We start from the raw sequence: 115,343 nt of genomic DNA on the forward strand, positions 1-115,343 counted from the left end.
CTTCATTTTTCGGATAATTTTCGACTTCGCTAATTGGAATAAGTAAGTCTTTAGGAATATCGAAATATCCCATTTTGCGTGCGATATTAAATGAACTTTCTAATGAACGACCTAAAAATGAGACTTTTCGATTCAATTGGCTAGCAATATTTAACACTTGTTGAATTCTTATAAAATTCGATGCATAACATGATACAATCAAACGACCTTTAACTTTTGCAAATGCATCATACATATGATGTTCGATGACATTTTCAGGTGTATTGTACCCCGGCTTTTCTGCTTCTGTAGAATCACTAATTAATGCAAATACGCCTTCTTCACCAATTTCCGCCATACGTTTGAAATCTGGAGAATATTGCCCTCTTAAACTTTGGTCAAATTTAAATTCACCAGTATAAACGATTGATCCATATGAAGTATGAATACAAATACCTAAACTATCAGGGATACTGTGTGTAGTATTAAAGAAACTAATATTCACATTTTTAAAACGCATCACAGATTCATGATTGACTGAATAGTAACGTACTTTTTTATTAATATTTCGAGACTTCATATTCTCTTTAACAAGTGCAATTGTTAATTTTGAACCATACACAGGTGCATCAACTTGTTCTAAAATATAACTTACAGCACCCATTGCATGCTCGTGACCATGTGTAAGGAATATCCCTTTTAACTTTTCTTTATTTTCAATGACATATTGAATGTCTGGTATTACTATATCTACACCTAACATTTCATCTTCTGGAAACATTAAGCCTGCATCTAGCATAAACATTTCATCGTCTACTTCAACGATATACATATTTTTCGCAATTTCTCCAACACCACCAAGTGGTATGATGCGAATGTCTTTGTTTTTTTTCTTTATTAAACTCAAAATGTTACCTCCTATAATTAATCCCCGTCCATATATAAACTCACCATTTATTATAAGTTAAAATTTGCTTGATGTACACTATTAATGCACGTCATGACTCTATATTATAATAGGATATTTGAATTCTTTGTATGAACTAAAAAAGATTGGAAACCTTTATTGGGTTTCCAATCTTGTAAGATATCATTATTTTTCATTAATTGCTTTGTGAGATGCATTAACGCGGCCTTGTTTATCAATTTCAGTTACTTTAACTTCGATTGAATCACCTAATTTTAATACATCTTCAACTTTATTAATACGCTCAGTTGAAATTTGTGAGATGTGTAATAATGCATCTTTTCCAGGGAACAATTCTACGAAGGCACCATATTTTTCAATGCGTTTAACTTTAGCATTATATACTTGACCAACTTCTGCTTCACGTGTGATTTCTTCAATAATTTCACGTGCGCGATCAATCATTTCTTGATCCACAGCACCGATGAATATTTGACCATCTTGTTCGATATCTAATTTAACACCTGTTTCATCAATAATTTCATTGATTTTTTTACCACCAGGTCCGATTACGTCTCTAATTTTTTCAGGTTTAATATTCATAGTAACCACTTTAGGTGCATATGCACTTAATTCGTTTCTTGGTTGATCAATTGTTTGTAACATATGATCCATTATCGCTAAACGACCTTGACGCGCTTGTTCTAAAGCTTCTTCAATTACTTCACGTGTTAAACCATCAATTTTAATATCCATTTGGATTGCAGTAATACCATCTTTAGTACCTGCTACTTTAAAGTCCATATCACCTAGCGCATCTTCCATACCTTGAATATCAGTTAAAATAGTATAACTATCTTCACGTGTAACTAATCCCATTGCAATTCCGGCAACTGGTGCTTTGATTGGTACACCGGCATCCATTAGCGCTAATGTTGAACCACAAATTGAAGCTTGTGATGATGAACCATTAGATTCTAATACTTCACTTACAATTCGCACTGTATAAGGGAAGTCCGATGTATCTGGAATAATATATTTAAGTGCTCTTTCACCAAGGGCACCGTGACCAATTTCACGACGTCCTGGTGCTCTTACAGGCCCAGTTTCACCTACAGAGAAGTTAGGGAAATTATAGTGATGCATGAAGCGCTTTTCTTCTTCAGGTCCTAGACCATCAATTAATTGATAATCTCCTAGAGCACCTAGTGTTAAAACAGACAATGCTTGTGTTTGACCACGAGTGAATAAGCCTGAGCCGTGCGCTCTTGGTAGAAGTCCTATTTCCGATTCTAACGGACGGATTTCATCAGGTTTACGACCATCTGGACGTATTTTTTCGTCTGCAATCAAACGTCTAACTTCTTCTTTAACTAAATCATTTAAAATAGCATATACTTCTTTAATTAACGCTTCATTATCAGGATCTTCTTCATCAATAAATTCAGCAACGATATCTTCTTTCAAAGCGTCTAAATTAATGTCACGTTGTTGTTTATCAAAAGTTAATACTGTATCTTTTAATCCTTTAGCTTCAGTTAATGATTTAACTTTTTCAACAAGTTCTTCATCTCTTTCAACTGGAATAAACTCTTGCTTTTCCGGTTGAATATAATCAATGATTTCTTGTTGGAAAGCGACTAATCGTTTAATTTCATCATGACCAAAGAAGATTGCCTCAAGCATTTCACTTTCTGTGATTTCACTCGCACCAGCTTCAACCATATTAACTGCATCTTTATGGCCTGCTACTTCTAAATCTAAACGCGATACTTCTTTTTCAGCAACAGTTGGATTAATCACATACTTGCCATCTACATATCCTACATTCACACCTGCAATAGGCCCCAAGAATGGAATATCAGACACACTTAAAGCCATTGAAGAACCAATCATAGCGGCCATTTCAGGTGAACAATCAGGGTCAGCACTAAGCACAATATTCATAATTTGAACATCATGCTTATATCCTTTAGGGAACAATGGTCGTATTGGTCTATCTATTAAACGTGCAGTTAATGTTGCGTCATCTCCTGGACGTCCTTCTCTTTTTTTAAATCCTCCAGGAATCTTACCTGCAGCGTACATTTTTTCTTCATAATTAACTGTTAATGGGAAAAAGTCACCATCACGTGGTTCCTTAGAAGCTGTAGCAGTTGATAAGACAACTGTATCACCATAACGTACTAAAACAGCACCGTTAGCTTGTTTGGCTAATTGTCCTGTCTCAATTGTTAATGATCTGCCAGCCCACTCAGTTTTAAAAACTTTCTTCTCTTGAGACATTATGAATCTCCTCTCTAAATTCTATTATCTATATCATATCATTTATTACATTTAATTTATATTAGTTCTTATTTGTTAGACAATAAAAAAAGGAAAGTACCAATCGAATGGTGCTTTCCTAATTTATTATTAAGATTAACGACGGATACCTAAAGATTTGATTAATTCACGGTAACGTTGAATATCTTTACCACGTAAGTAGTTTAATAAATGTCTACGACGACCAACCATTTTTAATAATCCACGACGTGAATGGTGATCTTTTTTGTGCTCACGTAAATGTTCGTTTAATGCAGAGATTTCTGCAGTTAAAACAGCGATTTGTACTTCTGGAGAACCAGTATCTGTTTCGTGAGTACGGTATTCTTTAATTAATTCATTTTTACGTTCTTGTGAAATTGCCATTGTCAATTTCCTCCTTTAATTTGTATACTCCTTTATCCGAGTTAGGCGTCGGAGTCTCGACCTACTAAGAAAAAGGTTGTCTCTTAGACAAGTCTGTCTTGTTTTAATCAACTTTATATATTATATGATACATCGTCTCCAAAATCAACAGATAATAAATATTTAGCACGAGCTTTGTCATCATTCATCTGCTCTACTAATGGATCGATACCATCAAATTTTATTTCAGGGCGTAAGAAATGATGCCAGTATACCACTACTCGTTCTCCATAAATATTTTCATCGAAATCAAAAATATTAACTTCTATGACAACTTCTGCTTTTGCTGGATCATGGAAAGTGGGTTTAACACCAACGTTTGCAACGCCTCGATATAATTTTTGTTCGGTGCCAATTTCCATACTTACTGCATAAACGCCTTTTTTGGGTAACAAATAATCATCACTAGGATGAACATTAGCAGTTGGGAATCCAATTGTTCGTCCACGTTTTTCACCTTGAACAACAGTACCTTTTATTTTATATAAGTAACCTAATTCCTCATTCGCTTTTTGCAATTCACCGCTTTGTAATGCATCTCTAATCGCTGTAGTAGAAATTTTTTCATCGTCTAATTCTTGTTTGCCCACTATTGTCGTATTAAATGAATCAACCTCATTTAACACCGTCATATTACCTTTACCAAATTTACCAAACGTAAAGTCAAATCCAGCAATAACTTCTTTGACATTATTTTTAATAATATATTCTTCAATAAATTCTTCAGATGTTACATTTGCAAACCTAGATGAGAAATTAATAACGATACAGTAGTCCACATCATGTGAAGCTATCATATCAATTTTGTCTGAAAGTGGTGTTAAGTAAGTCGTTCTTTTGCGTTCAGGATTTAACACAACAGATGGATGTGGATCAAACGTCATAACAGCCTTCTTCAGTCCACGAGATTGTGCCTGTTGATCTAATGTTTGAAAAACTTTATCATGCCCTTTATGCATACCATCAAAGAAACCAAACGCCATCGCAACGTTTTCATTTATTCGTTGGTCATCTTGAATTGGATGGGTAATTTCTATCACTTTCATAATAAATCTCCTTTAATTAAATACTTTTTTAGGTTTTAATTCATCTGGTTTATCTGGATGTACAATGTATATTGCCATTGCTTTTTGAGTAGAATCATCAACAAATACAAATTGGTCATTCGTTATATTTTGAAATTGTTTTTTATAAAACTTTTGACCATTCAAAATGCGTTGTTTGATTTGTTCATTATCTATATTGATTTGCGGTAAACCTTTCAAACCATATTCTATAGGAAACAATTTATCTTGTAATGCATCATGCTCATGTAATGAACGTATATCTTCAAGAGTCAGACTTTGTTCGAGGTCAAATCCCCCTGATTGGACACGTGTTAACAACGACATATGTGCTGGCAAACCTAATTTTGAACCTATATCCGTCGCTAATGTTCTAATATATGTTCCCTTACCACAATTTACTGAAATATCAAAATGACATTCGCCGTCTTTGAATCGTAAAGGGGATGTACGTGCAATATGTTTAATCGTTACATTTCTCACTGGTCGTTCCACAGTTTCATTATTGCGTGCATACTCATATAACCTTTTCCCTTTAACTTTAACCGAAGAGTACATTGGTGGAATTTGTTCTATCGTACCTTCAAACTGTCTGATAATATCGTCAACTTGAATGTCAGTTAGTTCATTTTCTTCTATTTTTTGATATTCAACTGTTTCGCCTGTCTGATCTTCTGTAGTTGTACTTCTACCAATTGTTACAGTTGCTTCATAGGATTTACCCATTTCCATAACATAATCGCTCACACGTGTTGCTGAGCCAATACATATAGGTAAGACGCCTGATACTTCAGGATCCAACGTACCCGTATGACCAACTTTTTTAGTTTTAAGTATCTTTCTTAGTTTAAAGACCACATCATGACTGGTTAATCCTCGGTCTTTATATACTGGTAATATACCGTTATACATGGTTTCACACCTTTTATTTTTCAAAATTGATATACTTATTTATTATAACATTTAACTATGAAATGGATGATATTGTTCATACTTTAATATTAAATGATTTTGATATGTATATAGCCTGAGAAACATTTTCCCAGGCTAAAATAAAATGATTATTATTTATCTTGTTTGTGTAAATCTTGGATCATACGTTCGATTTTATTACCATATTCTATTGATTCATCATATTCGAATGATAATTCTGGAATAATACGTAATCTCATACGTGAGCCAAGTTCAGATTTTATAAATCCTTTAGCTTTTTCCAATGCTTTAAAAGTATTATCTACTTCTTTTTGATTGCCTAGAACTGTTAAATAAACTTTACCTTGAGATAAGTCATTTGTTAATTCAACATCTGTAATTGTAATAAAACCAACTCTAGGATCTTTCACTTTATTATTAACGATATCCATGATTTCTTTTTTCATTTGTTCGCCAACACGTTCTGCTCTCATATTACTCATTTATTGTCACCTCTCTTATTCTTTAATTTTCAGTTTAAATAAGAGGTGAGACAAAAGACAATTATTTATTAGAACATTGTTTACCGCTCTAATATATATCGCCTGTCTCAACCTCCAAACTTCATCATAATATTAACGATTATCTTTTGATTTCAACCATTTCGAATGCTTCAATAATGTCGCCTTCTTTTAGGTCATTATATTTTTCAATCGTAATACCACATTCATAACCTTGTGCTACTTCTTTAGCATCGTCTTTGAAACGTTTTAAGGTATCTAATTCACCTTCAAATTGAACGATGCCATCACGAATGACACGTACGCCTGCATTACGAGTAATTTTACCTTCTGTAACATAACTACCTGCAATTGTACCAACTTTAGATACTTTGAATGTTTGACGTACTTCTGCTTGACCAATGACTTGTTCTTCATATTCAGGGTCAAGTAGACCTTTCATAGCTGATTCAATCTCTTCAATAACGTTATAAATAACACGGTGTAAACGCATATCTACGTTTTCTGCTTCAGCTGCACGCTTAGCACCTGCATCCGGACGTACATTAAATCCGATGATAATACCGTTTGATGCGTTGGCTAAAGTAACATCAGATTCGTTAATTGCACCTACTGCAGTGTGAATAATACGTACATTTACACCTTCAACATCTATTTTCATCAATGATGCTGCTAAAGCTTCTACAGAACCTTGAACGTCACCTTTAATAATAACGTTTAAGTCTTTCATTTCACCTTGTTTCATTTGTTCAAACAAGTTATCTAATGTAACGTTTTTACTTTCTTGACGTTGTTGAATGACACTTTCTTCATGACGTGCTTCACCTATACGACGTGCTTGTTTTTCATCTTTAAATACTACAAAGCGATCGCCTGCTTGTGGTACATCATTAATACCTGTAATTTCAACTGGTGTTGATGGACCAGCAGTTTTGATACGTTGTCCTAAGTCATTAACCATGGCACGAATACGACCATACGTATTACCTACAACAATTGAATCTCCTTGATGTAATGTACCATTTTGTACTAGTAATGATGCTGCAGGGCCTCTTGATTTATCTAATTCAGCTTCAATCACAGTACCTACTGCTTGTTTTTCAGGATTTGCTTTTAATTCTTGAACTTCTGCAACTAATCCAATCATTTCTAGTAAACTATCGATACCTTCACCACTTAATGCTGATAGTGGTACGAAAATCGTATCGCCACCCCAGTCTTCTGGGATTAAACCGTACTCTGTTAATTCTTGCATTACACGGTCAGGGTTTGCTGTTGGCTTATCTATTTTATTAACTGCAACAATTGTAGGAACATTCGCTTCTTTAGCGTGATTGATTGCTTCAATTGTTTGAGGCATAACACCATCGTCGGCAGCTACTACAAGAATTGTTATATCTGTAACTTGAGCACCACGTGCACGCATTGTAGTGAATGCTGCGTGTCCAGGTGTATCAAGGAAAGTAATTTTTTTACCTTCATTTTCGATTTGGTAAGCACCAATATGTTGTGTGATACCGCCCGCTTCGCCTGCAGTAACTTTTGTATGACGAATTGAATCTAATAACGTTGTTTTACCATGGTCAACATGTCCCATAATAGTAACAACTGCAGGACGTTCGATAGCATCTGGATCTTCAGTTTCATCGTCGAAGTAAATAGATAAATCTTCTTCTTCGATAATGACTTCTTCTTCAATTTCAACACCGTAATCATCTGCAATTAACTCAAGCGTCTCTTGGTCTAATGATTGGTTAATATTTGCAACAATACCTAATAAGAATAATTTCTTAACTATACCTGAAGATTCAACATTCAATTTATCTGCTAATTCTCCTACTGTGATGCCTTCTTGATAAGTAATTTTAGATGGCATTTCTTTAGGTTCTGCTTGTTGTGGAGAACTTTGCTTTTGATTATTCTTTTTATTATTTTTGTTGTTTTTGTTATTTTTATTATTCTTCTTATTGTTGTTGTTATTTTGATTATTTTGTTGTTTACCTTTGTTGTTATTATTCTGCTTGTTTTGATTATTTGATTTATTATTATTTTGTTTTTGGTTATTTTGTTGCTTATTTTCAGATTTATTGTGATTATTTTGAGTATTCTTTTGTGTTTCGTTACTTTGTCCTGGTTTGAACTTTTTGTCTAAAGCTTTAATTTGGTCATCTTCTAAAGCTTGCATATGGTTCGACACTTCAACGTTCATACTCTTTAATTCATCTATAATCTCTTTACTCTTTAGATTTAATTCTTTCGCATATTCGTAAATTCTTTGTTTACTCATATAATCACTCCTCACGATATTCATCTATCATAGACAGCAACTTTTTGGCAAAACCTTGATCTGTAATGCCAACGTTGACTCTCTCGCCTTTACCAAGTGCTATCCCTAATTCTTCTCTTGTTCCAAATACCCTTAAAGGCACTTTATAACTCGAAGTTTTATTCTTAATTAATTTCGTAGTGTTTGGAGAAGCATCATTAGCTAATATAACTAATTTAATATTGCCCTTTTGCATATCACTGACAATAACTGATTCACCCGTTTTCACTTTACCTGCTCTCATCGCAAGACCTAAAAAATTAAATATCTTCTCATTAATCATTTTGTTGGAATCTCTTCTCTATAAATTAAACGAATAACCTCTTTATATACAGGCTCTAATTGCTCTTTTGAAGCTTTAAAATATTTTTCTAAAACCTCTTTTTGTTGTGCTTTTTCTACTAATTGAACATCTTTTGAAACATAGGCACCATGGCCTTGTTTTTTACCAGTAGCATCAGCAAATATTTCGCCTTCTTTATTAATCACAACTCTAATCATATCTTTCTTAGGATGCATTTCATTAGATATGATACATTTACGCATTGGAATTTTTTTCTTTTTCATGTTCAATCATCACTCCAAACTATTTTTCTGTATCTTTATCTTCAGTAGTTACTTCATCCGTTTCTTCTAACGATTCATCAGTTTCTGCTGCTAATTCTGCAGTAGTTAAATTTGATTCCTCTAAATTCACATCATCAAATTCAATATCCTCATCACCTGAATTTACAACTTCATCAGCGATTTCTTCTGATTCAATAACAGGATAAACGCCTGCATCACGTGCATCACTTTCAGATTTTATATCAATTTTCCAACCAGTTAATTTAGCTGCTAAACGTGCGTTTTGACCACGTTTACCAATTGCTAAAGATAATTGATAATCTGGAACGACCACTACTGTTGATTGATTTTCTTCATCTACGATAACCTCTAACACTTGTGATGGACTTAAAGCATTTCTTACAAACACTTTAGGATCTTCGTTCCATTGAACAATATCAATCTTTTCACCACCAAGTTCTTCAACTACAGCTTCAACTCGAGCACCTTTTGAACCCACACATGCACCTACTGCATCGATTTCAGGGTTTTCAGAGTAAACACTGATTTTAGAACGATCGCCTGCTTCACGTGCAACTGATTTAACGATAACGGTACCATCAAAGATTTCAGGTACTTCTTGTTCAAATAATCGTTTTAAAAGGCCTGGATGACTTCTTGACACGTAAATTTGAGGTCCTTTAGTTGTTTGTTCAACCTTATTAACGAAGACTTTAATTCTTTCGTTAGGAATATAGCTTTCATTAGGACTTCTCTCTGCTTCAGATAATACTGCTTCAATACGACCTAAATTAACATAAACATATCTATGGTCTACACGGTCAATCACACCAGTTAAAATATCTTCTTCTTTATCGATAAATTCATCATAAAGAATTTCTCTTTCAGCATCTCTTAAACGTTGCATGACTGCTTGTTTAGCTGCTTGAGCACCAACACGTCCGAAATCTTGTGGTGTCACATCTTCTTCATATATGTCACCAATTTCATATGCTGGATTTTTAACTAGTGCAGTACTAATATCAACTTCTTCTCTATCATCGAATACTTCTTCGACAACTTCTTTTCTCGCAATTACTTTGAAAGTACCTTCATCCATATTAAGTTCTACCCTTACATTTCTGGCACTATCATAATTTTTCTTGTAAGCAGTAATTAAAGCTGCTTCAATGGCATCAATTAATACTTCTCTCGGAATTTTCTTTTCCTTTTCTAAATATTCAGTTGCTAATAATAATTCATTACTTGACACGGCTCTTCCTCCTCACCACGTTATAGCATTACTGCATGACGTGCTTTTGCAATTTTATTGCGTGGTATCTCTATCGTTTTTGTTTTAGATTTCTCTTTTACTTCTATTAATATAATATCCTCTTTGACTTCTTTTAAAATACCTAACCATTCTTTTTCATTTTCGATTGGTACATAAAGTGAAATAAAAATGGGATGTGATACTGCATTTTTAAGCGCTTTCTCATTCTTGATAGGTCTTTCTGCGCCTGGTGATGCTACATCTAAGTAATACATTTCAGGTATTGGATCATTTGCATCCATAGCTTCGCTTATTTTTTCTGAGGCTAACGTACAATCATTAAGATCAACGCCACCTTCTTTGTCTATTGAAATTCTTAAAAAATGATCTTTACCTTCTTTAACGTATTCAATTTCAACTAGTTCAAAGCTAAGCTCATCTAATACGGGTTGAATAATAGGTTCAACTTGTTCAGCTATTTTACTCATACAGGCCTCCCTTTTAGGCAAATAGAAAAGAGCGGGTATATGCCCACTCTTTTGCCTGAGTTACTAATTTTTTAAGCAAGTTAAGTATACCATAAGTTATGCAAGTAAACAAATCACACCCTAACAAATGGGATCTTAACTATATTTACATAAAAAATTAATTCACTTATTTGTTTTTTACATTACATATCAAAAATAGATAATTGTGCTTTATCAGGTAATCCTGGTAATGAACCTAAATCATCTAAGTATTCAATAACTTTTTGTGATAAACCTGCTTTTTTGTTTAAATCTTCTTTAGATAAAAACGGCCCTTCTTCTCTTGCTTCAACAATTCTTTTGGCAACATTTTCACCAAGACCTGGTACTGCTATAAATGGTGGAATCAATGAATCATCTTCTATAATGAAATCAAACGCTTGGCTTTTTTCTAAACTAATCGGTTGCATACGGTAACCTCGATGAGCCATTTCATTCATTATTTCTAATACTGTTAATACATCTTTTTCTTTTTTACCTAAATCCATATAGCGAGAGTACATATCTTTTACAGTGTTTTTAATACCTGTTTTATCTTTAATCATAGTAATTAAATCAAAATCAGATGCTCTAACTGTAAAGTAAGACGCATAATAATATAAAGGATGATGTACCTTAAAGTATGCGATACGGACTGCCATTAATACATAGGCTGCCGCATGGGCTTTAGGGAACATGTATTTGATTTTACGACAAGAATCTAGATACCAATCAGGAACGTCATTTTCTTTCATAGCTTCAACCATTTCATCAGTTAAGCCACGTCCTTTACGTACGAACTCCATTGTTTTGAAGGCCATTGATGGTTCTAATCCTGCATACATCAGATATACCATGATATCATCACGACAACCAATAACTGATGATAAATCACAGATACCTGCACGGATTAATTCTTGTGCGTTACCTAACCAAACATCTGTACCATGTGATAGTCCAGAAATTTGTACTAATTCAGAAAATGTTGTTGGTTTAGTATCTTCAAGCATTTGTCTTACAAATCCTGTACCAAATTCCGGTACACCAAATGTCCCTGTTTTACATAAAATGTCTTCTTCAGTCACACCTAAACTTTCTGGACTACTAAATATTTTCATAGTTTCTTTATCGTCGACAGGAATCGTTTTAGGATCAATGCCGGATAAATCTTGTAGCATACGTATCATAGTTGGATCATCGTGTCCAAGTATATCGAGTTTTAAGACGTTATCATGGATAGAATGGAAATCAAAATGTGTTGTCATCCAAGCAGAACTTTGGTCATCTGCTGGATATTGTATAGGTGTAAAATCATAAATATCCATGTAGTCTGGAACTACGATAATACCACCAGGGTGTTGTCCAGTTGTACGTTTAACACCTGTACAACCCTTAACTAATCGATCCACTTCAGCACCACGTTTATGAATACCTTGGTCATTTAGATAACCTTTAACAAATCCAAATGCGGTTTTTTCGGCAACTGTACCAATTGTTCCTGCACGGAATACTTTATCTTCACCGAATAATACTTTTGTATAGTTATGTGCATTAGGTTGATACTCACCGCTGAAGTTTAAGTCGATATCTGGTACTTTATCTCCTTTAAATCCTAAGAACGTTTCGAAAGGTATATCTTGTCCCTCTTTAATCAGTTCATTACCACATTCAGGACATTTTTTATCAGGTAAATCGAATCCCGAACCTACAGAACCATCGTCGAAAAACTCACTCGTTTTACAATGCGTACAAATATAATGTGGGGGAAGTGGGTTAACTTCAGTGATTTCTGTCATAGTCGCTACAAAGCTTGATCCTACAGAACCACGTGAACCTACCAAGTAACCATCATCTAAAGATTTTTTAACCAAGCGTTGTGAAATAAGGTATATAACTGAGAAACCATTCCCTATAATACTATCTAATTCTTTCTCTAGACGATCAATTACAATTTGAGGTAAATCCTCACCATATAACTTTTTAGCATTGCTATAACTTAATTCTCTAATTTCTTCATTCGCACCATCCATTCGTGGTGTATATAATTTATCTTTAATTGGTACGACACGTTCAATTCGATCTGCTAAGGCATTAGTATTGGTTACAACTAACTCATAAGCCTTTTCTTCACCTAAGAAATGCAATTCATCCAACATTTCATCAGTTGTTCTAAAATGTGCTTCTGGTAAAGTTGAACGATTCAATGGATTCCCCGGTTGAGAAGCAATTAAAATTTTACGAGCAATAGCATCATGCTCATATAAATAGTGTGCATTACCAGTTGCAATAACTGGAATATTAGCACTTTTACCTGCTTCTATTAAACGGTGATAAATTTCATGAAGTGTTTCTGTATCTCTAATGAGTTCACGATCAATAAGGTCTTGGTAAAGCGCAGGAGGCTGTACCTCAATAAAGTCATAATACTTCGCTATTTTTTCTACTTCTGATTGATCTCTTTGCATGACAGCTGTAAATAGTTCACCTTCATCACATGCCGTTCCGACTAGCAGACCTTCTCTATATTCATTTAATAAAGACCTTGGTATTCTTGGCGTTCTATAATAGTACGTTACCAATGATTCACTCACGATTTTGAATAGATTTTTTAAACCTTGTTGATTTTGGACGATTAATGTGACGTGTGATGGTCTAGCACGTTTATATGCATCTTCGTTAGATAATTTTTGATTAATATCTATATGATTAGTTACCCCAAGTTCTTTCATTTGTTGAACCATTTTGATAAAAATGTACGCAGTAGCTTCAGTGTCATATATCGCTCTATGATGTTGTGTTAAGTCGACACCATATTTTTTGGCAAGGAAATTCAATCCATGCTTACCATACTCTGTGTTTATAGTACGAGATAATTCTAATGTATCAATTACACCGTTTGTTGAAGGACCAAATCCGAGGCGTTCATAACCCGTATCAATGAACCCCATATCGAATGACGCGTTATGCGCCACGAATATAGCATCTCCTACCCATTCTTTAAAATCAGTAAGTACATCTTCTATTTCAGGAGCATCAGTTAACATATCATCAGTAATATGCGTTAAATTAATAATTGTTTCTGATAATTTCTCATGAGGATTACTAAATCTTTCAAACTTATCTATGATTTCTCCATTATGTACTTTGACAGCTGCTAATTCTATAATTTTGTCATATTGATTTGATAAACCAGTCGTTTCTACGTCAAAAACAACATATGTAGCATCTTTTAAATCGCGATCTGTAGGTTTGTAAGCGATAGGTACACCATCATCCACTAACATACCTTCCATACCATATATCATTTTGATACCGTGTTTTTCAGCCGCAGCATGAGCATCAGGAAATGCTTGAACAACATTATGGTCTGTAACAGCAATCGCTTGATGACCCCATTCAGCCGCTTGTGCTACATAGCCACCAATATTGGGTATACCATCCATTTGGCTCATTGATGTATGTAAATGAAATTCAACCCTTTTATCTTCTGCCTTATCTTTTTTAGGTGATTTTTTAATTTCTTCAATATCGGACATCATCATCACTAAATCTCTAACAAACGTATCTTCTTCAATACGGCCTTGTGCACGAACCCACTTTCCTACACTTAAGGCTTTAAAATGATCTAAATCATTTTTATTTTTACGAGTAAACATTTTTAACACTAGTGAATCTGTATAATCTGTCACTTTTAATTCTACGATATGACGTCCACTTTTCAATTCTTTTAAATTAATATCAAAAATAACACCTTCAATAGCTACTTTAAATTCTTCTTCTATAATCGATTCTATAGATCGTAAATTTTCAACTTGAATTGGTTTACCAATTTGACATTTATCTACATCGCTCTCGTTATTATCTTGTTGTTTTGCTTTTTCTGCTTTCATTTTTTCAAGTTTTTCAGTAGCTTCACGCGCACTTTGTTCATCTTCTTCTTGAATATGTGCTTCTAAAGATGCTAAATCTTCATCATGGTTAGTATTATCTGTTTCAAATACTACTTTATCGATTTTAAATCCACATTTTTTAAAAGCAGCTACTAAACTACCATTACATGCTTTATCAAAATGGTTTCTTTCAATATCATTAGAAACCATAACTTTTAGAACATTACCTGACATAATCAAGCGCTTTTGTTTTAACTGCCCTTTTACTTTAGGAGATAAGGCAGTTTGATCGATACAATGTGCAAAATATTTAATTGCCTGTTCATCTTGATTATCAGTGTTTTCAATCGTGAAATGACAACTTACATCGGCTATTTCTTTAAATTCTTCCACAATCGCATGATTAAAAAGTAAATAATCTTCATGAGATAAGAAATATGGCAATGTAATATGAAATTCCCATGTTCTATTTTTACTTGAGACATCAATTCTAGTTAGTTCACCTTGCGCTAATATTTCTGAATCTAATTGATTAGAAATTTTTATTTGATCAGCAAGTACTTTAAATTTTTCTTGATTTGTCATTGCCAATGTGAAAACCACCTTAAATATATACTTCTTTAACATTATTTGAACTAGTCATTTGGAATTATGAAATCAATCATACAAATTATACTGATGAATCATTTGAAGTTCAAAGCAAATTTATATTTTATTATACGCTTAATTGGTATAGATTTCATCGATATGAATTAAATACTTTTTACGAAAAATAAGGAGCGGACAAGAATTCGTATTGAATCCATCATCGCACTCCCAATACATGAAACCTATAAGGTCAAATGCTCATTTTTAGTTTAAAGTTAAATACAAATCATTAATATAATTTTCTAAATCGTCAATATGAATCTCTTCACTTTCACCTGTTGAACGTTGTTTAACTTCTACAATACCTTCTTCAGCACGTTTACCAACAACAACTCGTATTGGTAATCCTATTAAATCCGCATCGTTAAATTTAACACCCGCACGTTCTTGGCGATCATCATATAGTACATCATAGTTATTCATTAACTGATCATATAATTGGTTACCTAACTCACGTTGGTCCTCTTTTTTAGGATTAATTGTAATTAAATGTAAATCAAATGGTGTAACAGATTTAGGCCAAATAATACCATTATCGTCATGATGCTGTTCTACTATAGCACTTAATGTTCTAGACACACCAATACCATAACAACCCATAATAAGTGGTTGTGCTTTACCTTGATTATCTAAGAACGTCGCATTCATTGTTTCAGAATATTTAGTTCCAAGTTTAAATACTTGTCCAACCTCAATCCCTTCAGCGAATTGTGCATTTCCAGAACCATCACTTAATGGTTCACCTTCTAAAATAAATCTAAAGTCTCCAAACTCGTCAACTTTAAAATCACGATCTAATTGTGCATTTTCGAAATGATATCCATCTTCATTTGCACCAATCACAAAATTATTTAAGTCTTGAACAAAATTGTCAGCATAGATTTTGATATCTTTATCATGAATAGGACCTAATGAACCTGGATGTGCTCCCACAATATTAATAATCTCATCTTGGTTTGCCATTTCAATTTGGTCTGTACCAAAATAAGCTTTTAATTTCACATCATTTAATTCATGATGTCCTCTTATAAGTACCATGATAAATTCGCCATCAACTTTGCAAATCATTGTTTTCACAATTTCATCTAACGGACGTTTTAAGTATTTAGCTACTTCTTCGGCAGTTTTAATATTAGGCGTTTCTATCTTTTTCAATTCAGCAACTTCAGTATTTTTAGGGTTAGCTGTATAAACAACTTCTGCTTTTTCAATGTTTGCAGCATAATCACTTTCATTACTATAAACGATAGTATCTTCGCCAATTTCACTTAACGCCATAAATTCATGTGTATGGTTACCGCCTATTGCACCTGAATCTGCTACAACAGGACGTGCATTGATGCCTACTCGTTTAAAGATACGATCATACGCGTTATACATATCTTGATACGTTTCATCTAATGATGCTTCATCCGCATGGAAAGAATAAGCATCTTTCATGATAAATTCCCTACCACGAAGTAACCCAAAACGAGGGCGTTGTTCATCTCTAAATTTAGATTGGATTTGGAATAACGTTAGAGGTAAACGTTTATATGACTTTAACTCATCTCTAACAAGTGATGTCACCACTTCTTCATGAGTTGGTCCTAATGCAAACTCACGTCCGTTACGGTCTTTTAAACGCATTAATTCTGGACCATATGCACCCCAACGGCCTGATTCTTCCCATAATTCAGCTTGTTGAAGCGCCGGCATTAATATTTCAACCGCATCTACTTTTTCCATTTCTTCACGTATAATCTTAGAAATATTATTAAGAACACGTGTAGCTAATGGTAAGTAGCTATATATCCCACTTGTACTTTGTTTAATTAAGCCTGCTTTCAATAATAAACGATGACTTAAAGCTTCAGCTTCTGCTGGCACTTCTCTCATAGTTGGTATAAAAACTTTAGATTGTTTCATAGTTACATTGCCTCCCTATTTATAAGAAATATCTTTGAATATCGTTCCATGTTACTAAAATCATAATGATAACTACAAAGATTGCACCGACTGCAATAATACCTGTTTCTGCCTTTTTATTAATAGGCTTTCTAAATATTGCTTCGTAAATTACAAATAAAATTCTTCCGCCATCTAATGCTGGAATTGGTAATAAATTCATAATACCTAAGTTAACACTTAATAAGGCCGTATATGTGATCAAGTTAATAATTCCTGATTTAACTACAGAATCCACATTATGATAAATACCTACTGGCCCATTCAACATGTCTAATGAAAAACCACCTGTAAAGATACTCGCAATCATGCCAACGACTGCTGTAAATATTAATGTACCTGCTTTAAAGAACTGTTCAACACCAGCGACAAGCGGCTTAAATACCGTATGTTCTGCTTTCGGTTTAAATCCAATTTGATAAACTGTCTCAGTTTTATTCTTTGTTTGTTTGATTTCAGTTTTCTTAGGTTCGATATCGATTGATTTCATCTTACCGTCTCGCTCAACTTTAACAGTTGTTTTTGCCGATTTATTTTTATCTAAAATATTTGAAATATCATTATAGTCTTTGACTTTGTGGTTACCAATTTGTTCAATTTTATCGCCTGCTTTCAAGCCTGCTTTTTCAGCAGGGTAACCTTTAGCTAAATCACCTACAGTTGTTGTAGGTGTACCATGATAATATGCTAATCCGATAAACAATACGATGGCTAGAATAAAGTTAAATAACGGTCCTGCAAATAATGTTAAAAATTTGGGTAACGGTTTCTTATGTGTGAATTGACGTTCTTTCGGTGCTATTTGAATTAAGCTACCATTTTCAACAAAATATGCTTTCTCAGCAATATTAAAATGGTGACGCTCTTCATCATATGATGTAATACCCTCAATATATAAATCGTCTTTAAAATCACATTTTTTAACTTCAATAGCTTCAATTTGTTGGAATTTATGTTGATCATCTAAAATGATATGTGTGATTTGATCTTTATCATTTAATTTAATTTTAACGTTCATACCTGGTTCGACAGGTGGCTCTTCAAGACCATCCCCTGCCATACGAACATATCCGCCTACTGGCAAAATACGAATTGTATATAACGTTTCATCTTTTCTAAAACTAAAGATTTTCGGTCCCATACCAATGGCAAATTCTGGACACATAATGCCCGCTCTCTTAGCAAAAAACATATGTCCATATTCATGTACAGTTACAAGAACACCAAAAACGATGATGAACGCTAATATTGTTATTAATGAGCTCACTCGCTACACCTCTATTTTAAGTAATATTTCTAATTTCTTTCGATTAATTATAAATAAGATAATATAAGACATTATATTACGATTGACTTAATTAGCATATTAATTTGGCTAATAAAGTTCGTTATATTTTTATACCTGTAAAAAATTATGTATAAGTTATGAAAAGGAGTTAAGAAATGCTTTGAGCATCTCAATAACTCCCCCATTATAACATTTTATTTATAAAAAAATGCTTTATGATATTAAATTTGAATTAAAAGAATATTTAACAATGGTAACACAAACATGAAACTATCAAATCTATCTAATATACCACCATGTCCTGGTAAAATTCTTCCAGAATCTTTCACACCAAAATGACGTTTAAATCCGGACTCTACCAAATCACCTAATTGTCCAAACATACTTAAGATAATGGTTACAATTAACAATAACCACACATTTAAATTAAAATCTACAAAAAATTGCATAACTAGTGGTACAAGTAAACTACAGAAAATACCACCAATAAATCCTTCAATCGTTTTGTTTGGACTTATAACCGGCCATAATTTATGTTTCCCCATTAAACGACCAAAAATGTATGCACCAGTATCAGTTAACCAAACTATTAAGAATGCATATAAAATGTAGTGTAATCCTTCTGAACGTGTTTCATAAAAGTACATAAAACCAATTCCTACATATGCAACGCTCATTAAACAAAATGCTGCATCCATAAAACTAAATCTATTTTTCGATAAAACAGTATAACTGAGTACTATAAAACTCATTGCGACTAAACTTTTCAACTGTATGACTTGTACCCAATTTCCGGCATCTTGAGGAAGCATAATAATAATTAAACCGATTGCACTTATTATCCCGGGAATTGAAATAAATTTAATCATATTCATATTTAAAAGTTCTTTTAATGCAATTAATGCTAATAAATAAGCAAAAAGCATTAGTACTAATCCACCCTTTAAAAGGATAGGCAAGAAAATTAATAAAGCAATAATCGCTGTCAATGTTCTTACTTTCATACTTTACTCCTCACTCAATCCTCCAAAACGTCTTTGGCGTGATTGGTAAATTTTTAAACAATTTTTCAATTCGTCACCATCAAAGTCTGGCCATAATTTTTCATTAAATATGAATTCACTATATGAAACTTGCCAAATTAAAAAGTTGCTTATTCGTTGCTCACCAGAAGTTCTAATTAATAATTCTGGATCAGGATAATTCTTAGTCATCAAGTGTTGATTAATTAAATCTTCGTTAATATCATCACTACTCAATCCTTTATGTTGGAGTTCATCTACAATCGTTTTAAAACTTTGAACGATTTCAGCACGGCCGCCATAATTGATGGCAAAAATCAATCTTAATCCTGTATTATTTTTCGTTTTTTCTTTGGCATGATCAATAGCTTCGATTGTTGATGTCGGTAACCCTTTTTGAAAACCAATTGTTTCAACTTTAACATTCTTCTCTATCAATTCTGGTAGAAATGTTTTTAAAAAGTTAACTGGTAAATTCATAATATAGTTTACTTCACTTTCAGGTCTAGACCAATTTTCAGTGGAGAAAGCGTATAAGGTAAGATATTTAATACCGATATCACTGGCTTCTCGTGTGACCTTCTTGATTGTTTGCATACCTTCATAATGTCCTTTGATACGAGGCATTTTACGTTGTTTAGCCCAACGGCCATTACCATCCATGATAATTGCAACATGTTCAGGTATATTATGTAAATCTAAATTATTAAATTGATTACTTTCACTCTTATTATTATTTCTAAGCTTTTTAAACATGGTCTTTCCTCCGAGCCTGATCATCTCTGTATTATTGTATAGGTTGTTTAAACAATCATCTACCATTTTATCATACTCATTTATAGCATTGAATAAGCAAATAAAAAAACTGTACCAAAGTCTTACTTGGTACAGTCTAGACTAGAATGAATATTGAATCATTTTGTCTTACATTAACACTATATAAGTGCAATCTACAATTAGTTAATACTATTTTCAATTTGTCAGAAGATTATACTGACATAATGTCTTTTTCTTTGTCATCAACTAATTGATCAATCTCTTTAATTGAATTATCCGTTGCTTTTTGAACGTCATCTGTTTGACTTCTTAAATCATCTTCAGTAATGTCGCCATTCTTTTCATCTTTTTTAAGTTGATCGTTAACGTCACGACGAATGTTTCTAATTGAAACTTTAGCATCTTCTCCAATTTTTTTAACGTCTTTAACTAATTCTTTACGACGTTCTTCTGTTAATGCAGGTACAGAAATACGAATCACTTCTCCATCACTAGTAGGGTTAACACCAAGGTTAGCCGCATTAATAGCTTTCTCTATATCAGCCACTGAAGATTTATCGTAAGGAGAAATAACAAGTAATCTTGCTTCTGGAACATTAATACTTGCTAATTGTTGTACTGGTGTTGGCGCACCATAATAATCAACATTTACACCATTTAATAAATTAGAATTCGCTCTACCTGCACTGATATTAGCTAATTCTTTAGATAAATTATCGATAGATTTTTGCATTCTTGCTCTAGTATCTTTAATAATGTCACTCATTTTTTACACCTCATATTATTTTGTAATTAATGTACCAATTTTTTCGCCCATTACAGCTCGTTTAATATTACCCTCTTCCATAATAGAGAACACATTTAATGGGATATTGTTATCCATACAGAATGAAGAAGCTGTAGAGTCCATGACTTGTAAGCCTTCTTGAAGCATTTGAATGTGTGTTAAATGTTCATATTTAACTGCATCTTTATCTACTTTAGGATCTGCAGAGTAAACACCATCAACATTATTTTTACCCATTAATATAACGTCTGCTTCTACTTCAGCCGCTCTTAATGCCGCTGTTGTATCAGTAGAGAAGTAAGGGTTACCAATACCTGCTGCAAAGATCACAACACGTTTTTTCTCTAAATGACGAATGGCACGACGACGAATGTAAGGTTCAGCAACTTGTTTCATTTCAATAGAAGTTAATACACGTGTATCACATTCTAATTGTTCTAGACTATCTTGTAATGCAAGTGCATTCATAACAGTAGCTAACATTCCCATATAGTCAGCAGTTCCGCGATCCATTCCTAAATCGCTTCCTGTTTTACCTCTCCAAATGTTACCGCCACCAACAATAACAGCAATTTCGCAATCCATTTTTGCTACTTCTGCTACTTGTTTAGCAACACTTTTAATAATCATAGGATTAATGCCAAATCCTTTATCACCTGCAAGTGCTTCACCACTAAGTTTCAAGACTACACGTTTATATTTAGAAGTTTGAGCCATTTTCTTATCCTCTCTATAGTAGAAATATGTAAAAGTATATAAGTAAAGAAGACACGGGTGTCTTCTCTATATTAAAAACAAATGCTTTTAATCTGAGAAAACCTTTCAGGTGTCTTCTTTCTTGTTAACAATATGACTTATTATTTCATTTGTCCTTTAACTTCATCAGCAAAGTTTTCTTCGCGTTTTTCCATTCCTTCGCCTACTTCATATCTTACGAAGTCAACAAGTTTACCACCTTTAGATTTTAAGAAAGCTTCAACTGTTTCATCTGGGTTTTTAACGAAGTTTTGGTCAACAGCACAAATTTCTTGTAAATATTTACGTAAACGACCTTCAACCATTTTTTCAACAATGTTTTCTGGTTTACCTTCATTTAATGCTTGTTGTTTAAGTACTTCTCTTTCATGATTAATTTCATCTTCACTTACTTGATCAGATGAAACATATTTAGGATTGATAGCAGCAATGTGCATAGCTACATCTTTAGCAGCTGCTTCATCATTAGTACCTTCAATTACAGTTAACACACCGATACGTCCACCCATGTGTAAGTATGCACCAAATGCATCGTTGTCAGATTTAGTTCTTACTGCAAAACGACGGATGCTTAATTTTTCACCGATTGTTGAGATAGCTTCTTTCATTTTTTCGTCAACAGTTTTACCGTCTTCGAATTTAGTTTCCATTAATGCTTCAACTGATTCTGCTTTAGTAGCAAGTACTTGGTTAGCAATTTCTTTTACTAAGTTTTGGAAACCTTCGTTACGAGCAACGAAGTCTGTTTCTGAGTTGATTTCAACGATAGCTGCTTCGTTACCATTGATTTCAACATGTACAAGACCTTCTGCTGCGATACGATCAGCTTTTTTAGCTGCTTTAGCAATACCTTTTTCACGTAAGTAATCGATAGCTTTGTCCATATCACCATCAGTTTCAGTTAGCGCTTTTTTACAATCCATCATGCCAGCGCCAGTTTTTTCACGTAATTCTTTAACAAGTTTAGCTGAAATTGCCATTAATTATTCCTCCAGTATATATAATTCTGTTACAGATATATTTAAATTTTACCATTATTCCTAGTAAAATTTCCAATACTCTATACTTTTAATTTATTTTTTAAAAAAAGGTGATAAGCATTAGTATCTTATCACCCATTTAAACTATAACTTAGTTTGATTCAACAGAAGTGTTTTCTTCAGTTGTTTCTGCTTTGTCAGATTCTTCTTTTTCATCTAAATTGATGTTTTGTTCTGCAGCTACTTCTTCGTTTGATACACCTTGTTGACCTTCTAAAACAGCGTCTGCCATTTTACCAGTTAATAATTTAACGGCACGGATAGCATCGTCGTTTGCTGGGATTACATAATCAATTTCGTCTGGGTCACAGTTAGTGTCAACAATACCCACGATTGGAATATTTAATTTACGTGCTTCAGCAATTGCGTTGCGCTCTTTACGAGGGTCAACTACGAATAATGCTTGAGGCATAGTTTTCATATCACGAATACCGCCTAAGAATTTAATTAAACGGTCGTATTCTTTTTTAAGTTCAACAACTTCTTTTTTAGGTAATACTTCGAATAAGCCGTCTTCTTCCATTTTTTCAATTTCAGAAATACGTTTGATTCGTTTTGAGATTGTTTTGTAGTTAGTTAAGATTCCACCTAACCATCTTTGGTTAACGTAGAATTGACCAGCACGTTCTGCTTCAGCTTTAACTGAATCTTGTGCTTGTTTTTTAGTACCTACGAATAAGACTTTACCGCCATCTTCAGATACTTGTTTGATGAAGTTGTATGCTTCTTCAACTTTTTTCACTGTTTTTTGTAAGTCAATGATATAAATACCATTTCTCTCAGTGAAGATATATTTTTTCATTTTTGGGTTCCAACGACGTGTTTGGTGGCCGAAGTGAACACCAGCTTCTAACAATTGTTTCATTGATATAACTGCCATTATAAATTCCTCCTATTGGTTAATTACCTCCATAACAAACTCATATAAAGACAATAATTAAATATTGCACCCTCTATATTTGCATTTATTATGTGCGTATTGGCTTTATAGCCGAAAATAAATATATCATAATTCGACGTTGATTGCAATGCCTTTTGAATAATAAATGATTGATTAAAACAAACCCTATCTAGTGTTATTTATTATTTATTTTTGATTGCTAAAGTGTTACCAAATATCATTTTCAATTTCTCACAAAAATTAAGGTTTAGGTACCTCAATAGTCGTCCCTAAACCTCAATAGTTTTATTTATTACGTTCTAATTCATCTAAGAATTTTTCTTTTTTAACTTTGATAAATGTACCTTTCATACCTAAAGAACGTGACTCGATGACACCAGCGCTTTCTAATTTACGAAGTGCATTTACAATTACTGAACGTGTAATACCGACTCTATCAGCAACTTTAGAAGCGATTAATAATCCTTCATTACCACCTAATTCATCAAAGATATGTTCGATAGCTTCTTTTTCTGAATAAGATAATGAATTGATTGCCATTGTTATTGATGCTTTATCTCGTGCTTCTTTTTCAACTTCATTGTGCTTTTCACGTAAAATCTCCATACCAATGACTGTTGCAGCATATTCACCTAAAACTAAATCATTTTCATTGAAATCATCTTGAACTCTTCCTAAAACTAACGTACCTAATCTTTCTCCTCCACCTAAAATAGGGAATATTGTTGTTCTACTATTAACAAACACTTCTCTATTTTCTGGTGGGAATACCGTTAAAACATTATCAATATCAATATTAGATTGCGTTTCTTTAACATCCATTAATTGATCTGTATATTCTGCTGGGATATGTCTGTCTTCAAGCATATGAATAATACGATCGCTTTTAAGTAATTCGTTTAAGCTCGACCCTAAAATTTTACCTCTTCTCGACACAATAAATACATTAGTTACTGTAACGCTACTAATCGTTTGTGCAACGTCCTTAAAATCTACTGCGATGCCTTTATGTTTCTGTAATAACGTGTTTAACTCTCTTGTTTTAGATAATAAGCTCATAATTTTTCTCCTTCTTTTTATTTTTATAGAATAAATGCACTTAAATCTTTATTCGTTGAGATTGATTTTAATTTATCATCAACATATTGTGGTGTGATATCAACAACCGCATGTGGCATATTTGGTGCTTCGAAAGATAAATCCTCTAACATTTTTTCTAAAATTGTGTGTAATCGACGAGCACCAATATTATCAGTATCTTGATTGACTTGATATGCAATTTCAGCTAATCGTGTAATGGCTTCATCTGAGAAGTTAACTGTTACTTCCTCTGTTTGTAGTAAAGCTTCATATTGTTTAACTAGTGATAATTTAGGTTCTTTAAGAATTCTAACGAAATCTTCTACTGATAAACTATCAAGTTCGACTCTAATTGGAAATCGTCCTTGAAGCTCTGGAATTAAATCACTAGGTTTAGACACGTGGAATGCACCAGCGCCAATAAATAGCATATGTTCAGTATTTACAGTACCATATTTAGTTTGAATCATGCTACCTTCAAGAATTGGCAAGATATCACGTTGAACACCTTGTTTTGAAACATCTTGACCACTATTTTGATTATTTGTTGCCACTTTATCGATTTCGTCGATAAAGATAATTCCCATTTGTTCAGCTAACTCTAATGCTTCTTGATTAGCTGTTTCTTGATCGATCAATTCATCTGCAAAGTCATCAGCAAGTATTTTACGTGCCGTCTTAACAGGAACTTCACGTTCAACTTTCTTTTTCGGCATAAGTTGATTCATCATATCTTGCATTTGTTGGTTTTGATTAGTACCTAACATTCCTAAAGCACCAGGATCTTGTTCAACTTTGATACGCACTTTTTCTTCTTCAAGTTTTCCTTCTTCAAGTTGCTTTTTGATTTCTGAACGTTTAGTTTTAATTTCCTCTGTTGGTGGTTCTTCCTCTTCTTCATTATTTTGATTGAAGTTTGGAATTGCTCCACCAAATAAAGACTCTAAGGGATTATTGCCTTGAGATGCTTTTTTCTTCATACTAGGAACAAGTAACTTCACTAATTTATCGTTAGCTTTTTGTGTTGCTTCATCTTTGACCATTTCTTTCTTTTCGTCTTTAACTAATCGCACTGACACATCAACTAAATCTCTGACCATACTCTCAACGTCACGACCTACATAACCAACTTCTGTAAATTTAGTTGCTTCAACTTTAATAAATGGTGCACCTACAATTTTGGCCATTCTACGTGCGATTTCTGTTTTACCTACACCTGTTGGTCCAATCATTAAAATATTTTTGGGTGCAATTTCTTGTTTTGATTCTTCATCTAATAAGCTTCTTCTGTATCTATTACGTAAGGCAATCGCTACTTTTCTTTTCGCATCATCTTGCCCTACAATATATTCGTTTAATTTAGATACAATATCTTTCGGTGTTAATTTTATACCATTTGTATCCATATATGGATGACCTCCAATTTTCTTACTTTCTGAAATCAATGTTATTTATATTTACTACAAATCAATTTGCTCGATTGATTATTGATACTTATAATGTTTCAACTATAATATTATCATTTGTGAAAACACAAATGTCAGATGCCACCTTCAAACTCTCGTAAGCCATTTCTTCTGCTGACATTTGTCCTGCGTGTCGTTTAAGTGCTCGACCTGCACTTAATGCATAATTTCCACCTGAACCTATAGCTATTAAATCATCATCAGGAGCTATTACTTCTCCTGTACCGCTGACAACTAAGATTGCATCTTTGTCCATAACAATTAACATTGCTTCTAACTGACGAAGCTGTTTGTCGCCTCGCCACTCTTGTGCAAGTTCAACGGCTGCTCTTTCAAGATTTCCACTAAATTGTTGAAGTTTTGTTTCGAACTTTTCAAAAAGTGTAAACGCATCGGCAACGCTACCTGCAAACCCTGCTAGTACCTTCCCATCGTATAAACGTCTTACTTTTCTTGCTGTTTGTTTCATAATCACTTGTTGTCCTAATGTGACTTGTCCGTCACCGGCCATCGCTGCGCCACCATTATGTCTTACAGCATATATCGTAGTTGCATGTAATGAGTTATCCATCATTCATTCTCCTTTTTTGCTCGAGGATGTGCATTAAGATAAACTTTCCTTAATTGTTGATTAGATACGTGTGTATATTTTCCTGTGGTTGATAAATTAACATGACCAAGTAATGATTGCACTGTTCTCAAATCCGCACCTTGATTTAACAAATGCGTTGCAAAGGTATGTCGTAATTTATGAGGGTGAATGTTCGTTACACCTGACGTACGTTTCACCACATCATTAAGTACGTATCTAACTCCTCTTTCTGTTATTGGTTGACCTTGCATATTTACGATTAAATAGTCATGATCAACATGTTTTAAAGGTTTAAATTCCTTTAAATATCGTTCTATACTTTGCTTACAAAATTCGCCGAAAGGAATAAATCTTTCTTTATTACCTTTACCCAATACTTTAACACCAGGTAACTTCATATCTAAATCTTGTGTTTTGATGTGCACCAACTCAGAAACACGTATACCTGTTGCATATAATAGTTCAAGTATTACTTTATCTCGCATACCTTTTTTACTATCAGTCTCTACTGTTTTAAATAAAGCTTCCATTTCTTCTTCATAAAAAAATTGTGGTAGATACTGTTCTTTCTTAGGGTGTACAAGTTGAACAAATGGATTAACAACTGACTCATCTTGTGTCATCCAATATTCATAAAAAGTACGTAACGTAGAAATTTTACGTGAAACTGTAGTTCTTTTCAAATTTTTCAAATATAAAAAACTTAAATAATTTCTTGCGTCTTTATATTCAAAGTCATTTAAATCTAAAGATTCCTGATATAAAAAATCATTAAATTGCACAATATCATCACGATATGATTTAAGCGTGTGATCAGAAAAATTTCGTTCTACTTTTAACATATAGAGAAACGCTTTTTGAATATCATTCAATAAATTTCGCCTCCATCATATTGAATTGTAGCATATCCGTGGTAGGGCTTACAGTGATTTGATATTCAATTCAAAATCTTTCGAGAATTGTAACATATCCCTTTATCAATCATAACCAACAAAAAACTAGATAGCATAAGCCACCTAGTTCATGTTCTTAAAAATTATAAAGTCTTTTTATAATTTTCAAGATATTCTAATGCACGATTTGCTTGTGTTTCATATCTTTCTTTTTTATCTTTAATTCTCTTTTCTAATGATGGTAATAAACCAAAGTTGGCATTCATTGGTTGGAAGTTCTTTTCATTTTTAGCATGTGAAATATAATAAGCCATACTACCAATCATTGTTTCTCTAGGGAAAATAACCTCACCTTTATCTAGTAATTTATGTGCTAAGTTAATCCCTGAAACTAATCCGCTTGCTGCACTTTCAACGTAACCTTCCACACCAGTCATTTGTCCTGCAAAGTAAATATTTTCATGACCAATTAATTCATACTTTTCGTTTAAGACATCTGGTGAATTAATAAATGTGTTTCTATGCATTACACCATAACGTACAATATCTACATTTTCTAATCCTGGGATTAATTTAATAACTTCCTTTTGCGCACCCCATTTTAAATGTGTTTGGAAACCAACAATATTATATAACGTGCCCGCTGCATCATCTTGTCTTAATTGAACAACCGCAAATGGACGTTTACCTGTTTTAGGATCTTCTAATCCAACTGGTTTCATTGGCCCAAAAAGCAATGTTTTTCTACCGCGTTCTGCCATGACTTCAAACGGCATACAGCCTTCAAAATATTTTTCTTTTTCAAATTCATTAACTGGTGCGACTTCCGCTTCTAATACAGCATTATAAAAACGATCAAACTCTTCTTCGGTCATCGGACAGTTTAAATATGCTGCTTCTCCTTTATCATATCTAGATTTTAAATAAACTTTATCCATATCTATTGAATCTTTTTCGATGATAGGTGCTGCAGCATCATAGAAGTACAATTGATCTTTGCCTGTAATATCTACGATTTCTTGTGCTAAATTTTCTGTAGTAAGTGGTCCAGTAGCAATGATTGTATATCCTTCTGGAATACTGTGAACTTCCTGATTTAAAACTGTCACATTGGGATGATTTCTAAGTGTGTCAGTGATATAACCAGCAAAGTCATGTCTATCAACTGCAAGAGCGCCTCCTGCTGGTACTCTAGCTTTATCTGCAGCCTGTATAATTAAAGAATCTAAGCGTCTCATCTCTTCTTTCAATACACCTACAGCATTTGTAAGTGCATTACCTCTTAATGAGTTTGAACATACTAACTCTGCAAATTTATCTGTATGATGCGCAGGTGTTTGTTTAACTGGGCGCATTTCTATTAAATTAACTTTAATTCCTCTTTCTGCTAATTGATATGCAGCTTCGGAACCAGCTAAACCAGCACCAACTACATTGACTGTTTGTGTCATGCTTATGCCTCCTGTAGACTTCTTTTGGTTATATTTTAACGATTTATGGTCTTTATTTAAACTATAAAAATAGCTCGCACAACTTGATTGTGTAGCTATTTTTATATAAGTCATATCTATTTTTGTACTTCTTCTTTGTAATCACAATTTGAACAAGTGACTTGGCTGCTTCGACCTTTTTTCTTATCAACGAGATAATGATTACATTTTGGACAATCTCTACCTACCGGTTTATCCCATGAAATGAAATCACATTCTGGGTAATTTGAACAACCATAAAAAATTCTATTTTTCTTAGATTTACGTTCAACTACTTCTCCATCTTTACATGTAGGACACTTAACACCGATAGTCTTCACGATTGCTTTTGTATTTCGACAATCTGGGAAGTTGGAACATGCCATAAATTTTCCGTATCTTCCCATTTTGATAACCATTGGAGAGCCACAAACTTCACAGTCTTCTCCAGCAGGTTCATCTTTTATCTCGATTTTTTCCATTTCTTCTTCAGCACGTTCAACATCTTGTTTGAAACTATTGTAGAAGTCACCAACAACTTTTCGCCAATTCATATCACCTTCTGCAATTTTATCAAGTAATGTCTCCATATTAACTGTGAATTCAACATCGATAATTTCTGGGAAGTATTCTTTCACTTGTTCATAAACAATTTCACCCAATTCAGTTGGCATAAAACGTTTACTTTCAAGTTTAACGTAGTTACGTTTTTGAATTGTATCTATCGTTGGTGCATACGTCGAAGGTCGTCCAATTTTTAATTCTTCTAACGTTTTAACTAATCGTGCTTCCGTATATCTCGGTGGTGGCTGTGTAAAATGTTGTGCTGGTTCAATTTGTGTAGCTGTGACTTTATCACCTTGCTCTAATTTAGGTAATTTATTTTCTTTATCACTGTCTTTGTCATCTTTAGTTTCAACATATAATGTCATGAAACCTTTAAATTTTATTGTCTGACCATTAGCTCTGAATTTAATATCATTTTGAGTGACATCTAAAGCAATAGTATCTAAAATAGCTGGAGCCATTTGACTTGCCACAAAACGTTCCCATATCAATTTATATAATCGATGTTGATCACGTGTTAAGAACGATTTCATTTCTTCTGGTGTTCTTAATGTGCTTGTAGGTCTAATAGCTTCATGGGCATCTTGATCCCCTTGTTTACCAGATGCTTTTCTTTTAGATACGTATTCATTGCCATACTTATCAATGATATAATTTTTAGCTTCTGATTTAGCTTGATCTGAGATACGTGTTGAATCAGTACGCATATAGGTAATTAAACCAACTGTTCCTTGTCGCTTCAAATCAATACCTTCATAAAGTTTTTGCGCAATCATCATTGTTTTACGCGCTTTAAAATTCAATTTACGTGCTGCTTCTTGTTGAAGCGTAGATGTTGTAAATGGATTAGCTGGATTACGTGTTTTTTCTTTTTTATTAACGTTTGTTATTTCAAACTCGTCTCCATCTAGCGCTGCAGTAATCTTTTCAACATCTTCTTTTTTATTTAATTTATATGGTTTATTTTTATAATGAAGGAATTTGGCAGTAAATTTAGACTTTTTATATCTAAACTCACCTTCAATTGTCCAATATTCTTCTGGTTTAAAGTTTCTTATTTCATTTTCTCTATCAATAACAAGTTTCAATGCTACAGATTGTACACGTCCTGCTGATAAACCTTTTTTAACTTTCTTCCATAATACAGGAGAAATATTATAACCTACTAATCTATCAAGTATACGACGTGCTTGTTGCGCATCTACTAGATCCATTTCAATACCTCTAGGGTGTTTGAAACTATCTTTGACTGCATCTTTTGTTATTTCATTAAATACAACTCTGTTTTCTTTTGAATCTTCTAATTCTAATATTTTTGACAAATGCCAAGCAATCGCTTCACCTTCGCGGTCCGGGTCACTAGCTAGAAAAACTTTTTTAGCTTTTTTCGCATGCTTTTTCAATTCTTTTACAACAGGACCTTTACCACGTATTGTTATATATTTGGGTTCATAGTTATCTTCAGTGTCCACGCCCATTTGACTTCTAGGTAAATCACGAACGTGTCCCATTGAAGCAATAACTTTATATCTTTTTCCTAAATACTTTTCAATGGTTTTAGCTTTTGCAGGCGACTCAACTATGACTAAATTATCTGCCAAAGTGATTTCCCCCTTGCTAATCTAATTACTAAAGATAAATGATAAACGTTTAATTTTGTTTTTGTCAATGTTTTAATATTTTATCAAGCATTTTGTTTTAACTTTTATTTAATTTTCCATTCATTTCTTTAATGATTTTAATCCATTTTCTTAAAGTCTAATTGTCTCACACTAACTATTTTATCAATTTAAATAGTCTTGTAAAATGTCTTCAGCACTAACGACCATAGAAGCTCCTTCTTGATGCAATAATAGATTTCCTTTTGTTTTTGAATCAAATAATTTACCCGGTAAAACATACACATTTCTATTTTGTTCTAATGCACAATCAACTGTGATTCTGCTACCACTTCTTTCATTTGATTCAGTTAATAATACACCTTTTGATAATCCACTAATAATCCTATTTCTTTCTGGAAACTTATACTTAGCAATTGGCGAAAATGGTGGGTACTCCGAAATAACTAACCCCTTTTCTTCAATATTTTTTCTTAATGAAACTAAGTTTCTAGGATAATAATAATGGTGACCAAACCCTAATACTGCAATGGTTGATAAATCGATTTTCAAGGCTTGTATGTGTGCTTCACTATCGGCACCTTCTGCTAACCCAGAAATAATCGTAATATTTTTTTCTTTAAATGAAGGAAAAAGATATTGTAGTGCTTCTTGCGTATAATTTGAACATTTCCTAGCACCAACAATTGCCAAAGTTTGATTACTTAAAAATAATTTCTTATCTCCCTTATAAAATAGAACAAATGGATAATCATAGATTTCTTTTAATAAATAAGGATAATCTTCGTCGAAAAAAGTGATATATTTTACATGTAATTGTCGAAGAATTTTCATAATTTCTACTATATTTATTTGTTTATATTTATGAAATTTTGATAAAAGCGTAGGATGATGTTGAGTAATCCAATATAATAATGAAATTTCTTGTTCATTAGAAGTCATTTGGAAAATATGAGGGTTGTACCGATAAAATTGATGGATTTGTGAGGTTGTAAAATGTGACCAGTATAATTTAGGTAAAAAGTTTTCGTTCAAATTCATTACTCCTTTAGCTCAATTATACAAAGAAATAACTCATTAAAACATTACAGTTAACAAACATCTTAATACGATTTGTAATGAACTTTTAAGAAGTAAAATCATCATTTCTTTATACACCTGAAATGAAATATGGCCGTAAAATGAATAGTAAGAATATAAATTTAATATGCGCACAAAAAAAGCTTAGACACTCATATAAAGTGTCTAAGCTCATTACATACATTATTCGTACGATTATTTTACAGTTAATAATTCGTCATAAATACCAGCTTTTTTAGCTGCTTCGATTAATGTTGTACCAATTTCAGAAGGTGTGTCAGCAGTTTCTACACCACAACTATTTAAAGTTTTAATTTTTTCAGATGCAGTACCTTTACCACCAGAGATAATCGCACCAGCATGGCCCATACGTTTTCCTGGAGGTGCTGTTTGACCACCAATGAATCCTACTACTGGTTTAGTCATATTAGCTTTAATCCATTCAGCTGCTTCTTCTTCAGCTGTACCACCGATTTCACCAATCATAACAACAGCTTTTGTTTCTGGATCTTCATTGAATGCTTTTAATACATCGATGAAGTTAGTACCGTTAACTGGGTCGCCACCGATACCTACAGCAGTTGTTTGGCCAATACCTTCTTCAGTTAATTGGTGAACTGCTTCATAAGTTAATGTACCTGAACGAGATACAACACCTACGTGACCTTTTTTGTGGATGTAACCTGGCATAATACCAATTTTACATTCATCTGCTGTGATAACACCTGGGCAGTTTGGTCCTACTAAACGTGTTTTTCTGCCTTGTAAATAACGTTTAACTTTAACCATATCTACAACAGGAATATGTTCAGTAATACAAATAACCATGTCTAATTCAGCATCAGCAGCTTCTAAAATAGAGTCTGCAGCAAATGGTGCAGGCACGTAAACTACTGATACATTAGCACCAGTTTCTTGTTTTGCTTCTTCTACAGTATTGAATACTGGAACACCTTCTACTACTTGTCCACCTTTACCAGGTGTTACCCCTGCGACAATTTGTGTTCCATAATCTAACATTTGTTTTGTATGGAAAAGGGCAGTAGACCCTGTAATACCTTGTACCATTACTTTAGTATTTTTATCTATAAATACACTCATCTTAGTGTTCCCATCCTTTCCTTATGATTCTTTCACAAGTTTAACAATTTTTTGAGCGCCTTCAGCCATAGTAGCTGCTGGTTCAATCGCTAAACCTGAATCATTTAAGATTTCTTTACCGCGTTCTACGTTAGTACCTTCTAAACGTACTACAAGTGGTAAAGTTAACTCTACTTCTTTAACTGCTGCAACAATACCTTCAGCAATGACGTCACATTTCATGATTCCACCAAAGATATTTACAAAGATACCTTTAACATGTTCATCACCTAAGATGATTTTGAATGCTTCAGTAACTTTTTCTTTAGTAGCACCGCCACCAACGTCTAAGAAGTTAGCCGGATTTCCACCAAAATGATTGATTGTATCCATTGTAGCCATGGCTAAACCTGCGCCATTAACCATACAACCAATATCTCCATCTAAAGCAATATATGATAAATCATATTTAGATGCTTCGATTTCTTTTGGATCTTCTTCTTCTAAGTCTCTTAATTCCATAATGTCTTTATGTCTGAATAAAGCGTTATCATCGAAATTAAGTTTAGCATCCAATGCTAAAACATCACCGTCACCAGTAGTTACTAGTGGGTTAATTTCAACGATTGAACAATCTTTTTCAATGAATACATTGTAAAGTGAAATTAAGAATTTCGCTGCTTTATTAATTGATTCTTTTGGAATATTAATATTGAAAGCAATTCTACGTGCTTGGTAAGGTGATAAACCTACAACCGGATCAATTGTTTCTTTAAAGATTTTTTCAGGTGTTTTAGCAGCTACTTCTTCAATTTCAGTACCGCCTTCTTCTGAAGCCATTAAAGTCACTTTATCAGTAGCACGATCAATTACAAAACCTACATAATATTCTTTTTGAATATCGCAACCTTGTTCGATATATAAGCGTTTCACTTCTTTACCTTCAGGTCCTGTTTGATGTGTAACTAATTGTTTACCTAATAATTCATTAGCGTAAGTTTCAACTTCAGATAGTGATTTTGCAATTTTAACACCGCCTGCTTTACCTCTACCCCCAGCGTGTATTTGTGCTTTAACCACATATACATCTGAATCTAATTCTTTCGCTTTTTCCACCGCTTCTTCAGCAGTAAATGCTACTCGTCCTTCTGGAACGGCTACGCCCATTGAACGAAATATTTCTTTACCTTGATACTCGTGGATATTCATCTTCCATCCTCCTGTTTCTTAGGTTAAGTTCCCTTTTAATTATAAAAAATGAAAGCGTTATTGTAAACTGATACACCATCTTTTTTGCAATTAATTTAAAATTCAAACTATTGTAAGATTGATTTTATCGGTTCAAAAGTTTTACGATGTTCTGATATGACACCATTTTGAGCAATACCTTCAAGATGAGCTTTAGTACCATAACCAACATTATTTTCAAAATCATAACCGGGATATTGTTTCGCTATATCCTTCATATAGTTATCTCGGTACTCTTTAGCCATAATACTTGCAGCTGCAATAGATACACTTTTAGCATCACCTTTAATAATCGACGTTTGATTAATCTCATTATCTAAAGTCATCGCATCAATTAATAAATGCGTTGGTTGAACCTTTAATTGATCAATGGCACGTTGCATAGCCAATCGTGTTGCTTGATAGATATTCATTTCATCAATTTCTGCTGATGTAGCAATACCATATGCATAATCTGTCACACCATCTATTAATTGTTGATTCAAGACAGCTCTATTTTTAGCAGATACTTTTTTAGAATCGTTAAGACCTAAATATCGATGGCCTGGATTTAAAATCACTGCACATGCCACGACTGGTCCAGCTAGTGGACCTCTTCCGACTTCATCAATACCGCATATAAATGCTTTACTATTTTGAGCTAAAATATCATTTTCATACAAATTCATTTCTTCATAATTTCGAATTAATGTTAATTCTTTTTCTAATTGTTTTTTTCGTGAGGTAATTGCTTTTTGAACACCTTTACGGTCATCGTTATTACATTCGTGTTGTTCAAGGACTTCTAACGAATCAATTTGATCAATAATTGATTTTATTTCTTTAATTGTTTTAGCCATGTTCAATGTCACGCTTCATTTCTTTATATATATCAAAACAATATGTGCCAATTTTAGCGTTACGGATTTCATAAATAATAAGTTCAATAACTGCTTCATAATCCACTTCGTTACCCTTTTGTAAAAGACCCCTACGACGACCAATCGCATCAAACCATTCCAATATTCCAGCTTCTTCATCAACATCAATATTGTAATGCTTTTTTAATCCTTCTAAATCTTTTTCAATCATAAATTGAAGACCATAAATAGCTACTTCGTCTAGATGAACAATGCTATCTTTAATTGCACCGGTTAGGCTTAATTTTTTACCTACCTCTTCATCTTCGAATTTTGGCCATAAAATCCCTGGTGTATCTAACAATTGTAAAGAAGTACCTACTTTAATCCATTGTTGTTGTTTCGTAACACCTGGTTTATTACCAGTTTGTGCAATACTACGATTTGCGAGCTTATTAATGAGCGTTGATTTACCAACATTAGGTATACCAACAATCATTGCACGTATCGCTCTTGGTCTTAACCCTTTTGCTTTTTCACGATCAAATTTTTCTTTAGTAGCTTGTATAGCTGCTTTCTCAACATCTTTTAAATTTTTACCATGCTTCGCATCTACAGCAACTGGATAATACCCTTTCTCTTCGAAATATTGTTCCCATTTTTCTAGTTCTTTTAAGTTTGTCATATCTTTTTTATTTAAAATAACCACTCTAGGTTTTTGTTTAATTACTTCATCAATCATTGGATTTCTTGAGCTATACGGAATACGAGCATCGACAAGTTCAAACACTACGTCAACTTTTTTTAATTGCTCACTTACTTCCCTTTTGGCTTTAGCCATATGTCCTGGATACCATTGAATTGCCATCGTTATCACCTTTCGTTACTATCAATTTTTCTAAAATACATATTGTTCAAATTATACGCTAACATCTTCATCTAGACTAGGTTTAGTTTAACACGATAAGCTTGTTAGACCATTTTACTTCATATTTTATATTTTAAGATTTTGTAAAATATCTTAAACAAAAGCATAAATACTTTTCATCATTCTTGCTATCACATACAATTTGATAATAAGCATGACTTTAAACTAACATATAAACCAGTTTGATTTTGGTAGTGTAAAACATGCTTATGTTATATATATGCAATTAGGAGTAAGACATGAAAAAATCACTTAAATACATATTCATATTCGTACTTTTATCACTTGTTGGTCATAGCTACGTTATATATAAATTTTATCATGATGGCATACTTTTTACCGGACCTAATGATGGTATGGAACAAATGGTTCCTATCCAAATGTTTCTATTCAATCAATGGAGTCACGGTAACTGGTTTTATTCATCAGATTTTGGATTAGGTGGCGACTTCTTCACCGATTTAAGCTATTACTTTTCTACAAATATACTTTTTATTATCAACGCATTAGTCATTATGTTGTTAAAGTTAGTTATTCATTTAGACACATCTCAACTATTATTTTGGATGAATAACGCACTTATCGTTTCAATTATCAAAGCAAGTATTGCACTTTATTGTACATATTTATTTGCAAAGCACCTGACAAAACATCATCTTATTAGTCTACTCATGGCCTTTTTATTTGTGATCTCACCCTTATATTTTAGATTCACCGTATATTGGCCATTTTTCAGTGATGTTTTTATTTTCATGCCTTTGTTACTTTTATCTATTGAACGATTTTTAAAAATGAAAAAATTAGGCTTATTTATTGTAACCATGTCGCTCATATTGATTAACAATTTTTATTTTGCCTATTACTTACTCATTATTGGCGCAGGTTATATCATTCTTAGAATCATCTTTAGACACCCTAACGATCTAGCCAGTCGTAAACAAGCGTTATTCATCTTTGGTATCAGTGGATTTTTATCGTTAGGTAATAGCCTGTTTATTTTTTACCATAGTGTTCAAAGTTATTTAAATAATCGTAGAGCGCCATTCTCTGGTAAAGTACCTAACTTCGAACATCTAGATGCAAATACAAATTTATTTTTTGATAATTACTTAATCGTCATTTTATTTATAACTATCCAAGCTATTTTAAGTTTCAAATTATATAAACATTTTTATTATCGACTTTTTGCCATTTTAACAATTATATTTATATGTTTTAATTTCATTCCATTTATAGACCAATTATTTAATGGATTTTCTGCACCTCAAAAAAGATGGCATTTTATCATTGCATTTAACTCAGCAATTCTCATAGGCCTTTATGTAAAATATTTTAAAACTTTATCGATTAAATCCTATCTCATAACTAATCTATTGGCTCAAAGTACTATATTTATTAGTGCAATTGCATATCATACATATGTTGCATGGATTATCTTGGTACCTATCGTATCTATCATTGGTTTATGTATTTTAATTCTAAACGATAGAACGAGTCGTACTAAATTGACTTATCTATTTATCATTGCCATTTCATTACTTAATGTGATGGTGTCGTTTGTTTTTATAAAGAATCAGATATACTTTGAAGATCATAAAGATAGAGCAAATACGTTCTACCTTAATTCCAATATGTATAGTTCCGAATTACAACGTGCATTAGTTAAGCAAATGAATCATTCTAAACGTAATGATGAGCGAATTGATTGGCGTGTCAATGAGCAAGACAACACACCTATGTACCAACATTTCAAAGGTTTAAGTTTGTATTCAAGTATCTTCCATCACAATATCCTCGATGATTATTATGATGATTTAAAGATTAACTTGGCTGAAGAATCACTGAGTCGTTATCAATCAACGAACGGTAGACAAAACATTGCCAGTCTATTTTCTATTAGATATGTCATGTTGAAAGATTATCAACATAATATTCCTAGTTACTTTAAAAAGGTGAAATCTGCAGGTCAATATTCAATTTACGAAAATACACTTAACCTACCTTCAGTTAAAGTTACAAATCATATTTATGATAAGGGATCTTTAAAGACACCTATTGATAGAGAGCATGCAATGTTAGATGGAGTCGTATTAGATAATAAAGGGGCAAATTATAATCAAAGGGCAAAAAATTTGTTAAATCAAGTTGATATATCGAGTCAAAACATTGTTAAATTAAATAAGCATCGTATTAAAGTAACTCAATCTTCAGGCAAAGTTAAGCTTCATTTACCTAAGAAATTACAAAAACGATACACTGATTTTTATTTAACGATGAAAATTAAAAGAGGTTTACCTGATAGTAATTATACGGTGAATATTAATCAATATAGTAACAATCGTCTGTACAATGATTCTGTTTATAGAATTGGCGTCGATACACAACTTTACCGAACACAACCTGATAAGAATGGTGATATTACGATTCAACTATCACCAAAAGGCACTTTCGATTTACAATTATTGAACCTAAATGGTGAAAATTATGATACGCTCAAAAAAGCACATCAATCCGCAAACTTTAATATGACATATCATGATATTAAAAATGGCGTTAAAGTTAATTTAGATAAACATTCCAAAGGCATGGCAACCATTAACATTCCTTATCGAAGCGGTATGAAAGCCTTTGTTGATGGAGAACAAGAAAAAGTTTATAAAGCCAATGGCATGATGACAGCAGTACCAGTAGATAAAAATGCAAAAACAATAGTCATAAAATATCAACCACCATTTTGGAATACAATGATATTCATTTCGATTTCAAGCATTTTTATAAGTTGGTTATTCGTTAAATACATTTATCCTAAAAAGAGAAAGAAGAGGACACATAGTGTTTAAAAAAATTGTTTCTAAGCCATTCTTATTATTAGCTTCAATTATTATTTTAAGTTGCATCTTATCATTATTCATATACATTCCATTCATTTACCGTTTCATCACTCAAGGCGTTGTCTTTAGTGGTGAGGGTGATGGCTTTAGGCAAATGATGCCTTTTCAAATGTATCTATATGAGCACTTCACACAATTCAAAGGATTTTATGATGAATCTTTTGGATTAGGTGGAGATTATGTTAAGGGGCTAGCATATTATTATTCCATGTCACCTTTAATGTGGTTAAACTTTTTAACGATATGGATATTAGAAAAAATTGGATTAGCACACCCTCACGATATTAGTTATTGGCCAGCTAATCAGCTCATAATGGCCTATGTTAGAACGGTTATTACATTTGTCTGTACGTTTTATTTCTTTAAATATATAAAGTTAAAACCAATAGCAGTTATAATGGCAACGATAATGTATGGTATGTCGACAGTAGTTCTCTACTATAACTTTACATGGTCATTTTACGGTAATTTATTAATCTTATTACCGCTTTCATTATTGGCTATGGAACGCTTCTTCAGAAAGAAGAAAATCGGGTTATTTATCTTTGTCATAGCTTTAACTTTATTTATGAACTTCTATTTTAGCTATTATCAAGCGATTGTGTTGGGCTTTTATTTTATGTATAGAGTCATTGTCATTCACCCTAAAGATATCGTAAATAGATGGCAAAAATGCTATCTACTCATCATAGGGGTTTTATTAAGCGTAATGAGTAGTATTTTAGGCTTATATACTGGATTGTCGTCATTTTTTAATAATGACCGAGCGCAAAATCCTAAACTTGAAACACCACTCTTTACAGATCTTGTTAATACTAATTTTAATATTTTTTCAGATGGCTTTTATATAACCATTACCTTTATTACTATTATTGCTTTATTTTCATTCAAATTATATCGTCATTATTATTTTAAATTATTTGCGATTGTAACTTGGATATTACTTATTGGTTCTCTATCTCAATATTTTGATAGTGCTTTTAATGGTTTTTCAATGCCGCAAAGACGTTGGGTATACGCTTTAACTCTATCTTCAAGTGCTTTAGTCGCATTATTCATTCAACATATCAGTGAGTTATCTCTTAAAAGATATAATCTCATTGCTATCCCTATTACAATTTATGGAATTGTTTATTTTGTATTAGCTGAAAAAACAATATATTGGATTCCAGTGTCTATCGTGTTGATATGTTTATTAGCTATATTGATTAAGAAACCACAACTTCAATCAAAAAAATGGATTCAAATCGCACTCGTATTAATGATTTTCATACAACAACTTGGAATTGAACATATCACAATCAAAAATACCATTGAACCGTATCAAACTACAATGAAAACAATTGACGATCCTAGCTACCGAGGTAAAGTATTAAATAAAACCATTCAAAATATCAAAAATTCTCAATCAAATCCACTATCACGAATTGATTATATGTCATTTTATGGTTTGAATTCACCATTTATTTACCACTATAATGGCATCTCACTCTATTCAAGTATATTTGATGGAGGCATATTGAAATATTACGATAAAATGATGCAAATCAATATGCCAGTGGATAAAAACAGTACCTACCGCTATTTAGGCAATCGAGCCAATTTAATGGCTATTTGGGGTGTGGAAGATCGCCTTAGACACCCTAAAGATTTAAATATGCCTTATGGTTTTGAAAAGAAAAAGCTAATCAAAGATAAAGGTGATCAATGGATTCATTCTCATAATACGATTAATTATCCAGCAGCACATGTCACAAATAAAATTTATGATTCAAGTGATTTAAAATCACCTTTAGATCGTGAACAAGCTATGATTCAAGGTATTGTATTGAATGATAAAAGTTCAAAACCGAATACATCGTTTAAACGAAATCCTAATCTTTTATCTCATGCTGACATTAAATTAAATCATGCTAAACAAATCAAAAATCATCAAATAGAAGTTACTAAAAATAATGGTGGTATGCAGCTTCAACTACCAAAATCTTTTACTCAACGTTATAAAGATTTATATATAGAAATGGATGTTGAGTTATTAGCACCTGACAAGAATCATCGTGTTAGTGTTAATGAATATAGTCAAGATAGGTATCCTCTTACTTATAAATATCGTAGATTTGTTAGTCCTGTCACTATGAGGGTAAAATCATCAAATCTATTAAATATCAAGCTATCGCCAGGTAAATATCGTCTTAAAGTTAACGGTATTTATGGAGAAAACTATCAAACTTTACGCAAATCAGAGAAGCACTTGAAAAAAGTGGATATCCATAAACAAAGAAATGGATATATGATTAAAAAAGATAAAAAAGAAGATGGCTATTTAGTCATGCCTATTCCTTATGCCAAAGGGATGAAGGCAAGTATTGATGGTCACGCAGTGGAAGTTAAAAAAGCAAATGGTATTATGACAGCTATACCTGTTAAAAAAGGCCAAGAACTGATTCGATTAACATACACTCCACCACACTTTTATTTATTAATTGTTATCTCAATTGCAGGTATTATCATTAGTATGATATTTGCTAGAAGTATTAAAAAGAATCATTAAATTATTGATAAATAGTTGGTCGAAGGGCACAATAATGAGTCCTTCGACCATCTTTTTTATATAAAAATAAATAAAAAAAGCATTAAACTGTGTCTGAAATGACAACAGTTTAATGCTTTATGATTGAATCTGATATGATTCAATTTTATTGATCGAATTGGCTGATTAACGAATTTCTTGAATTCTAGCAGCTTTACCACGTAAATTACGTAAGTAGTATAATTTAGCACGACGTACTTTACCGCGACGTTTAACTTCAATTTTTTCGATTTTTGGAGTGTGTAATGGGAATGTACGTTCCACACCTACACCTGAAGAAATTTTACGAACTGTGAAAGTTTCTGAAATTCCTCCACCACGGCGTTTAATTACAACACCTTCGAATATTTGGATACGTTCACGTGAACCTTCAATGATACGAACGTGTACACGTAAAGTGTCACCTGGACGGAATGAAGGTAAATCTGTACGTAATTGTGATTTAGTTACTGCTTCGATTAACTTATGATTACTCATTATAAATTCTCCTCTTCAACCTATGTTCTTGCCTAGACAAATGTATAGCAGCGGATCATAGTGATTTTTAGTGTTTTTTCACACTTAAATTATGTTAGCACAACGTTAGTCTTTTTTCAAATGGTTTTTGTATGTTTGTATTATTTTTTTATCTTTATCCGATAAATCATATTGCTCTAATAAATCGGGTCTCTTGTTCAAAGTACGGATTAATTTTTGTTCATGACGCCATTGATCAATATGAGCATGATTTCCAGATAATAAAACATCTGGCACTTTCATTCCATTATATTCACGTGGTCTAGTATATTGTGGAAATTCTAATAACCCATCAGAGAATGAATCATCTTGGTGTGACTGTTCGTTTCCAAGTACACCTGGAATTAATCTAACAATAGCATCAGTCATCGTCATTGCAGGTAATTCCCCACCTGTTAATACATAATCGCCCATGGAAATTTCGTCAGTTACTAAATGTTCTCTTATACGTTCATCATAACCTTCATAGTGACCACATATAAACACAATATGTTTGGCTTCACTTAATTCTTGAGCAATGTCTTGCGTAAATGGACGGCCTTGAGGGCACATTAATATAACGCGAGTATCATCGGTCCTATTGATGTCTTCCATCGCATTAAACACTGGCTCAGGTTTCAATACCATACCTTGACCTCCGCCAAAAGGATAATCATCTACTTGATTATGTTTATTTACTGAATAATCCCTAAAATTGATAGTATTCACATTTATAATATCTTTGTCTTGTGCTCTTTTTAAAATAGAATGATTTAATACCCCGTCAAACATTTCTGGAAATAAAGTTAAATAATCGATTTTCATTAATCTAACAATCCTTCCATTGGTGTGATGATAACTGTTTTATTTTCTACATCCACTTCTTTAACAACATCTGCTATGTAAGGAATTAAATATTCTTTATCCCCTTTAACAACCCACACATCATTAGCACCAGTTTCAAAAATACTAGTGATGCGACCGATTGGCTGTTGTTCATCGTCAAATACAGTACAACCTATAATATCTGAATAATAAAATTCATTTTCTTCAAGTTCAATGTCTTCATGATCTCGTTCTTGATATAATAAAGCACCTTTAAGATATTCTATATCATTGATGTTATCGATACCTTCAAACTTCAACATATGAAATCCTTTGTGTGTACGATAAGACGTCACAGTTAATTCTTTTTCTATTTGATTTAATTTTGCTGTTAACACTTCACCTGGTTGAAAACGTGTATCAGTAAAATCTGAGTTAGATTTTACTTTAACTTCTCCTTTGATTCCATGGGTATTGACGATTTGTCCTACTTCGACTTCCATAATGACTAACCTCCTTATATATTTATATATTGTTAATTAATGGTTTTACTATATCATTGATTAATATGTTATACATGCATTTTTATCATTCTGTTAAAAATAAAAAAGGACACCAATATATGGCGCCCTTTCAACTAAATATATAAACACATCACAAGTGACTATGATTATTTAGCGTATTTTTGGTCATCGAATTTTTTCAAAATACCTTCTCTTGATAAGATATTATGAACTGTATCAGTTGGTTTTGCACCGTCTTTTAACCATTTTAATGCTAATTCTTCGTCAATTTTAACTTCTGGAGCATTAACGTGTGCTGGATTGTAAGTACCGATTTGTTCGATGATACGACCATCACGTGGTGAACGAGCATCTGCAACTACGATACGATAGAATGGATTTCTTTTTGAACCTAAACGAGTTAAACGAATTTTAACTGCCATTATAAAACTCTCCTTTAAACATTTCAATTTTTATTTTCTACAAGAATAAATAATAACAGGAATACTAAACTTTGTAAAGACATTTTGCTTTACCAACACTTTTTTCTTTCAGAAAAATTAGTGTTGGTTATGCTTGAGCCTTGGTCTCAAGCGTTTCATCTTTATTAAATTAATGGAATGAATTGTAGATTTGGTTATGCATTAGCTTTAGCTAAGGCGTTCCCTCCCTTTCAGAAAAATTAGTGTTGGTTATGGGAGTGAGACAGAAATAATAATTTTTATTTCGATGTCTCACCCCGGCAAGGCTGACTAGGATAGAAAATCGTTTTGAATAAGCGTATTTTCTTCCAGTCAGCTACTGCAATATATAAATTTAGTCCATGATATTTATCTCAAGCGTTTCATTTTCATTAATCTCACGAAATGAATTGTTTTTTAGTTACTAACTTAAATTTTATTAAGTAAGTCGTTCTTTCTTATAAAAAGAAAAAATTCCAACAGACGTATATCTGTTGGAACCACAATATTATATTAGAAAGGTAAGTTCATACCTTTTAACATATTTTCCATCTGGCTACGTTTGGCTTTCTTACCTTTACCGCCACCAGTAAATTGTTTCATCATTTTCTTCATGTCATTAAATTGCTTCATTAAACGATTGACTTCTTGTAAAGAACGCCCTGAACCTTTTGCGATACGTTTTTTACGAGAAACGTTCAACATCGCTGGATTCGCTCTTTCACTAGGTGTCATTGATTGAATGATAGCTTTAATATGATCGATTTGTTTATCACTCATATTAAGTTGATCTAAGCCTTTCATCTTATTCATACCAGGAATCATTTTCATGATGTCGTCTAATGGCCCAAGATTTTTAACTTGATCAAGTTGTTCTAAGAAATCATCCAATGTGAAAGAAGAGTCTCTCATTTTCTTTTCTAAATCTTTAGCTTTGTCTTGGTCAACATCTTGTTGCGCTTTTTCAATTAAACTTAAAACATCACCCATACCTAAAATACGAGAAGCCATACGTTCTGGATGGAATAATTCTAAACCATCAAGTTTTTCACTCATACCTACAAATTTAATTGGTTTTTGAGTTACTGAACGTATAGATAATGCAGCACCACCACGAGTGTCACCATCTAACTTAGTTAATGTCACACCCGTTACATCTAATTGTTCATCAAATGATTGTGCAACATTAACCGCATCTTGACCAGTCATTGCATCGACAACCAACATAATTTCATCTGGTTTAGCAATTTCTTTAACTTCTTGTAATTCATTCATTAATGCTTCATCAATATGCAAACGACCTGCTGTATCGATAATGACAAAGTCTAAATGTTCTTCTTTAGCATGTGCTAATGCATTTTGAACGATTTGTTGTGGTTTAACTTGATCTCCTTCACTATAAACAGGAACATCTAGTTGCTTACCTACTGTTTGTAACTGATCAATGGCAGCTGGTCGATAAATATCACCAGCAACTAACATTGGTTTTTTATTATATTTTTTTCGCATTAAAAGTGCTAATTTACCTGCAGTTGTAGTTTTACCTGCACCTTGCAGACCAACCATCATAACAACTGTTGGTGGTTTGTTAGCCATTTTAATCGTAGAATTTTCGCCACCCATTAAATTCGTTAATTCATCTTGAACAATTTTAATCACTTGTTGTCCGGGTGTTAATGACTGCATCACATCTGAGCCTAATGCTCGTTCTGATACAGTTTTGACGAAATCCTTTACGACTTTAAAGTTAACGTCGGCTTCTAATAACGCAAGACGAACTTCTCGCATCATTGCCTTGATATCTGCTTCTGTAACTTTACCCTTACCACGCATTCTTTGCATTGATGCCTGTAAGCGATCCGACAATCCTTCAAATGCCATAATTATTCCCTCCTCTTTTTATCACTATTCTAATTCTTCTAATTGATCTATATATTGCTTTAATAATTCTGGTTTATCAAGAGATTGTTTCATTTTGTCATAAATATCTCGTCGTTGTTCAAACCTTTTGTATAATCCTAATTTAGTTTCATAATCTTCTACTAAATCGCCAGTTCTTCTTATATTATCATAAACTGCTTGTCTACTCACATTAAAAGTATCAGCAATTTCACTTAATGCATAATCTTGTAAGTAAAATAATTCTAAGTAGTTTCTTTGTTTATCAGTCAGCAAAGATTGATAAAAATCAAAAAGATAATTCATTCGTAGTGTTTTTACTAAATCATTTTGGCTCATGAGATGCATCTCCATTATCAGATGGAGATTCTGCTAATTCATCTGGAATCTCTTCATTTTGTTCAATCATATCAGCAAATAATCCATAAACATAGCTTTCTGGGTTGAATGGTTGTAAATCATCTAACTTCTCACCTAAACCTACATATTTAACAGGTATTTTAAGTTCGTTTCTGATTGCTAATACGATACCACCTTTAGCAGTACCATCTAATTTAGTTAATACGATACCAGAAACATTCGTTACTTCTTTGAATGTACGAGCTTGTGATAATGCATTTTGACCTGTTGTAGCGTCTAAGCAAAGTAATGCTTCATGCGGTGCGTCTGGAACAGCTCTACCAATAACACGTTTTACTTTTTCTAATTCTTGCATTAAATTAGATTTATTTTGTAAACGACCTGCAGTATCACAAATTAAAATATCTACTTGTTTATTTTTAGCAGCATTGATTGCATCATACATTACAGCGGCTGGATCTGAACCTTCACTTTGACTTATAACTTCTACGCCAACTCGTTCTCCCCAAACTTTTAATTGTTCGATAGCACCTGCTCTAAATGTGTCACCTGCAGCAAGCATGACTTTTTTACCTTCCATTTTGTAACGGTAAGCTAATTTACCAATCGTCGTCGTTTTACCTACACCATTAACACCGACCATTAAAATAACATTTAAACGTCCATCTTCAAGATTCATTGCTTCTGATTTATCATCTTCTTGGTGATAAATTTCGACAATTTTTTCAACGATAACTTCACGTAAATCTTCTGTTTCTTGAATGTTACGACGTTGTGCTTCAGCACGAAGTTCTTCAGTTAATTGCATCACTGTATTAAAACCAACATCGGCTGTAATTAACATCTCTTCTAATGCTTCGAAGAATTCTTCGTCAACTTTTCTATATCGCGCTATTAAATTATTTAACTGTTCTTGGAAATTTTCTCTAGATTTTTCTAAACCAGCTTTAAATTTCGCACCAATTTTTTGTGCTTCTATCTCTTCAAAGTCTTCAATCGAAATTAAGCCATCTTCATCAAAATCCGCTTCACTTAATTTTCTAGGTTTCTTTTTAGGTTTATCTTCTTCTAGTTCATGTTGAGATGTATGTTGTTCCTCATCCATCTGTTTGGAAGGGTCATCTGAAACCTCTTCACTAGATAATTCCTTTTCAATATCTTCTCCTCTTGGTCCTGAAAATTTATCTTTTAAGCGTTTAAAAAAGCTCATGCTTCTTCCTCCTTCATAACCTCATCTATTGTATTTAGGTTAACACTCACTAACTTTGATACTCCTGATTCTTGCATTGTTACACCGTAAAGTCGATCTGAAAATTCCATCGTGCCTTTACGATGTGTAATAACGATAAATTGTGTTTGATCAGATAATTCATTGAGGTATTGTGCGTATCGAATCACATTGGCTTCATCAAGTGCCGCTTCTACCTCATCTAATATAACAAATGGTGCAGATCTTACTTTTAATATAGCAAATAATAAAGCAATTGCACTTAATGCGCGCTCTCCACCACTTAATAAAGATAAATGTTGTAGTTTCTTACCTGGAGGTTGAACAATAATATCGACACCCGCTGCTAAATAATCATTTTCTGTTAATTGTAATTCAGCTTGCCCACCACCAAATAGTTGTTTAAAGACATCACTAAAGTGACTTTGAACAGCATGGAACGTTTCTTTAAATCTGTTTTCTACTTCTTTATCCATTTCATTGATAATCTGTTCTAAAGTGGATTTAGCTTCTCTTAAATCTGTTCTTTGATCATTTAAAAATGTATATCGTTCATTTAATTCTTCAAATTGCTCAATCGCATTCAAATTAACAGGACCTAATTCGTCAATTGACATCTTAGTTAGTTTAACCTTTTTACGTAGCTGATCAATATCGTCTTCATTGTCATAGAGCGAACGTGCACGCTCAACAGTAAGTTGATATTCATCATTCAAATGATCAATCGCATGATTAATGAGTACATCTAATTTAGATTGATTAGCTTTAATATCTTGATAGTGATTTTCGATAGATAATAAATCTTGATGACATTCTTGTAGCTTACTATCATTGTCTTCAATCATCTGATTTAAGTCAACTCGTTGTTGCTTCATTTGATCAAGTTGTTCATTTAATTCAGAGCGTGTTCGTTCTTTATCAGCAATTTGTGACTTGATTTTATCAAAAGCTTGTTCACCCATCATTTCATCTGAATTGAATAATTGAATTTTCTCTTTAACTGTATCAAGTTGTTGTTCTGTACTTTCCAATTGTTTATCTAAGCGTTCGATTTCTTGCTGTTGTCCTTTAATTCGTTCTTTGACAACTGCTAGATCGGATTGCTTTTGATGTAATTGTTGCTGAGTTTGAGTCGTCGTTTCTTTTCCTTCTTTAGATAGCTTGGTATATTTTTCTATATCTTCTTCTAAATGTTTAAGTTGTGCTTGAATTTCTGAAAGATGATGCTGTTTTTGCTCAAGTGTTGCTTTACTTTTATCACTTTGATAACCATCATTTTTTTCAAATTCAAACTCTTCATGTTCATCTTTTAAATGCGTTTCTTGTTTCTTCAAACGATCAAGCTCTAACTCATAGCCATGTGCTTTTTCCTTTAAATTATTATAACTTTGACTTAACTCAAAGTATGTTTCACTTAACTTTTCAGATTGCGCTTGATGTGTTTGGAATTGTTTCTCAAACTCGTGTGTCTGCTTCTGATAATCTTTTAATTGGTGACGCATAGTTGTGAGCTCATCTTTTTGTGTTAAGATGCTTTTAGTTTTGCGGGCACCCCCACCAGTCATGGAACCACCTGGATTAACAACATCGCCTTCAAGTGTCACAATTCTTGTACGATAACGAATCGATCTTGCTAAATCATTCGCATGTTTTAAATAATCTACAATAATAGTATTACCTAGTAAATTTTCTACGATATTTTTATATTTAGAAGATACTTTTACAGCATCTGAAGCAATGTTAACAAAGCCCTCAGAAGCTTGTGCTGTTGATTTAATATCTGTAGCCAAATATCTAGGTTGAATAACATTTAAAGGTAGGAAAGTGGCACGCCCTAAACTACGTTGTTTTAAAAATTGTATCGCCTGACGACCATCTTTTTCATCTTCTACAATGACATGTTGTAATGATGCGCCCAAAGCAGTTTCAATCGCTTGTGTTAATTGAGAAGGAACGTCTATAATTTCCGCAACTGCACCGTGAATACCATTTAATTCTTTATCTTTAGCTTTAAGTATATGTTTAACACCATTAAAGAAGTAAGTGTAATCTTCTTCCTGAGTAGCGAGGCTATCAATTCGCGATTTTAACTTTTCATTATATCGATACGCTTGATACAATTTATTTTCGAATTCTGTTTGAAGTTGCTTTGATTCAGTTAATTGTTTTTCGATATTTTTAATTTGTTGTTCAGTATTATGCATGTCTTTCTGAACTTGTTGATATTCTTTATCGGTATTTGAAATATTATTTTGAATATCTTTTAATTGATTAAATGCTTCAACTAATCTGGAATCTAAACGCGATTTTTTCGCTTCGTTTTCATTAATTGTATGTTCTAAAAAGCGTATATCATTATTGACATCTGATTGTTCGGACATTAACGTATAATATTTATTTTTAATTTCTTCTAATTTCTCATCATGTTGTTCATCGGAAACATATAGCTTTGATTCTAACGCTTGTATCGTTTTATTTAATTCTTTTTGCTTTTGTTTTAGCTGGTCTAATGTTTGTATAGCTTGGTCTTTTTCGGATTTTAGATTGTCTAATTGAGACATTAAATTGTCTTGTTCTTCTTCAAACCTTGCATTTGTTTCAGATTGGTTCTTTTTTCTTTCCTCAAGCACATTAAGTTGACCAGAATACTTCTCAAATTCTTCAGTAGCTTTTACTAAATGATAATTTAATTGTTCTATATTTTGATCTAGTTCTTGTCTTTGACCTTTATACTTTTGTAACAATTGGTTAATTTGACTTTGTTCAGCCTCTTTATTCGCTTGCTTACTTTTTAAATCATTGAGTTGTTCATCTAACTGACCATTATCCTGTGTATATTGATCAATATCATGAACAGTCACAATCACATCGCTTTTTTTCATTTCAGATGACAATTGTTTATATTCTTTGGCAATCGCTGCTTCCTCTTTTAAAGGTTCAACTCTTCCTTCTAAATCATAAAGAATATCCTCTACACGTGACAAATTATCTTCAGTTTGATCTAATTTTTGCACAGATTCTGCTTTCCGTTTTTTATATTTTAAAACGCCTGCTGATTCTTCAATAATCTGTCTACGATCAATCGGTTTAGCATTTAAAATCTCATCCACTCTACCTTGAGATATGATTGAGAACGCTTCTTTACCTAAACCAGAATCTAAAAATAAATCAATGATATCTTTTAAACGAGCACGATCATTATTTAAATAGTATTCACTTTCGCCACTTCTATAAAGACGTCGCGTAACCTCTACCACTTCTGCATCTATTTGTAATTTCTTTGAATGATTATCTAACTTTAATTTTACTTCTGCAAAATTTTGAGGTTTACGATGTTCAGCACCTGAAAAGATAATATCTTCCATTTTAGAACCACGAAGTGATTTCGCTGATTGTTCGCCTAATACCCATTTGATTGCATCCGTAATATTACTTTTACCGCTACCATTTGGACCAACAATAGCTGTTACGCCTTTATCAAACTGCACATCAGTATGGTCTGCAAATGATTTAAATCCTACGGCGTCTATTGATTTTAAATAAACCATGTTATTCTCCTTATCCAAATCCTAGTTGATCCATATCTGTACAATCAACTTAATATATGATGCAAAGTTATTAACGTTACATCTTCCTTTAAAGTTTAATCTTAATTGATATTAATGATTTCAATTAAGACGATATGTTAATTTATAAATTACTATTTATTCTTCATTTGTTTATAAGCACGTTCAGCTGCCTTTTGTTCAGACTCCTTCTTAGTTTTACCTTGTCCTTCTGCAACAGCTTGCTTTTCTAAAATAACTTCTGATGTGAATAAACGGTGGTGTGCTGGACCTTCTTCTTTGATTAAGCGATAAGTAACATCACCTTTATTTTGTCTGTGCACAAATTCTTGGAACTGTGTTTTAAAATCGACTACACCATCTAATTCATCATCTTCTACATATGGGAATATAATTTTTTCTGCAAAGTCCCACACTATATCTAATCCTTGATCTAAATATAAGGCGCCAACGAATGCTTCAAATGCATCAGAAATAAGTGAAGGTCGTGTTCTACCACCTGTCTTCTCTTCACCTTTTCCTAATAAAATCAGCTCATTTAACTTTATTTTATTTGCAAATATTACAAGTGAAGGCTCACATACGATAGTTGCTCTCATCTTTGTTAAATTACCCTCAGGTAAATCTGGGTGTTTATCAAATAGATAACGTGAGACCGTCAATTCTAATACCGCATCACCTAAAAATTCTAATCTTTCATTATGGTCTAAGCGATCCATATTAAAATCATTAATAAAGCTAGAATGAGAAAATGCCTGTTGGTACAATTCTATATTATTATATTCAAAACCTAGTTCATGCATTTTCTGTGCAAATTGCTCTCGAAAACGGTTAATCATTTCTGTCTTTTTATGATTGGTCATTAAATATACCTCCTTAATTTATGATATGTTAACTCTAATTTTACGTGAAATCGCACCAAAACAAAAGAAAAAATCTGAGCCGACACAATGACGACTCAGATATAGGTTTATTATTTTTCAAGACTATTGATATACTTAACAGCATCACCAACAGTGTTGATTTTTTCAGCTTCTTCATCTGGAATTTCAGTACCAAATTCATCTTCTAATTCCATTACTAATTCAGCGATATCAAGTGAGTCAGCGCCTAAATCATCTTTGAAAGATGCATCTTCAGTTACTTTATCAGCATCAACACCTAAACGGTCAACGATGATATCCTTTACTTTATCGAAGTTTTCCACGTCGATTCACCTCCTTTAAAAGCGTCTATCCATAGACTATTATATTTTCCCATTTTAGAATATAAAATACAAGTAGAATTTGGTTGCAAGACAGAAATTCTATAGATTTCGTTGTCTTGCACCCGCAAGGTTGACTAGTTCAATCATGGCTTTTGACATGAGTGGACAGTCAACTGCTAGATCCTGTACATTCGCAACATGTAGGTATTCTCCTACATGTACATACCGCCATTTACATGAATCGTTTGACCAGTAATGTATTTTGCTTTTTCTGAAGCTAAGAATGCAACAGTATGAGCGATATCCGTATCTTCACCAAAACGTGATAAAGGAATTTGATCTAACATTTGTTCTTTCAACTCATCACTTAAAGCATCAGTCATATCAGAAACAATAAAACCAGGTGCAACAGCATTTACAGTAATCCCTCGTGATGCTAATTCACGTGCAGCAGATTTAGTTAATCCTACCACACCTGCTTTAGTAGCTACATAGTTCGCTTGGCCTGGATTACCAACCGCTCCTACTACGCTTGATAAATTAATAATTGAACCACTACGTTGTCTTAACATTTGAGGCGTAACCTTTTGGATACAATTGAATACACCTTTTAAGTTAGTATCAATCACATCATCCCATTCTTGTTCTTTCATACGCATTAATAAATTATCACGTGTAATACCTGCATTATTAACTAATACATCAATAGAACCAAATTGACTCACAACTTCTTTAATCATTGCTTTTACTTCGTCACCGTTAGCAACATTCGCTTGAATCGCAAAGCTTTCGACACCTTTTTCTTTAATTTCTGAAACGACTGCCTCTGCTTTATCTTGGTTACCTGCATAATTGACTGCAACATTATAACCTTCTTCAGCTAATTGAATTGCAATACTACGACCAATACCTCGTGAAGCCCCTGTTACTAAAGCATTTTTAGCCATTATTCATTCCATCCTTTCACATCTTCAAGTGTTTGAATTGATGTTAATTTTACGTCTCTATTAATTTTTTTAATTAAACCAGATAATACTTTTCCTGGACCAATTTCAATAAAGTGATCCACACCTTGTTCGATTAACCATTCAGTTGATTTGATAAATTGAACTGGTGAGTATAATTGTTTTACCATATGGTATTTGATAACCTCAGCATCCGTTTCGCCTTCAGCATTGTAATTTTGAACGACTGGAAACTTAGCATCATGCCATTCAAATTGATTAATATATGCCGCAAAATCTTCTTCTATAACATTCATCATTGAAGAATGGAACGGTCCAGAAACAGCTAATGGTAATACACGTTTTGCACCTAATGATTTACCTTTTTCAACTAATTCATCAATTAATGTTTTATGACCTGAGACAACGATTTGACCAGGTGAATTTATATTAGCTGGTTCAATTAATTGGTCTTCTGTTGATAAATCTTTACAAATTTTATCAACGTCATCAAAGTCTAAACCTAAAACAGCAGCCATACTACCTACACCATTAGGGAATGCTTGTGCCATAAGCTCACCACGTTTACGAACAATCTTAACGGCATCTTCAAATGATAAAACACCGCTTGCCACTAAACTTGAATATTCACCTAAACTATGACCCATAGTATAATCTGCATCGATATGATTTAAAGCTTCTAATAATGCAATACTGTGCGTTAATAAAGCTGGTTGTGTATTTTCAGTTTCACCTAATTTACCTTCTTCATCTGTAAACATAGTTTCCAATAAATCAAAATCTACTGATTCTTGTGCTTTATTTAATACTTCTGTAGCTTTTCCATCTACATTATATAAATCTTGTGCCATTCCGACTTTTTGTGCACCTTGACCTGGGAAAATAATTGCTGTTTTACCCATTAGTTCCACCTACCGTTTCTCTCATTGTTTGTACAATTTGTTGTTCTCCCGCAATTTTAGCCTGACGGATAGCTGAATAAAACGCTTTAGCATTTGAACTTCCATGTGCTTTAACAAATGTACCATCTAAACCTAATAATACTGAACCACCATACTCTGAGTAATCCATTTTTTGAGAGAATTGATTTAAATCTTTTTTTAGTACTAAGGCAGCTATTTTATTTTTGAAGCTACTAAGTAATGTTTCTTTTAACATTTTACCAATTGATTTAGCAGTACCCTCTAAGTTCTTAAGAACCATATTTCCTGTAAAACCATCTGTAACGACGACGTCTACGTTACCATCCATTAAAGTTTTTGCTTCAACATTACCAGTAAAATTAAAGTCATTTTGCGCTTCCATTAACTCATAAGTTTTCTTAGTTAACGTATTACCTTTAGCTGCTTCTGTACCAATATTCAATAATGAGACTGATGGTTGTTTGATACCTCTAATTTTTTGTGCATAGATATTACCCAACTGTGCATATTGTAATAAATGTTCTGGTTTAGCATCTGCATTAGCACCTACGTCTAAGAATACAAACCCTTTACCATCTATCGTAGGTAAAGTAACCACTAGTGCTGGTCTTGATACACCTTTAATACGTCCAACAATGAATAAACCTGCTGACATTAATGCACCTGTATTACCAGCTGATACACATCCATCCGCTTCACCAGATTTAACTGCTTCGGCCATTTTAACCATTGAACTATCTTTTTTACGTTTAATTGCACGTACTGGTTCATCTTCCATTTCGATTTTTTCAGTGCAATGTCTAAAATCGATGTGTCCATGATTTAATGTATATTGCTCTTGATCACCGAATAAGATGATTTCTAAATCTTTAAAATCGTCAACAGCTTTTTTAACAGCTTCAAGTACGATTCCAGGTGCGTCATCTCCGCCCATCATATCTACTGCAATTTTAACCATTTAATTCATCCTCACTTATATAGAACATTTTAAATTTACCATTAAAAACTAATTTATCTTTCACATAAGAATTTACTTCTATTAAATAATGTTTGTTCGTTTGATTGATTACGTTTGCTACTGCTTTCACTGTATCATTTAATTTAACTTTATCCAGAAATTTAACATCGCTTTCTTGTGTTAAAACCGTCGGATTATGTATAAGTGCGACACACAAGGAATTTGCCTGTGCAAATAAAACGTGGCCACGCGCAATTTGTGATTTAGAGAAAACGGAATCGCTTGTAATTTCAATCATCGAAGTAGCTGTATCATTGGGTTTCAATTGAACTAAATCACCTATAATTTCATTAGCCTCAATCGATTTAATTTGATCATAATTATGTTCTGCTACTAATTTTACTCGTTTTCTTAATTCTGGAATATTCAGATGTGTTCGATCAAGTCGAATTGTTTGAATACTCACTTGGAACATTTCACACAGTTCATTGTCTGTGATAAAGGGGTTGTTTTCAATGGCTTGCTGAATCGCCTGTCTACGTTCATTTTTCTTTAATTTCACTTTCTCACCCCTCATTTTAGTACCAAGTCTTAAACATTCCTCACATATCATAACACTTTCTATTTCAATCCCTCAACAATTAACTATAATACATATATAAATTTATTTATTGCTAATTAAATTCCTCATTTTTGAAAGGAAGAATTCTATCAATCAAAGCTCATATCAAGTAAATTATCTTCGATAAAATGTCTGAGATGATCATAATTGGAATTGAAAAATTCACCCGATTGAATTAATTCACCAGCTTCATCTCTTGCTACTTCTAACATTCGATAATCTTCCACAATGTTCGCAACTAAGAAATCTGGTAAACCACTTTGCTTTACACCGAAGAAATCGCCAGGTCCTCGCATTTCTAAATCTCGTTCACTCAATTCAAATCCATCTGTTGTTTGAGTCATAATTGTCATTCTTTCGATTCCAGTTTCAGTTTTGGGTGAAGCAATCAGTACACAATAACTTTGATGTTCGCTTCTTCCTACTCGTCCACGTAATTGATGTAAAGTTGATAACCCGAAGCGGTCCGCATCATAAATCATCATAAATGTTGCATTTGGTACGTTAACGCCTACTTCAACCACTGTTGTTGAAACTAAAATATCAATCTCATGTTCACTAAAACGGTGCATGACTTCATCTTTTTCTTCATTGCTTAGTTTACCGTGTAATAGACCTACTTTATTTTCACCATAATATTGTTGTAAAGATTCAAATAGTTCTACCACATTCTGTACATCTTCTAAATGTTCTGAGCTCTCAATAAGCGGACAAATAACATATGCTTGTCTTCCTTTTTTTAATTCATTTGTCATTTGAGTTAACACTTGTTCATATTGCTCATGCTTAGCCCAACTCGTAATAATTGGTTTTCTACCTTTAGGTAACTGTTTAATAGATGAAACGTCCATTTCTCCAAACACTGATATTGCTAAAGTTCTAGGAATGGGTGTTGCCGTCATAAACAAGACATTGGTCATTGCACCTTTTTCTCTTAATCGCTGACGTTGATTCACACCGAAACGATGTTGCTCATCTGTAATCACTAAACCTACATTATCAAAGGTAACATCGTCTTGTATTAAAGCATGTGTCCCAATTAAACAATCAATCGTTCCATTTTCAAGTTGTTCTAATAAAATACGACGCTTTTTACCTTTTACTGAACCTGTTAATAAAGCAACATTCATTGTGTCACCAAATAATTGAATTAAACTTTCAGCATGTTGTTCGGCAAGTATTTCTGTCGGTACCATAAGTGCTGATTGATATCCTGCTGTTTTTAAAGCATACATACAAATCGCAGCTACAACCGTTTTGCCTGATCCTACATCTCCTTGTAATAATCTATGCATGCGAATAGGTGCTTTTAAATCTCTAAATATTTCATTAACACTCGTCTTTTGGGCATCCGTTAATTCGAACGGTAGACTATCAATAAATGCTTTTACCTTTTGAATATCATACTCAATTTCTATAGCATCGTCTGACGCCTTTTCTAGACGATTCAACCATTGCATGCGTAATTCAAACATAAATAATTCTGTAAATGCATAAGTACGTCTTGCTCTAAGCAAGTCTTGTTTACCTTGGGGATGATGTAGATGATTAAGTGTGAATTCTAAAGTTTCTAATTTATACTTATTTCTGAGCTCATCTGATAACCATTCATGTATCACCACATCATTTAAAGACTGACGAATATGATCACGCAATTGTTTTTGTTTAATACCTTCTTTAATACGGTAAACAGGCTCTAATTGGGTATCGTTAAGATTGTCCTGTTGATTAAAGAACATTCTATTGCCGTTTATTTCTTGTTTTGAACGATTCCATTTTCCTTTAACTGTCACAGTACCATGTAATTCAATTTTCTTTTTTAAATAAGGTTGATTAAAAAAGACGCATTTGACTGCTATTTGATTTACCATAATATGTACGGTTAGTTTAGATTTGTTTCTACCAAAAAATGCTACTGTTGGTGAGGAATAAACTTCACCTTGAACAGTTACAGTACTTTGATCTTCTGCCTCGTTTAAATCTATTACAGTATTGTCCTCATAACGCGTTGGTAGATATAGTATGAGATCTTCTACAGTATTAATATTTAATTCTTGTAATACAGCTAAACGCTTTGGTCCTATCCCTTTAATTTGATTCAACGGATAAGGACTTTCTATTAAATTGACTTTCGCCATATTCGATCACCTTATTATGTATTAATCTTTAATATGTTACGTTATTTAAATAATACATTCATTCTACCATTTAGTTACTTCATTGGTTGATTAAAACGCTTTGGAGTTTTTAAGTTAACATAATTATTTTATAGACACCAAACTAATGATTCTCTATGTTTTGATTATTAACAAAAATAAAACGAGATAGAAGTAATCAGAGTATCCTTCTGATTATACTTTCAATCTCGTCTTATTTATGAAATATATTTATTCAACAGCAAATAAATACTGATATATAGGTTGTTGACCGTTATGATTTTCAATTTCAACATCTGGATACGTAGATTCTATCCATTCAACAAGTTGATTTGTTGTTTGTTGATTTGCATCTTCACCAGCAATAATTGTTAAAATCTCACTATCTTCAGAAAGCATTGCTTCTAACAATTGTTTAGTAGCGGTAAATTGATCAGCATCACTTGTTATAATTTTATCTTCTGCAAGCCCCATAAATTCATCTTTTTTAATTTCAACACCATCAATTTTAGTGTCTCTAACTGCAAATGTAACTGAGCCAGATTTAACGACATCTAGTGCAGTAACCATATGACTCTTATTATCTTCTAATGATGAACCTTCGTCATATTGGAATAAAGCTGCAATACCTTGAGGAACAGACTTAGTAGGAATCACTACTGCTTCTGCGTCAACGATTTCTGCGGCTTGTTCACTTGCCATTAAAATGTTTTTATTATTAGGTAATATAATCGCACGCTTACATTCTGATTGTTCTATGACTTTTACTATATCCTCTGTAGACGGGTTCATTGTTTGCCCACCACTGATAATATGTGTAGCACCCATTGATTTGAATAAATCCGAGATTCCATCTCCCATAGAAATAGTAATAATAGCTGTTTCTACAGTTTGTGGCTCATCATTTTTATGATTATTTGCCTCTTTTTTAATTACTTCGCGATGTTGCTCTCTCATATTTTCAACTTTAAGTTTAATTAATTCACCGTATTGTTGACCATAATTAAATACTTGTCCAGGATACTCAGTATGAACATGTACTTTCACAATCTCATCATCATTAATCACTAATAATGAATCTCCAAATTCGCTCATATCTTGACGGAATTCGTCTTCTTTAAATTCTTTCTTGTCTTTACCAAAACGTACCATCATTTCTGTACAATATCCGTATACTATATCTTCTGTATTAATTACACCATGAAAATCATGTTCGTCATTAACCAATGTATCTGTATCTAATTTAGGCTTAATAGCTTCAACCGTTTCACCGTTTAAACCTTTTAAGAATCCTTCGTAAACAGATAATAGTCCTTTACCACCACTATCAACAACACCTACTTCTTTTAATACTGCAAGTAGGTTTGGTGTATTGTCTAATGATTTCTCAGCAGCTTCAATCGTCGCTTCCATGATTTCAACACAGTCCTTTGATGACTCAGCTTTATTCATAGCTGCTTGCGCTGCATCTTTAGCAACGGTTAAAATTGTCCCTTCAACTGGTTTCATTACAGCCTTGTAAGCTGTCTCAACACCTGCTTGAAGACTTTCAGCTAACTGTTGTGCATCAATTTCAGATTCTGTCTCGATATTTTTACAGAATCCTCTAAATAATTGAGATAAAATAACGCCAGAGTTCCCTCTTGCACCCATTAATAAACCTTTGGAGAAAGTTTTGCCTAGTTCTCCAATGTTTTGAGATAAATTATTTTCAACTTCTTCACGACCAGAAGTGATTGTGAGATTCATATTTGTCCCTGTATCTCCATCTGGAACTGGATATACATTAAGCGAATCCACTAAATCTGCATTATTAGATAAATTTTGTGCCCCTTGTATAATCATATCGGCAAATAATTTACCATTGATTTTGCTAATCATTTCACGTTGTCCTCCTAAATCTTTTTGCCCGTTTGGTTTAATCTAACACCTTGTACAAAGATATTAACTGAATTCACTTTTACATTAAGCGTTGACTCTAATGTATATTTAACAGTTGACTGAACATTGTTCGCCACTTCTGAAATTTTCACACCATAACTTACTATAATATACATGTCTATATCAACATTTCCGTCCTCTTCACGAACTTTAATGCCTCTTGCATAATTCTCATGGCCTAAAATTTCTGCGATGCCATCTCTTACTTGCTGTCTAGATGCCATACCAACAATGCCGTAACATTCAACAGCTTTTCCACCTACAACTGAGGCGATGACTTCATTCGAAATATCAATTTTACCGTAATCATTTGAAATTTCTAATGTCATATTAATATTCCTCCTGAAAAATAAAGTTATGTGTTTCTTAACTTATATAGATAAGCAATCTCTTTGCTAGTCTGCATTAATTATTATTACTAATTCGTTCGAATTTTTAATGTTTAAATTTCCTATTTCTTTAAAGTATCATACTATATTACTCCACAGCTTACAATTATATCATAATTTATCAAGTGTTTGCGTATATAATTCATGATTTATATAATTATTTATTGCCAATCCTAAACAATTGTGGTATCTTAATAAAGTATATAAGTAGTGACGTGTATTTATATTTATTAAAGGAGGTACTTTCATGGGTAAACAATGTTACGTAACAGGTCGTAAAGCTTCGACTGGTAATAATCGTTCACACGCTTTAAATGCGAACAAACGCAGATGGAACGCTAACCTTCAAAAAGTTAGAATTCTTGTTGACGGAAAACCTAAAAAAGTTTGGGTTTCTGCACGTGCTTTAAAATCTGGTAAAGTTACTAGAGTTTAATAAATATAATGCACATATAAATAGTCCTTATGTGGAGGACATATTTTAAAAGAACTTAAAGGATATCCTTTAAGTTCTTTTTTTATACTACAAATCTTTACTTCTAATTTGTAACACAAGTCCATTCTGAATTTCGATTTTTGCATTTGGATTTTCAACTTCATTAGATATAGTTAATGTAGATCCTCTTACCAACTTTTCCTTATCCAAATTATATTTAAATCCTGCCAACGATAATACAGGTTCTCCACTCACAGGTATGAAAGAAACATATTGATAATGAGTATGTGGTGAAATAGTGTACATACCAGAAGTCAGTAATATAATTTCATTTTGCTCATCAATTATTTTAAAATTGATGCCTTTATGAATATATTCTGATTTTAACAAAATTTGAACCACACCCATAAAATGATCTAATCGACCACCAGTAGCGCCATATATATGAATATCTTGATACCCTTCTTCAACAGCTTGAGCAACACCTAAGCCTAAATCTGTATCATCTTTTTCAGCTTTAACAGGATGAATATTCAATTGTGTTGCTAAAAGTTGACGCTCTTGATTATTAACAGAATCAAAATCCCCCACAGAAAACACAGGATCGATTTGATTCTGAATTAAAATCAATGCTCCCCTATCTATACCAGCCCATGCTTCTTGATTATGATGTTGAAATAGATTTTTAGGAATATTTCTATCTGAGCACAATAAATTGATTTTCATTTCAATCAGCCCTTTAACTTTTGTGTAACTGCTTGATAATCATCTTGTTTGAAGAAGTATGAACCTGTCACTAACATCGTAGCTCCATTTTTAACGCAAACTTCGGCAGTCTCTGCATTAATTCCACCATCAACTTCAATATCAAAAGTAAGTTGCTTCTCATTTTTCAAAGTATTTAATTCCAGTACTTTATCCACGCAATCTTCAATAAATGATTGACCGCCAAATCCAGGGTTTACTGTCATAATTAAAACGTAGTCTACTGTATTGATAATAGGTAAAATTTGGCTAACTGGTGTTCCTGGATTGATCACTACGCCAGCCTTCTTGCCTTTGTTTTTAATTTGTTCGATAGCTCTGTGGATATGTGCAGTCGCTTCCAAATGAACAGATATTAAATCTGCACCATGATCTGCAAATAATTCGATATATTGTTCTGGATTTTCAATCATCAAATGAACATCAATTGGTAACTTTGATTGTTGTCGAACTGCGTCTAAGATAGGTATGCCAATAGAAATATTGGGCACAAATTGTCCATCCATCACATCAAAATGTAAGCCATCTACACCTGCTTCTTCAAGCTTAACTAATTCATCCTTTAAATTTAAAAAATCTACTGATAATAATGAAGGTAATACTTTTGTCATTTAATATCGTACCTTTCTTTCTGAAATTTCATTGAATAACTGTAAATAATGTTCATATCTAAATTGAGCAATATTCCCTACATCTAATTCTTCTTTGACATTACATTTGGGTTCCTTCAAATGATTACAATTACGGAACTTACATTCTTCTCCATATTGTGCAATTTCGATAAAGTAATCTTTAAGTTCATCTTTATCAATATGATCAAAATCTAATGCACTAAACCCTGGTGTATCTGCAATAAAACCATTGACTGTTTCATGTAATTCAACATGTCTTGTTGTATGTTTACCACGATTCAAAGATTTTGAAATATCATTAGTATCAAGATTTAGTTCAGGTTTAAATCGATTTAAAAATGTTGATTTACCAACGCCCGATTGACCACTTAATACAATTAAACCTTCTCCCCATTCTTCTACCAAAGCATGTTGATCATCATTGATACCAACGAATTGAGTTGGATAACCTATTTCTTCATATATAGCTAAATAACTATTAATTTTTTCAATTTGATTGTCGTCAGCCATATCTTTTTTGGTAACTAAAATTCTAGCTTCTAAACCATATGAATGTGCTATGACTAAGAATCTATCTAACAATTGGGTAGAAAACTGTGGTTCAACAGCACTCATGACTATTACTAATGTATCAATATTACTGACAGGTGGTCGTTTTAAAGCATTCCCTCTTTCATGAACATGCTGGATGTAACCTTCCGTTTCATTTTGAACATCAAAGTCAACGATATCGCCAACAATTGGTGAAAATTTCTTTTTTCTAAATAAGCCACGAGGCTTGGTATTAAACCTAGTGCCGTTCACATCAACTTGATAAACACCACTTATCAATTTTACAATTCGACCAGTCTTCAAAAGGACACCTCTCAATTTTATTTTACTGTTATTAGTATATCAAAATCATAACTATTTATATATCTTTCTATGTATAAAAAAAGACGATGAGTATCATCGTCAACTCATCGTCTTACCTATAGTATTATATTGAAAAGATTTAATCATCATACCCTACATCTTTATCAGCAACTACTTTATTATCTACTCTGATAGTATAACCAGCAGTTTTACCTTTTTGGATTTTCATTGGAATATTGATAGATTTATTATCTTTAATTTCAAAAGATTGTGTAGCCTTAGAACCATCATTATCTTTATCTCGAATATAAACTTCTACTTTTTGACTTTTCCCTTTTTTACCAGAGTAAGGTACTTCAACAGATTCATTATAATTTTTTACGTCTTTGGATGAAGCGTCATCTGAATCATCGTCCTTAGATTTTTCGTCATCCGAATCTGACTCTTTACCTTTTGAAACCACTAATGAAATTGTAGAACCTTCATCAATGGATTTACTCTTAGGTGATTGTGAGATAACATTGTTCTTTTTGACACTATCACTATACGTTTCAGAAACTTTAACTTTAAATCCTTTTGATTCAAGTGCTTTTTTAGCTGTAGAATATGATTTATTTTCATAATTACTAACGTAAACTTGTCTAACACCCAATGATTCATAAATTTTTATATTATGATCATTTAATTTTACTTGTTTATTAGCAGCAACATTTTGGTTTGCAATATAACCTTTTGGCGTATTTGCATTATAGGTTTGTTCAACTGCAACATCTTTAAGTCCTACTTTTTCAAGTTTATTCAGTGCTTCATTTTTTGATAATCCAACGACACTTGGCATTTTGACCATTTCAGGGCCTTTTGATAAAACAATATCAATTTTGTCACCACGTTCTACACGTTCACCCTTACCTGGTCGTGACTTAATCACTTGGTTTTCAGGATATTTATCACTATAATTTCTTGAAATGTCTCCAATTTTTAAATGATGATTTTTTAATATTTTCTCAGTTTGCTTTTCAGTTTTGCCTGATATATCTGGCATTTCCTCATATTTACTACCGAATACAGCCATGCTGACAAAGGCAATCAAACCAATCAACAATAAAGCAAAAATAAACGCAAATAAAAACTTCTTTTTCTTAGAGCTTTTTTTACGAGGTGGCTCATAAATTGGGCTCTCCATACTTTGAAATTGTTGATGATTGACTGGTTGATCCATAATTGGAATTTGCATTGTCTCTTCGATATTTTTTTCTTTTGGTGTATCATCAATTTTTTTAGAAATCTCATCTTTTGAAAATGCCATTGTCTTTGTTTTCGTTTGATCTAACTCATATTTTTCTTCATTCGAACGATTTTCGTGTAGTACACTACTTAAATCATCGCGCATTTGTTGAATGGTACGATATCTATCAGCTCTATCTTTTTCAGTTGCTTTAAGTACAACGTTACTCAATGCTTGTGGTACCTCTTCACGCTTTTCAGTAGTGATATTGGGAATCGTGTCTTGAATGTGTTTAATGGCAATACTTACTGCTGTTTCACCATTAAATGGTGGTTCACCAACAAGCATTTCATAGAGTACAATACCTATTGAATAAATATCAGTACCTTCGTTAGTTGATTCGCCTTTAGCTTGTTCGGGTGATAAATACTGTACCGTACCGAGCACATGGTTTGTTTGGGTCAATGACGTTTCACTTATGGCTTTAGCAATCCCAAAATCAAAGATTTTAAGTGTTTTATTTTTATCTATGAGAATATTTTGCGGTTTAATATCTCTATGTACAATTCTATTATCATGTGCATGTTTGATACCTTCAAGTATCTGTTGTGTAAATTGGATTGCGGTTTCTAAACTTAAAGGTCCATGATTTTGAATATATTCAGACAATGTTGGCCCTTCAATATATTCCATCACTAAAAAGTAACAGTCATCCTCTTCGGCTACATCATACATGCTCACAATATTTTTATGTGCTAATTGTGATGAATTATGAACTTCTCTTTCAAATCGACGCAGTGTTTCTTCCTTTTCTCTCGGAGGTATGGAAATTGCTTTGATAGCGACCTTGCGCTTAAGAATAAGATCTTCGGCAAGATAGACAATGCTCATGCCACCTCCGCCTAGTTTATCGATGACTTTGTAGCGTTCATTGATGAGTTTATCAATCATACTCTATCACCCTCGATAGCTGATAAGATAAAACTGATATTATCTTTTGAATCATGTGCGAATGCGACACGCATAATTCGTTCACCATGCTCTTCTAATGATGCGTCTTGTTTTAATTCCTCTTGAATTTCTTCATTTCTAACATAATCTGTTAATCCATCAGAGCATAATAATAAGAAATCATAAAATTTTAAACGCTTAATAAATAAATCTGGTGATACTCGTTTATCAGTGCCCATGACTTTTGTAATAATATTTCTTTGTGGGTGACGGTAAGCTTCTTCTTCTGTGATTTGACCTGTCATCACTAAATGATTAACAAATGAGTGATCACTCGTAATTTGATCGATTTGTCTACTGTTTATAACGTATGCACGAGAATCACCCACATTGGCAACGACAACTGATTTATCAAATACTAATGCACAAACACAAGTCGTTCCCATACCATAATAATTAGGGTTTTCTTGGGCATAATTGTACAAATCAAAATTGATATCTTTAATATTTGTACGCAACCATTCTTCAGCTTGATGTTCTTCGATTAAGTTTTCTGATTCAAAACGTTTTTGTAGTTCATAAGTAACAAACTGACTTGCAATTTCACCAGCTCTATGACCACCCATACCATCACACAATACTAACATTTGTTGGTTGGTTTGGTTATAAAAAATACCACCTGCATCTTCATTCTTATCTCTATGTTGTCCAGTATCAGTGAAAAATTGTGCATTTAGCATTGCTCTTACCTCGTTTCTACTTGTCGTTCCTTCGCTCTTAATTGACCACATGCTGCATCAATATCTGACCCTTGTTCACGTCTTATTGTAGCATTGATTCCTAAACGTTTTAACTCTTTTTCAAATTTAAAAATGTCATCTTTAGGTGTTTTAACATAATTCCTTTCAGGAACATGGTTTACAGGAATTAAATTTACGTGACAATTTAACCCTTTAATAAGATGTGCTAGATCTCTTGCATGTTCCAATTGATCATTAACACCACCGAATAATCCATATTCAAATGTAATTCGACGATTCGTCTTCTCTTGATAATATTCAATTGCTTCCATTAACTTTTCAACATTATACGCTCTGTTAATTGGCATTAATCTTGAACGCACTTCATCTTTGGCACCATGTAAACTTACGGCAAAGTTAATTTGAATATCTTCTTCTGCAAAATCATAGATTCTAGGAATAATACCTGATGTTGATACAGTTATATGACGTGCACCAATATTTAAACTATTGTCATCATTGACAATACGTAAGAAATCCATCATTTCATCATAATTTTCAAATGGTTCGCCGATACCCATAATAACAATTTGAGAAACGCGTTCTTCTGTTTCATCTAAAGCCTTTTGTACCGTAAGTACCTGTGACACAATTTCACCAGCTTCTAAATTACGCTTTAATCCACCTAATGTTGAGGCACAGAATGTACAACCAATACGACAACCTACTTGTGTTGTTACACATACAGAATTCCCATATTCATGACGCATTAATACCGTTTCAATTGTATAGCCATCTTGCAATTCAAATAAGAATTTAATTGTACCGTCTCTACTTTCTTGTTTAACCACTGTTGTTAGTGTTGTCATAGCAAAATTATCTTTTAAAAGTTGTCTTAAATCTTTTGATAAATTTGTCATTTCATCAATGCTATCAACACGTTTTTGGTATAACCATTCAAATATTTGTTTTGCTCTGAACTTTTGTTGGCCATGTTCGATAAGCCAATTTTGCATTTCATCGTATCTTAATGAATAAATAGACTGCTTCTCAAAATCAGGAAGGAATTTATTTTTCTTTTTCTTTTTATCAGTAATCATGTTAACTTTCCTTTCTTTTAATTCTAGCGATAAAGAATCCATCTGAGTGGTAGTCTTGGGGGAATATTTGTAATGTTTTCACCATTTCACCTGTCATTGGATGTTGGAAGGGTTCAAACTCGAAATCTTTATTTTGTTTTAAAAATGTATAAACGACATTTTCGTTTTCCATTTGTTCAATCGTACATGTTGAATAAATAATTGAGCCACCCGGCTTCACATTATGTTTAACATTCTCCAATATTTGTAACTGCAATTCAACTAATGATTGTATAGAATTTTTCGATTGAGTATATTTAATTTCGGGTTTATGTCTTAATACACCAAAACCACTACAAGGTGCATCTACTAGAATTTTGTCATATTGCGTTACATAAGGTTCTGTAGCATCATGTTGATAGGCTTCAATATTTTTCAATCTAAGTTTTCTTATATTGAAATCAATTAATTTGATCTTATGGTCATGAATATCAGTTGCATCTACATGCCCTTCCGGCGATAAAATTTCGGCGATATGACACGCCTTACCTCCAGGTGCACTACATGCATCTAGGACGGAGTCATTTCTGTTTAAATCCATAATATGTGCAACAAACATAGAACTTTTATCTTGAATTGAAACTAATCCATCTTTAAACGCTCTTGAATTAACAATAGGTTTACCGGAAATATGGAGACAGAATGGTAAAACATCATCTCTATCAACAATATAACTTTCTTTTTCTAACGCACTAATAATATCATCAATAGAACCTCTCGTTATGTTGGCTCTTACAGTGGTCGCTACTGGTTCTAAAAATGACTGTGCAATGGCTTCTGTTTGCTCTAAACCGTAATGTGTTACCCAATGATCAACAAGCCATTTTGGTAAACTATATTGAATTGCGATACGTTTTTTATCATCTTGTATATCTTGAACATCAGGTAATTCACTTCTCATGATGTTACGTAGAATACCGTTAACTACATTACCGGTATAATAGCCACCTTCTTCTTTGGCAATCTCAACCGCTTCATTAATAATGGCATGATCTGGCACCTTATCTAAATATACATATTGATAGATACTCATCCATAGTAACTCACGTACCCAACCTTTTATCTTCGTTTTTAAGAAAGGTTTCAAATAAAAATCTAATGTATATTTGCGTTTAACTGTACCGTAAACAAGTTCAGTGAAAAGGCCTTTATCTAAATCACTAATCTCATAAGTAGAAAGCACCTCGTTAATTTCTAGATTACTATATGCACCTTCATCTAATATTGCTTGTATCGTCTCAAATGCGAGACCTCTTATCGAATTTGTCATACTAATTTCTTCCCAACTAGTGATTCTTGAACACCACTTAAATAATTTGCTACTTGCATACGTTTTTTACCGGCTAATTGTATATCAGTTAAAGCAATACATTCTTCTGAAGCTGTTGCAACAATAATCGCTTTCTTAGTCGTTTCAACAATCGTTCCAGGTTCGCCTTTTTTTCCAGAAACGATGTGCGCACCATATATTTTTAAATTTTTATCATCCATGATGGTATAAGCTACTGGCCAAGGAGACAAACCACGAATATGATTATGAATTACCTGTGCATCTTGGTTCCAATTAATTTTTTCATCTTCACGACTAATATTAGAAGCAAATGAAGCTTTAGCTTCATCTTGAACAATACTATCGTTTGTACCATTTAAGATAGACGGTAAAGTTTCTTTAAGTAAATCAGCACCTAAAAAACTTAGCTTATCATGCATAGAACCAACATTATCATCTTGTTCAATTGCAATTGCACGTTGTGAAATAATGTTTCCTGCATCTAATTTTTTCACCATATACATTATCGTGATTCCTGTTTCCTTTTCACCATCAATAATCGCTTGATGAATCGGTGCACCGCCACGGTATTTAGGTAATAAAGATGCATGTACATTAATAGCACCCAATTTAGGTGAATCTAATAAAGATTCAGGTAAAATTTGCCCAAATGCAGCTGTAACAATTAAATCAACATCCATGTCTAATAAAGTTTGTAATTCCTCAGAATCTTTTATTTTTTCAGGTTGATATACTGGTATATCATGTTCTAATGCTACCTTTTTAACCGGTGGTGGTGTCATAACGCGTTTTCTACCTACTGGTCTATCTGGTTGCGTTACCACTGCAACTACTTCTTGTTCTGCGATAAGCATTTCTAATACTTTTGTTGAAAAATCAGGTGTCCCCATAAAAATTATTTTACTCATATTCGAAATACGCCTCCATTTCTTCTTCACTTAATATACGTTTAGCCTTTTCTGTGAAAAATATGCCATTGAGTTGATCTATCGTATGTAAAATCATTCTAGCTACATCATCATATGCTGTAAGTTCAACAGTGTTTCCATTAACATCATTACTTTCTACAACAATCATTTTGTTACGTTCAACTTCACCAAACACATTTGGCAAACTGACTGACCCTTCTAAATCAGTAATAGTTTCTTCGGATTGATTTTTAATTTTCGGGTTAATCAGTTGTAGCAATCCTTCCATTTCCATATCCACAATCGCCACTTGTTGGTTAATGCCAATCTGATTAGCACTTAGTGCAGACCCTTCCAAAGCGTATAGGCTATCTTCTATATCCATTAACGTTTGCTTTAATTGATCATCGAAATGCTCTACTGGATTTGCAGGTTGATTAAAAATTGGATGCTCTGATTTCACTAATTTTTTTACTGACACATTTAACGCTCCTCATTAAAATTCATCAAACCATTATAACTTAATTAGCACAAAATTGCGACCTCTCTTAATCAGACTAAAGAATGAGGTCAATGTCTTTGACTTTAATATTATATTTTATAAAATATAAATGAGTAGTATGTTTTGAAAATAGAAAAGTCTTTCAAAATCATTAATTAAAATTTTACTTAAAGTGAGGTGTAACTAATATGGAAGTCAATAAAGTGATTTACATTTTATTAGCCGTATTCTTAGGAAGCTTTGGAATTCATAAATTCTATGCTGGTAAAACGATGCAAGGCATCTTACACATCTTATTCTGTTGGACAGCGATTCCTCATGTATTAGCAATTATTAGTGCTATTTTAACATTATTCAAACCAGCAGATGAAAACGGTAATGTGACAATGTAATTCTGCCTTGTTACCTAATGGAAAAAGCCATTGTGTGTCATCTTTGATGTCACACAATGGCTTTTTTACATCATCATTTGCGGATTAATGTCGATTTTTAATGCTAATTTGTCCTTAACATATTGTTCATGATAGTAATCGTCTAAATATTGAAGTGCTTTATGAAGTTCTGGCTCTCGTTTGTATTTTACTAAAATTTGGAAACGATACTCATTATTAATTCTAGATAGTGCTGCAGGTGATGGCCCTAAAACAAGCGATTGATCTGTAAGGTGTTGTAATAGGATTTTATGAATATGCTTAGAAGCTTCCATTACTTTTTTCATTTCTTTATGTGAAATCGTGAAGTTAATTAAAAAGTAATAAGGCGGATATTTTCCTAGTTTGCGATAAGTCATCTCTTGTTGATAAAACGTTAAATAATCATTTTTCTTAACATCTTCAATGGCATAATGTTCTGGATTATACGTTTGAATAATTACTTTACCTTCTTTTTCATGTCGACCTGCACGACCTGCCACTTGTGTTAATAATTGATATGTTCGTTCACTCGCTCTGAAATCAGGTAAATTGAGCATGGTATCTGCATTGAGCACCCCAACAAGCGTGATGTTTGGATAGTCTAATCCTTTGGCAATCATCTGTGTGCCTAAAAGTATATCACCTTTACCATTCTCAAAATCAGTAAGTAATTTTTCATGGGCACCTTTACGAGAAGTTGTATCAACATCCATTCGTATAATTTTTGCCTCTTCAAATTCTTGTTGTAATAATTCTTCCACTCTTTGCGTTCCAGTACCAACTTGTCTAATATGTTCACTTTCACAATTAGGGCATTGATTAGGTGGTGTTTCTTGGTACCCACAATAGTGACATTTTAGTAGATCCGTGGTCTTATGATACGTTAAGGAAATATCACAGTTTGGACATTGCGGTACATGACCACAATCACGGCATAACATAAATGAAGCATAGCCTCTTCGATTTAAGAATAATACAATTTGTTCATTATTATCTAAACAATGTTGAATCGCATCTCTTAACGTTGATGAGAACATCGAACGGTTACCTTCCGCAAGTTCTTCACGCATGTCTACAATATCAATTTCTGGTAATGCTTGATTGTTCACTCGATGAGGTAATGATAGTAATTGATAAACATCTTTTTCAGCACGCGCATATGATTCTAAACTTGGTGTCGCACTACCTAAAATCACTGGGCAATGGTGATAACTGCTTCTCCATTGAGCAATATCTCTAGCATGATATCTTGGATAATCTTCTTGTTTATATGTAGACTCATGTTCTTCATCGATGATAATTAGTCCTAAGTTTTTAAATGGCGCAAATATACTAGAGCGTGCACCGACACTAACTTGTGCACGTCCATCACGAATTTTTTGCCATTCATCGTAACGTTCTCCATTTGATAAACCTGAATGTAATACAGCAACATCATCACCAAAACGACGTTTGACTCTTAATACCATTTGAGGTGTTAAAGCAATTTCTGGTACAAGCATCATAGCTTGTTTACCTTGATTTAAAGCTGATTCAATTGCTTGTAAATAGACTTCTGTTTTACCAGAACCTGTCACACCATGTAATAAAAAGGTTCTTTCTTCGTTGGCATCTATTTTCTCTTTGATTGCATCAAAAGCGATTTGTTGGTCATGTGTTAATTGACGATTATCTTCTTTCTCAAAAATTCGATTCGCAAATGGATCTCTTTCTATTTCAGCATCATATTTTTCCAAGTATCCCTTCTTAATAAGGGTATCTAAACTCGATTTAGAAAATCCCATTTCTTCAATTTCTTTTAAAAACACATCTCTATGACGTTCGTCTAATAAATACGCATATAAATCATATTGTTTAATCGCTTTTTCCAAATGATTAAGTACCTCATCCGGATTTCCTATTTCTGTCACTTTAACAGCACGTTGCGTTTTCTTTTTAATATTTTGGGACAAAATGGTTATTTCTTTAATGATGTCATGCTTTAATAAACCATTCAATGCTTCTAAATCATCATTTTTTTGAGCATCTTTATAGAAATAATAGCCTTCTTTATTAAATCGATTTAAAAGTGGTTCAGGTATATCATTACCTTTCAGAACCTCAAAAGCCTTTTGATATTTAGCTTTAATTGCATTTGGTAACATCACTTCTAAAACAGATATACGTTTCGTTAAATGATAATGACTAAGCCATTCACTGAGTTCAATTAACTCAGGCGTTAACTCTGGTTTAATATCTTGAATTTCTTTAATTTCCTTTAGCTTACTGATATCAATACCTTCATCAGGCTGACTTTGAATACTCATCACATAGCCTTGGATTGTTCTCGGACCAAAAGGCACAATCACTCGTACACCTACTTGAACAAATGATTGCAATCGTTCGGGAATGATATAATCAAACTTAAAGTCGACGCTTTTCGAAGGTATGTCCACAATAACCTTAGCTATCATTATTGCCACCTAGTTTCTAATTCGTCTAAAATATCGTTGGCAATTTCAACTTTTTTGCCTTTCTTAATATTGATCATATCTTGATTTTTAAAATGCATCGTTAATTCATTTTCATCAGAACTAAATCCAATTGAGTGGTCCCCCACATTATTAGAAATAATCACATCTGCATTTTTTCGTTTTAATTTATCTTGAGCATACTTCTCAATATTCTGCGTTTCTGCTGCAAAACCTACTAAATACTGATTGGTCTTATGCTCACCAAGATATTTAAGTATATCTTGTGTTCGTTTGAATTTTACAGTTAAATCACCATCTTGCTTTTTCATTTTATGATCTAACACTTCTGATGGCGTATAATCTGATACGGCAGCCGCTTTCACAACAATATCTTGCATATCATATCGTTTAGCGGTTTCCTGAAACATCTCTTCTGCGCTTTCAACATGAATAACTTCAATACCTTCTGGATCTGCCAATTGTGTCGGACCAGTTACCAACGTGACATGTGCACCACGTTTTTTTAACGCATTAGCAATAGCAAACCCCATTTTTCCAGAAGAGCGATTAGATACAAATCTAACAGGATCAATGACTTCAATCGTTGGCCCTGCAGTAACTAGTGCGTGTTTGCCATTAAATGAACTTTCCACTTGAATCTCTTGTTGATGGAAATATTGATTGATGACTGAAACTATTTGTAAAGGTTCTTCCATTCGTCCTTTAGCCACATAACCACACGCTAAGTACCCATCACCTGGCTCAATAAATTGGTACCCATCAGCTTTGAGTGTTTCAATATTATGTTGTGTGCGCTTATTTTCATACATATGTACATTCATGGCAGGCGCAATAAACGTTTGTGTTTCTGTTGCTAATAAGGTTGACGTAATCATATCGTCTGCAATACCCACACTTAACTTCGCAATTGTATTTGCAGTTGCTGGTGCTACAATAATCACATCTGCCCAATCACCCAATGCTACATGTTGAATTTCTTGCGGGTTTTCTTCTTTAAAAGTATTTGTATATACTGGATTTTTACTTATAGACTGAAAAGCCAATGGTGTTACAAATTCTTGTGCATGATTTGAAAGCATAACACGCACTTCGTAACCAGCTTGAGTAAGTTTACTTGTTAAATCAATTGCTTTATATGCTGCAATACCGCCTGTTACTGCTAATAAAATATGTTTCATTATCAATTTCTCCTTAAAACATTCTCATTTCACTGAATTCATTTCTTTAAATGAGGATATTCACACAATTTATATTCGCATTTATGTTCAAATTTATATTAATTATACACAAATTGTCGCTAATATTAAAAAAACACACCTTATCTACATGATATATCCATCACAAGATTGTAATGAAATATCTTCAAAAAGGTGCGTCACAAAATTAGTATATGATTATCCTAAAAATTCTTGCGGGATAACTGGTGATACTTTGCCATCTGCAATTTCTTCTAATGCTTTACCGACAGGTTTAGCTGAATGATATTCACTTTCTAAAGCTGTTTCTGGTCTTTCGTCTAATTCACGAGCTCTTTTTGCGGCAGTCGTTGCGATAAGGTATTTAGATGTAATTTTACCTGTTAATTGGTTTAATGGTGGGTTTAACATTATTTTTTAGCCTCCAGTATCATTTTTCTATATTTAGCTTCTATACGTTCACGTTTAAGGTGTTCAGCTTCGACAATTGACTGAATTTTGTTTTTCGCTAATTCTACTTCGTCGTTTACCACTACATAATCGTATAAGTTCATCATTTCTACTTCTTTACGTGCCTCGGCAACACGGCTTTGAATTTTCTCATCTGATTCAGTGCCTCTACCAACTAAACGATCTCTTAAATCATCAAGACTTGGTGGAGCAAGGAAAATAAATAATGCTTCAGGGAATTTCTTTCTAACTTGTTTTGCACCTTCAACTTCAATTTCTAAAAATACATCATGTCCTTGGTCCATTGTATCTCTAACATATTGAACAGGCGTCCCATAGTAATTACCTACATACTCGGCATATTCAATAAATTGATCATCTTTTATTAATGCTTCAAACTCTTCTTTCGTCTTGAAAAAGTAATCTACACCATCAACTTCTCCCTCGCGCATGCTACGAGTTGTCATCGATATAGAATACTTATACGAAGTGTTTGGATCTTCAAATATTTTTTTTCTAACAGTTCCCTTACCAACACCAGAAGGACCTGAAAGAACAATTAACAATCCTTTTTCATTATCCATGCCTTACGACCTCTCTAAGCTATTCTTCTATTATTTAAATATGATATCATATTGCACTTGAAATTGTATAGAGATACTTTGGGCAGTTATCCTCATTTTTCAAATATTCAATGTTTTGAACACGATGTATGACCATTAGCACGATGCATGTTACAATAATGAGAATGAATAAAATGAAGGTGGCAGATAATTATGGCATATGATGGCCTATTTACAAAAAAGATGGTGACTTCTTTACAAGATTTAGTTACTGGACGAATCCATAAAATCAATCAACCAGAAAATGACACAATCATCATCGTTGTTCGCCAAAATCGTCAAAATCATCAATTACTTTTATCCATACATCCTAGCTTCTCTAGATTACAATTAACGAATAAAAAATATGATAATCCATTTGATCCCCCAATGTTTGCACGTGTCTTTCGTAAGCATTTAGAAGGTGGCATTATTAAATCCATTCGTCAAATTGGTAATGACAGAAGAGTTGAAATCGATGTACAAAGTAAAGATGAAATCGGTGATACGATACACCGCACAATTATTTTAGAGATTATGGGCAAACACAGTAACTTGATCTTAGTAGATGACGACCGAAAAATTCTTGAAGGATTTAAACATCTTACACCGAATACAAATCAATACCGTACAGTTATGCCTGGATTTAAATATGAAGCTCCACCTACACAACATAAACTTAACCCTTATGATGTATCAGGTGAAGATGTTTTAAAATATATCGATTTTAATGCAGGTAAAATTGCTAAACAGTTACTTAATACATTTGAAGGTTTTAGTCCTCTAATTACAAATGAAATTGTAAGTCGACGTCAGTTCATGACGCCTGAAACCTTACCAGAAGCATACGATGAAGTGATGGCTGAAACGCTTGAAGCTCCTACGCCTGTATTTCATAAAAATCATCAATCAGGTAAAGAAGATTTCTATTTCATGACATTAAATCAATTTTATGATGATATGGTTACCTATGAATCACTAAATGAATTACTCGATCGTTATTATGATGCGAGAGGTGAACGTGAACGAGTCAAACAACGTGCTAACGATTTAGTTCGGTTCGTTCAACAACAACTTCATAAATATCAAAATAAATTAAGTAAATTGTTACAAGAATACGAAGGTACAAAAGATAAAGATAACTATCAACTCTATGGTGAATTGATTACCGCTAATATTTATCGTATTAAACAAGGTGATGAATCTGTAACTGTTCTTAATTATTATAATAATGAGGAAATCACTATTCCTCTCAATCCAACTAAATCTCCATCAGTTAACGCACAATATTATTACAGACAATATAATCGTATGAAGACACGTGAACATGAACTTCAACATCAATTACAATTGACTAAAGAGAATATTGATTACTTTACAGGTATCGAACAGCAACTTGAACTTATTACTGTCAATGAAATTGATGATATTCGTGATGAATTAGCAGATCAAGGATTTATGAAGCAACGTAAAAATGTTAAGAAGAAGAAAAATGCTAAAATTCAATTACAATCGTATTTATCATCAGATGGCGACACTATTCTAGTTGGTAAAAACAACAAACAGAATGATTACCTTACAAATAAAAAAGCACAAAAAAATCATATATGGTTCCATACCAAAGATATACCGGGTTCACACGTAGTCATACTTAACGACTCACCGTCAGAGGAAACGATTAAAGAAGCGGCGATGTTAGCCGGATATTTCTCTAAAGCTGGTAACTCTGGACAAATTCCTGTTGATTATACAGAAATTCGCCATGTGCATAAACCTTCTGGCGCTAAACCTGGATTTGTTACTTATGATAATCAAAAAACATTATATGCTACGCCTGATTACGACCATATACAAAAAATGAAATCTGACAGTTTAAATTAAATAAAGTAAAAGCACTGATTATGCATCATTAAATGCTAAAATCAGTGCTTTTTTATGTTATAGATTAATGTTTTTCTGGTAAAGCCAATTGGAAACTGACACCAAACTTATCTTGTACCCATGCAAATTCTCTATACGGAGGCATTTCTGTTTTAGGCATCAAAATGGCGCCCTCTTTTTTCAGACCGCTAAATAATCTTTCCATTTCCATAGGATCTTTAACAGTGACATAAAGTGACATCGCAGGGTTCATAGGTAATTCTTCACCATTGTTCGCATCAATAGCCATAAAAACTTGGCCATTGAGTGTAAATATTGAATGTTGGACGGTACCTGGTGTGCCTGGTCCATCTTCATCGTATTTAACCATTGTTATAATTTCACTGTCTTCAAATAAACTTGTATATAAATTGATAGCTTCTTCAGCTTGATCATTAAACATTAAAAATGTTGTTATTTTTGGTATTTCCATTTTAATCCCCCTAAAGGTATGTTTATTTTTCTTTAGTATAGTTTAACATGTGTAACTATTATTTTCTGTTATAGACCTTTTAAATCAGTGAATTCATAAAACTTTTCCAGCATATAAGTTGATAAATTTTGACTTATTATCATGAACAGTTAAAATTAAACTAAGTGAAAAGGAGGCCATAACATGACACATGTACTTATACCTTTATTAATATTAGTAATTGTTCTACTCATTGGATGGCTATTAACTAAAATATTCATTCGTTAATACAATATAGAGCGGTGTCCAATCTTTGTTTAAACACATTGACTGTACACCGCTCAACTATTATTATCACTTATTAACATGTAAATTCTCTAGAGCCTACTTACAACTCGCCTTTAACACGTAGGTTTTGCTTTGCTTTTTTAAATATATCACTTGAATGCACAAACGCATCTCGACTCATCTCTTTCTGAAATTGAGTCATTGTTGATTCTTGAGTCTGAACATTGGTATATACATCTTCACGATAGTCCTCTTCTCTAGATAAAAATGCATTACAATGCTTTAAGGATGTGTATAAATCATTATCTTTTTCATGTTCTTTCATGATCATCCCACCTATATACTTATCTTATGATAAGTTATCTCGCCATTCAACTAATGTCTTAATATCATCTTCAGAGATTTCTCCTTGCTCTTTAGCAACTTCAATTAACTCATTATAATTACTTAAAGTATAGAATGGTATTTTTGCTTCGTTAAATGTTTCATCAGCTTTGGCTAATCCATAGGTAAAGATAGCTACAACACCTAATACTTCTGCACCACTTTCTTTTAATGCATCTACTGCTGTAATTGAAGAGCCACCAGTTGAAATTAAGTCTTCTATAACAACAACTTTCTTCCCTTCACTTTTCGCACCTTCGATTTGATTTTGTTTACCATGACTTTTACTTTTAGAACGCACATAGTTCATTGGTAATTCCATTTTTTCAGAAATATATGCAGCGTGTGGAATCCCTGCTGTTGCAGTTCCTGAAATCACTTCTACATCTTCAAATTTTTCATTAATTAATTGGATTAAACCATCTCTAATCGCGTTACGTACGAGTGGAAACCCTAATGTAACACGATTATCACAATAGATAGGTGATTTAATTCCTGAACTCCACGTAAATAAATCATTGGGTGAAAGCGATACTGCCTTTATATCTAATAATGCCTTTGCAATTTCTTTAGCCATTTAACCTAACCAACTTTCTTTAATAATTTGATAACTTTTAACTGGATCATCACTCTGTGTTATAGGTCGTCCAACGACAATATGTGTTGAGCCTAATTGTTTTGCTTGCTCGGGTGTCGTGATACGCTTCTGATCGTTTTGAGCTGAACCTTCTGGTCTAATACCTGGTGTAACCTTCATAAAATCTTTTCCTAGTTGAGCAGTAATTAACTCCGCTTCAAGAGGTGAACATACCACACCATCTAAACCTGCTTGTTGGCTTAATTTAGCATAATTTAATACAGCCTCTTCAATTGTTGTTTGAATGTTTTGTTCTTCATGTAACTGCGTCTCTGTAGTAGAAGTCAATTGAGTCACCGCAATAATTTTTGTATGTTTATTGTGTTGTCGTAACCCTTTAATGGCCGCTTCCATCATTGCCTTTCCACCAGCTGCATGCACATTGACTAAATCAACATCTAGCTTAGCTAAACCTTCCATAGCTTTGCTCACTGTGTTTGGAATATCATGTAATTTTAAATCCAAGAAAATACTATGTCCTCTATCTTTAATAGATTTAATTAGTTTAGGTCCAGTTTGATAAAATAATTCCATACCTACTTTGACAAATAATGGTTCATCGAATTGATCTAAAAATGCATTTACTTTATCAGCTGATTCAAAATCTAATGCAATAATTGGTAATTGTTTCATCGTGTAACTCCTTATATTGAAAGTTCTTCAACCATAGACTCAAAACTATGAATTGAAGAACTTATCTAAAATTAAATACAGACTTTAGTTTATTTAATTGATTTTTATTTACATATTTCTCATTGTGAATGTCATACTCTCGATGACGTTAGTTAACGCACTTGCAGTATCAAGTGAAGTAAGACATGGAATACCATTTTCTACTGTAGTACGACGAATTTGGAATCCATCTCGTTCTACTTCTTTACCTTTAGTCATTGTATTAATCACGATTTGCACATCACCATTTTGAATACGAGTGAGTAAATCATTTTCGCCGCCGATTTTGCCTACAACTTCTACTGGAATATCATTTTGATTTAATTTATCAGCAGTCCCCTTAGTTGCTAAAATCTTATAGCCGACTTCATTGAGACGGTGTGCAATTTTGACAATTTCTTCTTTATCTTTATCACTTACAGTCATCAACACAGTTCCATGGTCTTTAACTTCAAATCCACTACCTGTTAACCCTTTGTATAGCGCTTTCTCTAATGTTTGATCTTTCCCCATCACTTCACCAGTTGATTTCATTTCAGGTCCTAAAGTGATATCAACATTTTTCAATTTATTAAAGCTGAATACCGGTGCTTTAACAAATACCCCTTCTGAATACGGTTGAATACCTTCTTTATAACCAAGTGAAGATAATTTTGTACCCATAATGGCTTGCATTGCTAGTTGAGCCATTTGAATATCAGTGATTTTACTTAAGAATGGTACAGTTCGGCTTGAACGAGGGTTCACTTCTAGTACATAAACACCGTCATGTGCTATTACAAACTGAATGTTAATTAACCCAACGATATTTAAACCTTTCGCTAATCTAATCGTATAATCTTCTAATGTCTCAATTTCTTCTTGAGATAAAGTTTGAGGTGGATACACAGCGATAGAGTCACCACTATGGACACCTGCACGTTCAATATGTTCCATAATACCTGGAATAATCACTGTTTCACCGTCAGAAATAGCATCGACTTCGATTTCTTTACCAGTTAAGTATCTATCAACTAACACTGGATGCTCTGGGCTTGCTTTAACTGCTTGTGTCATATAGTTTTCTAATTCTTTATCATTATCAACGATCTCCATTGCACGACCACCAAGTACATATGAAGGTCTTACAACTACTGGATAACCAATATTACGTGCATTTTCCAATGCTTCTTTTGGTGAAGTCGCAGTTTTACCTTGAGGTTGTGGTACATCAATCGTATGCAATAACGCTTCAAATTCTTTTCTATCTTCAGCTCTGTTTAAATCTTCTAAAGATGTACCTAGAATTTGCACACCATGTTTAGCTAATTTGTCCGCTAAATTAATTGCTGTTTGTCCACCAAACTGTACAACGACACCTTTAGGTTGTTCTAAATTAATGATACTCATCACATCTTCTTCAGTAAGAGGTTCAAAGTATAATTTATCTGAAATAGAGAAATCAGTTGATACCGTTTCAGGGTTGTTATTAACGATAATTGCTTCATAGCCAGCATTTTGAATAGCCCACACAGCATGTACTGTTGCATAGTCGAATTCAACCCCTTGCCCTATACGAATTGGACCAGATCCTAAAACTAAAATTTTCTCTTTGTCTGTTACAATGGATTCATTTTCAGTTTCGTATGTCCCATAATAATATGGTGTTGTTGATTCGAATTCAGCAGCACAAGTATCCACCATTTTGTATACTGGCGTAATATTGTTTTTAATTCTTAATTGATAAACATCTTCTTCTGTCATATCAAAACGATGAGCAATGACTTTATCACTGAAACCATAATCTTTAGCATATTTAAGATATTCTAAATCACCTTGATGTGCTTTCAATTCATGTTCAATATTAATAATATTCTGGAATTTATTTAAGAAGAAGTAATCAATTTTAGTCATATTATGAATTTCTTCTAATGTTGTACCACGACGAATGGCCTCACCGATGAAGAATAATCTTTCGTCATCCTGATGACTAATTCTTTCTTTAATGTAATCTAAATCAAAACTTTCTCCATTTGGTAATCCTAAGTGATGCACACCATATTCTAAGGAACGAATCGCTTTAAGTAATGATTCTTCGTAAGTACGGCCGATTGCCATTACTTCACCAGTTGCTTTCATTTGTGTACCTAATTCACGTTCACCTTTTTCAAATTTATCAAATGGGAAACGTGGAATTTTGGAGATTACATAATCCAATGTTGGTTCAAATGCAGCATATGAAGTACCTGTAATTGGATTTAACATTTCATCTAATGTTAATCCAACAGCAATTTTTGCAGCTAGTTTGGCAATTGGATACCCTGTTGCTTTAGATGCTAATGCTGATGAACGAGATACACGTGGATTGACTTCAATAATATAGTAATTAAATGAATCTGGATCTAACGCTAATTGAACATTACATCCACCTTCGATGCCTAAAGCACGAATAACTTTTAATGAAACGTCTCTTAGCATTTGATATTCCACGTCTGATAATGTTTGACTTGGTGCAACCACAATGGAATCACCTGTATGGATACCCACTGGATCAATGTTTTCCATATTACATACTACAATGGCGTTATCATTTTTATCACGCATAACTTCATATTCAATTTCTTTAAAACCGGCAATGGATTTTTCAATTAAACACTGTGTTGCTGGACTATAGTGTAAACCATTTGTTACAACTTCTTTTAAATCATCATCGTTATAGCAAATACCGCCACCAGTACCGCCCATTGTAAAGGCTGGTCGAACGATTAATGGATAACCCACTTCTTCTTTAAATTTAAAAGCTTGTTCAACTGTATTTACAATATCACTTTCTGGTACAGGAACATCTAAATCATTCATCAATGTTCTAAATAGTTCACGGTCTTCAGCTTGTTGAATTGATTCTAATTCAGTTCCCAGTAGTTTCACATTATTAGCAGCTAATACACCACTATCATGTAACTGAATCGCCATGTTTAACCCTGTTTGACCACCTAACGTTGGTAATAAAGCATCAGGTTGTTCTTTACGAATGATACGTGCGATAAAATCATGTGTTAAAGGTTCAATATATACTTTATCTGCAATTTCTTTATCAGTCATAATCGTAGCTGGGTTAGAGTTAACCAAGATAACTCTATAACCTTCTTCTTTAAGTGCAAGACAGGCTTGAGTTCCTGCATAATCAAATTCCGCAGCTTGGCCAATAATAATTGGGCCCGATCCTACTACTAAAATTGTTTGAATATCGTTACGCTTAGGCATTTACATTACGCTCCTTTTCGATGAACTCATTCATCATAGTAATAAACTCGTCAAATAGATAATTAGAATCACTTGGGCCTGGTCTTGCTTCCGGATGATACTGAACTGAAAAGGCAGGTAACGTTTTATGTCTTAACCCTTCAACTGTACCATCATTTAATGCAATATGAGTGACTTCTAAATCTGTATTTTCTAATGAATCTCGGTCAATTGAATAACCATGGTTTTGACTTGTAATGTCAACTTTACCTGTTTTTAAGTTTTTAACAGGGTGGTTTGCACCTCTATGTCCAAACTTCATTTTGAACGATGTAGCGCCTTGAGATAAAGCAAATAATTGGTGGCCTAAGCAAATACCAAAGAATGGAATTTTGCCAAGAATGCCATTAATCATTTTTACAGCCACATCAATTTCTTCTGGGTCACCAGGGCCGTTAGATAGCATTACACCGTCTGGAGACATTTTGATGATTTCTTCAGCTGTTGTATTGTACGGTACAACTGTCACATTACATCCACGCATATTTAGTTCTCGTACAATATTTTGTTTTTTACCAAAGTCGAGTAAGACAACACTCAAATCTGATCCTGTAGATACATAAGGTGTTTTAGTAGAAACTGTCGACACTTCATCTCTAGGTAATTCAGTCGTTTTTAAATGTTCTACTAAGCTTTCAATGTCAGCTTTGTTATCTGTGAATCCGGCTCTTAATACACCGTGTTGACGAATTTTACGTGTAATACTTCTTGTATCGACACCTGAGATACCTGGTATTTGATATTGTACTAATACTTCATGTAATGTCTTTTGATTACGGAAGTTACTAGGATGTGTACTCGCTTCTTTCACTACAACACCATTCAATGTTGGTGTTAAAGATTCAAAATCATCTCTATTGATACCGTAGTTTCCAATTAATGGATACGTAAATGTAATAATTTGACCTGTGTATGAAGGATCAGAAATTGTTTCTTGATAACCTGTCATAGCTGTATTAAATACAATTTCACCAATTGAAAGTTCATCTGAACCTAATTGATATCCTTCATAATAAGAGCCGTCTTCAAATACTAGATAACGTTTTGAAAGCATCTATTTTTCCTCCTTAAATACTACTTCACCTTTAACCATTGTTAATACTGGATGTCCATATACTTTTTCACCAATAAATGGCGTATTGTCAGCTTTAGATAAGAAATCTTCACTTCTAATTTCTTTTTCATTTTCTAAATCAATAATTGTGATGTCAGCATAACTATCTTTATGCAATTTACCATAATTAAGATTAAAGATAGTTGCCGGTTTAATAGTTAAGTAATCGATTAACTGTTTTAATGACCAATTACCATTTCTAACAAAGTGTGTGTATAATAATGGAAATGCAGTTTCACTACCTACAATACCGAATGGTGCTTTTGTCATTGGTTGTTCTTTTTCTTCTTTCGCATGAGGCGCGTGATCGGTTGCAATACAATCAATTGTTCCGTCTAATAAACCTTCTAATAAGGCATCACGATCTTCTGTACTTCTTAAAGGTGGATTCATTTTATAATTTGCATCATCACCTGGCACATCATTTTCAGTTAATAATAAGTGATGTGGTGTTACTTCTGCAGTTACATGAATACCTGCTTTTTTAGCGTCACGAATGACACGAACACTCTCTTTAGTAGAAACGTGACATACATGGTAATGACAACCAGTAGCTTCAGCTAATAAAACGTCTCGCGCAATTTGAACAGATTCACATACATTAGGAATACCTGGGATACCTAATTCTTCACTACGTTTACCTTTATGCATAGCACCACCATAAATTAAACTATTATCTTCACAATGAGCTACGATTGGTTTTTTCACTTTTGCCGCTTGCTTCATAGCAGCATACATCATACTTGCTTGTTGCACACCTACGCCATCATCAGTAAAGGCAAACACGCCTTCATCCGCTAAAGCTTGGAAATCCACTAATTCTTTACCTGCTTGTCTAGTTGTTATAGAGGCATACGGTAAGACACGAATTTGTGCTGAATCTTTAATTTTTTCTCTTAATGCTCTTACATTTTCCACTGAATCTGGAACTGGTCTAGTATTTGGCATTGGACAGATAGTTGTAAAACCACCTCTTGCAGCCGCTTTCGTACCTGTTTCAATTGTTTCTTTATGTTCTCCACCTGGTTCACGTAAATGTACATGTACATCTACAAATCCTGGTGCTATTAAATTTCCTTTAGCATCTATAACTTCAATATTTTCGGATGAAGAATCAATTTTACTACTAATTGTTTTAATTCTTTTACCGTCAATTAGAATATCCGTATTTTTTAATTTTCCATTTTTAATAATTTTACCGTTCTTAATTAGTTTCATGATTCAAATACCCCTTCCTTATTTTAAAAGCTCATCAATGACTGCCATTCTCAAATACATGCCATTTTCCATTTGTTTAAAAATACGTGATTGAGGTGCCTCTACTAGGTCACTTTCAATTTCTACACCTCTATTGACTGGAGCTGGATGCATGACAATAGCTTCTTTCTTTAATTTATCATATCTTTCCTTCGTTAACCCATATTGTTGATGATAATTGTCAGCTTCAAAGTTAGCTTTTCCTGTAATGCCGTGTCTTTCATGCTGAACTCTAAGTAACATCACAATATCAACTTTATCAATCACATCATCAATACTAACGTATGATGCTTCTATTGTATCATCTACCCATTCATCAGGACTCGCGAACATGACATTTGCACCTAATGCTTTTAAACTATGGAAATTACTTCTAGCAACACGAGAATTTTTAATATCACCACAAATCAATACATTTAAGCCTTCGAATTTTCCATATTCTTCATATATAGTCATTAAATCAAGTAGGCTTTGTGTTGGGTGTTGTCCACTACCATCACCACCATTGGCAATTGGTATATTCAGTCCTTCTAAATCTTCGTAATATGCATTTTGAGAGTGTCTAATTACTAATAAGTTTACACCAATACTTTCTAATGTCTTACAAGTATCGTAAAGTGATTCTCCCTTTTGTACAGACGACGTACTCGTTTCAAAATTCACTAAATTCAATCCTAATTTTTGTTCGGCAACTTCAAAGCTACACTTTGTTCTTGTTGAATTTTCAAAGAACAAATTAGCTACAAAATGATCTTTGTATTGTGGTACATTAACTTCTCCAGATTTAAACTGACTTGCTTTTTTAACTAAGCTATAAATTTCATCGTTTGATAAATCTTCCATTGATAATAAATGTTCCATTGTTTGCCTCCTCAGAATATCTAACTATTTTTTAGGTAAGATTAAATTTAAGATAATGCCTGATAAAGCTGATAATGCCATTCCTTCAAGTTGTAAGTTAACGCCGATGCCTTTTAAATTGATTAATAAATTTCCAATACCAACGACTAAGATGACTGATGCTATAACTAAGTTTCTATTGTTAGCAAAATCAACATTGCTTTCTACAATCATTCTCAAACCACTTGCTGCGATAATGCCAAATAATAGTATGGACACACCACCCATAACCGGTGTTGGTATAGAAGAAATAAGTGCTGTAAATTTACCAATGAATGCAAGTACGATTGCGATGACTGCAGCACCACCAATCACATAAATACTATAAATTTTCGTAATCGCTAATACACCAATGTTTTCACCATAAGTTGTGCTTGGTGGTCCACCTATGATACTTGCAACCATCGTTGACACACCGTCACCAATGATTGATTTATCTAGACCTGGATCTTTAAAGAAGTTTTTACCTACAATTTTGTTGATTACCATTTGGTGTCCAATATGCTCACTGACAGTTACAAACACGACTGGAATCATGACTAGCACCAAACCTAAATGGAAGGAAGGTACATAATCTTTAAATGGTAAGTAAATATCTGGAAATGCTAACCATTTTGCTTTTGCAATCGGTGCAAATTTGACCAATCCCATAAAGATAGAAACGATATAACCGACAATGATTCCTATTAATACAGGAATTAATGATAAGAATCCTTTGAAGAATCCTTGCACAACGATTGTTACTATGAGTGTGATTAATGCCACTAGTAAATAACTTAAGTTATAACCTTTCATATCCGCAGAGTTTTCGTACATTGCCATGTTAACTGCAGTTGGCGCAAGACTTAATCCAATAACCATTATTACAGGTCCAACTACAACTGGTGGAAGTAAGTGCATTAACCAACCTGTACCACTAAAACGAATTAAGATACCAATAATGACGTACATTAAACCACTCATGAAGAGCGCGACTAACATGTCTCCTAAACTATGCGTACTTAATCCTGTAATGATTGGTGTGATGAAAGCAAAACTAGAGCCCAAATATGCTGGTATTTTAGCTTTAGTAATGAGTATGTATAACAATGTTCCAATTCCTGATGCAAGTAATGCTGCTGAAATAGGCAGTCCTGTTAAAAATGGTACAAGTACCGTCGATCCAAACATCGCAAATAAATGTTGTAAGCTTAAAAACGCCCACTGTGCTGGTTTTGGTTTATCTTTAACATCTAATACTGGTTGTACCGTTCTTTCAAACATTTGTTCATTTTCCATGGTGATTCATTTCCTTTCATAAAAAAATCTCTTTACATACAGTTATGCAAAGAGACTAAAGCGAATGATATGAAGTATTTAAGCTATATAAATACAGTAGTTAACATAATGTTTTTATCGTAACTACTTTGCTCATATATTCATTTCACCTTTTTCAGTCTCTCGTACTGCTTTAAAAGGGATATTATTCTATTATAACTGCATTACTTGAATCCTTTTCAGTTAAGTACACTTTAACGGATTCATCTCGTGCAGTTGGTATGTTTTTTCCTACAAAATCTGCGCGAATTGGAAGCTCTCTGTGGCCTCGATCAACTAGCGTAGCTAAACCAATTTTAATTGGTCTTGCATGTAATAAGATGGCATCTAATGACGCTCTGACAGTTCTTCCTGTGTATAAGACGTCATCAATGATAATGACAACTTTTCCTGTAATGTCTACATCTATTTCAAAAGCTTTGTCGAATGATTGCTTTGAAACATGATCAATATCATCACGGAATTGTGTTATATCAATTGTGCCTGTTGGTACAAGTTGTTGCTCTATCATATTTATTTTTTCTTGAATACGATAAGCTAAATATGCACCACGAGTTTTAATGCCTAGTAAAACTAAATTCTCAGTACCTTTGTTATACTCTAATATTTCATGTGCAATTCGAGTAACCGTACGTTGAATTGCTGCTTCATCCATTATGATGCGTTCAGACATTGTCTCACCTCTATCTCTTATTCATATCAAAAAAACCTCACGTCTTTAACAAAGACATGAGGTTGATATATAGACAATGCGTGATATAAATTTAGTCCTGATGCAACTAAACAGTATTCCACACATATTCTTAACCGTTTGATTTGCAAGCATTCAATAATAAATCGTTAGTATTAGGTCATTGAATTGATTACAATCATGTATATCAGTATCATTTTCATGTCTTTGAAGCCTCTCTGGACTTATCTTTAAAGACTACTTTTATATTTAAACTGTTATTAGTTTAATCCTAAAGTTACAAATAGTCAACGTCTTTTCCAATAAAATACTTGATTGATTATAATTTTTTAAATATTTATTATATGACGTCTTCAACATCCCATATGGAAGTTTATTTAATCACAGACGTTGTACGTTTTTGATATTTTTATAATACAATAGCATAACTAAAGTATTCGCAATCGCTATGCTAATAATCATAATATCTTGGTTATCTTTTAATAATATACTAATAATAAATGATACAACCAACATCATAGCACCAATCATAATATATTTGATGTTTTTAAGTTCTTTATGAAAATATGTCGTATTAATCCAAACCCCAATATAAAATAATAAGATACTACCATGCATCATACAGATTTCAAAAATGGCACTTAACTGATGCGAGTCACTAAAAATAACAGCAGCATTTAATATACCTAATGCTACATTAATCAATAAGTGTGTATAAACCAATTGGAAACCAATCGTTGTTTGATGTAAATTAATATGACTTTCAGTCACTAACCAATACGTTCCAAATAAACTTACGACAATTAAAAATTGAAATATATAAATATAGTTAAAATGCTCTATACTAAATATAGATTTTAATCCAACTAAAACCTCACCAAATATAATAATCGTCAACAATGAGAATCTTTCAACTAAATGTGATAAATTCACAGGTGATTGATATAAATATTTTCGGTATGGAATCAAGCCTGTTGAAGCAATAAATAATCCTAAAAATCCTGGAATATAATGAATACTTTTCGGTAATACAAGTGATACAAATGATAGGATTGCAACGATTAATGCTACTAATGCAAATGCCTGACACGTTTTATAATCAGGTTTATGTTTTGTTTTAGTTAAATGTAAACCATATTGAATACTAATACTTAGATATAGAATTCCAACACATAAAAAGAATGGAAAGAATGTTTTTTCAAAATCAGGATATAAACTATTCGATAAAAAGACTAATACAAACAAGTTAAACATCATAAATATGACATCTTTAGTTGTCGTTTCTCCAAATCTATTCGTATAAAATGTTTGATGCGACCATAATATCCATAAAAACACACTCATAATGATATACTTTAAAAATAATTCAGATGATATGGTCCCCTCGTGTACATTTAAAATGACATGTGCCATCTTTTGCATCGCATAAACAAATATTAAATCGAAGAATAATTCATGAAATCCCGCACTTTTCTCTTGTAAATGTCGAGGTTGATACGATGTTTCCATTTAATTTGTTCCTACTTTCACTTTGTTTTCAACATATCATAGCATATTACATGTTAAGTTTATATATTTTATTTTGAAGAAAGTACAACTCATTTTATGATTACTCTATAAATAACACCTTATATCATCTAACATATTCCTTTTGAGTATAAAAAAAGCCCCTAAATGACAATGACATATCATTTAGGTGCTTTGATAGTATTTATTATTTTATACCTTTTACTAAGCGTCTCTTTTTCTAATATCGGCTAATAAATCTTCAAATTCCTGAGGTAATTCTGCTGTTCTTTCAATATATTCATGTGTAACCGGATGCTCAAAACCTATCACACCTGCATGTAAGGCTTGACCACCTATATCTAATGTTTTTTTAGGACCATATTTAGGATCTCCGACTAATGGAAATCCAATGTATTTCATATGAACACGAATTTGGTGCGTACGTCCTGTTTCAAGTTCACATTCTATTAAAGTGTAATCTTTAAAATGTTCTAAGACGTTAAAGTGTGTAACTGCTTCTTTGCCATCATCTACGACCGCCATCGCTTGACGATCTTTCTTATTACGTCCAATAGGCGCATCTACTGTTCCATAGTCATGTGGAATATTTCCATGTACAAGTGCAATATATTTACGTTTAACTGATTTAGCCATTAATTGTTCAACTAATCCACGATGCGCAATGTCATTTTTAGCAACCATTAATAAGCCAGATGTATCCATATCAATTCTGTGAACAATACCTGGACGAATTTCACCGTTTATACCAGATAAATTTTTAATTTGATACATCAATCCATTTACTAACGTACCAGTGTAATGGCCTGGTGAGGGATGCACTACCATACCTTTTGGTTTATAAACAATAGCAACATCATCATCTTCATAAAAAATATCAAGATTTAAATTTTCCGGTGTGATATCTGCTTCTACGACTTCTTGTTCAGTCACGACGATATTGTCATTTTGCTTCACTTTATAATTGGGTTTGACTACTTTGTCATTTACTTTCACAAGATCTTCTTTAATCCAATCTTGAATTTGGCTACGTGACCAACCACTGTTTAATTCTGGTAATACTTTATCTAATCTCTGTCCAACATGATTACTATCTGTAATCGTATATTCATACGTTTCCATAATCAGACCTCCTAACCTTTATTTGTTGTATCTTTAAGTAGCGCAATAATAACTAATATCACACCAATTGTTAAACTTGAATCGGCTACATTGAAGATAGGAAAATCATATCCAAAAATATTTGTATCAATAAAATCAACAACTTCTCCATTAAATAAACGATCAATGAAATTTCCTAAAGCACCTGCAAACAATAAACTTATCGCTAACTGCATAAATAAATTATATTGCGCTTCTTTAATAAAGAACAATACAAGTACAATTAAAATAATCACTGTAATAATATAAAAGAAAAACATTTTACCACTTAATATACCCCAAGCAGCACCATTATTTCTATGTGACGTTATATTTAAAAAATTGGGTATCACTTCGTAAGAATCGCCTATTTTCATTGAACTAGCAATAATCCATTTTGTCACTTGGTCAATGACAATGATTAAAAAGGCTACGAGTAATGAAATACCGACATAATATTTCTTTTTCATTCATGTTCCTCCATTCAGAACCATTCATCACTTTTTTTACAACAACATTCATTATATCTTAAACATGAATATAAAAACAGGTTAGCTTCATAATAAATAATTGATACAACAAACAAATGGAAGTGGGATAGAAATCATTAAGAACCACTAATCATTGATTATGTAGTGGTTCTTACGCATTAGCCACAGCTAATGTGTACTTTAAAATAGAAATACATGAGTGAAACTCATGCATAAGAAACACTAATTTCTAAAGAAAAAGTATTTCTTTATCGTTGTCCATCCCCAACTTGCATTGTCTGTAGATTTTCTTTTCGAAATTCTCTATGTTTGGGGTCCGTCCCCCGGCAAGGTTGACTAGAAATGAAAAGCTTGGTACATTAGACCGTCTTTGTAATTTATTACTTAGACGGTTTTATGCATGAACTTTAGTTCATGTATACCGCTAAAGCTTAATTTGAACACATGAGTCAATACGCATGTGTAAGTCAACTACTGCCTTAATATCAATGTAACTTGAAATATATTGATGCCTAGCCTAAACTCATTTCATCATTACGATATATGTTGATTCTCTTTAGGATGAATATATTGATATTGATCAACGTCATTCGCTGGTATTGTTCTATTTGATATTTCATACGGCTTTTTAAAATTCATTTCTGAAACGTACAATGATTGATCATCGTTCACTTTTTCAATGTAGGCTACATGACCATATTTTCCTTCAGTTGTCTGTAGAATCGCACCTTCTTTAGGATGTTGATTGACTTTATATTGATCTTTTTTAGCATTTTTCGCCCAATCTTTAGCGTCATGCCAAGAATTTGCAATTTGATGATGGTCTTCTCTCACTTTATCGAACACATAATAAGTGCATTGTCCTTTTTGATACGTATTATATTTCATCGGATTAAACTCTAATAAATGATTTTTAGGTTCAGTCATATCTTGATTATTTAAACCATCAAAAATTGCTGCTAGCGTTAGACCTATCGTTATAAATAACATCCAAAAAATACTTTTCTTCACTTCATCACTCTTCTTTTATAAAATTAAATCTAAAGTAGATACCATCTGGTCCTTTGATATTTAAATGTGTTGTCTCTGGATAATGAAAGTCTACAAGCGCTAAACCATACGAGTGCGCATTATCTACACGTTTGGTTCCAGAAATCCATTGATTTAATGCTAAATGATGATGATAATGTTGAGATGATAAAAAGAGCGAATAATCATCCATATATGCAGATTCTTCTAAACCAAAATAATTTAAATAGTATGGTTTAACTTCAGAAATACGAATCGATTTCAAATGCAAGGTACCAATTTTAGCATCATCTGGTATACCTTGCCATTTTTCATCTGATACTTCATTTAATAAACGTGGTACATTAATCGGTACGATATTAAGTAACACTTTGTCATCTTCATAATGCCATTCTTCAAAATCTTGATCTACATAGAATTTCAAACCATTTCCTTCTGGATCTTCGATAAAAAGAGATGTAGCCACACTCTGCTCTCCACCATTTACTGGAATTTCATAGTCACTTAATTGTACTAACAAATCTGCTAAATCTGATAATGAAGGTAGTATTATACCAACATTAAATAAGCCTGCTTCTGACATTAGTGGTTCTCTACCGTTAGCAATTTCATTTAAAATAATGAAATGATTAGACATGCCTACTTCATATTGAATACTCGTCATTGTTTCGTTTACGATATTAAATCCTAAAATCTGTTCGTAAAATGGTTTGAGTGCATCTTTATCTCTCACATTAATCGTTATTCCGTTGACAAAATTTGCATCTTTATTATGAAACATTCCATGTACCTCTTTCAAAATAACTTATCTGTATAACTTTCTTTACTTATGAATTATGACTCATATTTTAAATATTATGCAAAAAAATCAAAACAAAAGCAACTTAATTGCAATTCATATCAATACTAATTAAGTGATGATGTGTTCATAATGTATTAGGCTAATTTCGATAATACTTTCTAATATTTAATAATACCCATAATATCCCAAGTCGTTATAAAATAAAAACTGTTAGCAAAGTCATCCGACTTTGCTAACAGTTTGAATACAATTTTACCTATTAAATTAATGTCTTAACTACTTCTTGGCAACGTGGACATAAGTGATCTAATTCGCCAACAGAACCTAATTGATCACTATAGTTCCAACATCTTTCACATTTTTCACCTTCAGCATGTTCAATACGGATGTCACCATGTTGATATGATACGCCGTTATCAACTTGATCAACAACCTCCGCTTGTGAAGTGATAAATAATTGTTGTAAATCATCAAATTGTTGTAAGAACTCTGTAGCATTAAAGTCTTGATTACTACCAATCACAACTTTAGCTTCTAATGATTTACCAATTACTTTTTCATTACGCGCTGCTTCTAAGGCACGGTTCACATCATCACGTAAGTTCATAAATGTATTCCATTTATCTAATAATTGTTGATCTACTTCTTCAACTTTAGGCATATCAGCTAAGTGAACACTTTCTTCTTTAACATGAGGTGTATGTGACCAAACTTCCTCTGCTGTATGCACTAAAATTGGTGCAAGCAACTTAGTCATATCAACTAAGATTTGATAAAGTACTGTTTGCATACTACGACGTTTATGTGAAGAACGTTCTTCGATATAAAGGATATCTTTACCATAATCTAAGTAGAAGTTACTTAATTCAACATTGATAAAGTTTTGAACTTCTTGATAGATATTAAGATAATCAAAGTTTTCATAATTGTTAATTGTACTTGCAGTAAATTCACGTAAACGATGTAATAAATAACGATCTACTTCTAATAACTCTGCTTCAGCGATGCTATCTGTTTCAGGATTGAAATCACTCACATTACCTAACATAAATCTCAATGTGTTTCTGATTTTACGATATACATCAGAAGTTTGTTTTAAGATTTCATCTGAAATACGTACATCTGCTAAATAGTCTGTACTACTTACCCACAGGCGTGCAATATCTGCACCTTTTTGTTTAACGACTTGATCAGGCACAATGACATTTCCTAATGATTTACTCATTTTTTTACCTTCTCCGTCCATAACGAAACCATGAGATAATAAGAATTTATATGGTGCTTGACCTCTTGTCGCAACAGAAGTAGTAATAGATGAGTTAAACCAACCACGGTATTGGTCACTACCTTCAAAGTATAAGTCAGCTGGGAAACTTAATTCTGGACGTGTTTCAAGGACACCTCTATGAGATGAACCAGAATCGAACCATACATCCATGATGTCATTTTCTTTCGTAAATTCACCGTTTGGACTTCCTGGATGTGTAAAGCCTTCCGGTAATAAATCTTTGGCTTCTTTTTCAAACCAGATATTAGAACCATGTTGTTCAAATAAATCTGCAACATGATTTACAGTTTCTTTCGTCATGATGATGTCGCCATTTTCTGCATAAAATACAGGTAGTGGTACACCCCAAACACGTTGACGTGAAATTACCCATTCACCACGGTCACGAATCATATTATAGATACGTGTTTTACCCCAATCTACTTTAAATTGAGTATCTTCAATTGCATCTAAGATGTCTTGTCTCACTTTATTAATTGATGCAAACCATTGTGGTGTAGCACGGAAGATAACTGGTTTTTTCGTTCTCCAATCATGTGGATAACTATGTGTAATAAAGTTTAATTTTAATAATGCATCTTTCTCAGTTAATAAGTCCGTTACTGCTTTATTCGCTTTATCATAGAACATACCTTCAAAAGGTCCACCTTCTTCAGTGAAGACACCTTTATCATTTAATGGACTGATCACTGGTAAATCATATTTTTGACCAACAATATAGTCGTCTTCCCCGTGTCCAGGTGCTGTATGAACACAACCTGTACCAGCATCAGTTGTAACATGTTCACCGTTAATCACTAAAGAAGTACGATCTAAGAATGGATGTTGTGCTTCAACATATTCTAATTCTTTACCTGTAAATTCTTTTTCAAGTTGAATCGTATCTTGATCCCATTCTAGAGCTTCTGCTACTGTTTCTGCTAAAGCTTGAGCAATAATGTATTTTTTACCATTTACATTATATTGGCCATATTTTAATTCTGGATGAACAGTAATCGCAACATTAGAAGGAATTGTCCAAGGTGTAGTTGTCCAGATAATAAATTGTGCATCTTTGTCTACAACACCTTTATCATCTTTAACATCAAATGCTACATAAATTGATGCTGAACGTTTGTCATGATATTCGATTTCCGCTTCTGCAAGAGATGATTCACTTGATGGTGACCAATAAACAGGTTTTTTACCTTTATAAATAAGTCCTTTTTCTGCCATTTCACCAAATAATCGAATTTGAGCAGCTTCATATTCTGGTTTCAATGTGATATATGGATCGTTAAAGTCACCACGTACACCTAGACGTTTGAAATCTTTCTTTTGAATTTCAATTTGTTCTAGAGCAAATTCTTTACATTTTTCTCTAAATTCAGCGGTAGACATTTTTTTACGATCTACACCTTTTTTAGTTAAAGCTTGTTCAATTGGAAGACCATGTGTATCCCAACCAGGGACGTATGGTGCATAAAAACCTTGCATTGTTTTGTAACGAACAATAAAGTCTTTAATGATTTTGTTTAATGCATGTCCCATATGTAAACTACCATTCGCATATGGTGGTCCATCATGTAAAATATATGAGGCATTACCTTTATTTTTCTCTAACGCTTTTTCGTATTGATTGTCTGCATCCCATTGTTCTTGGATTTTTGGCTCTTTATTTGGTAATCCGCCTCGCATTGGAAATTCTGTTTTGGGCATTAATAACGTATCTTTATAATTCATATACTTTCATTCCTCCTAATTATAAAAAAGAACTCTAAGTTCAATTAACAGGGACGGTTATACCGCGGTACCACCCTGATTAACTCAACTTAGAGTTCTCTCTTGGTTCTTTATTCATAATGATAAGTCAGTGATATAAGAAACATGCTTATATTAGGCTCCCACCATCTCCTAATTCGCTGTAATAAGTGTAGTGTTTCTTACGCGTCTGACTTCAAATTTAATTGTTATTTTAGATTCGTTGATTCAGATTGACTTGTACTTGTTGAATCACTTTGAGACGTTGATTTAGTCTCAGACGTTTGTGTTGATTGTGATTGACTTTGAGCATTATTTTTCATGGCTTTTTCTTCTTCTGTTAAATCATTATCGTTTAAATGATGAATGTCTTCTAAAGTGACCTGTTCAGCATCTAAATCATAATTTAATAGGTAATCCCAATCTTCATTCTTCAACAAGTCTAATTGAGCTTCAACTAACATACGGAAACGTGATCTAAATACTTTAGATTGGCGTTTCATATCTTCAGTTTGGAAAGCTAAGCGACGTGCTTTTTCGATAGCATCATTAACAATTTGGTCTGCTTGAGCTTGTGCTTTAGCAATTGTTGCCTCTGCATCTTTATTCGCAGCTAATTTCGTTTCTTCGCCAGCTTTTTGAGCTTGCACTAAAGCATCGCTCACTGATTGGTGAACATCTTGATAAGACTTAATATTAGTATCTCTTTCTTCGATGACTTTTTCAAGTTGTTTTTTATCTTCTTTTAAACGTTCTATTTCAGTACTTAACTGGTCTAAATAGTTTGCAACTTCAGTAGGTTCTAAACCATTTTTCACACGAGTAAACTCTTTGCTTTTAATTTCACTTGGTGTAAAAGGCATTGTGTATCCTCCTTAATTTTACACTATTTAAATAATGTATGATAGGTTATGTGTATTTTATCTTTTTTCGTTCTTCCACCAATATCGGTTACTTGAGCTCTTCCGAATCCTTGTATGGAAAGTAAGTCATTCATTTCTAATTGAAAATCTGGTGAATCAATAATGGTATGATTTACTTTGACTCTCTTCTTCTCTATAAGTTGTTTCGCAATAGATCTTGATTTATGAATCATATCTTTTAATACGACATCAAGTCTAAGTGCACTCACTGTTGAACTTTGAATCTTCCAATTCTCTTCTGATTGTATCATATCTTCCAACGGAATAGAATTAAGTTTAATTGTAGCACCTTTGATTCTAGTGAATTCTAACATAATAAATGATTCTAATGCTTTTGTCAAAACAAATTGAATACGTTCCCCAACAATGATATCACCAAGTTGATTTCTATCAATTCCTAAAGACATCAGCGTACCTAAAACGTGTTGATGTTGAATAGTTACAAACTTTTCAGGATAATGTATTTCAATTAATGTGAGTTCAAAGTCACTTTCATCTGGTTCATAATATGATGGTGCAATCACGGCACGTTGTCGTTCTGCTCTCGGTCCACCATTAAAATGTACTTTCAAATCGTCATAACTGCCACTAATCACTTCTAAAATATATTGCCCTCTTGGATCTAAGAATGTGGTTAGCACAGGCGAATAGTGCCGTTCAGCTTGTTCACATTTATCAATTAAAATATCAATCAAGCTTTGTTCTTCTTTTCGAAAATGTTGATAAATATCGATGGCTTATCCCCCGCTTAACTTTAATATGAATTATTTAAATTATCATTTTTTTATCCATGCAACAATAAAACGAGGCAACATGGAACGTTTCCAATCACCTCGTTTATGATCATCATATTTATATTGCTGTCTAAACTAACTATCTCGCTAAATAAGCTAAAATCATGTTAAAAATAGTTACTAGTCCTCTTTGGAATAAAACTAAAACTATAATAGCAGCAATTGATGAAATATCAATCATTCCAATAGGTGGAATGATTTTTCTAAATGGTTCTAAAAATGGTTCATAAATTTTACCTAGTATTTCACCAAATTTAGATTCACGTATACTTGGTACCCAAGATGTAAAGAAATATACAATCATACCAAAATAATAAATTTGGACGATCCAAATGATAAATTGGAAAATTGTATTAAGTAATCCAATATCCATACGTTAGCTCCTTATTCGTAATGTTGCTCCATGTTTTCAATATGATCTGTAATACTACCGGCAACTTCGACGTTATCAGGTGTACATAAGAAAATATCAGTACCTACACGTTGGATATCGCCACCAATGGCATATACAGTACCACTTAAGAAATCAATGATACGTTTTGCTGAAACTTTGTCGATTCTTTGTAAGTTAACTAATGTTGCACGGCGATTTTTTAATTCATCTGCAATATCTTGTGTATCTGAGAAAACTCGTGGTTCAAATAAACACATTTTTGAACTTTCTTGTGTAGCATAATTTGATTGAACGTTATTATTCATTGTTACAACATTTCTAGTATTCGATTTAGAATTATTACTCATACGATAATTCCTTTCTTCAGAAGTTGTATTATATCTTGTTGTACTTTTTTGAGGTACAGATTTAATCGCACTTGTTTTAGATGCAGCTGGTTGTTGTACAGGTTCTTTTGGCGATTCTACTTCACGTTCTGGTTTACGATCACGCTCAGGTTCACATTCTTCTGGTACTTCTACTTCTTCTTCATCTTCAACAACAAAAAATCCATTAAATAAATCTTTTAAAGCCAAGGGGCTCACTCCTATTCTCCTACAAGTTTAGTCCCAATTCTCACAAATGTTGCACCTTCTTCAATTGCTATTGGATAGTCATTACTCATCCCCATCGACAATTCTTCACACGGTGCATATTCTAAATTGAGTTTTTTAATTTCATCTCTTTTTGTTCGCAATTTTCTAAACAATGACTGAATATACGCATTATCATCCGTATATGGTGCCATCGTCATTAAACCGACTATTTTTATATTTTCAAATTGTTTAATTTCTTCAATAAAAGCATTCACTTCATCTAAACTAATCCCATGTTTGGATGATTCACCTGAAACATTCACTTGTAAGAAACAAGATATTGTATGCTCGGCACGCTTATTAATTTCTTTAGCTAAACTCATTCTATCTAAAGCATGAAAATAATCAACATCATTGATGACATCTTTAACCTTTCTAGATTGCAAAGAACCGATAAAATGAAGCACTGCATCTTTTGGTAATGCTTCTTTCTTCTCTTTGAACCCTTCAAGTCTATTTTCTCCAAAATGTCGAATTCCAGCTTGATAAGCTTCTTTAGCTCGCTCTATTGTAACATACTTTGTTACTGCAATCACGTTAGGCTGTGTTGAAATGTTACTTTTTTCTCTATGCTCATTGATTTCTAAATTGATTTGAGCGAGATTATCTTTCACTTCACGCATTATGAATCACCTTGCTTTCTTCCTATAAATGCTAACATTCGTCCAGTTTGTCCTTTTTCCACTCTATAAGAAAAGAAATAATCCAGGTTTTCAGATGTAGCATAATCTGTAATATAAATATTACTTTCCGGTACACCTACACTTTGTAATAAAAGAGAGTTGGCCTTTTTCAAATCAATGCCGTGTCTATCACTATCACGTGTTTCTATAAATTGAGTTGTATCAATATCTAGCGTTTCAAATTTCATTTTAATATCATCATTAATTTCATATGAATTGGATGTAGCCGGACCAATAACAACATTTAAATCCGTAACATCAAAATCAATATGTCGAACCATCTCTTTAACGATTTCTCCGTAAGTGCCCCGCCAACCAGCATGTGCAAGTCCAACATAATGATGTTTCTCACTATAGAAATAAACGGGTACACAATCTGCGTAACACATCGTTAATAATATATTGGGCTCATATGTATACAATCCATCTATACCATGTAAACCATTTGTAATAGCATCAATGTTTACACCTTTATCATCTGATGTTATTTTAGCAACTTTATTCTCATGTGTTTGTATCGGAAAAACCCACTCACTTCGTGGGAAGCCTATCATATTAGCTAAAATGTTTTGATGTTGTGTAATGTTGTCTTGTCGATCATCTACATATCTAGCCATATTAAATGCTTTTTCAGGATACATACTTAAGCCACCCTCACGTGTAGTAAAACCAAGGGTAGTATGTGTCATTTTATCGTCTTTATATGCTAAAAAATGATTTTGTTTTATAAATTTTTCAGTCAACTATTTCACAACCTTAAGTATGAATTTTCATTAATTTCGATTAAAGTGTCTAAATATGTTTTATAGAACTATTATATAGCATTCTTATTCGTATTTAAATTAAAACTATTATTTCTGTCCTTGAAACTAATTATTTTAAAATTATTCTTCAACGAGTTATTAAAAATCAAATTTTAAATAAATTAAAAAGTCATCAGAAATATTTCTGATGACTTTAAGTATAATGGTTAAGATAAGATTAACGTCTTGTTCTTCTAGAACGTCTTTCTTCTCTATTTCTGATGAAGCTTGGAATATCATCGTCTTTAGTCGTATGACTTCTTTCAGTCACACTATCAGAAGATGAACTTGATGCAGAACTGCTGATTGATTCTTCTTTACCAACTGAAGAAGTCGATGAAGCGCTATTTACGCTTGAACCAAATCCAGTGCTAGAAGCTTTGCGACCTTGAGATGATGGTTTATCTTCAAATCCAGTAGCAATTACTGTTACTACAATTTCATCTTGTAATTCTGGATTGATTACTGTACCGAAGATCATATTTACATCTTCATCTGCAGCATCTTGAACGATATCCGCAGCTTCTTGTGCTTCGAATAATGAAAGTGATTCGCCACCAGTAATATTCATAAGCACACCTTGAGCACCAACAATTGATGTTTCAAGTAATGGTGAAGAAATTGCTTTTTTAGCTGCTTCTACTGCTCTATTTTCTCCAGAAGAAACACCAATACCCATTAATGCTGAACCTTGGTTAGACATGATTGTCTTAACGTCAGCAAAGTCTAAGTTAACTTCTCCAGATACTGCGATTAAATCAGAGATACCTTGTACACCTTGACGTAATACGTTGTCAGCTTCTTTGAATGCTTCCATCATAGGTGTTGATTTGTCTACGATATCTAATAAACGGTCGTTAGGAATAACGATTAATGTATCTACAGCAGCTTTCATTGATTCAACGCCGGCAGCAGCTTGTGTTTGACGTTTACGTCCTTCGAAACCAAATGGACGAGTAACAACACCAACTGTTAACGCTCCCATTTCTTTAGCAATTTTAGCTACTACAGGAGCAGCACCAGTACCAGTACCGCCACCCATACCTGCAGTTACGAATACCATATCTGCACCTTGGATTGCATCTTCAATTTGTTCGCGTGATTCTTCAGCAGCTTTTTTACCGATTTCTGGGTTAGCACCAGCACCTAATCCACGAGTTAATTTTTCACCAATTTGGATTTTTGATTCGGCTTTAGATAAGTTTAAAGCTTGTCCATCCGTATTAATAGCGATAAATTCTACATTATTCATTCCGTGGTCAATCATACGGTTTACAGCGTTGTTACCGCCGCCACCTACACCGATGACTTTTAAAGTCGCTAAATGATTAAATCCTTGTTCAAATTCTAACATTTAAATTTCCTCCTAGTTTTAATGGCCAATAATCATTCAAATAAAGATTTCATGAGTTTTTTAAATTTACCTTCTTCTTTGTCTTTACCTTGAGCATTATGATGATCTTCTTCTAGATGAGTTTCGCGGTCGTCATATTCTTCATGAGGTGGTTCAGGCTCATCCTCATAAACATCTATTTTGTTCGATTTGCGTTTGAACCAATCGAAACCGCTTGATTTAGAGTCAGTATCTCTTTCATCAGATTCGATAACTTCCTCTTCAAATTCCTCATTATCATGATAATTAATTGTAACATAATCTAATAATTCATCAAAAGTGATACTACTAGAAATAGTAGAAATCGCAGATGAAAATTCTGGTTTTCTGATTCCCATTTGTGACGGAGTGTGAATTCTCACTTTTTCACTAACCATATCTTGTAATAATTCTCTTACACCTAATAAATTAGCTGATCCACCTGTTACAACAAAACCACCATTAACTTTTGTTAAACCTAATTCTTGTAAAACATCAAAAACTTCGAAGAATATATCTTCAACTCTTGCTTCAATAAAGTCGCTTAAATCTTTTTGAGTATATTGAACATGTTCTTCACTATCAATTTGATCAACTGTGAATACATCTTGACTTGAAGCTGAATCATAAAATGCATGTCCATATTGATGTTTTATCTTTTCAGCTGTGTCATATGATGTATTTAAACCTTGTGCTACATCATCAGTAATATCACGACCAGCCATTTCAATTGAATCTGCATCTACTAATTCGCCACGTTCATAGAAGGCAATTTGTGTTAAATCTTCACCGATATCAATCACACATGCACCAAATTCTTTCTCAGTTGCTGATAAAATTGATCCGTAATTATATGCATCAGAATATACATCTAATACATCTACACCACATGATTCAACACATTTAATCATATTAATTAAGATTGATTTTTGAATAGCAATAACGCCTGCATCCACTTTAAGTGAATGTCTTGCGATTAATTCTTTTGGATCTGATACTTCATTTTCCTTATCTACAACGAATCGTATTGGGAAAACGTTAATCACTTCTGTTTCAGGAACATCATTTTTATCTCTAATACCTTCTAGTACAGATTCAATATGTGTTCCGTTAATTTCAGTATCTTCATAAAATTCTATTTCATTTGATTCATCATACACTTCTGTTCCAATGATAGGTAATTTTAAAAATACTTCTTTGATGTCTACACCTGAAGCGATAGAAGCTTTTTTAATTGTATCCTTGACAGCTTGTCTAGCAATATCAAAGTCATCAATTAATCCATTTTTTATACCGCTTGTATAGGTTTGTCCTGTACCTATCACATTTATTCCATTGTGAAATTTTTCGCCTACTATTGTTTTAACACTTGATGAACCAATATCTATGCTTACATAGTAATGTTCCTCCATAGATAGGCACCTCCTGACAAGTTACTATTAAAATACACTATGTTTAGTTTACAATACGTTGATTAGCTTGTGAACTATAAACACATACTAATATCAAAATTTTTTAATTATTTTCTTTTGAATCTTTATTAATTTTATTTAACACACTCTGAAGTTCTTCTTTTGCATCCGTTTCTTTCTGTGATGTTTGCGATACACTTTGTTCAGATTCTGATTGTGCACCTGTACTATTTTTATATGGAATGAACGATGCACCAACTGAAAGATCAATGTATCCATCGGTTTTCAAGTCACCAGAATCACTTCGAGATAATGATTCTGACATTTGAGGATAATACTTCATTTTGTCTGCAATCGTCGTAATGTCACCAATCACCTGGATGTTATCTTTTGTGAATATTTTAATTCTATTTTGTTTATTCTTATCTGGTGCATAACTTATTTCCGCAATTAAATTTCTAGCTTTAGGTGACATTTCAGATAACGCTTGTATCATCTTTTCTTTTTTATCTTCTTTGAAACCATCGATAATAGGAACGTCATGTGCAATTTCGCCGTCATAATCTTTTAATTCTTTACCATCTTCTAACACAGGTACATAGTTGTCTTTTGATTTTTCCAAGCCAACGACCTGATATTCAGTTACTTTTACATCTAATGTATTAGGTATTACTTTTGTTATTTTAACATCTTTAATTAATTCTTTTTCCTTTAAACTGCTCTTTGCTTTACTTTTACTAAATGTATACATACGTGAACTTGGCTTAATATCTAATGCTTTATTAATCTGACTTTTACTCACATTATGATTCCCTTCAATTTTCACGTTAGATATTTTACTTAATGGTGTAAACATATAAAGTAAAAATACTACGATTAGTAAAACCAATACTGTTATGACTGTGTATTGAATTCTCTTTTGTCGTTGTCGCCGTTGTGCTCTTTTTTCTTCTAATGTAGGTGAATTAAATTGTGTAACCTTACTATCATAATCTTGTTGTTTATAACCAGATTCATCTTTCTTATCTGTTGACTTTGTCTTTCCTGTTAACTTTTGAAACCAATTCTCTTTAGATTTTTTATTTCTATTTTTAGTAGTTTCATTTGCCTTATGTGATGTTTGGCCTAAATCATCCGACGTTTCATTCTTCTCTAAGTCACTTTCATTTTCATGATAATCATCTGAATATGAGTCCCAATCTTGAGAAGTTTGCATAGATTCTGAATACGTACGATTTTGGTCATCCGGTTCATTTTGACGAACCTGACTCTCCTCATCATCGTTAAAATCCATTATATGGTTGTCCCTATTAGTGTTCTCTTTGTCAAAGTGATCATGACTCGATGAAAATGATTGCTCATCGTCAACTTTATCTTTAAACTTCTTCCTTTTTCTTGTTCTAAAGTCGTTACTTCTACGGAACATACTTAAATCATCGTTTTGATTATCGTCATGATTCGTTTGCTTATTATGGTTATTTTTATTTGTTTTACCGTCCATATGATTTCACGCCCTTTTAGTATGATGGCAAGTGTGCACGGAAACTTTCTATGAATTTCTCACCACGTTCTTCGAATGTGTTGTATTGATCCCAACTTGCACATGCAGGAGATAATAATACAACATCGTTAGGTTCAATGACATCTTGAATTTTATCTACAGCATCTTGCACATCTGTAGCCTTAATGACATATTTACCTTGACTATTACCTAACTTGGCAAATTTTTCTTGTGTTTCACCAAATACGACCATCACTCTGACATTTTTCATATATGGTATTAACTCATCAAATTCATTACCTCTGTCCAATCCGCCACACAACCAAATAATTGGTTGATTAAATGAATTAAGTGCGAATTGAGTAGCTAAGGTATTGGTAGCTTTAGAGTCATTGTAGTATTTATTTGTTCTATTAGTACCGATATATTGTAATCTATGTTCTATACCTGAGAATGTAGTTAAACTATCTGCAATCGCTTTGATTGGTACGCCAGCAAGAATAGCTGCTAACACTGCAGCTAAAATATTTTCTAAATTGTGTTCCCCTGGTAAAACTAAATCTTCTACACTTATAATACGTACGCCTTTATATTCTATGAATCCATCTTTAATATAGATGCCATCAACAACTTGTTGTGTTGAGAAATATAATGTTTTAGCTTTTAGATTTTCTGATTCGATTAGATGTCGTTGATGATAATTACAAATTAAATAATCATCTTCAGTTTGATTTTTGTATATTTGTTTTTTAGCATTTTGATAATTTTCAAGAGATTCATGATAATCTAGATGTGCTGAGTAAATGTTAGTGATAATCGCGATATGAGGTTTATATTGTTCTATACCGAGTAATTGGAATGAAGATAATTCAGTAATTAAATACTCTTTAGAACTTACTTCTTGTGCTACTTTCGAAGCGACATAACCAATATTCCCTGACAATCTACCTGTAAGTCTACTGTTTTTAAACATATCCCCTATTAGTGAAGTTACAGTTGTTTTACCGTTTGTTCCTGTAACTGCAATAATCGGTGCTTCTGAAATAAGATAACTTAATTCTACTTCAGTTAATACTTTCAAACCTCTTTTAACCGCTTCATCAATGATTGATACAGTATAAGGAATACCTGGGTTTTTAATAACAATTGGATCATTATCTAGTAATGAAGTAGGATGTGAACCACTTACGACTTTTATACCCATCGCTTCAAGATCTTTAGCATGTGCATCTTGAGATAAGTCTTTACCATCATTAACTGTTACCTTCGCACCCAATTTACTCAATAATTTTGCTGCTTCGTAACCACTTTTTGCTAAGCCTACAACTAATACATCTTTATTTTCTAATCCTGTGTAATTTAGCATCTTAGTGCACTCCAATCCATAAGCCAATTAGACCTGTAATTAAACCGACTGACCAAAATACAGTTACAACTTTCCATTCATTCCATCCACATAATTCGAAATGGTGATGAATAGGACTCATTTTGAAAATACGTTTTTTAGTTAATTTATATGATGCAACTTGTAACATAACTGATAATGTTTCTACTACAAATACGAAACCAATAAATACAAGTGATAATTCTTGATTTAACACGATTGAAATTGTAGCAAAAATACCACCAAGTGCTAAGCTACCAGTATCACCCATGAATACTTTAGCTGGATTTAAGTTATATGGTAAAAATCCTAATAAAGCAAATACCATGATAATGCAGAAGATACCAATAGCAGGTGCATCTAATACAAAACTCATAATCGCGTACATCGCAAAGCCAATAATTGATAGGCCTGTTGCTAAACCATCAAGTCCATCTGTTAAATTTACTGCGTTTGAAAATCCAACTTGCCAAAAGATGATAAAGATAACATAAGCAAATGAAAGAGGAATACCAGCGTCAGTAAACGGAATATGTAATGTTGTTGAGAAGTTAACTAAGTTAAACACGTTACTTAATACAAAAAATATAACTGCAATTAGAATTTGAGCTAGAAATTTCTGTTTACTTGTTAAACCTTGATTGTTCTTTTTAACTACAATAATGTAATCATCGATAAAACCAATCAAACCAAATCCAAGTGTCACAAATAATAATAAAATGATGGGATTTGAGTGATCCACAAAAATAATGGCAACTACTGAAGTAATAATAATACTAATTAAGAATGTTAAGCCACCCATTGTCGGTGTGCCCGTTTTCTTCATATGGCTTTGTGGTCCTTCTTCACGAATGCTTTGTCCAAATTTCATTCTTTTTAATGTTGGAATAAGTATGGGTACAAGTACAAAAGTTATTAGAAGCGATAACATCGCATATACAAAAATCATAATGATCTCCTTTTCTTTTATCCGTCAATTTACATACATCAATATATGTATTTTTAATCTATAACCTTTAATATTTTATCAGTTTTGGTTCAATTTTTATATGTTAAATCACAACATATTAAGAAAGAGAGCGGGATAAATTTAATCCCAATCTCTTCCTCTCATGTTTAATATCTATGTTGTCTTAATTAGAGCTTGAATCTTTCTTCTTAGATTTATCTTTCTTATCACTAGATTTTTCTAGTGTTTGTTTACTACTTTCATCTGTTGTACCGTCAGTCGACTCAGCTGAAAGTGTCACTTCAATGTTGTCCGATTTTTTAAGGTTTTGGCCTTGTGTTACTGATTGTTTTGAAACAAATCCGCTTCCAGTTGTTTTAACTTTGATGTTAGTTAACTCTTGGAATGCTAAAATATCTTCTTTAGTCCAACCTTTCATATCTGGCATAGTTAAATCTCCATCAGTTACTAACAATACTTTACTATTTGGTAATGCTTTAGTATCTGCGTCTACTGATTGTGATTTAACTTTTTTACCATTACCAATGACAACTGGTTTAAGTGACTTAGCGTTAATACTATCTTTAGCTTTGTCAATCGATTGTCCTTCTACATTAGGTACTTTGCTAAAGTCATTTTTCGAAGCATTGTCTTTAGATTTACCAACGTTTAAATATTTCAGAGTGTTTTCCATTATTGGTTTAAAGGCTTTACTTACACCCATTTCATAAGCTTCCTGGTCATTTTTTTGTGCTAAGCTCATACCTGCATAAACAATAACCTTAGGATTTTTCTTAGGTGCATCACCGATAAAGCTTACAAAGTATGGATTTTCACCTTTAACATAACCGCCGCCTTCTGAATCTGCTACTTGAGCTGTACCAGTTTTACCTTCGATATCATAACCATCTACACGATAGTTTTTAGCATGACTATCTTCACTATTAACTACCTTATCTAATTCTGTTTCAACTTTGCTAGCAGTATCTTTAGTAATTGGCTTACCGGCATAAGATTTTTCACCTTTATAGAAGTTCTTTTTCGAAATAGGATTATCGATACTACTTACAAACCATGGTTTCAACATGTTTCCATTATTGAAAAATGCTGATTGCGCTTGAATCATTTGCACTGGTGTCACTGTCGTTGATTGACCAAATGCAGATGTTTTTTGTTGTAATGCATTTTCCCAAGCAATGTGTCCGGTAGCTTCTCCATCAAACATACCATTAGTAGATTTACCGAATCCAAAACGTTCATACCAAGATTTCATTTTATCTGTACCCACTTCATCTTGTAGGTGCATCATTAATGTATTAGAAGAATATGTGAATCCTAGCGTTTCAGAAATTTTACCCCAACCTGTTTTATTCCAGTCGGAGATACGTGATCCCATAATATCTCTATGTCCAGATTCATATTTTTCATTTGGTTTGAACTTACCTTCTTGGATTGCTGCCGCTAATCCGTATGATTTGAATGTCGAACCAGGTTCATATGTGTTTTGGTATAAGTCATTCGCCCATTTTTTACCAAAATCTTTACCAGTTTCTGGGTTGAATGTAGGTCTTTGACTAAATGCTAAAATTTCACCAGTTTTGGCATCCATAACAACCGCAAAGACATCTTTAGGATTGTAATGTTCTACCATACCGTCTAACGCTTCTTCTACAAATACTTGAATATTTGAATCAATGGTTAAATGAACATCATCACCACGTTTAGGTTGTTTCTCAGATTTGGTATTCGGAGCAATGTATCCCCAAATATCATGAATGTATTTGAGTGATCCTTTAGTACCGTTTAAGTAACTATTGAATATTTTTTCAACACCCATAGCTCCTTTTAATTCTCCAGTGTCTGGGTTCTTTTGAGCCATACCTATTAAATGAGATGCAAAGTTACCATTAGGATAAAATCTTTCTGTCTCAGGATATAAGGTAATACCTGGTAAATTTTTCTTTTCTAATTTTTCTTTATCTTGATATGTTAAATTAGTACCTTTTTGCCCAAATTCAACTTGGAAGGCCTTTTTCTGATTTAATCTTTTTTCAATTTCATCTGGCTTCATATCAATAATTTTTGATAATTCTTTGGCTGTTTTCTTTTTATCTACAACATGTCGTGGTTTCTTACTGTTTTCACTTGCCTTTTTGTCGACAACTGCTACAACTTTATACCTCTCAACATCTTCGGCTAAGACTTTACCATTTCTATCATAGATTTTACCGCGTTCTGGTTGCTCTGAGTTATTTACTAAATACTTTTGGTTGGCTTTCATAATTAAATCTTGACCATTCGAGTGTCCAGTGATCATTATGTATGAAAACCTTAAAACCAATATAAAAAAGAGCAGTCCGAATAAACCAACTAGTAGGACTGCCCCTATTTTATTTTTTTTAATTTTAATTTTTCGTTTCGCCATTATTACGCACTACCTTTACATTATCGTTCTCGAGGCTCATCCCTTGCTTCTTAGCCTTGTCGTAAATGCGTTCGTATGAAGAATTTTTCTTAATTTCAGATTTTAAGGCGCTGTTTTCGCTAGATTGTTGTTCGATTTTATGATCTAAATCTGCAATTTTTCCTCGCGTATCATACGCATCCATTTTTAAAGATAGCATATAAATACTAATCATAGCAATAACAGAGACTAGTGTTATGTATAAAATCTTCTCAAATTTCGTAAGTTGAACGACAACTTTACGTTTAACGGTTTGCTTTTGTGGAGAGGTTTGCGGTTGTCTTTTTGGAACACTGGTTTGTGTTGCATTATCATATGGTTGATAAACTTTTTCTACAGCCATGTTGAATTACTCCTTATTTTAATATTTCTGCAATACGTAGTTTCGCACTTCGTGCTCGGTTATTGTCGTCTAAATCTTCATCTGTTGCTGTAATAGGTTTTCGATTAACGCGTTTTAATTTCGGAGTATATGCTTCTGGAATCACTGGTAACCCTCTAGGCACATCAGGTCCTTTTTCATACTCTTGAAACATCTGCTTACACAATCTATCCTCTAATGAATGGAATGTAATCACAGATATGCGTCCGTTAACTTTCACTAATCCAATTGCTTGTTCAATCGAATCTTCAAATGCAGACAATTCGTCATTAACTGCAATTCGAATTGCTTGGAACACTCTTTTAGCAGGGTGCCCGCCTTTTCTTCGTGCTTTAGCAGGAATACCTTCTTTGATAACTTCTACTAATTCTAATGTTGTTTCTATAGGTTGCTTTTCTCTATTCGCTTCAATTCTTCTTGCGATTTGTTTAGAAAACTTTTCTTCACCATAACGGTAGAAAATTTTCACCAATGCTTCATATGGCCATTCATTTACCACTTCATACGCGGACAATGATTGTGTCTGATCCATACGCATATCTAATTTCGCATCGTGATGATAACTAAAACCTCTTTCTGGTACATCTAATTGAGGGCTTGAAACACCCAAGTCATAGTAAATACCATCAACTTTTTCAATGTTTAATTCATTTAATATTTGTGTTAATTCTCTAAAATTACTGTGTATAAAAGTGACTTTATGTAAGTGTTCTTTTAGAACATCTTTAGCATTTTCTATTGCGGTTAAATCTTGATCAATTGCAATAAGTCTACCTTCATCACTTAATTGATTTAGTAAATATAGGGCATGTCCTGCTCCACCTAACGTACAGTCAACATACACACCATCTTCCTTTATATTTAGATAATCAATGGTTTCGTTTAACATTACGCTTATATGATGAAACACTGTCATACCTCCAATTTAAAAATCAAAATCTATTAAATCTTCAGCAATATCTTCGAAACTATCTTCTGATTCTTCGTAGAAATCATTCCAAGTTTCTCTGTCCCAAATCTCTATACGATTTGAAACGCCTATTACTGTACATTCCTTATTTAAGTTGGCGTACTTCCTCAAATTCTGTGGAATATTAATACGCCCTTGTTTATCTAACTCTACTTCAACAGCACCAGAGAAGAACATACGCATAAATTTACGAGCGTCTTTTTTTGTCATAGGTAAGGTTTTCATCTTCTCTTCAATCTGTTGCCATTCTTCTAAAGTATAGCCGAATAAACATTTATCAAGGCCTCGGGTGATAATAAAACGTTCATTTAAGTCATAACGAAACTTGGACGGTATAATCATACGTCCTTTTGTATCTAATTGATGATCGTATTCTCCCATGAACATTTTTTCTCACCTCACCTTATCTATAATTTACCACATCTCCCCACTATCCTCCACTAATTATGTAAAAATAGTTCAAAATATTTGATTTTATAAAAAAATACCCGCCTTATCATTTAGATAAAGCGGGCTTAATCCCTGTTATATCAGTCTTTTATTATAATATGATCAAAAGTGTAAGAAAGTGGTGGATAGGTGGAGGGGTTGAACACATCTTTCCCAAAATCATTCATAATTTGAAGTGGATTCCATATTCTTTCTTGTAATCCTCCCATTGCATGGAGATGGTTGTTAATTTCTCTAAATTGTCTCATGCTAATATCATTCTCACGTTCAATATTTAATAGGTAACGTTTTTTCAAATAATCATATTGTCTTTGATGAATCTCATTATTTTTAGTTACTAAATTTTCATTATTCGCGTTCCCTTTCACTTCATTAAATAAGGATTGATATAACTTTTCCTGTTGATGTTTCATCTGTTCTATTTCATTTAAGAAGTTCTCAGAGGCTTGCTCGCGTATAAATTTCTGTTTATCTTCTTCAATTCCATTTGAAATGACATGCTCCAATTGAAGATGATATTGATTCAATAGTTTCTGCGTTCGATGATATAAATACGTGATTCGTAGTCTAGGCAATACAATCGGCATCTCTATATTTAAGAGTTGGAATACATCATGTAGTTCTGCCCAATATTTAATTTCACTAGGGCCACCAATAAACGCCACTGTATTAAATAACCACTCTTCCATTATTGGTCGAGTAACTACATTATTTGAAAATCTTTCAGGCTCATGCTCTAAAATATCCAACAATTGTTGTTGATTATATGTTCGTGTCGACTTACTTAACTGAAATACACCATCTTGATACGTTAATAATTGGCGCATACCATCTTCATGTAAAAACAAATGAACATTGGTATCGGTTTGTATCATTTGTGAAAAACCATTTTCTAAAGTTTGATGTTGATTATTTCTAAATGCATCATCAATGTCTTGATGTTTTAATATCATTTCTTTTAAAAGCGGTTTTTCTAATTGTCTTAATGCGTGATTTTGTGCATCAATGAATAGGACGCCATAATCCTTAAATATTTCATGTAATAGCACTTTAAACATATCTGTCCAATTAGAATATTTTTTAATGATATTGATGCACATTTGATATATGTCTTTGCTATGTTCCGTTTCTCTTAACTGTCTAAAATAATCGTTTAATACTTCAATCATTTGCGATTGATCTGGATTAAAACGTGAAACATTACTTTCCGGTGGTGTCATTGTGTGGTATTTAATTTTATGCAATTGTGCTTCTTGTGAGTTAAATGCATAAGTGTGATTCACTTCATCAAAATCATGATCTTCTCCTGCAATCCAGAAAACTGGCACTACCGTTTGTTGATATTCTTTCGTCAATTGTTGACTCAAAGTGATGAGTGAAAATATTTTATGGATTGTATATAAAGGCCCACCAAATAAACCAGCTTGTTGTCCCCCAAAGACAACTTTAGCACCATTAGCTAATGATGTAATATGTGCTTCTTGTTGATCTGTCATTGTTAAATCTTTCATATAAGATTGAATCACTTTAGCAAGCTTCTTTTCTCTACCATTTGGAGATGCATTCATTTTTATTTTGTAACTCTCTTTTGACATCGCATCAAATTGGTAAAATTGCATGAGCTTATCATCACTATTTATTATTTTGGAAATAAACTGATCATCATTGTTTAATTTTACTATTTTACAGTCCATTGTTTTTCTCCTTAAGTATCACTATTCCTAATATAGTATAAAGACTATACTCACTTCTGACAATTTTACGGCTTATAAAATGTTTGAATAACTTAATTTTCATTAAATAGCAATGTATGATATTTAATATTTCATTTTTGGTATAAAGTATAAATCAATGAAAAGAACATATAGTTTAAGGTATAATATAAGAAAGATATAAAGGGGGACAAGATGATGAGTGACGTAAAAAGATTAGAAATTAACTACAAAACTGATGAGTTATTTGAAGACTTCAGAGAATTTGGTAATAAAGATCTTTATATGGTTGAAGAATTTAATGGACAAATGATTGACGCAAGTTCTGACTCGCCATTTTATGGCATATTTGTTGGTGACAAATTAGCTGCACGAATGGCTTTATTGAATAAAGGAGAAGTAGAAGAATCTTACTTCCCAGATTGTGATGATTATTTATTATTATGGAAATTAGAAGTATTAGAAAAATATCAAAACAGAGGTTATTCTAAACAATTAATCGATTTTGCGAAATCATTTAATCTTCCTATTAAAGCCATTGCAAGAAATAACTCAAAATCATATTTTGAAAATCAAGGCTTCACAGATGTTAATGCTAAGAATCCTGAAGGCCACGATGTTTTAATATGGCAACCATAAAGAAATAAATATACATTAGACTATTTATATTAAACTTAAGACACGAAGATGATTTTATATTGAATCAACTTCGTGTCTTTTTAATCAAACTTATTTCCAGCTATTTACTTATATCTATTCAACAATATCAATTAACTCTTTAAGTGATTTAATTTCATAATCAGGTTGAATCGATGTTTGATTTTCTTTACCTCTTAAGTTAAACCAACACGTTGCTATTTGTGCATTATAGCCACCTAAAATATCAGATGTTAATGAATCACCTACTATTATTGCGCTTTCTCTATGTTGTTCACCAATTTCTTTAAATATGTAATCAAAGAATTCTGGCATTGGTTTTTGATAACCTGTTTGTTCTGAAATATATATACCATTTAATGTTTCGTTAAATGTTGTTTGGGCTATACGACGTTGTTGCGTTTCTGTCACACCATTCGTTACGATGTATATATTATGATTTTTCCTTAAATCTTCTATCGTTTCTAAAGTATCATCAAAGAATTTTGGTGTTGCTTTAGCTAATTCATCTCTAAATATATGATCAGCAAGTTTACCGTTTACCTCTATTTGATAATCTTTAAAATAATTTACAAATCTTTGTGTTAATACTTCTTCTTTAGTTAACTTATTTTTTTGAAATGCCTCCCAGTGTGATTGGTTCACCTCTCTAAAATGATAAAAATCATCTTTTGTTGGATAGTGATTAAAATGTTTAGCCATATTGTAAAATGCTTTTTCTTCTGCATCATAAAAATCAACTATCGTATCGTCAAAGTCTAATAATATTGTTTGGTATGTCATTGAAATCTCCCTTGTTCCATATATTCTCTATTTACAATAACAAACTTTTCATAACATTGCTTATTAAACAAAAAAAGACCAGAGCGCTTGCCCTGGTCAATGATAGTTAAATTAATTAGAATCCGAATAATTTACTTAATACACCTACACCGTTTTCTACGATGCTTACAATGCTTGTTCCTAATTTTGCGCCGTCATGTCCTTGTGCCGCTTGTACTGTGTTTGCGATTGCTTCTGCTAATTTTGTCATAATATATAATCTCCTTTATTGTTTATGATTTTTTTAGTTTTTTAGTTTTGACTTAGAATCCGAATAATTTACCTAATACACTTACACCGTTTTCTACGATGCTTACAATGCTTGTTCCTAATTTCGCGCCGTCATGTCCTTGTGCTGCTTTCACTGTGTTTGCGATTGCTTCTGCTAATTTTGTCATAATATATAATCTCCTTTATTGTTTATGATTTTTTTAGTTTTTTAGTTTTGACTTAGAATCCGAATAATTTACCTAATACACTTACACCGTTTTCTACGATGCTTACAATGCTTGTTCCTAATTTTGCACCGTCATGTCCTTGTGCTGCTTTCACTGTGTTTGCGATTGCTTCTGCTAATTTTGTCATAATATATAATCTTCTTTATTGTTTATGATTTTTTAGTTTCGACTTAGAATCCGAATAATTTACCTAATACACTTACACCGTTTTCTACGATGCTTACAATGCTTGTTCCTAATTTTGCACCGTCATGTCCTTGTGCTGCTTTCACTGTGTTTGCGATTGCTTCTGCTAATTTTGTCATAATATATAATCTTCTTTATTGTTTATGATTTTTTAGTTTCGACTTAGAATCCGAATAATTTACCTAATACACTTACACCGTTTTCTACGATGCTTACAATGCTTGTTCCTAATTTTGCGCCGTCATGTCCTTGTGCCGCTTGT

105 protein-coding genes (2 of these 105 cut by a window edge) are annotated in these 115,343 nt (G+C 32.9%); 6 read left to right on the forward strand and 99 right to left on the reverse strand.

The genetic code is table 11. The features are described 5' to 3' along the window. The 31 genes from rnjB to ylqF all read right to left on the reverse strand — a co-directional run. Nucleotides 1–886 carry the 5' portion of a ribonuclease J2 gene (gene rnjB / locus P7F85_RS07585; RefSeq protein WP_015365069.1) on the reverse strand. 788 nt of this gene lie to the left of the window's left edge, so 886 of the gene's 1,674 nt are visible here — the first part of the coding sequence; it begins with the start codon at nt 884–886; the stop codon falls past the left edge of the window. Nucleotides 887–1,072: 186 nt separating this feature from the next. After that, nucleotides 1,073–3,172 (reverse strand): polyribonucleotide nucleotidyltransferase, encoded by a 2,100-nt coding sequence (pnp, locus tag P7F85_RS07590; RefSeq protein WP_270251444.1) that lies wholly within the window; start codon nt 3,170–3,172, stop codon nt 1,073–1,075. A 135-nt stretch (nt 3,173–3,307) separates the two neighbouring features. Further along, on the reverse strand, nt 3,308–3,577 hold the full coding sequence (rpsO, locus tag P7F85_RS07595; RefSeq protein ID WP_002450539.1) for a 30S ribosomal protein S15: 270 nt from the start codon (nt 3,575–3,577) through the stop codon (nt 3,308–3,310). 113 nt (nt 3,578–3,690) lie between these two features. After that, on the reverse strand, nt 3,691–4,662 hold the full coding sequence (gene ribF / locus P7F85_RS07600) for a riboflavin biosynthesis protein RibF (protein WP_002466033.1): 972 nt from the start codon (nt 4,660–4,662) through the stop codon (nt 3,691–3,693). Between the two features lie 12 nt (nt 4,663–4,674). Then, nucleotides 4,675–5,592 (reverse strand): tRNA pseudouridine(55) synthase TruB, encoded by a 918-nt coding sequence (gene truB / locus P7F85_RS07605; protein ID WP_002466042.1) that lies wholly within the window; start codon nt 5,590–5,592, stop codon nt 4,675–4,677. Between the two features lie 152 nt (nt 5,593–5,744). Further along, nucleotides 5,745–6,095, reverse strand: coding sequence for a 30S ribosome-binding factor RbfA (gene rbfA / locus P7F85_RS07610; RefSeq protein ID WP_002466047.1), 351 nt, complete (start codon nt 6,093–6,095; stop codon nt 5,745–5,747). A gap of 139 nt (nt 6,096–6,234) precedes the next feature. Further along, nucleotides 6,235–8,400 (reverse strand): translation initiation factor IF-2, encoded by a 2,166-nt coding sequence (gene infB / locus P7F85_RS07615; protein WP_015365072.1) that lies wholly within the window; start codon nt 8,398–8,400, stop codon nt 6,235–6,237. A 4-nt stretch (nt 8,401–8,404) separates the two neighbouring features. Next, entirely contained in the window at nt 8,405–8,722 is a 318-nt protein-coding gene (locus tag P7F85_RS07620; protein ID WP_002466040.1) for a L7Ae/L30e/S12e/Gadd45 family ribosomal protein, read from the reverse strand. Next, the gene (gene rnpM, locus P7F85_RS07625) at nt 8,719–9,006 is read right to left on the reverse strand and encodes an RNase P modulator RnpM (protein ID WP_046464369.1); all 288 of its coding nucleotides are present in this window, start codon (nt 9,004–9,006) and stop codon (nt 8,719–8,721) included. The genes P7F85_RS07620 and rnpM overlap by 4 nt, the downstream gene beginning before the upstream one ends. Nucleotides 9,007–9,025: 19 nt before the next feature. Beyond that, the gene (nusA, locus tag P7F85_RS07630) at nt 9,026–10,258 is read right to left on the reverse strand and encodes a transcription termination factor NusA (protein WP_015365073.1); all 1,233 of its coding nucleotides are present in this window, start codon (nt 10,256–10,258) and stop codon (nt 9,026–9,028) included. A 20-nt stretch (nt 10,259–10,278) separates the two neighbouring features. Continuing rightward, nucleotides 10,279–10,746 carry a ribosome maturation factor RimP gene (gene rimP / locus P7F85_RS07635; protein ID WP_002466062.1) on the reverse strand — a complete coding sequence of 156 codons (468 nt, stop codon included), beginning with the start codon at nt 10,744–10,746 and terminating at the stop codon, nt 10,279–10,281. A 182-nt stretch (nt 10,747–10,928) separates the two neighbouring features. Beyond that, on the reverse strand, nt 10,929–15,239 hold the full coding sequence (locus P7F85_RS07640) for a PolC-type DNA polymerase III (protein ID WP_103286318.1): 4,311 nt from the start codon (nt 15,237–15,239) through the stop codon (nt 10,929–10,931). Nucleotides 15,240–15,506: 267 nt separating this feature from the next. After that, nucleotides 15,507–17,210, reverse strand: a complete 1,704-nt coding sequence (locus P7F85_RS07645) for a proline--tRNA ligase (protein WP_002466052.1) — start codon at nt 17,208–17,210, stop codon at nt 15,507–15,509. Between the two features lie 19 nt (nt 17,211–17,229). Then, nucleotides 17,230–18,516 (reverse strand): RIP metalloprotease RseP, encoded by a 1,287-nt coding sequence (gene rseP / locus P7F85_RS07650; RefSeq protein WP_002466035.1) that lies wholly within the window; start codon nt 18,514–18,516, stop codon nt 17,230–17,232. A gap of 242 nt (nt 18,517–18,758) precedes the next feature. Beyond that, on the reverse strand, nt 18,759–19,541 hold the full coding sequence (locus tag P7F85_RS07655; RefSeq protein WP_023375186.1) for a phosphatidate cytidylyltransferase: 783 nt from the start codon (nt 19,539–19,541) through the stop codon (nt 18,759–18,761). Between the two features lie 3 nt (nt 19,542–19,544). Continuing rightward, on the reverse strand, nt 19,545–20,315 hold the full coding sequence (locus P7F85_RS07660) for an isoprenyl transferase (protein ID WP_002466060.1): 771 nt from the start codon (nt 20,313–20,315) through the stop codon (nt 19,545–19,547). 232 nt (nt 20,316–20,547) lie between these two features. Then, nucleotides 20,548–21,102, reverse strand: a complete 555-nt coding sequence (gene frr, locus P7F85_RS07665; protein WP_002450553.1) for a ribosome recycling factor — start codon at nt 21,100–21,102, stop codon at nt 20,548–20,550. A 15-nt stretch (nt 21,103–21,117) separates the two neighbouring features. Next, nucleotides 21,118–21,840 (reverse strand): UMP kinase, encoded by a 723-nt coding sequence (gene pyrH, locus P7F85_RS07670; RefSeq protein WP_002450554.1) that lies wholly within the window; start codon nt 21,838–21,840, stop codon nt 21,118–21,120. Nucleotides 21,841–21,980: 140 nt separating this feature from the next. Further along, a complete protein-coding gene (gene tsf / locus P7F85_RS07675) occupies nt 21,981–22,859 on the reverse strand; it encodes a translation elongation factor Ts (protein WP_002466038.1) in 879 nt (292 codons plus the stop codon). 151 nt (nt 22,860–23,010) lie between these two features. Further along, nucleotides 23,011–23,799: a 30S ribosomal protein S2 gene (gene rpsB, locus P7F85_RS07680; RefSeq protein WP_002466032.1), complete on the reverse strand. Its 789-nt coding sequence runs from the start codon at nt 23,797–23,799 to the stop codon at nt 23,011–23,013. Between the two features lie 306 nt (nt 23,800–24,105). Continuing rightward, nucleotides 24,106–24,879 (reverse strand): GTP-sensing pleiotropic transcriptional regulator CodY, encoded by a 774-nt coding sequence (gene codY / locus P7F85_RS07685; protein WP_002450557.1) that lies wholly within the window; start codon nt 24,877–24,879, stop codon nt 24,106–24,108. Between the two features lie 23 nt (nt 24,880–24,902). After that, on the reverse strand, nt 24,903–26,306 hold the full coding sequence (gene hslU, locus P7F85_RS07690; protein WP_002466051.1) for an ATP-dependent protease ATPase subunit HslU: 1,404 nt from the start codon (nt 26,304–26,306) through the stop codon (nt 24,903–24,905). 88 nt (nt 26,307–26,394) lie between these two features. After that, complete coding sequence (hslV, locus tag P7F85_RS07695) at nt 26,395–26,940, reverse strand: ATP-dependent protease subunit HslV (protein WP_002450559.1); 546 nt, start codon at nt 26,938–26,940, stop codon at nt 26,395–26,397. Beyond that, nucleotides 26,937–27,830 carry a tyrosine recombinase XerC gene (gene xerC / locus P7F85_RS07700; protein ID WP_117725866.1) on the reverse strand — a complete coding sequence of 298 codons (894 nt, stop codon included), beginning with the start codon at nt 27,828–27,830 and terminating at the stop codon, nt 26,937–26,939. Before xerC ends, hslV begins: the two co-directional genes overlap by 4 nt. A 164-nt stretch (nt 27,831–27,994) precedes the next feature. Then, nucleotides 27,995–29,302: an FADH(2)-oxidizing methylenetetrahydrofolate--tRNA-(uracil(54)-C(5))-methyltransferase TrmFO gene (gene trmFO, locus P7F85_RS07705; RefSeq protein WP_002466058.1), complete on the reverse strand. Its 1,308-nt coding sequence runs from the start codon at nt 29,300–29,302 to the stop codon at nt 27,995–27,997. A 116-nt stretch (nt 29,303–29,418) separates the two neighbouring features. Then, on the reverse strand, nt 29,419–31,494 hold the full coding sequence (topA, locus tag P7F85_RS07710) for a type I DNA topoisomerase (RefSeq protein WP_174221802.1): 2,076 nt from the start codon (nt 31,492–31,494) through the stop codon (nt 29,419–29,421). Nucleotides 31,495–31,671: 177 nt separating this feature from the next. After that, nucleotides 31,672–32,547: a DNA-processing protein DprA gene (gene dprA, locus P7F85_RS07715; protein ID WP_373364739.1), complete on the reverse strand. Its 876-nt coding sequence runs from the start codon at nt 32,545–32,547 to the stop codon at nt 31,672–31,674. 234 nt (nt 32,548–32,781) lie between these two features. Then, nucleotides 32,782–33,687: a succinate--CoA ligase subunit alpha gene (gene sucD, locus P7F85_RS07720; RefSeq protein ID WP_002466045.1), complete on the reverse strand. Its 906-nt coding sequence runs from the start codon at nt 33,685–33,687 to the stop codon at nt 32,782–32,784. Nucleotides 33,688–33,708: 21 nt separating this feature from the next. Next, nucleotides 33,709–34,875 (reverse strand): ADP-forming succinate--CoA ligase subunit beta, encoded by a 1,167-nt coding sequence (sucC, locus tag P7F85_RS07725; protein WP_002466034.1) that lies wholly within the window; start codon nt 34,873–34,875, stop codon nt 33,709–33,711. Between the two features lie 107 nt (nt 34,876–34,982). Next, the gene (locus P7F85_RS07730; RefSeq protein ID WP_002466053.1) at nt 34,983–35,753 is read right to left on the reverse strand and encodes a ribonuclease HII; all 771 of its coding nucleotides are present in this window, start codon (nt 35,751–35,753) and stop codon (nt 34,983–34,985) included. Then, nucleotides 35,746–36,621 (reverse strand): ribosome biogenesis GTPase YlqF, encoded by an 876-nt coding sequence (ylqF, locus tag P7F85_RS07735; RefSeq protein WP_002466050.1) that lies wholly within the window; start codon nt 36,619–36,621, stop codon nt 35,746–35,748. The genes P7F85_RS07730 and ylqF overlap by 8 nt, the downstream gene beginning before the upstream one ends. Before the next feature lie 299 nt (nt 36,622–36,920). Here ylqF and P7F85_RS07740 point away from each other — a divergent pair, with 299 nt between their 5' ends. Together P7F85_RS07740 and P7F85_RS07745 are read left to right on the forward strand one after the other, a co-directional pair. Further along, complete coding sequence (locus P7F85_RS07740; RefSeq protein WP_002466048.1) at nt 36,921–39,521, forward strand: YfhO family protein; 2,601 nt, start codon at nt 36,921–36,923, stop codon at nt 39,519–39,521. Continuing rightward, a complete protein-coding gene (locus P7F85_RS07745) occupies nt 39,514–42,123 on the forward strand; it encodes a YfhO family protein (RefSeq protein WP_046464366.1) in 2,610 nt (869 codons plus the stop codon). Before P7F85_RS07740 ends, P7F85_RS07745 begins: the two co-directional genes overlap by 8 nt. 165 nt (nt 42,124–42,288) lie before the next feature. On the opposite strand, the gene rplS is transcribed toward P7F85_RS07745, so the two are convergent. The 17 genes from rplS to P7F85_RS07830 all read right to left on the reverse strand — a co-directional run bounded on the left by rplS (nt 42,289) and on the right by P7F85_RS07830 (nt 60,600). Then, entirely contained in the window at nt 42,289–42,639 is a 351-nt protein-coding gene (gene rplS, locus P7F85_RS07750) for a 50S ribosomal protein L19 (RefSeq protein ID WP_002466049.1), read from the reverse strand. A gap of 105 nt (nt 42,640–42,744) precedes the next feature. After that, nucleotides 42,745–43,482 carry a tRNA (guanosine(37)-N1)-methyltransferase TrmD gene (gene trmD, locus P7F85_RS07755; protein ID WP_046464365.1) on the reverse strand — a complete coding sequence of 246 codons (738 nt, stop codon included), beginning with the start codon at nt 43,480–43,482 and terminating at the stop codon, nt 42,745–42,747. Further along, complete coding sequence (rimM, locus tag P7F85_RS07760; RefSeq protein WP_002466057.1) at nt 43,482–43,985, reverse strand: ribosome maturation factor RimM; 504 nt, start codon at nt 43,983–43,985, stop codon at nt 43,482–43,484. The genes trmD and rimM overlap by 1 nt, the downstream gene beginning before the upstream one ends. Nucleotides 43,986–44,152: 167 nt before the next feature. Then, a complete protein-coding gene (gene rpsP, locus P7F85_RS07765; protein ID WP_002466054.1) occupies nt 44,153–44,428 on the reverse strand; it encodes a 30S ribosomal protein S16 in 276 nt (91 codons plus the stop codon). A gap of 531 nt (nt 44,429–44,959) precedes the next feature. Continuing rightward, the gene (ffh, locus tag P7F85_RS07770; protein ID WP_002450574.1) at nt 44,960–46,327 is read right to left on the reverse strand and encodes a signal recognition particle protein; all 1,368 of its coding nucleotides are present in this window, start codon (nt 46,325–46,327) and stop codon (nt 44,960–44,962) included. A 24-nt stretch (nt 46,328–46,351) separates the two neighbouring features. Continuing rightward, complete coding sequence (locus tag P7F85_RS07775) at nt 46,352–46,684, reverse strand: putative DNA-binding protein (RefSeq protein WP_002466066.1); 333 nt, start codon at nt 46,682–46,684, stop codon at nt 46,352–46,354. Continuing rightward, entirely contained in the window at nt 46,671–47,915 is a 1,245-nt protein-coding gene (ftsY, locus tag P7F85_RS07780) for a signal recognition particle-docking protein FtsY (protein WP_002466030.1), read from the reverse strand. Before ftsY ends, P7F85_RS07775 begins: the two co-directional genes overlap by 14 nt. Further along, nucleotides 47,912–51,481 (reverse strand): chromosome segregation protein SMC, encoded by a 3,570-nt coding sequence (gene smc, locus P7F85_RS07785; protein ID WP_447158536.1) that lies wholly within the window; start codon nt 51,479–51,481, stop codon nt 47,912–47,914. Before smc ends, ftsY begins: the two co-directional genes overlap by 4 nt. Nucleotides 51,482–51,633: 152 nt before the next feature. Further along, nucleotides 51,634–52,362, reverse strand: a complete 729-nt coding sequence (gene rnc / locus P7F85_RS07790) for a ribonuclease III (protein WP_015365085.1) — start codon at nt 52,360–52,362, stop codon at nt 51,634–51,636. A gap of 110 nt (nt 52,363–52,472) precedes the next feature. Then, nucleotides 52,473–52,706 (reverse strand): acyl carrier protein, encoded by a 234-nt coding sequence (locus tag P7F85_RS07795; RefSeq protein WP_001830184.1) that lies wholly within the window; start codon nt 52,704–52,706, stop codon nt 52,473–52,475. Between the two features lie 212 nt (nt 52,707–52,918). Next, nucleotides 52,919–53,653, reverse strand: a complete 735-nt coding sequence (gene fabG / locus P7F85_RS07800) for a 3-oxoacyl-[acyl-carrier-protein] reductase (protein ID WP_015365086.1) — start codon at nt 53,651–53,653, stop codon at nt 52,919–52,921. Continuing rightward, nucleotides 53,653–54,573, reverse strand: a complete 921-nt coding sequence (gene fabD, locus P7F85_RS07805) for an ACP S-malonyltransferase (protein WP_002466912.1) — start codon at nt 54,571–54,573, stop codon at nt 53,653–53,655. The genes fabG and fabD overlap by 1 nt, the downstream gene beginning before the upstream one ends. Next, nucleotides 54,566–55,552: a phosphate acyltransferase PlsX gene (gene plsX, locus P7F85_RS07810; RefSeq protein ID WP_447158537.1), complete on the reverse strand. Its 987-nt coding sequence runs from the start codon at nt 55,550–55,552 to the stop codon at nt 54,566–54,568. The genes fabD and plsX overlap by 8 nt, the downstream gene beginning before the upstream one ends. Further along, a complete protein-coding gene (gene fapR / locus P7F85_RS07815) occupies nt 55,545–56,114 on the reverse strand; it encodes a transcription factor FapR (protein WP_002466907.1) in 570 nt (189 codons plus the stop codon). Before fapR ends, plsX begins: the two co-directional genes overlap by 8 nt. A gap of 149 nt (nt 56,115–56,263) precedes the next feature. Then, nucleotides 56,264–58,312: an ATP-dependent DNA helicase RecG gene (gene recG / locus P7F85_RS07820; protein ID WP_002466919.1), complete on the reverse strand. Its 2,049-nt coding sequence runs from the start codon at nt 58,310–58,312 to the stop codon at nt 56,264–56,266. Between the two features lie 249 nt (nt 58,313–58,561). Then, nucleotides 58,562–60,211 (reverse strand): fatty acid kinase catalytic subunit FakA, encoded by a 1,650-nt coding sequence (gene fakA / locus P7F85_RS07825; protein ID WP_031463952.1) that lies wholly within the window; start codon nt 60,209–60,211, stop codon nt 58,562–58,564. 14 nt (nt 60,212–60,225) lie between these two features. Continuing rightward, nucleotides 60,226–60,600 carry an Asp23/Gls24 family envelope stress response protein gene (locus P7F85_RS07830; RefSeq protein ID WP_002466916.1) on the reverse strand — a complete coding sequence of 125 codons (375 nt, stop codon included), beginning with the start codon at nt 60,598–60,600 and terminating at the stop codon, nt 60,226–60,228. A 307-nt stretch (nt 60,601–60,907) separates the two neighbouring features. On the opposite strand from P7F85_RS07830, the gene rpmB reads away from it, so the two are divergent. After that, entirely contained in the window at nt 60,908–61,096 is a 189-nt protein-coding gene (rpmB, locus tag P7F85_RS07835) for a 50S ribosomal protein L28 (protein WP_002435210.1), read from the forward strand. 87 nt (nt 61,097–61,183) lie between these two features. Here the strand turns inward: rpmB and P7F85_RS07840 are convergent, their stop codons facing one another. The 9 genes from P7F85_RS07840 to P7F85_RS07880 form a co-directional block, all read right to left on the reverse strand. Then, nucleotides 61,184–61,822 carry a thiamine diphosphokinase gene (locus P7F85_RS07840; RefSeq protein WP_002466909.1) on the reverse strand — a complete coding sequence of 213 codons (639 nt, stop codon included), beginning with the start codon at nt 61,820–61,822 and terminating at the stop codon, nt 61,184–61,186. Nucleotides 61,823–61,827: 5 nt separating this feature from the next. Next, nucleotides 61,828–62,472, reverse strand: a complete 645-nt coding sequence (rpe, locus tag P7F85_RS07845; protein ID WP_002466915.1) for a ribulose-phosphate 3-epimerase — start codon at nt 62,470–62,472, stop codon at nt 61,828–61,830. Beyond that, nucleotides 62,473–63,348 (reverse strand): ribosome small subunit-dependent GTPase A, encoded by an 876-nt coding sequence (rsgA, locus tag P7F85_RS07850; protein ID WP_002466914.1) that lies wholly within the window; start codon nt 63,346–63,348, stop codon nt 62,473–62,475. Nucleotides 63,349–63,487: 139 nt separating this feature from the next. Next, the gene (gene pknB / locus P7F85_RS07855; protein WP_447158538.1) at nt 63,488–65,524 is read right to left on the reverse strand and encodes a Stk1 family PASTA domain-containing Ser/Thr kinase; all 2,037 of its coding nucleotides are present in this window, start codon (nt 65,522–65,524) and stop codon (nt 63,488–63,490) included. After that, complete coding sequence (locus P7F85_RS07860; RefSeq protein WP_015365092.1) at nt 65,521–66,264, reverse strand: Stp1/IreP family PP2C-type Ser/Thr phosphatase; 744 nt, start codon at nt 66,262–66,264, stop codon at nt 65,521–65,523. Before P7F85_RS07860 ends, pknB begins: the two co-directional genes overlap by 4 nt. Before the next feature lie 5 nt (nt 66,265–66,269). Next, nucleotides 66,270–67,364, reverse strand: a complete 1,095-nt coding sequence (gene rlmN, locus P7F85_RS07865; RefSeq protein ID WP_002450591.1) for a 23S rRNA (adenine(2503)-C(2))-methyltransferase RlmN — start codon at nt 67,362–67,364, stop codon at nt 66,270–66,272. 1 nt (nt 67,365) lies between these two features. Continuing rightward, nucleotides 67,366–68,673: a 16S rRNA (cytosine(967)-C(5))-methyltransferase RsmB gene (gene rsmB, locus P7F85_RS07870; RefSeq protein ID WP_015365093.1), complete on the reverse strand. Its 1,308-nt coding sequence runs from the start codon at nt 68,671–68,673 to the stop codon at nt 67,366–67,368. Continuing rightward, nucleotides 68,670–69,602, reverse strand: coding sequence for a methionyl-tRNA formyltransferase (fmt, locus tag P7F85_RS07875; RefSeq protein ID WP_002466201.1), 933 nt, complete (start codon nt 69,600–69,602; stop codon nt 68,670–68,672). Before fmt ends, rsmB begins: the two co-directional genes overlap by 4 nt. After that, nucleotides 69,595–70,083 (reverse strand): peptide deformylase, encoded by a 489-nt coding sequence (locus P7F85_RS07880; RefSeq protein WP_002466196.1) that lies wholly within the window; start codon nt 70,081–70,083, stop codon nt 69,595–69,597. The genes fmt and P7F85_RS07880 overlap by 8 nt, the downstream gene beginning before the upstream one ends. Nucleotides 70,084–70,292: 209 nt before the next feature. Here P7F85_RS07880 and P7F85_RS07885 point away from each other — a divergent pair, with 209 nt between their 5' ends. Further along, nucleotides 70,293–70,496 (forward strand): TM2 domain-containing protein, encoded by a 204-nt coding sequence (locus P7F85_RS07885; RefSeq protein WP_002450595.1) that lies wholly within the window; start codon nt 70,293–70,295, stop codon nt 70,494–70,496. A gap of 65 nt (nt 70,497–70,561) precedes the next feature. On the opposite strand, the gene priA is transcribed toward P7F85_RS07885, so the two are convergent. From priA to gmk, 4 genes are all read right to left on the reverse strand, one after another. Continuing rightward, complete coding sequence (gene priA / locus P7F85_RS07890) at nt 70,562–72,970, reverse strand: primosomal protein N' (protein ID WP_002466190.1); 2,409 nt, start codon at nt 72,968–72,970, stop codon at nt 70,562–70,564. Beyond that, nucleotides 72,970–74,169, reverse strand: coding sequence for a bifunctional phosphopantothenoylcysteine decarboxylase/phosphopantothenate--cysteine ligase CoaBC (coaBC, locus tag P7F85_RS07895; protein ID WP_002466197.1), 1,200 nt, complete (start codon nt 74,167–74,169; stop codon nt 72,970–72,972). The genes priA and coaBC overlap by 1 nt, the downstream gene beginning before the upstream one ends. A 216-nt stretch (nt 74,170–74,385) precedes the next feature. Further along, nucleotides 74,386–74,598, reverse strand: coding sequence for a DNA-directed RNA polymerase subunit omega (rpoZ, locus tag P7F85_RS07900; protein WP_002466202.1), 213 nt, complete (start codon nt 74,596–74,598; stop codon nt 74,386–74,388). Further along, nucleotides 74,598–75,221 (reverse strand): guanylate kinase, encoded by a 624-nt coding sequence (gmk, locus tag P7F85_RS07905; protein WP_002466189.1) that lies wholly within the window; start codon nt 75,219–75,221, stop codon nt 74,598–74,600. Before gmk ends, rpoZ begins: the two co-directional genes overlap by 1 nt. 192 nt (nt 75,222–75,413) lie before the next feature. On the opposite strand from gmk, the gene P7F85_RS07910 reads away from it, so the two are divergent. Beyond that, nucleotides 75,414–77,120, forward strand: coding sequence for an Rqc2 family fibronectin-binding protein (locus P7F85_RS07910; protein ID WP_046464362.1), 1,707 nt, complete (start codon nt 75,414–75,416; stop codon nt 77,118–77,120). A gap of 64 nt (nt 77,121–77,184) precedes the next feature. On the opposite strand, the gene P7F85_RS07915 is transcribed toward P7F85_RS07910, so the two are convergent. The 32 genes from P7F85_RS07915 to bshC all read right to left on the reverse strand — a co-directional run bounded on the left by P7F85_RS07915 (nt 77,185) and on the right by bshC (nt 112,940). Then, nucleotides 77,185–77,592 carry a VOC family protein gene (locus P7F85_RS07915; protein WP_002450601.1) on the reverse strand — a complete coding sequence of 136 codons (408 nt, stop codon included), beginning with the start codon at nt 77,590–77,592 and terminating at the stop codon, nt 77,185–77,187. 367 nt (nt 77,593–77,959) lie between these two features. Beyond that, nucleotides 77,960–78,184 carry a hypothetical protein gene (locus P7F85_RS07920; RefSeq protein WP_002466188.1) on the reverse strand — a complete coding sequence of 75 codons (225 nt, stop codon included), beginning with the start codon at nt 78,182–78,184 and terminating at the stop codon, nt 77,960–77,962. Nucleotides 78,185–78,208: 24 nt separating this feature from the next. Beyond that, on the reverse strand, nt 78,209–78,820 hold the full coding sequence (gene pyrE, locus P7F85_RS07925) for an orotate phosphoribosyltransferase (RefSeq protein WP_002466194.1): 612 nt from the start codon (nt 78,818–78,820) through the stop codon (nt 78,209–78,211). Further along, nucleotides 78,821–79,513 (reverse strand): orotidine-5'-phosphate decarboxylase, encoded by a 693-nt coding sequence (gene pyrF, locus P7F85_RS07930; protein WP_002466199.1) that lies wholly within the window; start codon nt 79,511–79,513, stop codon nt 78,821–78,823. It lies immediately after the preceding gene. A gap of 108 nt (nt 79,514–79,621) precedes the next feature. Continuing rightward, nucleotides 79,622–82,795 (reverse strand): carbamoyl-phosphate synthase large subunit, encoded by a 3,174-nt coding sequence (gene carB, locus P7F85_RS07935; RefSeq protein WP_002466186.1) that lies wholly within the window; start codon nt 82,793–82,795, stop codon nt 79,622–79,624. Beyond that, nucleotides 82,788–83,888 (reverse strand): carbamoyl phosphate synthase small subunit, encoded by a 1,101-nt coding sequence (locus tag P7F85_RS07940; RefSeq protein ID WP_015365095.1) that lies wholly within the window; start codon nt 83,886–83,888, stop codon nt 82,788–82,790. Before P7F85_RS07940 ends, carB begins: the two co-directional genes overlap by 8 nt. Further along, complete coding sequence (locus tag P7F85_RS07945) at nt 83,889–85,166, reverse strand: dihydroorotase (protein ID WP_002466208.1); 1,278 nt, start codon at nt 85,164–85,166, stop codon at nt 83,889–83,891. An 18-nt stretch (nt 85,167–85,184) separates the two neighbouring features. Continuing rightward, nucleotides 85,185–86,066 (reverse strand): aspartate carbamoyltransferase catalytic subunit, encoded by an 882-nt coding sequence (locus P7F85_RS07950; RefSeq protein ID WP_015365096.1) that lies wholly within the window; start codon nt 86,064–86,066, stop codon nt 85,185–85,187. A 24-nt stretch (nt 86,067–86,090) separates the two neighbouring features. Next, entirely contained in the window at nt 86,091–87,383 is a 1,293-nt protein-coding gene (locus P7F85_RS07955) for a uracil-xanthine permease family protein (RefSeq protein ID WP_002466191.1), read from the reverse strand. 184 nt (nt 87,384–87,567) lie between these two features. Continuing rightward, the gene (gene pyrR, locus P7F85_RS07960) at nt 87,568–88,095 is read right to left on the reverse strand and encodes a bifunctional pyr operon transcriptional regulator/uracil phosphoribosyltransferase PyrR (protein ID WP_002466195.1); all 528 of its coding nucleotides are present in this window, start codon (nt 88,093–88,095) and stop codon (nt 87,568–87,570) included. Nucleotides 88,096–88,494: 399 nt separating this feature from the next. Next, on the reverse strand, nt 88,495–89,622 hold the full coding sequence (locus tag P7F85_RS07965; protein WP_031463947.1) for a low temperature requirement protein A: 1,128 nt from the start codon (nt 89,620–89,622) through the stop codon (nt 88,495–88,497). Nucleotides 89,623–89,844: 222 nt separating this feature from the next. Continuing rightward, nucleotides 89,845–90,762 (reverse strand): RluA family pseudouridine synthase, encoded by a 918-nt coding sequence (locus P7F85_RS07970; protein ID WP_002466204.1) that lies wholly within the window; start codon nt 90,760–90,762, stop codon nt 89,845–89,847. An 11-nt stretch (nt 90,763–90,773) separates the two neighbouring features. After that, nucleotides 90,774–91,250, reverse strand: a complete 477-nt coding sequence (lspA, locus tag P7F85_RS07975) for a signal peptidase II (RefSeq protein ID WP_002466200.1) — start codon at nt 91,248–91,250, stop codon at nt 90,774–90,776. A 555-nt stretch (nt 91,251–91,805) separates the two neighbouring features. Continuing rightward, on the reverse strand, nt 91,806–92,282 hold the full coding sequence (locus P7F85_RS07980; protein WP_015365099.1) for a CHAP domain-containing protein: 477 nt from the start codon (nt 92,280–92,282) through the stop codon (nt 91,806–91,808). 4 nt (nt 92,283–92,286) lie between these two features. Then, a complete protein-coding gene (locus P7F85_RS07985; protein WP_002465494.1) occupies nt 92,287–93,081 on the reverse strand; it encodes a VOC family protein in 795 nt (264 codons plus the stop codon). 280 nt (nt 93,082–93,361) lie between these two features. Then, nucleotides 93,362–96,112 carry an isoleucine--tRNA ligase gene (gene ileS, locus P7F85_RS07990; RefSeq protein ID WP_015365100.1) on the reverse strand — a complete coding sequence of 917 codons (2,751 nt, stop codon included), beginning with the start codon at nt 96,110–96,112 and terminating at the stop codon, nt 93,362–93,364. 227 nt (nt 96,113–96,339) lie between these two features. After that, nucleotides 96,340–96,993 carry a DivIVA domain-containing protein gene (locus tag P7F85_RS07995; protein ID WP_002465492.1) on the reverse strand — a complete coding sequence of 218 codons (654 nt, stop codon included), beginning with the start codon at nt 96,991–96,993 and terminating at the stop codon, nt 96,340–96,342. 23 nt (nt 96,994–97,016) lie between these two features. Further along, entirely contained in the window at nt 97,017–97,787 is a 771-nt protein-coding gene (locus tag P7F85_RS08000) for a YlmH family RNA-binding protein (protein ID WP_037539754.1), read from the reverse strand. Nucleotides 97,788–97,926: 139 nt separating this feature from the next. Beyond that, on the reverse strand, nt 97,927–98,220 hold the full coding sequence (locus P7F85_RS08005) for a YggT family protein (RefSeq protein ID WP_002450621.1): 294 nt from the start codon (nt 98,218–98,220) through the stop codon (nt 97,927–97,929). Between the two features lie 11 nt (nt 98,221–98,231). Next, the gene (locus P7F85_RS08010; protein ID WP_031463945.1) at nt 98,232–98,825 is read right to left on the reverse strand and encodes a cell division protein SepF; all 594 of its coding nucleotides are present in this window, start codon (nt 98,823–98,825) and stop codon (nt 98,232–98,234) included. Between the two features lie 2 nt (nt 98,826–98,827). Then, entirely contained in the window at nt 98,828–99,490 is a 663-nt protein-coding gene (locus P7F85_RS08015; protein ID WP_162832900.1) for a YggS family pyridoxal phosphate-dependent enzyme, read from the reverse strand. Between the two features lie 8 nt (nt 99,491–99,498). Further along, nucleotides 99,499–100,302: a peptidoglycan editing factor PgeF gene (gene pgeF / locus P7F85_RS08020; RefSeq protein WP_002465496.1), complete on the reverse strand. Its 804-nt coding sequence runs from the start codon at nt 100,300–100,302 to the stop codon at nt 99,499–99,501. A gap of 238 nt (nt 100,303–100,540) precedes the next feature. After that, the gene (gene ftsZ, locus P7F85_RS08025) at nt 100,541–101,716 is read right to left on the reverse strand and encodes a cell division protein FtsZ (protein WP_002465489.1); all 1,176 of its coding nucleotides are present in this window, start codon (nt 101,714–101,716) and stop codon (nt 100,541–100,543) included. 32 nt (nt 101,717–101,748) lie between these two features. Then, complete coding sequence (gene ftsA, locus P7F85_RS08030) at nt 101,749–103,146, reverse strand: cell division protein FtsA (RefSeq protein ID WP_046464361.1); 1,398 nt, start codon at nt 103,144–103,146, stop codon at nt 101,749–101,751. Between the two features lie 103 nt (nt 103,147–103,249). Then, nucleotides 103,250–104,647, reverse strand: coding sequence for a cell division protein FtsQ/DivIB (locus P7F85_RS08035; RefSeq protein WP_002465495.1), 1,398 nt, complete (start codon nt 104,645–104,647; stop codon nt 103,250–103,252). A 16-nt stretch (nt 104,648–104,663) separates the two neighbouring features. Further along, the gene (gene murD, locus P7F85_RS08040; RefSeq protein ID WP_002465497.1) at nt 104,664–106,013 is read right to left on the reverse strand and encodes a UDP-N-acetylmuramoyl-L-alanine--D-glutamate ligase; all 1,350 of its coding nucleotides are present in this window, start codon (nt 106,011–106,013) and stop codon (nt 104,664–104,666) included. A gap of 1 nt (nt 106,014) precedes the next feature. Continuing rightward, nucleotides 106,015–106,980, reverse strand: a complete 966-nt coding sequence (gene mraY / locus P7F85_RS08045) for a phospho-N-acetylmuramoyl-pentapeptide-transferase (protein WP_002465490.1) — start codon at nt 106,978–106,980, stop codon at nt 106,015–106,017. A 184-nt stretch (nt 106,981–107,164) separates the two neighbouring features. Next, on the reverse strand, nt 107,165–109,405 hold the full coding sequence (locus P7F85_RS08050; RefSeq protein WP_002465488.1) for a penicillin-binding protein: 2,241 nt from the start codon (nt 109,403–109,405) through the stop codon (nt 107,165–107,167). Next, entirely contained in the window at nt 109,386–109,787 is a 402-nt protein-coding gene (ftsL, locus tag P7F85_RS08055; protein ID WP_002450631.1) for a cell division protein FtsL, read from the reverse strand. The genes P7F85_RS08050 and ftsL overlap by 20 nt, the downstream gene beginning before the upstream one ends. 13 nt (nt 109,788–109,800) lie before the next feature. Continuing rightward, the gene (gene rsmH / locus P7F85_RS08060; RefSeq protein ID WP_002465493.1) at nt 109,801–110,736 is read right to left on the reverse strand and encodes a 16S rRNA (cytosine(1402)-N(4))-methyltransferase RsmH; all 936 of its coding nucleotides are present in this window, start codon (nt 110,734–110,736) and stop codon (nt 109,801–109,803) included. 15 nt (nt 110,737–110,751) lie between these two features. Then, nucleotides 110,752–111,183, reverse strand: coding sequence for a division/cell wall cluster transcriptional repressor MraZ (gene mraZ, locus P7F85_RS08065; RefSeq protein ID WP_002450633.1), 432 nt, complete (start codon nt 111,181–111,183; stop codon nt 110,752–110,754). A gap of 143 nt (nt 111,184–111,326) precedes the next feature. Next, entirely contained in the window at nt 111,327–112,940 is a 1,614-nt protein-coding gene (bshC, locus tag P7F85_RS08070) for a bacillithiol biosynthesis cysteine-adding enzyme BshC (protein ID WP_447158539.1), read from the reverse strand. A gap of 216 nt (nt 112,941–113,156) precedes the next feature. Here bshC and P7F85_RS08075 point away from each other — a divergent pair, with 216 nt between their 5' ends. Next, nucleotides 113,157–113,597 (forward strand): N-acetyltransferase, encoded by a 441-nt coding sequence (locus P7F85_RS08075; protein WP_015365103.1) that lies wholly within the window; start codon nt 113,157–113,159, stop codon nt 113,595–113,597. A 114-nt stretch (nt 113,598–113,711) separates the two neighbouring features. On the opposite strand, the gene P7F85_RS08080 is transcribed toward P7F85_RS08075, so the two are convergent. The 6 genes from P7F85_RS08080 to P7F85_RS08105 form a co-directional block, all read right to left on the reverse strand. Further along, nucleotides 113,712–114,398 carry a YjjG family noncanonical pyrimidine nucleotidase gene (locus P7F85_RS08080; RefSeq protein WP_002466011.1) on the reverse strand — a complete coding sequence of 229 codons (687 nt, stop codon included), beginning with the start codon at nt 114,396–114,398 and terminating at the stop codon, nt 113,712–113,714. 115 nt (nt 114,399–114,513) lie between these two features. After that, nucleotides 114,514–114,648 (reverse strand): beta-class phenol-soluble modulin, encoded by a 135-nt coding sequence (locus tag P7F85_RS08085; RefSeq protein ID WP_002466004.1) that lies wholly within the window; start codon nt 114,646–114,648, stop codon nt 114,514–114,516. 52 nt (nt 114,649–114,700) lie between these two features. After that, nucleotides 114,701–114,835: a beta-class phenol-soluble modulin gene (locus P7F85_RS08090; RefSeq protein ID WP_015365104.1), complete on the reverse strand. Its 135-nt coding sequence runs from the start codon at nt 114,833–114,835 to the stop codon at nt 114,701–114,703. A gap of 52 nt (nt 114,836–114,887) precedes the next feature. Then, a complete protein-coding gene (locus tag P7F85_RS08095) occupies nt 114,888–115,022 on the reverse strand; it encodes a beta-class phenol-soluble modulin (protein WP_015365104.1) in 135 nt (44 codons plus the stop codon). A gap of 43 nt (nt 115,023–115,065) precedes the next feature. Next, on the reverse strand, nt 115,066–115,200 hold the full coding sequence (locus tag P7F85_RS08100) for a beta-class phenol-soluble modulin (RefSeq protein WP_015365104.1): 135 nt from the start codon (nt 115,198–115,200) through the stop codon (nt 115,066–115,068). Nucleotides 115,201–115,243: 43 nt separating this feature from the next. Continuing rightward, nucleotides 115,244–115,343, reverse strand: the 3' portion of a protein-coding gene (locus P7F85_RS08105; protein ID WP_002450638.1) for a beta-class phenol-soluble modulin. 35 nt of this gene lie beyond the right edge of the window; 100 of the gene's 135 nt are visible here — the last part of the coding sequence; its start codon lies beyond the right edge, outside the window; its stop codon occupies nt 115,244–115,246.

This window comes from Staphylococcus sp. aM, from assembly GCF_052975125.1.

Excerpts from the sequence above, each read along its gene's own strand:
- pyrH (WP_002450554.1), bottom strand. The coding sequence starts at position 21,840 with ATGGCTCAAACTTCTAAATATAAACGTGTAGTCTTGAAACTTAGTGGT.
- fmt (WP_002466201.1), bottom strand. The coding sequence starts at position 69,602 with ATGAGTAAAATAATTTTTATGGGGACACCTGATTTTTCAACAAAAGTA.
- coaBC (WP_002466197.1), bottom strand. The coding sequence starts at position 74,169 with ATGAAACATATTTTATTAGCAGTAACAGGCGGTATTGCAGCATATAAA.
- P7F85_RS08035 (WP_002465495.1), bottom strand. The coding sequence starts at position 104,647 with ATGGACGGTAAAACAAATAAAAATAACCATAATAAGCAAACGAATCAT.
- ftsL (WP_002450631.1), bottom strand. The coding sequence starts at position 109,787 with ATGGCTGTAGAAAAAGTTTATCAACCATATGATAATGCAACACAAACC.
- P7F85_RS07955 (WP_002466191.1), bottom strand. The coding sequence starts at position 87,383 with ATGGAAAATGAACAAATGTTTGAAAGAACGGTACAACCAGTATTAGAT.
- rpoZ (WP_002466202.1), bottom strand. The coding sequence starts at position 74,598 with ATGTTAAACCCACCATTAAACCAATTAACAGGTAAAATTACATCTAAA.
- P7F85_RS07620 (WP_002466040.1), bottom strand. The coding sequence starts at position 8,722 with ATGATTAATGAGAAGATATTTAATTTTTTAGGTCTTGCGATGAGAGCA.
- mraZ (WP_002450633.1), bottom strand. The coding sequence starts at position 111,183 with ATGTTCATGGGAGAATACGATCATCAATTAGATACAAAAGGACGTATG.
- rsmB (WP_015365093.1), bottom strand. The coding sequence starts at position 68,673 with ATGACAAATTCGATAAGAGGTCTCGCATTTGAGACGATACAAGCAATA.
- P7F85_RS08005 (WP_002450621.1), bottom strand. The coding sequence starts at position 98,220 with ATGGATATTGGATTACTTAATACAATTTTCCAATTTATCATTTGGATC.
- P7F85_RS07910 (WP_046464362.1), top strand. The coding sequence starts at position 75,414 with ATGGCATATGATGGCCTATTTACAAAAAAGATGGTGACTTCTTTACAA.
- rlmN (WP_002450591.1), bottom strand. The coding sequence starts at position 67,364 with ATGATTACTGATAAAAAGAAAAAGAAAAATAAATTCCTTCCTGATTTT.
- infB (WP_015365072.1), bottom strand. The coding sequence starts at position 8,400 with ATGAGTAAACAAAGAATTTACGAATATGCGAAAGAATTAAATCTAAAG.
- priA (WP_002466190.1), bottom strand. The coding sequence starts at position 72,970 with ATGATAGCTAAGGTTATTGTGGACATACCTTCGAAAAGCGTCGACTTT.
- ffh (WP_002450574.1), bottom strand. The coding sequence starts at position 46,327 with ATGGCATTTGAAGGATTGTCGGATCGCTTACAGGCATCAATGCAAAGA.
- ribF (WP_002466033.1), bottom strand. The coding sequence starts at position 4,662 with ATGAAAGTGATAGAAATTACCCATCCAATTCAAGATGACCAACGAATA.
- hslV (WP_002450559.1), bottom strand. The coding sequence starts at position 26,940 with ATGATGGATAACTCATTACATGCAACTACGATATATGCTGTAAGACAT.
- P7F85_RS08090 (WP_015365104.1), bottom strand. The coding sequence starts at position 114,835 with ATGACAAAATTAGCAGAAGCAATCGCAAACACAGTGAAAGCAGCACAA.
- lspA (WP_002466200.1), bottom strand. The coding sequence starts at position 91,250 with ATGAAAAAGAAATATTATGTCGGTATTTCATTACTCGTAGCCTTTTTA.
- recG (WP_002466919.1), bottom strand. The coding sequence starts at position 58,312 with ATGGCGAAAGTCAATTTAATAGAAAGTCCTTATCCGTTGAATCAAATT.
- P7F85_RS07655 (WP_023375186.1), bottom strand. The coding sequence starts at position 19,541 with ATGAAAGTAAGAACATTGACAGCGATTATTGCTTTATTAATTTTCTTG.
- rpmB (WP_002435210.1), top strand. The coding sequence starts at position 60,908 with ATGGGTAAACAATGTTACGTAACAGGTCGTAAAGCTTCGACTGGTAAT.
- smc (WP_447158536.1), bottom strand. The coding sequence starts at position 51,481 with ATGGTTTATTTAAAATCAATAGACGCCGTAGGATTTAAATCATTTGCA.
- tsf (WP_002466038.1), bottom strand. The coding sequence starts at position 22,859 with ATGGCAATTTCAGCTAAACTTGTTAAAGAATTACGTGAAAAAACTGGC.
- mraY (WP_002465490.1), bottom strand. The coding sequence starts at position 106,980 with ATGATTTTTGTATATGCGATGTTATCGCTTCTAATAACTTTTGTACTT.
- ftsY (WP_002466030.1), bottom strand. The coding sequence starts at position 47,915 with ATGAGCTTTTTTAAACGCTTAAAAGATAAATTTTCAGGACCAAGAGGA.
- ftsZ (WP_002465489.1), bottom strand. The coding sequence starts at position 101,716 with ATGTTAGAATTTGAACAAGGATTTAATCATTTAGCGACTTTAAAAGTC.
- P7F85_RS07950 (WP_015365096.1), bottom strand. The coding sequence starts at position 86,066 with ATGGAACATTTATTATCAATGGAAGATTTATCAAACGATGAAATTTAT.
- P7F85_RS07985 (WP_002465494.1), bottom strand. The coding sequence starts at position 93,081 with ATGTTTCATAATAAAGATGCAAATTTTGTCAACGGAATAACGATTAAT.
- pknB (WP_447158538.1), bottom strand. The coding sequence starts at position 65,524 with ATGATTGATAAACTCATCAATGAACGCTACAAAGTCATCGATAAACTA.
- rplS (WP_002466049.1), bottom strand. The coding sequence starts at position 42,639 with ATGAGTAATCATAAGTTAATCGAAGCAGTAACTAAATCACAATTACGT.
- P7F85_RS08080 (WP_002466011.1), bottom strand. The coding sequence starts at position 114,398 with ATGACATACCAAACAATATTATTAGACTTTGACGATACGATAGTTGAT.
- P7F85_RS07660 (WP_002466060.1), bottom strand. The coding sequence starts at position 20,315 with ATGTTTAAAAAGCTTAGAAATAATAATAAGAGTGAAAGTAATCAATTT.
- P7F85_RS07940 (WP_015365095.1), bottom strand. The coding sequence starts at position 83,888 with ATGCTTTCAAAACGTTATCTAGTATTTGAAGACGGCTCTTATTATGAA.
- codY (WP_002450557.1), bottom strand. The coding sequence starts at position 24,879 with ATGAGCTTATTATCTAAAACAAGAGAGTTAAACACGTTATTACAGAAA.
- sucD (WP_002466045.1), bottom strand. The coding sequence starts at position 33,687 with ATGAGTGTATTTATAGATAAAAATACTAAAGTAATGGTACAAGGTATT.
- P7F85_RS08085 (WP_002466004.1), bottom strand. The coding sequence starts at position 114,648 with ATGACAAAATTAGCAGAAGCAATCGCAAACACAGTACAAGCGGCACAA.
- trmFO (WP_002466058.1), bottom strand. The coding sequence starts at position 29,302 with ATGACACAAACAGTCAATGTAGTTGGTGCTGGTTTAGCTGGTTCCGAA.
- P7F85_RS07775 (WP_002466066.1), bottom strand. The coding sequence starts at position 46,684 with ATGAGCCAAAATGATTTAGTAAAAACACTACGAATGAATTATCTTTTT.
- hslU (WP_002466051.1), bottom strand. The coding sequence starts at position 26,306 with ATGGATACAAATGGTATAAAATTAACACCGAAAGATATTGTATCTAAA.
- bshC (WP_447158539.1), bottom strand. The coding sequence starts at position 112,940 with ATGGACTGTAAAATAGTAAAATTAAACAATGATGATCAGTTTATTTCC.
- rbfA (WP_002466047.1), bottom strand. The coding sequence starts at position 6,095 with ATGAGTAATATGAGAGCAGAACGTGTTGGCGAACAAATGAAAAAAGAA.
- rnc (WP_015365085.1), bottom strand. The coding sequence starts at position 52,362 with ATGACCAATCATAAAAAGACAGAAATGATTAACCGTTTTCGAGAGCAA.
- trmD (WP_046464365.1), bottom strand. The coding sequence starts at position 43,482 with ATGAAAATCGATTATTTAACTTTATTTCCAGAAATGTTTGACGGGGTA.
- P7F85_RS08050 (WP_002465488.1), bottom strand. The coding sequence starts at position 109,405 with ATGGCGAAACGAAAAATTAAAATTAAAAAAAATAAAATAGGGGCAGTC.
- rnpM (WP_046464369.1), bottom strand. The coding sequence starts at position 9,006 with ATGAAAAAGAAAAAAATTCCAATGCGTAAATGTATCATATCTAATGAA.
- rpe (WP_002466915.1), bottom strand. The coding sequence starts at position 62,472 with ATGACAAAAGTATTACCTTCATTATTATCAGTAGATTTTTTAAATTTA.
- rimP (WP_002466062.1), bottom strand. The coding sequence starts at position 10,746 with ATGAGTAAAATAGCTGAACAAGTTGAACCTATTATTCAACCCGTATTA.
- P7F85_RS07920 (WP_002466188.1), bottom strand. The coding sequence starts at position 78,184 with ATGAAAGAACATGAAAAAGATAATGATTTATACACATCCTTAAAGCAT.
- fakA (WP_031463952.1), bottom strand. The coding sequence starts at position 60,211 with ATGATTAGCAAAATCAATGGTAAATTATTTGCCGATATGATTATACAA.
- P7F85_RS07945 (WP_002466208.1), bottom strand. The coding sequence starts at position 85,166 with ATGAAACTAATTAAGAACGGTAAAATTATTAAAAATGGAAAATTAAAA.
- frr (WP_002450553.1), bottom strand. The coding sequence starts at position 21,102 with ATGAGTGACATTATTAAAGATACTAGAGCAAGAATGCAAAAATCTATC.
- ftsA (WP_046464361.1), bottom strand. The coding sequence starts at position 103,146 with ATGGAGGAACATTACTATGTAAGCATAGATATTGGTTCATCAAGTGTT.
- P7F85_RS07970 (WP_002466204.1), bottom strand. The coding sequence starts at position 90,762 with ATGGAAACGTATGAATATACGATTACAGATAGTAATCATGTTGGACAG.
- P7F85_RS07840 (WP_002466909.1), bottom strand. The coding sequence starts at position 61,822 with ATGAAAATCAATTTATTGTGCTCAGATAGAAATATTCCTAAAAATCTA.
- P7F85_RS07645 (WP_002466052.1), bottom strand. The coding sequence starts at position 17,210 with ATGAAACAATCTAAAGTTTTTATACCAACTATGAGAGAAGTGCCAGCA.
- P7F85_RS07640 (WP_103286318.1), bottom strand. The coding sequence starts at position 15,239 with ATGACAAATCAAGAAAAATTTAAAGTACTTGCTGATCAAATAAAAATT.
- P7F85_RS07740 (WP_002466048.1), top strand. The coding sequence starts at position 36,921 with ATGAAAAAATCACTTAAATACATATTCATATTCGTACTTTTATCACTT.
- truB (WP_002466042.1), bottom strand. The coding sequence starts at position 5,592 with ATGTATAACGGTATATTACCAGTATATAAAGACCGAGGATTAACCAGT.
- P7F85_RS07830 (WP_002466916.1), bottom strand. The coding sequence starts at position 60,600 with ATGACATTAGAAATTTCAAATGATTACGGTAAAATTGATATTTCGAAT.
- P7F85_RS07915 (WP_002450601.1), bottom strand. The coding sequence starts at position 77,592 with ATGGAAATACCAAAAATAACAACATTTTTAATGTTTAATGATCAAGCT.
- ileS (WP_015365100.1), bottom strand. The coding sequence starts at position 96,112 with ATGAATTATAAAGATACGTTATTAATGCCCAAAACAGAATTTCCAATG.
- rpsO (WP_002450539.1), bottom strand. The coding sequence starts at position 3,577 with ATGGCAATTTCACAAGAACGTAAAAATGAATTAATTAAAGAATACCGT.
- rpsB (WP_002466032.1), bottom strand. The coding sequence starts at position 23,799 with ATGGCAGTTATATCAATGAAACAATTGTTAGAAGCTGGTGTTCACTTC.
- ylqF (WP_002466050.1), bottom strand. The coding sequence starts at position 36,621 with ATGGCAATTCAATGGTATCCAGGACATATGGCTAAAGCCAAAAGGGAA.
- P7F85_RS08100 (WP_015365104.1), bottom strand. The coding sequence starts at position 115,200 with ATGACAAAATTAGCAGAAGCAATCGCAAACACAGTGAAAGCAGCACAA.
- carB (WP_002466186.1), bottom strand. The coding sequence starts at position 82,795 with ATGCCTAAGCGTAACGATATTCAAACAATTTTAGTAGTAGGATCGGGC.
- pyrE (WP_002466194.1), bottom strand. The coding sequence starts at position 78,820 with ATGGCTAAAGAAATTGCAAAGGCATTATTAGATATAAAGGCAGTATCG.
- P7F85_RS08095 (WP_015365104.1), bottom strand. The coding sequence starts at position 115,022 with ATGACAAAATTAGCAGAAGCAATCGCAAACACAGTGAAAGCAGCACAA.
- gmk (WP_002466189.1), bottom strand. The coding sequence starts at position 75,221 with ATGGATAATGAAAAAGGATTGTTAATTGTTCTTTCAGGTCCTTCTGGT.
- P7F85_RS07730 (WP_002466053.1), bottom strand. The coding sequence starts at position 35,753 with ATGGCTAAAACAATTAAAGAAATAAAATCAATTATTGATCAAATTGAT.
- P7F85_RS07995 (WP_002465492.1), bottom strand. The coding sequence starts at position 96,993 with ATGCCTTTTACACCAAGTGAAATTAAAAGCAAAGAGTTTACTCGTGTG.
- P7F85_RS07860 (WP_015365092.1), bottom strand. The coding sequence starts at position 66,264 with ATGCTAAATGCACAATTTTTCACTGATACTGGACAACATAGAGATAAG.
- pyrR (WP_002466195.1), bottom strand. The coding sequence starts at position 88,095 with ATGTCTGAACGCATCATAATGGATGAAGCAGCAATTCAACGTACGGTT.
- rimM (WP_002466057.1), bottom strand. The coding sequence starts at position 43,985 with ATGGAAGTCGAAGTAGGACAAATCGTCAATACCCATGGAATCAAAGGA.
- plsX (WP_447158537.1), bottom strand. The coding sequence starts at position 55,552 with ATGGTTAAAATTGCAGTAGATATGATGGGCGGAGATGACGCACCTGGA.
- fabD (WP_002466912.1), bottom strand. The coding sequence starts at position 54,573 with ATGGGTAAAACAGCAATTATTTTCCCAGGTCAAGGTGCACAAAAAGTC.
- rpsP (WP_002466054.1), bottom strand. The coding sequence starts at position 44,428 with ATGGCAGTTAAAATTCGTTTAACTCGTTTAGGTTCAAAAAGAAATCCA.
- murD (WP_002465497.1), bottom strand. The coding sequence starts at position 106,013 with ATGCTAAATTACACAGGATTAGAAAATAAAGATGTATTAGTTGTAGGC.
- sucC (WP_002466034.1), bottom strand. The coding sequence starts at position 34,875 with ATGAATATCCACGAGTATCAAGGTAAAGAAATATTTCGTTCAATGGGC.
- P7F85_RS08075 (WP_015365103.1), top strand. The coding sequence starts at position 113,157 with ATGAGTGACGTAAAAAGATTAGAAATTAACTACAAAACTGATGAGTTA.
- dprA (WP_373364739.1), bottom strand. The coding sequence starts at position 32,547 with ATGAATTTGAACGAAAACTTTTTACCTAAATTATACTGGTCACATTTT.
- P7F85_RS07965 (WP_031463947.1), bottom strand. The coding sequence starts at position 89,622 with ATGGAAACATCGTATCAACCTCGACATTTACAAGAGAAAAGTGCGGGA.
- P7F85_RS07885 (WP_002450595.1), top strand. The coding sequence starts at position 70,293 with ATGGAAGTCAATAAAGTGATTTACATTTTATTAGCCGTATTCTTAGGA.
- fabG (WP_015365086.1), bottom strand. The coding sequence starts at position 53,653 with ATGGCTAAAAATGCTTTAGTAACAGGGGCTTCACGAGGTATTGGTCGT.
- pnp (WP_270251444.1), bottom strand. The coding sequence starts at position 3,172 with ATGTCTCAAGAGAAGAAAGTTTTTAAAACTGAGTGGGCTGGCAGATCA.
- pyrF (WP_002466199.1), bottom strand. The coding sequence starts at position 79,513 with ATGAAACAATTACCAATTATTGCATTAGATTTTGAATCAGCTGATAAA.